Genomic DNA, 104,870 nt, shown 5'->3' with positions numbered 1-104,870 from the left:
GCGGCATCGGCGCAGCCGCACTCTGCGGCGGCGGCGGACAAGGCGACGCACTCATCGTCCGCGTCCCCAAGGCCTGAGTGTCTAAATACACCTGAACGAGCGCTCTCGCTCTGCGACGCCCCGTGGTTTTGCTCACACAACTACGGGGCGTCGTAGTTGTTCGGGCACAATGGCCTCATGGCGAACATCTTTGACGTATCCACTCCCGCGAAACGCTTCCGTCTGGTGGCGTGGTGGGAAGCTGTGACCTGGGCGGCCTTGCTGGTTGCCATGTTCTTCAAGTGGGTCCTCGGACACGAAGAAGCGATTCGCATCCCCGGAATGGTCCACGGAACCGCCGGCTTCCTGGTGTTCATCGTTGTTGCACTCCTGACCGCGTGGTCGCTCAAGTGGGACGTCAAGACCACGATCCTTGCGCTGATCTCGAGCGTTCCGCCCTTCGGCACCGTCATCTTCGAACGCTGGGCAGTGCGAAACGGCAAGCTCGGTGAGCTGTCCACGGAGTTCGATGCGTCCAAGGGCAACGCGGCGCTCGTCTGACTGCTGCATCCCTCTACGTAGCTTCTCGCAACTCGTGACAAACTGGGAGCCGTGACTCGACCAGGTTCCAGGCCCCCCGCGCGTTCGTCCGCAGTTGCTGCCGCCATGAGCGGCGCAGTCGACTTGTCCGCCTTCAAAGAGCGGGCCACGGCCCCACCACCGCCGCGTAACACCAGCGGCGACGGGGCCGTTTCTGCTGTCTCCGGGGCAGTGATCGAGGTGACCGAGGAGAACTTCGAAAGCGAAGTCCTGCTGAAGTCGAGCCAGGTGCCGGTGATCGTCAACATCGGTGGCCGCGCATACGAGCCCTCGGTCGTGTTCACCGAAGTTCTCGAATCATTTGCAGCGCGAGCCGGTGGCAAGTGGATTCTTGCCAACGTCGACGTCGACGTGAGCCCTCGTATCGCGCAGGCATTCGGCGTCCAGTCGGTGCCGACGGTTGTTGCTGTCGCGGCTGGTCAGCCGTTGGCCGATTTTCAGGGCGCTCAGCCAGAGGCGCAGCTCAGCCAGTGGTTCGACGCAGTCCTCCAAGCTGTCGAGGGCAAGTTGAGTGGGCCGGTCTCCGACGCGGACGAACCGGTGGAGGAGGTCGAGGATCCTCGCTTCGTGGCCGCTGAAACCGCGCTGGACGAGGGCGATCTCGACGCCGCCATCGCTGCGTACCAGGAAATTCTCGACGCCGAACCCAACAATGCGGAGGCCAAGAGCGCTGTCCGCCAGGTGAAGTTCATGGCTCGGGTTCAGGGTGTCGATCCCGAGTCGATTGCGGCCGCGGATGCTGATCCGTCCGATCTCGAACTGCAGTTCGCTGCGGCCGACCTGGAAATGTTCGCCCAGCAACCCGAGGCGTCGTTCGCCCGCTTGATCTCGGTGGTCTCGCGAACTGCCGGCGACGACAAGGCTGCCGCTCGGACGCGCCTGCTCGAACTGTTCGAACTGTTCGACCCGGCAGAACCGATCGTCATCGCGGCCCGTCGTAAGTTGGCTTCCGCTCTCTACTGACGTATGGACCGGCAGTCGCTACTCCGTGTAGCGGCTGTCGCACACTTCCCGGCCACCGAGAACGCCGGTCCGGAACGCGTCGACACGTGCGAACCCGCTCGGGACCGTCTCACCGTTGACGTCACTGGCAGCCAGGCCGTCGGTCAGCAGCCCCGATACGGCTTCGTCGAGGTCGCCGGGGGAGAGCGTGACCTGTGCTCCGGACGCCGCGGCGTTGGTGGGACTGAGTGCTGCGGTGATGACGCCGGACAGGCAGGCGGCGCGCAGGGCAGTCTGCGGAGTGTCGAGCGATTGGCCGTTCTCCTTCTGCATCGCGAGGGTGTACCGCGACGCGAGCAGGACATAGGCATTGTAGTCACCGGTGATGTTGGTCTGGATCAACTCGCGTCGCCCGACGCGACCCGGCGTGCCGCGCTCGGCAAGGTCGTCGACGCTGATTCCGATGGTGTTCGTCGACGGGCAGTACGAGACGGGTTCGGTCGCAACGGCATCGCTGCACCCGGTGTCTGCGCCGGTGAACACGACCTTCGGTGGCTGAGGTAGATCGAAGATCGCTTGGAAGGTCTTCACGAACTCGTCGAGAGTTGCCTCGGTGACGGGCAGTTCTCCGGAATCGTTGCCCTCGGCGAACTGCTGCGGGAGGTCTGCACGTCGTGACTCGATTTCGTCGGCGTCCATCTTCGCGCACGCACCGGCGCCGTCGGTGAAGCCGATCTGAGTGGCGGTGACGCGCTCGAACGCCGAACCATGGTGGCTCTCAGGATCATTAGGGTCTTCGTCGCGGATGGCGACCGCCGACGCCAACACCTTGTTGAGTCCGTCGGAGGTGTTCATCGTGAAGTGCGCGGCCTTGTCCTCGGCGACGTGCCGCAAGAAGGCGCCACCGAAACAGTCGGCTTGCTGTTCGCGCACCAGGGCTGCGTCTCGTTTACCGCCGACGATCCCGGCCTTGCGTTGAACGGCATGGCCGTACTCGTGCGCAAAGATGAACGCGACGGCCACGTCACCGAACTTCTCCCGCACCTCGGGCAGCAGCAATTCACGATCCCAACCGATGGTGTGATCGATGCTGCAGTACCCGGCGTTGATGAGTTCTTCGGTGGTCTCCTCACAGAAGTCCGGGCCGTTCGATTCGGTGGGGTCCCACGAGATCAGCTCGTCGACCGGTTCGAAGGGCTTGTCGAACAGAGCCGGGTACTCGGCGGCCCAGTAGGTTTCGATGTCTGTGATGGCGTTGGCTGCCAGCGCGTCGATGTCCCCGCCGTCGGTGCCGGTGATTGCTCGGTCGGCGTTGGGGGCTCCCGGACGCAACCCACTTGGTCCTGCCGTTGCGTCGAGTCCGGCGACGCGGAAGGGATCGTGATAAATCGAGACGGCGTGGCCACTCGTTCCCTGGGCACAACCGGCGAGCAGTGCTGCCACTGCCAACAGTGACGACGTGACAATGACTACTCGCCGGCCGACCATCAACGCTCCAGACTTATCCAAATCGCTCCAGCAGCTGGCAGCGCCACCTGTGCGGAGGCTGGCCGACCGTGCCACGAATGCGACGTTGCTGTGACCGCTCCGAGGTTCCCGACTCCGGAGCCGCCGTACACCTCGGCATCGGTGTTGAGAATTTCCACCCATCGGCCGGGCTCTGGTAGCCCGACGCGGTAGCTCGAGTGCTCACTGCCCGAGAAGTTGAACAGGCAGGCGACAATCGAACCGTCAGTACCGTAACGCAGAAAACTGAGGACGTTGTTCTCGGTGTCGTTGGCGTCGATCCAGGAGTATCCACCGGGCGAGGTGTCGAGGGTCCACATGGCCGGATGACGTCGGTACGCGGAGTTGAGATCGCCGACCAGTCGCTGGACGCCGCGATGGAGAGTGCCGGTGTACTGATCGTCGAGTTGCCACCAGTCGAGGCCGCGTTCTTCCGACCATTCCGCACTCTGACCGAATTCCTGTCCCATGAACAGCAGTTGCTTGCCTGGATGCGCCCACATGTATGCAAGCAGTGAGCGCAGGCCGGACGCCTTGGCGAAGTCGTTCCCGGGCATCCGGGTCCACAGAGTTCCTTTGCCGTGCACCACTTCGTCATGGCTGATCGGTAGCAGGTAGTTCTCACTCCACGCGTACATCAGTGAGAACGTGATCTCGTGATGGTGGTAGGTCCGGTGTACCGGGTCGTGACCGAGGAACCCGAGGGTGTCGTGCATCCACCCCATGTTCCACTTCATGTTGAATCCGAGGCCGCCGACATTGGTCGCCCGAGTGACTCCGGGCCACGCCGTCGACTCCTCGGCGACGGTGACGACTCCTCGATGGTTCTTGTGGACGGTGGCGTTCATCTCCTGCAGGAACGCAACGGCTTCGAGATTCTCGCGGCCGCCGTGAATGTTGGGAGTCCATCCACCTTCCGGGCGTGAGTAATCCAGGTACAGCATCGATGCGACAGCGTCGACGCGAAGTCCGTCGATGTGGAACTCCTCGAGCCAGAAGAGTGCATTGGCGACGAGGAAGTTCCGCACCTCGCGGCGACCGAAGTCGAATACGTATGTGCCCCAGTCCAACTGCTCGCCGCGACGCGGATCGGCGTGCTCGTACAGGGGAGTTCCGTCGAAACGAGCCAGGGCCCACTCGTCTTTGGGGAAGTGTGCAGGCACCCAATCGACGATGACACCTATCCCTGCGGCGTGCAGGTGGTCGACGAACCAGCGGAAGTCGTCCGGGGTGCCGAAGCGGGAGGTCGGTGCGTAGTACGAGGTGACCTGGTATCCCCACGATCCACCGAACGGATGCTCGGAGACGGGCAGCAGTTCGACGTGGGTGAATCCGGTTTCGGTGACGTAGACGGCGAGTTGCTCGGCCATCTGGCGGTAGTCGAGTCCCGGACGCCACGATCCGAGGTGCACCTCGTACACGCTCATCGGGGACTGCGAAGGATCGACACTGGCGCGGGTTTCGAGCCAGGCCGCGTCGTTCCACTCATGCGAACTGGTGGTCACTCGCGATGCAGTCGCCGGCGGGACCTCGGTACCGAATGCCATGGGATCGGCCTTGTCGCGAACGGAGCCGTCGTGGCCGTGGACCCGGAACTTGTACAGCGAACCGACTGCGATGTCGGGCAGGAAGAGTTCCCAGACCCCAGTGGATCCGAGGACTCGCATGGGGGCGAATTGCCCACTCCACCCGTCGAAGTCGCCGACGACGGTCACGCCGCGGGCGGCCGGAGCCCAGACGGCGAACGAGGTGCCGTCGACGGGTCCGTCCGGTGTCTCGTAAGAACGCGGATGTGCGCCGAGGATGTCCCACAGTCGTTCGTGCCGACCTTCGCCGAACAGGTGAAGGTCGAGTTCACCGAGAGTCGGCAGGAATCGGTAAGGGTCGGCTGCGAGAACCGTGTGTCCACCCGGGTACGTCACGGAATAGCGATAGTCGATCAGGTCGGGGTAGGGGACCAGAGCCACGAAGATTCCGTTCGAAACATGTTCGAGAGGAAAGTCTTTGCCGCCGATGACGGCGCTGACGGACTCGGCGTTGGGACGCAACGCTCGCAGAACGGTGCCGTCGGCGTGGGGATGGGCGCCGAGGACACTGTGCGGATCGTGATGTTCACCGCGCGCCAACAGCTCCAGATCGTGATTGTCCGGTGCGATACCCGAAGGGAACTTCTCGGTTGACATCACTTGCCTCCACCTGCGCGGTGCGCATTGCGTGCTTGGTAGGCCAGAGAGATCCGGGCCGGATACGGAACCGGTGGGAGCGCGAGGATGTGCGCCACCGAACGCCAGGGCTCGAGGCGGACGAAATTGGCTTGGCCCCAATTGAACTGCTCACCGGTTACCTCGTCGAGCACGGTCATGTGGTCGTGCCATTCGCGTCCGAGCGCCGGCATGTCCAACCAGACGGTGCCCTCTTCTGCAGCGAACGGGTTGAGGTTGATCACCGTCAGGACGGCGTCACCGGTCGAGGCGTCGAACTTCGAGTAGGCGATCAACGCGTCGTTGTCGATGTGGTGAAAGTGCAGGTTCCGCAACTGTTGCAGGGCCGGATGTGCACGCCGGATGCGGTTGAGCGCGGTGATCCACGGCTCGAGAGACTCGCCTCGCGCTGCTGCTTCGGCGAAATGGCGCGGCCGAAGTTGGTATTTCTCGGAGTCGAGGTATTCCTCGCTGCCGGGGCGAACGGCTTGGTGTTCGTAGAGTTCGTAACCGGAGTAGACGCCCCACGTCGGCGCCAGGGTGGCGGCGAGAGCTGCTCGCAGTGCAAACATTCCGGGCCCACCGTGCTGGAGGGACTCGTGCAGGATGTCCGGCGTGTTCACGAAGAGGTTCGGTCGGGCTTCGTCGGCCTTCGCCGCCAGCTCGTTACCGAATTCGGTGAGCTCCCACTTCGCAACTCGCCAGGTGAAGTACGTGTACGACTGCGTGAACCCGCGCCGGGCAAGGCCGTACATGCGCGCCGGACGAGTGAAAGCCTCGGCGAGGAACAAGACGTCGGGGTCGGTTTTCTTGACCTCCGAGATGAGTGTCTCCCAGAAGTTGGGCGGCTTGGTGTGCGGGTTGTCGACACGAAAGATCTTGACTCCGGCGTTGATCCAGTGGCGGACCACGCGCAGGATTTCCTTGTCCAGACCGTGAGGATCGGTGTCGAAGTTGATCGGGTAGATGTCCTGATACTTCTTGGGCGGGTTCTCGGCGTAGGCGATGGTGCCGTCGGGAAGGACGTTGAACCACTCCGGATGCATCTTGGCCCATGGATGATCCGGGGCGCACTGCAGCGCGAGATCCAATGCCACTTCGAGATCGAGCTTGCGGGCCGCAGCGACGAAGGCCTTGAAGTCCTTGAGCGTGCCGAGTTGCGGGTGAACCGCGTCGTGCCCGCCGTCGACCGAGCCGATGGCCCACGGCGAGCCGACGTCACCGGGTTCGGGAGTGAGAGTGTTGTTGCGTCCCTTGCGGTTGATCTCGCCGATGGGATGGATCGGCGGAAGGTAGACGACGTCGAAACCCATTGCGGCGATGCGGGGTAGGTCTTCGGCCGAGGTTCGGAAAGTACCGTGTTGCGGCACCCCGTTCTCGTCCCAACCGCCCGTCGAGCGGGGGAAGAACTCGTACCACGATCCGAACAGTGCACGGTTGCGATCGACGACGACGGGGTGGGACTCGCCCTTGGTGACCAGTTCACGGAGCGGAGTGGCGCGGAGCAGTTCGGCGACGTCGGAGGCGAAGGCCGGCGCGACGCGAGCAGTCAGCGCCTGATCGCTGCGCAGCGACGCCGTGACGGCCTCGAGCCTGGACCTGTTGCCCCGCGGTACCTCGTGCGCGGCCTGTTCGAACAGGCGCGCACCGATTTCCAGGTCGTTGGCCAACTCGGCCGCCCCTTGCCCGACGGCGAGTTTCGCTTCCACGGCGTGCTTCCAGGTGGCGATGGGATCGCTCCACGCCTCGATCCGGAACGACCACATACCTTCGGCGGACGGTGTGAACACCGCGTCGACGGTGTCCGGTTCGGTGCCGGGGTCCATCGGAATGCGCAGCGGCTTGGTACCGCGCGGACCACGCACGACCAAAGTGGCGGAAATGGCGTCGTGGCCTTCTCGCCACACGGTTGCGTGCACTGGGAAGACTTCACCGACCACGGCCTTTGCCGGATAGTTACCCGAGATCTCGGGTACCACGTCGTCGATACCGAGGCGTCCTGACACGGGAAGCTCCATTTCTGGTGATGGATCGCGGTAAAACTTTCTTTCGCCGGGTTCAACCGTAGTGGGTGCGGCGCTGGAGTGCTGATAACGACGAATGCGGGTCTGTCGGTGGTCAGGTCGGCTCGGGCGTTCGGTTCCACCGGACAGAGTGCAAGGAACTCGACTAGGGTTCGCGGGGTGAAAGCCTTGCGTCGGTTCACTGTCCGAGCCCACCTTCCGGAGCGCCTCGCCGCGCTCGGCCCCCTGTCCACCAACCTTCGGTGGTCGTGGCATCCCGAGACACAGGATCTGTTCTCGCGACTCGACCCCGAACTCTGGCAAGCAGTCCAGTTCGATCCGGTCCGCATGCTCGGGGAAGTCGACCCCACCCGTCTCGACGAACTCAGCAGTGACGAGGCATTTCTCGGTGACCTCGACACTGCAGCAGCCGATCTCGATGCTTATCTGAGCACCCCGCGTTGGTATCAGTCCCAGCAGGCCAAGGGCACATCGTTAGCCGGCGGAATTGCGTACTTCTCCATGGAGTTCGGAGTCAGCGAAGTTCTGCCCAACTACTCCGGTGGATTGGGCATCCTGGCGGGCGATCACCTCAAGGCCGCGTCCGACCTCGGGCTGCCGCTCATCGGCGTCGGACTGCTCTACCGATCCGGCTACTTCCGCCAGTCGCTGACCGCCGACGGTTGGCAGGCCGAGCACTACCCGCCGCACGACCCTCAAGGGTTGCCTCTTCGTTTGCTGACGGACGCAGGCCCGGCTTCCGAAGACGGATCGCCGGTCGTCATTCACGTCGCCATGCCCGGTGGCCGGGTGCTGCGTGCGCGAGTGTGGATCGCTCAGGTCGGACGAGTGCCGTTGCTGCTGCTCGATTCCGACATCGCCGAGAACGACGCGGATCTGCGCGGCGTCACGGACCGTCTCTACGGCGGGGACCAGGATCACCGCATCAAGCAGGAGATCCTCGCGGGTATCGGCGGCGTCCGCGCGGTGCGCGCCTACACCGCGGCGTACGGATTGCCCGATCCCGAGGTGTTCCACATGAACGAGGGGCATGCCGGATTCCTCGGCATCGAACGGATTCGGGAACTTGTCACCACCAGCGGTCTGGACTTCGATTCGGCTCTGGCCGCGGTCCGTGCCGGAACGGTCTTCACGACGCACACTCCGGTTCCCGCCGGAATCGACCGCTTCCCGGCGGATCTGGTCCGTCACTACTTCGGCGGAGCGAACGGCGAGAACGAATCGAGTTTGCTTCCCGGCCTGACCGTCGACCGCATCGTCGGGATGGGGCGTGAAGCCGATCCTTCGATCTTCAACATGGCGCACATGGGTCTTCGCCTGGGCCAGCGAGCCAACGGCGTCTCGAAGTTGCACGGCATCGTCAGCCGCGACATGTTCAACGGTCTCTGGCCGGGCTTCGACGCCGACGAGGTGCCGATCGGTTCGGTCACCAACGGTGTTCACGCGCCGACGTGGGCGGCGCCGGAGTGGATGGACGTGGCCAGGCGGATCGTCGGTCAGGAGCAACTCGAAGAAGCACGCGGGTGGGAGCGCCTGCACGAGTTGTCGGCAACCGAACTGTGGGAAACACGTAATGCGTTGCGCGGCAAGTTGGTCGACGAAGTTCGTCGTCGCGTCCGAGCGTCCTGGCTCGAACGCGGCGCGACCGAGGCCGAACTCGGCTGGACCACTGGAGTATTCGATCCCAACGTCTTGACAGTCGGATTCGCCAGGCGCGTTCCGACGTACAAGCGGTTGACGCTGATGCTGCGTGATCCCGAGCGTCTGCGTGCGATGTTGCTCGACGAGAAACGTCCGGTGCAGTTGGTGGTGGCCGGCAAGTCGCACCCCGCCGACGACGGCGGTAAGGCACTCATCCAGCAGGTCGTGCGGTTCGCCGACGAAGCGGATGTGCGTCACCGCATCGTCTTCCTGCCTGATTACGACATGTCGATGGCCCGCTACTTGTACTGGGGCTGCGACGTGTGGCTCAACAACCCGCTTCGCCCCCTCGAGGCGTGCGGTACTTCCGGCATGAAATCCGCGCTCAACGGCGGCCTCAACCTCTCCATTCGCGACGGATGGTGGGACGAGATGTACGACGGCGAGAACGGGTGGGCCATTCCGACGGCCGACGGTGTTCTCGACGACGTGCGGCGTGACGATCTGGAAGCCAGCGCCCTCTACGAACTTCTCGAGCACGCGGTACTGCCGACGTTCTACGACCGTGATGCAGCCGATCTGCCGACGCGCTGGGTCGAGAGGGTTCGCCACACCCTCGAGAATCTGGGCCCGAAGGTGTTGGCATCACGCATGGTTCGTGACTACGCCGTCGACTACTACGCCCCTTCGGCGGAATCAGCTCGAGCGGTAGTGGCGGATGATTTTGCCGGCGCGCGTGAGGTGGCCGAGTTCCGTCGTCGCATCGAATCGCAGTGGCCGTCGGTCGTCGTCGAGCAGGTGGACGGTTCCGGCTTGCCGGACACTCCGGAGATCGGTGCGACCATCTCTTTGAAGGCCAAGGTCCGCCTCGGCGGCTTGTCGGTCTCGGATGTGGAGGTTCAGGCAGTCCTGGGACGCGTCAGCCCAGGCGAGGAACTCACCGACGTGGTGACGTTCCCGATGACGCACTTCGGCGCCGAGGACGGAACCGAGATCTTCGAAGCCGAGGTTGCGCTTCCGGTCTCCGGCTCCGTGGGATACACCGTGCGGGTGCTGCCGCATCACCGGTTGTTGGTCGATGCGTCCGAACTCGGGTTGGTGACCACTCCGAGCGTCTGACGTATTGCATTCTGCCCCGGTCCGTTCGGTCGGTACCGGGGCAGAATTGTGCCCGCGTGAGAACCGGCTCAGGGACGTGAGTCGCGGATGCGGGTGAGCGCCTTGCGGACGACTTCGGGGTTGGTCGTCTCCCAGAACGGCGGCAGCGATGCGCGAAGGTAACCCGCGTATCTCGCCGTGGCCAGACGCGGATCGAGCACGGCCACCACGCCCTTGTCGTCGGTGCTACGAAGCAGACGGCCGACGCCCTGTGCCAGGAGCAGCGCCGCGTGATTGGCCGAGACGCTGAGAAAGCCGTTACCGCCATGGGATTCGATAGCCTGCTGGCGAGCCATCAACAGTGGGTCGTCCGGGCGCGGGAACGGAATCCGGTCCAAGATGACGAGGCTCAGTGACGGACCCGGAACATCGACGCCTTGCCACAGGGACAACGTGCCGAACAGTGACGTGGGTTCGTCCTTGGCGAAGGCCTTGACGAGGGTGCCGGTGGCGTCGTCGCCCTGGCACAGGATGGGGGTGTCGAGGCGTTCACGCATCGCCTCCGAGGCGGCTTTGGCGGCGCGCATCGAAGAGAACAGGCCGAGGGCGCGTCCGCCCGCAGCCTCGACGAGTTCGGCGATCTCGTCGAGATAGACCGGGGAGAGGCCGTCGCGGCCGGGCGTAGGGAGGTGGCGGGCAATGTAGATGATGCCGGCCTTTGCATGGTCGAAGGGCGACCCGACGTCGAGTGAGTTCCAGCGGAAAGCCGAAGCGTCAGAAGGTGCTTCGGTGCCGATGGCGGTACCCGAGTCGGGGCGCGCGGACGATTCCGCAGGAAGACCCCAGTTGACGGCGAGACCGTCGAACGATCCGCCGACGGTCAGTGTCGCGGAAGTGAGAACGACGGTGGATTCGGCGAACAGTCGCGAGCGCAGCAATCCGCCGACCGAGAGCGGAGCCATCCGGACGGAGCGCCGCACCGATCCGCGGAACTCGTCCGAGGACAGCCAGACGACGTCCTTGCGCTTGGCCGGGTCGGGTTCGTCGAAAGCGGTGAGAATACGCACTGCACTGTCGTGGACGTCGTCGACGGACGAGAGTGCGGCGTTGCGGGCCGCAGCGGCTTCGGGATCTGCAGCAGCCATACCCGGTTTGGCCGGACCGATAGCGGTGCGCAGCGACCAGGCCGCGTCGCGTATCGCAGCCAGTGCGGGCGCCGCCCCGTCCGGGAGGCCTTCCCAGCGACCTGGCCGCAATTCCTCGAGGAGCCCTGCCCACCCCTCGCCGGCAGCTTCGAGTCGGTCGGCATCCTGTTCTTCGGCGATCTTGCCGCAACGCCGGGCCGCGGCACTGATCGAGGCGGCAGTGAGATCGGCCGTGGCGACGCCGGTGACGCGGTCGACCAACTCGTGGGCCTCGTCGATCACCACGACGTCGTGGTCAGGCAGGATCTGGATGCCGGTGATGGCGTCGATCGCGAGCAGTGCGTGGTTGGTGACCACTACGTCGGCCTTCGACGCCTCGACTCGGGCGCGCTCGGCGAAGCAGTCCTCACCGACCGGGCACTGGTTCTTACCGATGCATTCGCGGGAGGTGACACTGACCTGCCGCCACGCCTGATCGGATACGCCCGGCACCAATTCGTCCCGATCACCGGTTTCGGTGTCGGAGGACCATTCGGTGAGGCGGACGACCTCCCGGCCGAGACGCGAGACCGTGAACGGATCGAACAACTCGTCCTCGGGTGGCTGCTCGGACGCGCCGGTATGGATCTTGTTCATGCACAGATAGTTGTTGCGGCCCTTGAGGATTGCGAACTCTGCGCGTCGGCCGAGTGGCTTCTTCAGGGCATCGGCGAGTCGAGGCAGATCTCGGTCGACGAGCTGACGCTGCAGCGCGATGGTGGCGGTGGACACGACCACGGTGCGTCCCGATTCGACCGCGTGGCGCAGGCTCGGAACGAGGTAGGCGAGCGACTTACCGGTACCGGTGCCGGCCTGGACGGCCAGATGCTCGCCGGTATCGATCGAGTGCGCCACTGCGGACGCCATCGTCAGCTGACTGGTTCGTTCGGCACCGCCGAGCGACCGCACCGCTGTCTGGAGCAGTTCGGGAACGTTCGGGAGTTGATCGGCCACCCACGAAGGTTAATGGATCCCTACGTCAGAAACGTCCACGGATGATTCCCGGGGTGGTTCCCCGGCATTCGAGTCTTCTTGCGACGAGGCCTCGTCTCGCCCGATCAGCTGCACTCCCGCCTCCCGCATCTGCACCAATGCCGACTCGATCGTGGCGGTCGACACACCAGCGGTGAAGGGGAGAAGGACAGTCGTGGCGAACCCCGCGCGCGCGGCATCGACGGCCGTGGCCTTGACACAGTGATCCGTGGCAATTCCGATCACGTCGACGTCGGTGATCTCGTGGGCGCGGAGCCAGTCCTCGAGCGTCGTGCCGTCCTCGGCTGCTCCTTCGAAACCGGAGTAGGCCGCGCTGTAGGCGCCCTTGGAGAAGATCGCCGACCCGGCGACGGAAGCGTCGAACGCCGGATGGAACTCGGCGCCGGCTGTCCCGACGACGCAGTGAACCGGCCAGCTGTCGATGAAGTCGGGATTCTCGGAGAAGTGCGCCCCAGGGTCGATGTGGAAATCGCGAGTCGCGACTACGGCGTCGTACTCGTGGGAGTTGACGAAATCGTTGACGGCTCCCGCAACCGCAGCACCGCCGTCGACTGCAAGAGCTCCACCTTCACAGAAATCGTTCTGAACGTCGACAATTATCAGTGCTTTTGCACTCACTGGTGCTCACCTCCGGTGAATCGAACGGGCACAGCCGAGTCTCCGCGCGAGAGCTTGAGGCCTTCCCACGGCAGGCTCACGAGCCCTGCCTTCAGAACTGCTCTGCTCTCTTCGAGCGTCGGCGCGCTGTCGACGACCTTGCCTTCGCGAACCAGCGGGATCAGCAGTTCGGTCGCGCCGTCCGCATCGGAGACAGGTGACGGTGATCCGGCGGGGTAGATGACTTCTTCGACGATCGTTCCGGTCGGACGCACTACGCGCAGTGCCTTCTTTGCGCCGCCGCGAGATGCCTTGTTGGTGCTTCTCTTCTCGACCGCGATTCCGTCGACCTCGACAAGTTTGTAGACCATGCCGGCGGTGGGGGCGCCTGATCCGGTGACCAGGGAAGTGCCGACGCCGTACGAGTCGACGGGTTCGGCGCGCAGAGCCGCGATCGCGTACTCGTCCAGGTCGCCGGAGACGACGATGCGTGTTTTGGTAGCACCGAGATCGTCGAGTTGTTGGCGTACCTGACGAGCAAGAACGCCGAGATCGCCGGAGTCGATGCGAACCCCGCCCAGCTCGGGACCGGCAACGGCGACAGCCGTTTTCACACCCTCGGTGATGTCGTAGGTATCGACGAGCAACGTGGTGGATACGCCGAGTGCCGCGACCTGACCGCGGAATGCCGCTGCCTCGTCCGGACCGTCTTCGGTGGTGTGCAGGAGAGTGAAGGCGTGCGCGCTGGTACCTGCACTGGGTACGTCGTGACGCCGCGCGGCTTCGAGGTTGGAGGTGGCGTCGAAGCCGGCGAGATACGCGGCACGTGAAGCGGCGACGGCGGCCTGTTCGTGTGTACGACGCGAGCCCATCTCGATCATCCGTCGACCGCCCGCTGCGCTCACCATGCGGGCTGCGGCCGAAGCGATCGCGCTGTCGTGGTTGAGGATCGAGAGAATCAAGGTTTCGAGGATGACGCACTCGGCGAACGTTCCGCGGACCGAGAGGATCGGTGATCCGGGGAAGTAGAAATCTCCCTCGCGGTAGCCGTCGATGTCACCGGAGAATCGATAGTTGCGCAGCCACTCGACGGTCGTGTCGTCGAGAAATTTTGCAACGATCGCCAGTTCAGGTTCACCGAACCGGAACTGCTCGAGTGCGTCGAGAAGGCGCTCGGTACCGGCGACGACGCCGTAGCGACGGCCGTCTGGCAGCCGCCGTGCAAATACCTCGAAACTGCAGTTGCGGAAGGCAGATCCGTCGGCGAGAGCCGCCGAGAGCATGGTCAGTTCGTACTGATCGGTGAGCAGTGCGGTGCTGGCACCGGCGTCGCGGATGTTGGAAATTTGCGTAGGCACGCACACAACTCTATGCGCGAGACGACGTGGGTGGGTGTTGTCGCCTCTCGTCGCGCCGTACCCTGGATACATGGTTTTCGGCGGCGCGACCGTGTCCGGCACTTACTCGGCGAACGTAACGATGAGAGGCGCTACGGCTTCCTCTCCTCAAGCCACGCCCGAGCAGTCGGAGGCTGTTTCGACCATCGAAGCCGCAGATCGGCCCTGGGTGACCATCGTCTGGGACGACCCGGTCAATCTCATGCATTACGTGACTTACGTGTTCCAGAAGTTGTTCGGCTACAGCAAAGCCAAGGCCACCGACCTGATGATGCAGGTCCATTCGGAGGGCAAGGCCGTGGTCTCGAGCGGTTCGCGCGACAAGATGGAGGCCGATGTTCGTCGCCTCCACGCTGCCGGTCTCTGGGCCACGATGCAACGCGACGACACATGAGAAAAGCACTTTTTCGACCGATTTGTTCGCCCAACTCGTAGACGGGAGTCCGACGCGTGCGGACGTGGAGTAGGAAGAGTTCACTCGGCGGAGTGAAGTTCAAGTCCGAGATGGACGGCCACGAGGCGGCGGTTCTGCGCTCGCTCGTGGAGTCGGTGACCGGGCTTCTCGACGAGCGCGCGTCTTCGGCGCCGCAAGACGAGCTCGCCGCGCTGACGGGTCTTCGTACCGGAAATTCGGAGACACCCGACAATCCGGTGTTGGCGCGTTTGCTTCCCGACTTCCAGCGCACCGATCCGGACAAAGTCGCTCCGGACAGTGACGATCTCGACGACGCCGGCGCCAATGTCAACGGCGCGCTGCGCAGTTTGCACGAACCCGAGATCATCGACGCCAAGCGTGAGTCCGCTCGCATGTTGTTGGCTTCGCTTCCGGAGGCCGGCGGCAAGGTCGTTCTCACGCAGGAACAGGCCGACGCCTGGCTGTCCTCGCTCAACGACGTCCGTCTCGCGCTCGGAACCAATCTCGGCATCGACGCCGACACACCGGAGAGCCTCGAACCCGACGACCCGCGAGCCCCGCATCTCGACGTCTATCACTGGTTGACGTGGATGCAGGACTCCCTCGTCCAGGCGCTCATGCCATGACCACAACGCGGACCGGGCCCACCGATTCACTGACAGATGTCGCCGGCCTCGCCGTCGGTCATCACCACAAGCTCGACGAGGGAGCCACTCTCGGAAGCGGCGCAGCCACCGGCTGCACGGTCGTGCTCGCGTCGGCCGGTGTGGTCGCCGGAGTCGACGTCCGGGGCGGCGGTCCGGGTACCCGCGAGACCGATCTGCTCGATCCGAGCCATTCGGTCCAGCAGGTCAATGCCGTGCTGTTGACCGGCGGTAGTGCCTACGGACTTGCCGCGGCCGACGGAGTGATGCGCTGGCTCGAGGAACACGATCACGGGATCGCGATGGGCGCTCCCGGCCAGGTGGTACCGATCGTGCCCGGCGCCGTGATCTTCGATCTGCCGGTGGGGGACTGGACCGTTCGTCCGACCGGCGATTTCGGATTCCTCGCTGCCGACACTGCTTCGCGCGAATTCGCCACGGGCACGGTCGGCGCGGGGGTAGGTGCCAGAGCCGGAGCGCTCAAGGGTGGGGTGGGAACGGCCAGCGTCGTGATCGCCGACGGCCCCGCCGAGGGGACGACGGTCTCCGCCTTGATCGTGGCGAATCCGGTGGGTTCGGTCTTCGACCCCAGAACAGGCCTGCCGTGGGGCGTCGGCTCGGACGGCGCGGAGTCGTTCGGCCTCAGGCTCCCCGACGCGTCCGAACTCGCGTCGGCCAACGCCGTTGCAGCCAAGGGAACCGTCCTCAACACCACGATCGGTGTGGTCGCCACTGACGCCGCCTTGACGAAAGCCGGGTGCCGACGCGTCGCCGTCGCAGGTCATGACGGCCTGGCCCGAGCAATTCGGCCCGCACATTCGCCGCTCGACGGCGACACGATCTTTGCGCTCGCCACCGGTGATCACACTCCGAATTCGGAGATCACGGTTCCGGACGCTTTCCCGAACGATCTGCCGATACTCGACGCGGTGTGCGCGGCTTCGGCCCAGGTGGTCGAACGTGCGATCGTCACAGCGATTCTCGACGCCACGTCGGTAGCCGGAATCCCGAGTTACCGCGAACTCTTCCCGTCCGCATTTCTCTAGGCAGCACTCCTGGAATCGGCGGTAATCTCGAATTGAGCCTGGTCGCGAGTGACCGGATCAGAAAACCGGATCGACGGTGGAGGACGCACACGATGACGATGGATTTCAACAGTCCGGACTTCGGCACCCGGACGCCGGCACCGAAATCCGGTCCGCCCTCGGTGTGGAAGCAGTCGGCCGTGTTGGTGGGCGGCTTCGCGATCCTGCTCTACGTGATCGAGATCGTGGATGTCATCTCCGGTCAGAACGTCCAGAACGCCGGCGTCACCCCGCGCACGCTCGACGGCCTGTGGGGAATCCTGTTCGCCCCGGTGCTGCACGACGACTGGGGTCATCTGATCGCCAACACCATTCCGGTGCTGATCCTCGGATACCTCGTGCTGGTGTCGGGAATTGCGCGGGGACTCGCGGCGACCGGCATCATCTGGGTGATCGGCGGCGTCGGGACCTGGTTGTTCGCCGGCTCGAACTCGAATCACGTCGGTGCGTCCGTGCTGATCTTCGGTTGGGTCACCTACCTGCTGGTGCGCGGGTTCTTCACGCGGAGCTTCACACAGATCGTGATCGGCGTTGCCGTCTTCGTCGTGTACGGCGGAGTGCTGTGGGGCGTTCTGCCGAGCGATCCACGGGTTTCCTGGCAAGGGCATCTGTTCGGAGCGATCGGCGGCGTGGTTGCCGCCTGGGCGTTGACGTCGGGGGAGAGGGCCAAGCGCGCCGGGTCGGCGCCGGCCGTTCGACCACCGAGTTTCTGAACGGACGTGGGTCACACCCTCACTGCGGTGTGACTTCGACGCGCCAAAACCACCAAGAGCTTTTTCCCAGACGGGTAGACGTGGCAGCATGACCGGTATGCGCATGACCGTCCTGGGGTGTTCCGGCAGCGTCACGGGTCCGGATTCACCGGCTTCGGGATACCTGCTCACGGCACCGGGAACTCCGCCGCTCGTGATCGACTTCGGCCCGGGAGTTCTTGGGGCGTTGCAGCGATACGCCGATCCGGGCGAGGTGACGATCCTGCTTTCGCACCTTCATGCGGACCACTGTCTCGACATGCCCGGCCTGCTCGTCTGGCGTCGCTATCACCCCAACCCGCCGGTCGGTAGGGCTCTGGTTTACGGCCCCACCGACACCGCGTGCCGCATCGGAGTGTCCTCCGCCGAGTGCGCCGGCGAGATGGACGACATCTCCGACACCATCGACGTCCGGCTCTGGGCCGAGAACGAGCCGGTGACGTTCGGTGAACTGAGCGTCGTCGCCCGCCGTATGAATCATCCACCCGAGGCTTACGGTTTCCGGATCACCGGCGCCGACGGCCGCGTCCTCGTCTATACAGGCGACACCGGAATGTGCGACAACGTCGTCGAACTCGCGCGTGGTGCAGACGTGTTGCTCTCCGAAGCGTCGTGGACCGACAGCCCCGATCGACCTGAGGGAGTCCATCTCTCCGGCAAGGAAGCCGGCCGTGTGGCTGCGCTCGCCGGCGTCAAGGAACTTCTCCTCACCCACATTCCGCCGTGGACATCGCGTGAAGACGTGATCGCCGAAGCGAAATCCGAATTCTCCGGACCGGTCCATGCCGTCTCCGCCGGAAGTGTCTACGACATCTGATTCCCCTCACATTCGGTGCAGCGCTCACCGGGCGACCGCTAGGCTCACGAAGGTGACTACACGAGAAGACGGTAGGGCGGACGACGAGCTCCGCACGGTCAAGATCACCCGCGGGTTCACCAGTCACCCGGCCGGATCCGTTCTGGTCGAGTTCGGGAACACTCGCGTCATGTGCACGGCCAGCGTCGAAGAGGGTGTACCCCGCTGGCGCAGGGGCTCCGGCTTGGGTTGGCTGACAGCCGAATACGCGATGCTTCCCGCCGCCACGCACACACGCAGTGGCCGCGAATCGGTCAAGGGCAAGGTCGGCGGCCGCACGCAGGAGATCAGTCGACTCATCGGCCGATCACTTCGAGCGTGCATCGATCTCGCGGCAATCGGTGAGAACACCATCGCCCTCGACTGTGATGTCCTCCAGGCCGACGGCGGTACCCGCACCGCGGCAGTGACGGGGGCATACGTGGCCCTGGTCGACGCCGTGACGTACCTGCGCGCAGCCGACCTGCTCTCCGACCCACAGCCCATCTCGTGTGGCATAGCGGCCGTCAGCGTCGGCGTCGTGGACGGACGAGTGCGTCTCGACCTTCCGTACGAAGAGGATTCGCGTGCTGAGGTCGACATGAATGTCGTGGCCACCGATACCGGCACGCTGGTGGAAATTCAGGGAACCGGTGAGGGCGCCACCTTCCCACGCTCGACGCTGGACAAGCTGCTCGACTCCGCTCTGGCTGGTTGTGAGCAACTTTTCGAGATCCAGCGTCAAGCGTTGGCCGAGCCGTATCCCGGGGTGCTACCCGAACCGAAGAATCCGGAACCCAAGAAGAAGTTCGGTGCCTGAGCTGTGAGCGTACGAGTACTGGTTGCCAGCCGAAATGCCAAGAAACTGAAGGAACTTCACCGGGTGCTCGACGCCGCTGGAGTGAACGGAATCGAACTGGTCGGGCTCGACGAGGTCCCGCCGTTCCCCGAAGCCCCCGAGACCGGAGCGACGTTCGAGGACAATGCGCTCGCCAAAGCGCGTGACGGAGCAGCTGCAACCGGAATGCCCTGCATCGCAGACGATTCCGGTGTCGAGATCGACGCACTCAACGGTATGCCGGGTGTGCTGTCCGCGCGGTGGTCGGGTACTCACGGAAACGACGGCGCCAACACGGCTCTGGTCCTGGCTCAGCTGGGAGACGTGCCGGACGAGCGTCGAGGCGCGGCATTCGTCTCCGCCTGTGCACTGGTGATCCCCGGCGGCGACGAGACCGTCGTGCGCGGCGAATGGCGCGGGGTGATCGGCCGAGAACCAGCCGGCGACGGGGGCTTCGGATACGACCCCATCTTCCGTCCGGACGGCGACACCCGCTCTGCCGCAGAACTCACCCCGGCCGAGAAGGATGCGGCGTCACATCGAGGGCGCGCGCTCGTGCAGCTCGTTCCGGCTCTGGCGGCGCTGGCCGGCTGAACCGAATCCGAAAAGTAGAGCCCTGAACGCGTCTGCGTTCAGGGCTCTACTTTTCGGAACTCTCAGAGCTGATAAGCCTGCTTCACCTGGGCAGTCCGCTTGTGCTCGAACACGAACGACAGGAACGGGATCGTGCCGGCAAGCGCGGTGGCAACCGTCGTACCGGGCTTCCACCGGGCCTTGATCGCCAAGTCGATCGTGAACACGAGGTAGAGCATGTAGAACAGGCCGTGGATCTGGCCGATGTAGAACAACCACGAGGGTGCGTCCGCCGAATTGTCGAGAATCAAGTACTTGTAGACCATCTCACCGGTCAGGAACAGCAGCCAGAGGCCGGTGATCCAGGCGAGAACGCGGTATCGGACCAGCGCCGACGCAACCTTCTTCTGCTTTTCTGCGTTGACCGCGGGGGTAGCGATGCTCGCTTCCGAACCGGTACTCACGTCGTGCTCCTATCGGACTCGCGAGCGGCGAGCTGCGCAAGGTAGTCGTTGTATTCCAGCATTTGGCGGGCTTCAGGGTCGTCGACGTCGAGGTTCACATCGTCGAACTCGGCCCGGGGGCGTTGCGGCAAGAGGTCGGCGGGGATCTCACGCGGCTCCGCGGCGGCTTCCTCGGCTTCGGCCTCTTCGGGGTCCACGTCTTCGAGCTGAACGAACTTGCGATACGCGTACACGACAAACGCCGCGAACAGCGGCCACTGGAACGCGTACCCGAGATTCTGTCCCGAGCCTCCGACGGCTTCGAAGCGCTCCCACTGCCACCAGCCGAGCGCTAGGCAGCCGGCAGCTGACACGATGACCAGCAGAATCAGCGCAGGTCGGCGTTTAGTAGCGTTCTTGGACACACTAAGACGGTACCTGAGAGCTATAGTGCCTCGCCCTGCGATCTCCGACACGGTGTCGTAGAAGCCGTGCCACGGCGTGCCGTAGAGGCCGTGCCACGGCGTGTCGTAGAAGCCGTCCCGCAGCACCTGTGCGCTATGCCCATCCTCACCCGCAACGCCAGGGCACTGAACACATTCTCCCGGCTGAGCTGCATCGATAACCTCGGCGCGTATCCGAAAGCAGGGGAGTGTTTCATGCACATCAGAGTGATTCGCCCGGTCATCGACACCACACTGACTCCGGCGGTGACAGACGAGGTGGAGCACTGGGCGGCGCCCGGCACGACGGTCGACGTCGTGTCACTGCTCTCTGGCACGGCGAGCATCGAGTCCGAGTACGACGAGGCACTTGCCGGCCCCGGGATCGTGCAGAGGGTCGAAGAGGCGGCAGCCGACGGCGTCGACGGTGTGTTCATCACGTGTTTCGCCGATCCCGGAGTGCATGCCGCCCGAGAGGTCATCGACGCTCCGGTGGTCGGCGGCTTCGAGCCGTCATTTCTGACAGCGATGAGTCTGGGCGATCGCGTCGGTGTCGTGACCATCCTGCCGAATGTCGTGCCGATGCTCCGATCGCTCACTCGGCGGTATGGACTCGATAGTCGGCTGGGCAGTATTCGAGTCGTGGACATGCCGGTGCTGGGCCTCACCGATCGGGAGGAACTGATCGATCGACTGGCCGCACAGGCGTCTACGGCAGTGGAGAACGGTGACGCCGACTCCGTCGTTCTCGGTTGCACCGGCATGCTCGGTGTGACCGCCGCAGTCCGAGACAGGCTGCATGGCAAAGGGATTCATGTTCCGGTTGTGGACCCGACGGCAGCGGCGATCACATGGTTGGAGAGCTCGGTCCGTCTGGGGCTGACACCGAGTCGGACGACGTACATGACTCCACCGGTCAAGGATCGAAAGCGCTGACCTTGCTCACGAGAACCGAAAAAGCCCCGCCGGATCAGATCCGGCGGGGCTCTTCGTTGTGCGCGAGGGGGGACTTGAACCCCCACGTCCTGAGACACTGGAACCTAAATCCAGCGCGTCTGCCAATTCCGCCACTCGCGCGCGGAATTCAAAGGATACGCGAGTGGAATCGCTCGCGGGCACACCACCCTGGTCGGGATGCGCCCGCCCGCTCTCAGGCCGTTTCGGCGAGTGGATCCGCTGCGGGCGGCATGGTGGATTTCTTCGATCGGCGAGGTTGCTCGGCCGTGCGTTGATGCCGCCACGCAGCGTGGGTGAGTGTCCGAACATCGACATCGAGATGTTCGGCAACCGCAACGAGCAACTCGGCTGCGTCGGTGCTCGACAACAATTTCTCGCTACTGCTTGCTTCGGTGGCGAACCGTGCAAGCAGGTCGATCGAAGTTACCGTCAACCTCCCGGACAGGAACATCAGTGTCTCGAAGGTCCTGGGGCCGAGGCCTGGAACGGAGACGACTGCCGAACGGAGGCCTTCGGTGTCCTCGACGTCGGCACCGCTCCGGCAACCGGCGTCGGCGAGCGCTTTGGCCGCACGAGCCGCGCCTTCGGCTTTGGTGAAGTAGTTGCCCGGCACGCGCTGGCGATTGCCGAGAATTGTTGCGAGCTCGTCGCCACGGTCGGTGAAGGCGGCGAGAGCGGGCAAGCTGTCGAGGCGATCGTCGGCGGCTACCGAGCGGTGTGTGCGCCAACGGTCGACGACGGCGCGGACTCCGGTCTTCGGTGTTCCATAGGCGGCGCGCGACGAGAAGATCGCATCGAGAAGGGCGGCTTCGGACTCGCGCGGCCATCCCTGATTCCAATGCGGCCACGCCTCGCGCGGAAGCTCGGCGCCGATGAATTCGGCCGCTCTGACTACGTCTGTGTCTTTCATGATTTCTCCCCCCGAGAAGTTGTCCGGTGTGGACGCGCTGAACGTAGCGAGGGGGTCCGACAGATTGTGGCCCGGAACGCACGGGATCGACCGTCCGTCAAGGAGGTCACGAATTGGTAACAATAAATATGAGGGGTTCCTCAGGTTTCTGAAAATCCCGGTAACAGTCCCAGGCAGGGCGTTCGCGACCTACTCGCGAGTCACTTTCTCGAAGTCTCGTGAGGAAGATCACGGCCCCGAAAGTCCAGATTTCCAGGGTGCCGACAAACGTGAGGAAATCCTCATGATTCTGTGTAAACCTTGTCTTGCACGAACGCCCTGACTCCGTCGATTCTCTCGACGAATTCGCGAGCACTTCAGCCGGGCAGCACACCGCAAATCCCACCTCGCCGCAGAGGTGACCAGGAGAGGACGTACGCGTGACGATCGATGACACGACACCTACAGGAAACGGACGCGACTCGAAGGGTGGACGCCGTTTCGGCGTCGATGGGGGACAGTCCCGCACGACCAGCAAAGGTGCCCTCGTCGATTCGCTGAACAACGGCGTTTCCTACGCAATCGCTTTCGGTGGACAGGGCGCTCCCTGGCTCACCTCGCTCGAGGAGCTCAGCCGTGACAACGGCCTGGAGCCCGTTCTGACCGATCTGGTCAACGACGCAGCAGCACGCCTCGTGCCCGTCGCGCAGGATCTCCTCGTGGTTCGCCCGGTCGGATTCGATCCGATCGCGTGGATGCTCGAAGCCGAGATCGTCGACGAAGAAGAAGGTGAGAAGTCGGCCGGGCCTTCCGCTGCCGCGCTCACCGCAGCTCCGGTGTCACTCCCCGGCGTCTTCCTCACGCAGCTTGCGGCGTTGCGTGCACTCTCCGCTCAGGGTCTGGATGTAGCCGGTAACCCGCCGGCTGCCGTCATCGGCCACTCGCAGGGCCTTCTGGCCACGGCTGCCGTAGCCGCGCAGGGCAACGACGACGGTGAACTCCTCGCCGTCGCACAGCTCGTCGGTGCTGCTGCCAGCTTGGTCGGCCGTCGCCGCGGCGTCATCGCCGGCGCCTCCGCGAAGCCGATGGTTGCGGTCTCGGGCGTCGATCCCGAGCGTCTCGCCGCCGTCGTCGCCGAGCTTGCCGAGGGTGTGGCGCCTGAGCGCGCGGCTGTCCTCGCCATCCGCAACGGCCGTCGCCGCGTCGTTCTCGCCGGGCCGCCCGCTCAGCTGGCACGCGTGCAAGAGCGTTGTGAACAGATCGAAGCCGAGGAAGCCCGCGAGCGTGAGGGTAAGAAGCGTGGCGGTTCCGTCTTCGCGCCGTCCTTCGATCCGCTCGACACCGAAATCGGCTTCCATCACCCCGCATTGACCGAGGCCGTCGAACTCGTCGGCAGCTGGGCGACCCGTTGCGGTCTCGACGCGGACCGTGCGCGCGAACTTGCGCAGGGTGTCCTCGTCGATCCGGTCGACTGGGTCGAGGCTGTCGACGGCGCAATCTCCGCCGGCGCCAAGTGGATTCTCGATCTCGGACCCAGCGATCAGCTGACCCGTATGACGTCCTCTTCGCTGCGTGGACAGGGCATCGGCATCATTGCCGCAGCCACCCGCGGCGGACACCGCAATCTGCTCACACCCGGTGCAGCACCTGAGGTCTCACGTTCGTGGTCCGAGTTCGCGCCGAAGCCCGTTGCGCTTCCCGGCGGCCGTATCGGCGTCGAGACCGCGTTCACGAAGCTGACCGGTCGTTCACCCATCCTGCTCGCAGGTATGACGCCGACGACGGTCGACGCCAAGATCGTTGCCGCGGCAGCCAATGCCGGTCACTGGGCCGAGCTTGCCGGTGGCGGGCAGGTCACCGAAGAAATCTTCGAAGACCGTGTCGCAGAGCTGAAGATGCTGCTCGAGCCGGGCCGCGCGGTCCAGTTCAACTCCCTGTTCCTCGACCCGTACCTGTGGAAGCTGCAACTCGGTGGCAAGCGCCTCGTCCAGCGTGCCCGTACCGCCGGTGCTCCCATCGACGGCGTCATCGTCACCGCCGGTATCCCGGAACTCGAAGAGGCTGTTGCTCTCATCGACGAGTTGTCCGAGATCGGCATCACCAACATTGCATTCAAGCCCGGCACCGTGGCGCAGATCCGCTCCGTGATCCGCATCGCCAACGAGGTTCCGAACTTCCCGGTCATCGTCCACATCGAAGGCGGCCGCGCCGGCGGACACCACTCGTGGGAAGACCTCGACGACCTGCTCCTCGACACGTACGCCGAGCTGCGTACACGCCCGAACCTGGTCATCTGCGTCGGTGGCGGCATCGGAACACCCGAGCGCGCAGCCGATTACCTGACCGGTCGCTGGTCTGCCGCAGCCGGTTTCCCGGCCATGCCCGTCGACGGCATCCTGGTCGGCACCGCAGCCATGGCGACTCTCGAGGCCACCACCTCTCCCGAGGTCAAGCAGCTCCTCGTCGACACACCCGGTACGCCGGACTGGGTCGGTGCAGGTACCGCTGAAGGCGGAATGGCCTCCGGCCGTAGCCAGCTCGGTGCCGACATCCACGAGATCGACAACGCGGCTTCGCGTACCGGGCGCCTCCTCGACGAGGTTGCCGGCGATTCCGAGGCAGTGGCCGAGCGCCGCGACGAGATCATCGCCGCCCTCGACGTCACCGCCAAGCCGTACTTCGGCGACGTCGAGACCATGACGTACGCACAGTGGCTGCGCCGCTACCTCGAGCTGACCGTCGGCATCGACGCGGCGAAGGAATTCGACTGCGGCGCCGATCTTCAGGACGCCATCGTCGAGGCGACGTCGAGCCCGTGGCTCGACATCACCTGGCGTGCTCGCTTCGGCGAGATGCTCCAGCGCACCGAGGCGCGTCTGCACCCGGTCGACCGCGGCCCGATCCCCACGCTGTTCGCTGACGCCGAGACCCTCGAGCGCCCCGAGGCTGCGATCTGCGCACTGCAGGCGTCGTACCCGGACTACTCGACCACCGTTCTGCATCCCGCAGACGTCTCGTTCTTCATCTCGTTGTGCAAGACGCCGGGCAAGCCGGTCAACTTCGTTCCCGTCGTCGACGGTGACGTGCGTCGTTGGTGGCGCAGCGACTCCCTGTGGCAGGCACACGACCCCCGCTACACCGCCGATCAGGTTTGCGTCATCCCCGGCACCGTTGCCGTCGCCGGCATCACCCGTGTCGACGAGCCGGTCGGTGACCTGCTCGATCGCTTCGAGAAGGCGACCTACGACGAATTGGTTGCTGCCGGAACCACTCCGGTTGCACTCGCGAGCCGTCGCCACCAGGATTCCGCACCCGGACTTCTCGACGCCGTTCTCTCGGCTCCTGACCTCCAGTGGGCCGGCCGCCTGACCCAGAACCCCGTCCGTCGTCTCGGCGACCTCGACGAGTGGAGTGCAGAGTCTGCCGACAAGGCAGTTCACGGCACCACCGGTTCCAGTCTGACCGTCGTCGATTCCTCGCACGTGCTGCTTTCGGTTCCGTTGGTGGCAGGCAAGTCCGTCGACATCACGATCACGATCCCCGAGTCCGTCGTCGACGGCGGCGCTCCGGTTGTCACCGAAGCCGATGCCGAAGGTGCGATGTCCGCGCTCCTGGCAGTTGCTGCCGGACAGGAACTTCCGACAGTCAAGAACGGCAAGGCTCGCCTCAACGTCGCGTGGGTTCCCGATCGCATCGCCGATCACGCCGGTGTCACCGGTTCGGGTCTGCCCACCACGCTCAGTGTCAGCGGCAAGGCTGTTCCGGACGTCGTCGTCGGAGCATGCTGGCCTGCAGTGTTCGCAGTCCTCGGCGCAGCCAAGCTCGACAGTCTTTCCGTTATCGAAGGCATGCTCGACCTGGTCCACCTCGACCACACCGTCGACTTCGTCGGTGAACTTCCCTCCGAGACAAGCATTCTCGTGGTCAATGCCGAGGTCGCCTCGGTTCTCGACACCGACCTCGGTCGTGTCGTCGAGGTCAAGGTCGAGGTCGGTGCCATGCTCGGCGAGGGCCTCGACGCCCCCGCAGTCGTCACCATGACCGAGCGTTTCGCGATCCGCGGACGCACCGGTGCAGGCGAACTCGCCGACCCGGCTCGCGCCGGTGGATCGATCAGCGATGCGGCTGTCGACACCTCGCGTCGTCGTCGCCGTGACGCGAAGATCCTCGCTCCGGTCAGCATGGGCGCGTTCGCTCAGGTTTCCGGTGACCACAACCCGATTCACACCTCCGACAACGCCGCTCTGCTGGCCGGCCTCGGAACCCCGATCGTGCACGGCATGTGGCTCTCCGCCGCAGCGCAGCAGGTAGTCACCGCAGTCGACCCGGCCGAGACCCGCGTCCCGCCGCGCCGCCTGACCGCCTGGACCGCCCGCTTCCTCGGGATGGTTCGCCCCGGCGCCGAGATCGACGTCCGCGTCGACCGTGTCGGCATCGACCAGGGCGCAGAAATCGTCGAGGTCGGCTGCCGCATCGACGGCGAACTGGTCATGGTCGCCACCGGCCGCACTGCCGCAGCGAAGACCGTCTACGCCTTCCCCGGCCAGGGCATTCAGCGCCCGGGCATGGGCCTCGACGCTCGCGCACGCTCCAAGGCCGCCCGCGACGTCTGGGAGCGCGCGGACAAGCACACTCGTAAGGCACTCGGATTCTCGATTCTCGCTGTCGTGCGCGACAACCCGGTGACCGTCAAGGCCCGTGGTGTCGAGCACAGGCATCCCGACGGCGTCCTGCACCTGACTCAGTTCACCCAGGTGGCCATGGCCGTTCTCGGTGTTGCCCAGGTTGCCGAGCTGCGCGAATCCGGAACCTTCATCGAGGATTCCCTTCTGGCCGGTCACTCGGTCGGTGAGTACAACGCACTCGCTGCTGTCGCCGAGGTTTTCCCGCTCGAAGCACTTCTCGAGGTCGTCTTCCAGCGTGGCTCCGCCATGCACCAGCTCGTTCCCCGTGACGAAGCCGGACGCTCCGACTACCGCATGGCCGCTATTCGCCCGTCGCAGATCGGTGTTTCCGACGACGACGTGCAGGGCTTCGTCGCCGGTGTCGCCGAGACCTCCGGTGAGTTCCTCGAAATCGTCAACCTGAACCTGCGCGGCAGCCAGTACGCCATTGCCGGTTCGGTAGCCGGTCTCGACGCACTCGAGGTCGAAATCGATCGTCGCCGAGCAGAATTCGGTGGCAAGCGGGCATACATCCAGGTTCCCGGCATCGACGTGCCGTTCCACTCCACCGTCCTTCGCGGTGGCGTGGCGGACTTCCGCGTGTGCCTGCAGGACTTGCTCCCGCACGACATCGATCCGGACATCCTGATCGGCCGCTACATCCCGAACCTGGTTCCGAAGCCGTTCTCGCTGCGTCGTGACTTCGTTCAGGAAATCGCCGACCTGGTGCCGTCCGAGCCGCTGCAGGAAGTCCTCGCAGACTTCGACAGCTACGCAACGCGCACTCACGAGTTGTCCCGCATCATCCTGATCGAGCTGCTGGCTTGGCAGTTCGCCAGCCCGGTCCGTTGGATCGAGACGCAGGACCTGCTCTTCGGTGACGAGTCCGAAGGTGGACTCGGGGTCGAACGCTTCGTCGAGATCGGTCTCGGCGCTGCCCCGACCGTTGCAAACCTCGCGTCGCAGACCCTCAAGCTGCCGGGCCGCTTCGGCTACCCGGTCGAGGTTCTCAACGTCGAGCGCGAAGCCGCGATCGTCTACGGCACCGACGTCGACCCCGCTGTCGATGACGACGACGAGATCGAAGCGCCTGCCGCGCAGGCTGCTCCGGCCGCCGCGGCCGCTGCTCCGGTTGCCGCTGCCGCGCCGGCTGCACCTTCGGGTGGACCGCGTCCGGACGACCTCACCTTCAAGGCGCCCGACGCCACGAAGGTCCTGATCAGCCTGTGGACCAAGCTCCGTCCCGATCAGGTCGGCCCCGCGGACACGATCGAGGCACTGTGCGACGGCGTTTCCTCGCGTCGCAACCAGCTTCTGGTCGACCTCGGCTCCGAGCTCTCCCTCGGTGCCATCGACGGGGCCGCAGACGCCGACATGGGCTCCCTGGGGGCAACCGTCGACAAGCTCGCCCGTACGTACAAGCCGTTCGGACCGGTGCTCTCCGATTCGATCAACGATCACCTGCGTAAGGTCTTCGGCCCCTCGGGCAAGCGTCCCGGCTACATCGCCGACCGCGTCAAGAAGGTCTGGGAACTGGGCGACGGCTGGGCACACCACGTCACCGCAGCAGTGGCTCTCGGTACCCGTGACGGCGCCAGCATCCGCGGCGGCGACCTCGGTGGCCTGAGCTCCGGCGCACTGGCCGACGCGGCAGCAGTGGACGCAGTCATCGACAGCGCAGTTGCCTCGGTCGGGTCTGCTCGTGGAGTCAGTGTCTCGTTGCCCGCTACCGGCGGCGGAAGCGGCGGAACTGTCGACGCAGCTGCTCTGGGTGAGTTCACCGAGAACATCACCGGTCGCAACGGCGTTCTGGCCTCGGCCGCACGCCTGGTACTCGAGCAGCTCGGACTGAACGAAGAAACGGCAGTCGCGACGGTCGAGGACACCGAACTGGTCGACCTGGTCTCGGCTGAACTCGGCTCCGACTGGCCGCGTCTGGTTGCTCCGGCATTCGACGCGCAGAAGGCCGTGCTGCTCGACGACCGCTGGGCAAGTGCGCGTGAGGATCTCGCTCGCATTTGGCTCGGTGACACCGCGTTGTCGGTCGAGAACTTCATCGGTGCCGGCTCCACCGTCGCCGCACAGGCGAAGTGGTGGGCCACCCGTGCAACCGACGAAGGCCGCACCCCACTCGCCGAGGTCTACACCCGCATCGCTGATGCGGCTGCTGCGGCAGAATCCGACGCACCCGAGTGGGCAGGCGAGGTCGCAGTAGTGACGGGCGCCAGCAAGGGTTCCATCGCGGCAGCGGTCACGGGCAAGCTCCTTGCCGGTGGCGCAACGGTATTCGTGACCACCTCGCGACTCGACGGTCAGCGTCTCGGCTTCTACCGCGACCTGTACCGCGAGAATGCTCGCGCCGGTGCAGCCCTCTGGGTGGTTCCCGCGAACATGGCGTCGTACACCGACGTCGACGCACTGATCGACTGGATCGGCAACGAGGCCACCGAGAACGCAGGCGGCGCAAAGAAGCTCATCAAGCCGGCCATGACGCCGACGATGCTCTTCCCGTTCGCAGCTCCCCGTGTCGGCGGCGAACTCTCCGACGCCGGCGCTCGCGCCGAAATGGAAATGCGCGTGCTGCTCTGGTCGGTGGAGCGCCTCATCGGCGGTCTGTCGAAGATCGGTTACGACAGCGATGTCGACACGCACCTGCACGTAGTGCTGCCCGGTTCGCCGAACCGCGGAACGTTCGGCGGCGACGGTGCATACGGTGAGGCCAAGGCTTCGCTGATCGCCGTGGTCAACCGCTGGAAGGCCGAGCGCAACTGGGCCGAGCGGGTCACGTTGGCACATGCGGTCATCGGTTGGGTTCGCGGAACCGGACTCATGGGTCACAACGATCCGATCGTCGACGCAGTCGAAGCTGCGGGCGTCCGCACCTGGTCCACCCAGGAGATGGCGACCCAACTGCTGAAGACGGCAACCCGCGAGTCGCGGCGCGCTGCTGCCGAGGCCCCGCTCGAGGTCGACCTGACCGGCGGACTGTCCGAGGCCAACCTGGATCTGGGTGCTTTGGCCAAGGAAGCTGCCGAGGTTGCCGAGATCGCCGAAGCTGTCGACGAAGCAGTGGACGAGTCCAGCATCCTGGCGCTGCCCGCGCCGGCTCGCATCGACGACTCGGTCAAGGCTCCGAGCTGGCCCGAACTGGACGTCACCCCCGCGGACCTCGTGGTCATCGTGGGTGCCGGAGAGCTCGGACCCTACGGTTCCTCGCGTACCCGCTTCGAGATGGAGGTCGACGAGCAGCTCTCTGCCGCAGGCGTTCTCGAATTGGCGTGGAACACCGGACTCATCGTCTGGGAGAACGACCCCAAGCCGGGCTGGTACGACGTCGAATCCGGTGACCTGGTACCCGAGGCGGAAATCGCCGACAAGTACCACGACGCAGTCGTCGAGCGTTGCGGCATCCGTCGCTACGTCGACGAGGGCGCGATGATCGACAACACCGCTCCGCTGCTCACCTCCGTGTTCCTGGACAAGGATCTGAGCTTCGTGGTCGGCAGTGAGGCAGAGGCTCAGGCCTTCGTCGAATCCGATCCGGAGAACACGACGGCGACGGTTTCCGCCGAGTCCGGAGACTGGACGGTCACCCGCCGCGCAGGCACCGAGATCCGCGTCCCGCGCAAGATGAAGCTGACTCGCAGTGTCGGCGGCCAGATTCCGACCAACTTCGACGTCACCAAGTGGGGCATCCCCGCCGACATGGCAGATTCGGTCGACCGCGTCGGCCTCTGGAACATCGTCGCAACGGTGGACGCCTTCCTCACCGGCGGCTTCACTCCGAGCGAACTGCTCCGCTGGGTACACCCGAGCCTGGTCGCCAACACGCAGGGCACCGGCATGGGCGGCATGACCTCCATGAGGAGCCTGTACATCGACACGCTGCTCGGCGAGAACCGTCCGAACGACATCCTGCAGGAAGCGCTGCCGAACGTCATTGCAGCGCACGTCGTTCAGTCGTACGTCGGCGGTTACGGTGCGATGGTTCACCCCGTCGCCGCCTGCGCCACGGCAGCGGTATCCGTCGAAGAAGGCGTCGACAAGATCCGACTCGGCAAGGCGCAGTTGGTTGTTGCCGGCGGGTTCGACGATCTGAGCACGGAAGGCATCATCGGCTTCGGCGACATGTCGGCCACTGCCAAGACCGAGGACATGCATGCCAAGGGCATCGAGGATCGCCGCTTCTCGCGGGCCAACGATCGTCGCCGCGGCGGATTCGTCGAGTCGGCCGGTGGCGGAACGATTCTCCTCGCTCGCGGTGACCTGGCACTCGAGATGGGTCTTCCCGTCCTCGGTGTGGTCGCCTGGGCCGGATCGTTCGCCGACGGTGTCCACACCTCGATCCCGGCACCGGGACTCGGAGCACTGGGCGCCGGACGTGGGGGAGCGGATTCGCAGCTCGCACTCTCGCTCAACGCACTCGGCGTGAGCGCCGACGACATCGCCGTGATCTCCAAGCACGACACCTCCACTGCCGCCAACGATCCCAACGAGGCAGAGCTGCACGAGCGCCTCGCCGGGGCATTGGGACGCAGTGAAGGCGCGCCGATGTTCGTGGTCTCGCAGAAGAGCCTGACCGGTCACGCCAAGGGTGGTGCCGCAGCCTTCCAGCTGATCGGGCTCTGCCAGGTACTGAGCCAGGGCATCGTCCCGCCGAACCGCAGTCTCGACTGCGTCGACGACAAGATGGCCGAGTTCGAGCACCTCGTGTGGGCACGTCAGCCGCTCAAGTTCGGTGATCAGCTTCCGCTGCGTGCCGGCCTGCTGACCAGCCTCGGCTTCGGTCACGTCTCCGGCCTGATCGCAGTCGTGCACCCGCAGGCATTCGTCGAGTCGGTTCCGGCCGACAAGCGTGACGCCTATGTTGCTGCGGCCCAGCAGCGGACGATCGACGGTCAGCGTCGCCTCGCGAAGGCGATGTGCGGTGGCGACAGCCTCTACGAGCGCCCGGCGGATCGTCGCCTCGGTGCCGACGGAACGCCGGCCAAGGCGTCGCGTCAGCTCGAAGCGGACATGCTGCTGAGCGAGGACGCACGACTCGGCGCAGACCAGGTGTACCGCTCGAATCTGCCCGGCTGCAAGTAGTAGTCACGGTATGGGAGTTCTGGGTATCGGTTTCGACCTCGTGACGGTGTCGGAGTTCGCCGAGCAATTGAACAGGCCGGGAACGGCAATGCTCGACAACTTCACACCGGGCGAGCGTCGAGACGCCGCTACCCGGAGCTCCGAACCGGCACGACATTTCGCCGCCCGGTGGGCTGCGAAGGAAGCAGTGATCAAGGCATGGTCCACTGCTCTCTTCGCCGGCCCACCGGTGCTGGGGGAAATGATCCACAATCAGATCGAGGTCGTCTCGGACGCCTGGGGGCGCCCCGGCATCCGGCTTCGCGGTGACGTGGCCAAACACCTGACCGGAGTGAAGATTCATATTTCGCTCACGCACGACGGGGACATGGCGGGCGCTTTCGCGGTCATCGAATCCGACCCGGAGTAGCACTGCCGGACACGAAAGAGCCGGTCTCCCAAGGGGAGACCGGCTCTTTGTCGTCCGACTAGTCCTTCGTGCGGGATTCCTTCTCGGCGACGAGGAGATACGCGATCATCAACCTTTTCAGTTCGGCGACGGCGTCGGCATGCGACTGACCGTCCTGAACCGAGAAATTGAGCATCGAATACACCACGTGGACAAGAACTTCCGCCATCATCAGGCGACGATCTCGCCGCGTACGAGGCGTCAACGGGCCGAGCATTTTCGCTACGGTCTCGGCGAACTGCTTTTCGTGAATGACTCCGGTTGCCCGCGTGGACGGCGTTGACTGCATCGCCAGCCAGACCTCGCGGCGCGACGGATCAGACGTCCACAGCCCGGCCATGTGATCGACGAAACTGTTCAGGAACCGCAACCAGTCGAGCGAGGGTACTTCGCCGCCGAACTGAGCAAGCTCGTGCTGGACCCCGACGAGGTCCTGGCGGTTCAATTCGCACACGATGACGTACTTGTTCGCGAAGAACTGGTAAAGCGTCCCAATCGGGACGTCAGCACGTGCCGCGACTTCTTCACAGGTGAACGATTCGAAACCGACATCGGTGAGGAGTTCCCGTGACGCAGCCAGGAGTGCGTCGAATTTACGCTGGCTGCGCTCTTGCGTCGGACGCTTGCGCGGCAGCAGTTCCTGCGGTTCTTCGAGGCTCTGGGGATTCTCCAGTGCTGGGTCGACTCGTCGCCGCGCGCGGTGACGAGTCGTGGGCTGCACGTCTTCCAGGCTATCGGTGTTTTCTGTCGAATTTGGGACTTGTGCATTATCCGGTGTCATCGGCCACCTACTTCGGCGGTCGTGATCGGTCGAAACGCACCGCGCAGGTGCGCGCACACGAGTCCCGATGCTGTTGCCACACCTCGATACTAGGTGACCAACTGTCCAGTAGCCGAAGAGGTTGCTGCGCGGTGTGGCGCAACGGCGATCCTGGCGCCTGCCTACGTCCGATTCGGGCAGACTGAGATTCTTCGGGCACACCGAGATTCGATGCCGAGGAGAGGGAGACGATGACGGAAGAACTGCGAACCGCGGTAGGTGAACTCATGCCGCGTGCCCGTGAGGATCTGAGTGCACTTGTGGCGATGAAGTCCGTCGCCGATGCACGGCAGTACCCGCCGGAAGAATGCGCGGCCGCTGCGCATTGGGTCCTGGAGGCATTCCGGGCTCAGGGTTTCGCCGATATCGAGGCGATCGAGACCTCCGACGGTTCGGCCGCGGTTGTCGGGCGTCGACCAGGCCCGGGCGGTGCTCCGACCGTTCTGCTGTACTGCCACTACGACGTTCAGCCGCCCGGAAGCGAAGAGCTCTGGGGCTCCCCGCCTTTCACGCTCACCGAGCGCGACGGACGGTGGTACGGACGGGGCGCTTCCGACTGCAAGGGCAACGTCGTCATGCATCTGACAGCTCTGCGAGCGCTCGCCGCAGCCGGTGTGGATCCGAGCGTCCACCTGACGCTCGTCGCCGAAGGATCCGAGGAGATGGGCACTGGCGGTCTCGAGGATCTGGTGCGAGAGCGGCCCGAACTTTTTGCAGCCGACATGATCCTGATCGCCGATACCGGCAACACCGAAGTCGGGGAGCCGACGATCACGACGTCATTGCGCGGGATCGCGAACGTTGTGGTCCACGTGTCGACGCTCGAGGGTGAGATTCACTCCGGTGTCTTCGGTGGACCGGCGCCCGATGCGATCACCGCGCTGGTGCACATACTCTCGACGCTGCACGACAGCGCCGGAAACACCACTGTCGAAGGCTTGACCAACGACCAGGAATGGGCGGGTGTCAGTTATGACGGCGATCAGTTCCGCTCCGACGCCGGGGTGCTCGAAGGGGTGCAGCTGACTGGTTCCGGTTCGGTCGCCGAGCAGGTGTGGGCTCGTCCGGCGCTGACCATCCTGGGTATCGACTGCCCGCCGGTCGTGGGTTCGGCGGCGGCGATCACGCCCCGCGCGTCGGCGCGCCTGAATCTTCGTGTCCCGCCTGGCACGGATCCGGCGCAGGCACAGAAGTTGTTGACGGACCACCTCCGCGCGGCGGCGCCGTGGGGCGTCCACATCGAGGTCGTTCCGGAATCGACGGGATCGCCGTTCTCGTCCTCGACGGAGGGTGCAGGTTTCGCGCAGCTGAAGTCCGCGCTCACCGATGCCTACGGCCGCGAAGTCGGATTTGCCGGCCAAGGGGGATCGATACCGCTGTGCAGTGCACTGGCCGAGCAGTTCCCCGACGCGGAGATCGCGTTGATCGGCGTCGAGGAACCGCAATGCCGCATTCATGCGCCCGACGAAAGCGTCGACCCGTCGGAGATCGAGAATCTCGCTTTCGCGGAGGCTCTGTTCTTGAGCCGGTACGGGAGTTAGACCGACAGATCGCGTCGTAGCTTGGCGACGTGGCCGGTGGCCCGGACGTTGTACTGGGCCACCTCGATCTTGCCTTCCTCGTCGACGAGGAACGTCGAGCGGATGACGCCCTGGACGGTCTTGCCGTACATCTTCTTCTCACCGAACGCGCCCCAGGCTTCGAGCGTCGCCTTCTCGGGATCGGAGAGCAGCGGGAAGGTCAACTCTTCGGTATCGCGGAACTTCGCGAGTTTTGCGGGCTTGTCCGGCGAGATTCCGATGACTTCGAGGCCGGCGCCGTTCAGCTCGGCGAGGCTGTCACGGAAGTCGCAGGCCTGCTTGGTGCACCCCGGGGTGCTGGCCGCCGGGTAGAAGTACACGATGACCTTGCGGCCGCGGTAATCGTGAAGGGAAACCTCGTTGCCATCGGCGTCTGGGAGCGTGAAATCCGGCGCGACGTCGCCGGCGGACAATCTACTGTTCTCGGTCACGGGAATCGAGGTTAGTCGAGAAATTGCGCGGCAGGTGGGCGCGAGGGCATTCTGCTCCTCTACGGTAGAGCGAAGTGTCGGCGCGCTGCGTCCGCACAGCAGACCCGCACACAGAGCAGCAGAACACAGACAAGTTGGAGGACACGTGCCCAGGGACACCGAGAGCATCGAACGCGAGATCGAGAAGGCGCGTAACCAGCTCGCGAGCACACTCGACGAACTGACGGTCCGCACCACCCCGAAGCGGCTGGTCGAGAACACCAAGAAGACGGTGCTCGCCAAGCTCAACGAGCCGGCAGTGAAGTACGCGCTGATCGCAGTCGGTTCAGTGGTGGGACTACTCGTGGTCCGGAAGATCATTCGCTGACCCGAGTTGTCGAAGACAGAACATGAAGAAGGCCCCCACCTGGTGAGGTGGGGGCCTTCTTGCAAGTGCGCCCACAGGGACTCGAACCCCGGACCCAGTGATTAAGAGTCACTTGCTCTACCAACTGAGCTATAGGCGCTCGCTCTTGCGAGACAGAACATTAGCCGACAGGCTCAGGAGTTTGCAAAACGCGTGTTCATCGTGGTGACGATGGTTACATCGCTTCCGGAAGTCACGAGTGTGGAGGGTGCGAATCCGGCCAGCGGACGGTGCTTTCCAACTGCTGTGCGACGGCGAGAATGGTCGGTTCACCACCGCTGCGCCCGACCAGTTGGACGCTCAGGGGGAGTCCGCGTTCGGAGAACCCGGCGGGCACAGCGGCCGCCGGGTTGCCGCAGACATTCCAGATCGAACAGTAGGCGGCGATCGGCAACGCCTTGCGGACTGCTGACAGAAGGCCGGTTCCTTCGAGTTGTCCGATCGGGCGTGGCAGCGCGGGCGTGGTCGGCATCAGGACCAGGTCGAAGGTGTCGAAGACCTGGTTGACCGTCGCTGCGATTCGCTCACCTTTGCGGTAAGCGAATTTCCCGACGCGCGCGGGAGCGGCTATCCGGCCGATCGACGCGAGTGCTCGTGTGCGCTTCTCGAGTAACGCTGGATGATCGACGCGCAGTGCTTCGTCGCGGACGCCGCCGAGTACCTGCGGGAGAAATGCTGCAGTTGCGTCCGGGTACTCGGGATCGTGTTCTTCGACGTGATGTCCCAACGCGCTCAACATCTCTGCGATCGAATGCACCGCGGCAACGACCTCCGGGGACGGGCGGACGCCCCGGACCGGACTCCGGGTGGACACTGCAATGCGAAGTGGCGCGGGCGCCGACGCGGCTGACTCGGCAAAGCTGGTGCGGAGCGTTTCGGCTGTGTAGTCGTCGGTCCCGGTGGTACCGGTGATCACGTCGTACACGAGCGCGCTGTCCTCGACGGAACGAGTGAGAGGCCCTAGTGTGCCGAGTCCGCGCCAGAGGTTTCGGTTCGGCGCGGTGCTCACCCGACCGCGCTGCGGTTTGAGTCCGAACAACCCGCAGAACGCCGAAGGCAGTCGGATGGAACCGCCGCCGTCGCCGCCGATTGCCGCTGCGACCATGCCCGAAGCGACGGCCGACGCAGATCCTCCGCTCGATCCGCCGGTGGATATGCCAGTGTCCCAAGGGTTTCTGGTGTAGCCGTTTGCGGCGGTCTCGGTGAAGGGCCAGATGCCGAACTCGGGCATCGTCGTCTTGCCGACAATCACTGCGCCGGCCTCGCGCAAACGGCGAACGACCTCCGAGTCAGCGGAGGCGATGCGAGTTGCTGCCGCACCGCCGTACGTCGTGGGCGTTCCGGCGACGTCGTTCTCGTCCTTGATCGCGATCGGGACTCCGTGCAGTGGGCCCAGGCTGTGGCCGTCGGCCTGGCGCTGATCGAGACGTGTCGCTTCGTCGAGCGCTTCGTCTGCGAGAACTCGCACAAAAGCATTGAGCGTCGAATCGAGGCGTTCGATACGGCGAAGTGTGTTCTCGGTGAGCTCGCGGGCCGATATTTCTCCGGACCGGATCAGAGCGGCCTGACCCGCAACCCCGGCAAATGCCAGCTCGCTGCCCGGTGTGGTTTCGCGCTCGGTCATCAATCCTCCAGGCCGTGGTTCCGATAACTGTGAAGTCTATTCACCACAACCTGTTCACCACGACACAAAGAAAAATCCCCACCTTCCGAAGAAGGTGGGGACCTTTGCAAGTGCGCCCACAGGGACTCGAACCCCGGACCCAGTGATTAAGAGTCACTTGCTCTACCAACTGAGCTATAGGCGCTCGCTCTTGCGAGACAGAACATTAGCCGAATCGCCGGTTCGGGAGCAAATCGCCAGGTGGAGGCGTCACCGCTGTAGTCCGATCGGAGGAAATCCGCTGAAAGCGGTAACAAAACGGACGGTTCGGAGCGATTGATACTTGAACGTTACTGACGGCGTGGCCTTTCATGACCGTTGGTAACGAGCGCGCCTGGCATCATTGGTGCAGCGCAGTCATACCGCAAGTCCCACTTGCCTTCCGGTAAGTGGGATTCGCATGTGACGCGGAAGTTAGTCGGAGAAATTGTGAAGCGGAGTCGAACGATGAGTCGTCAAAGGTGGGGTCTGTCCGTGCGCGGGGGGAACGGTCGAGCGTCGAAGGGCGCGGCGATGATCGCGGCGTCTCTCGGTGCTCTCGTTCTGATGACCGCGTGCACGTCGGGCGGCAAGGACGTCAGTACCGAAGGGTCGGCGCCGATCGATTCCAATCCGCTCACCGAACTCATCAAGCCGAAGCTCACCTCGACCGCTGCCGACGGTGCTGTCGGCTTCTCGCCGGGCGACCCGGTCAAGATCAACGTCGCTGACGGCGCTCTGTCCGACGTGACGATGGTCAATCAGGACGGCAAGGCAGTTGCCGGCGCGATTGCTGCCGACGGTGCGTCGTGGACCACCACCGAGCCACTCGGCTACAACCGCAAGTACAAAATCGAGGCCCGCGCATTCGGATTGGGTGGCGCAAGTACGACGGTCACGTCCTTCACCACCAGCGCACCCGGCAACGTCACCAAGCCGTACGTCTTGCCCAACGAGGGTGACGTGGTCGGCATCGGTCAGCCCATCGCGGTGCAGTTCGACGAGAACATCCCCGATCGCAAGGCTGCCGAAGCCGCGATCACCGTCACCACGACTCCGGCCGTCGAAGGTGCGTTCTACTGGGTCAACAATCGTGAGGTCCGTTGGCGTCCGGAGAACTACTGGGCACCGGGCACCAAGGTCGACGTGAGCGTCGACGTGTACGGGCGCAATCTCGGCAAGGGAGTCTTCGGGCAGGAAGACGCCAAGAGTTCCTTCACCATCGGTGATGCCGTCATCGCCACGGCGGACGACAACACCAAGCAGGTCACTTTCCAGGTCAACGGTGAGACCGTCATGACCATGCCCACCTCCATGGGCAAGGACAGCACTCCCACCGACAACGGCGTCTACATCATCGGTGACCGCTTCGCGAACATGATCATGGACTCGTCCACGTACGGCGTCCCGGTCACCTCGGCGCAGGGTTACAAGACCCCCGTCGACTGGGCGACCCGAATGTCCTACAGCGGCATCTTCTTCCACTCGGCGCCGTGGTCGGTCGGGCAGCAGGGCTACTCCAACACCAGTCACGGCTGCCTCAACCTGAGCCCGTCCAACGCCAAGTGGGTCTACGACAACACCAAGCGTGGGGACATCGTCGTCGTCAAGAACACCGTCGGCGGCACTCTCTCCGGCACCGACGGCCTCGGTGACTGGAACATCCCCTGGAGCGTCTGGAAGACCGGCAACGCGGACGTCTGAGTGCGTCCCTGAAGCCTTGAACGGCAGAATGCCCCCGACCGTCCGGTTGGGGGCATTCTGCATCTGTACACCTTTTGTGAGCGAAAGTGCCTCTCGGTCTGTCTGAGGCGACGGGAGGTACGTTCGCTCGGTGTCAGCGTCGACCGAACGCGTCCACTCCGGTCATCTCAGCGGACAGTGCCCACAATCTGCGTGCGTCGGCGGGATCGGTAGCCCAAGGCTTCACGCCGCCGACGCTCATGTCATCAGTCTGCGCGACGTCCGCGATGTTGCAGTCCTGGAGATACGCGCCGGAGTGATCGGCGAGTATCGGTGCCGTCGCTGCCCACACCGTTGTAGCGGCGCCCTGGGAGGGAGTCTTGAACCCCGGCACGGCGTCGCCATTCGACGTCGTCCATCCGAGATCGTGTTTCTCCGATGCCGAGAAGTGACGTTGAAGGGGAGTGAGGATGCTCCCGGGATGGACGGAGAACGCACTGATACCGCGTGAAGCACCGGAGTTCGCCAGCTGTACAGCGAATAGAGCATTTGCAGTCTTGGCTTGACCGTACGCAAGCCAGCGGTCGTAACCGTTGCGGAAATGTATGTCATTCCAACGCACTCCCGACAGAAAATGTCCCGCCGACGAGACAGCGACGACGCGAGAGCCGTTTGCGGGCATGGCTGGCACAAGCAGGTTCACCAGTACAAAGTGCCCGAGGTGATTGATCGCGAATTGTGATTCCCATCCGGAGCCGACACGGCGTTCCGGGCAGGCCATGACCCCCGCATTGCAGATGATGATGTCCGGAGTGATCCGGGATTCGAGAATTTCTCGCGCACACGATCTGACACTGCTCGGGTCCGACAGGTCGCACGCTCGCACTTCGATACCCGGAAGGTCGGCCACCGCCCTCCGTGCCTGTTCTGGTCGGCGGGCAAGAACTACAACTCGCGCGCCGACCGAAGAAAGTGACTGCGAAATCTCATATCCGAGTCCGGAGTACCCGCCGGTGACCAAAGCCGTAGTGCCTGTTAAATCTTGTCCGGCAAGTACGTCGTCGGCAGTGGAGACTCGGGAGTATCCGGTGCTGATTTTGCGCTGGATGGAATTCATGACTGCGACCGTAAAATCTGGAGTGCACTCCAGGTCAAGGAAAGGTCGCCAGGTAATGCGCGAACTGTCAATCGGTGACGTCGCTGTCCAGACCGGAATCAGTATCGATTCCCTTCGATACTTCGAACGTGAGGAATTGCTCGTTCACGAGGTGGCGCGCTCGGCAGGTGGGCGTCGGGTGTACTCCGAAAGCGATGTCTCTTGGTTGAAGCTGTGCAATCGATTCCGAGACTCGGGTATGCCGATCGCAACGATCCGCGAATTCGCCGCACTCGTCAGGTCAGGGCCGGGAAACGAGAAGGAACGGCTTTCACTTTTACAGTCGCATGAGGAGTTGATTCGATCCAGGATCGCTGCGATGCAGGAAAACCTGAACGTCATCCACGACAAGGTTTCGGCGTACGAGCGACATGTTCGCGAGGGGACCGTCGTAGGTGTCTGGGAGCCGCAACCGTCGCCCGAGTGATCGACGGCTGGGCCATTTGCGGCGAATTCCAGCTACCCCGATGCGAGCGAAAGTGGCTTTCGGTCTTTCTGAGGCGACCAGAGGTACGTTCGCTCGGCTCGGGCACGGGTTGCTCGGGAGCGCGCGATTTGTCGCGGTCGCCACCCCACCCACTTCGGGTGAACGTATCGCTGCCCCCGCCAGAGAAGGGGAGCGATACGTTCACCCGGCTGTGGAAGGGGAGATTGCGGCTGGCGCACAAACCAAAAGAACCCCCGAAAATGTCTTTCGACATCTTCGGGGGTTCCGCTTGGGTGAGCGACGGGACTCGAACCCGCGACAGCCAGGATCACAACCTGGTGCTCTACCAACTGAACTACGCCCACCATTGCCTCGGCCACCGGTTTGACCCGGCTGCTTTGACGAAAGAGATACTAGCGCGAAAGTCGGTCAGGAAGCCAATCGGCAGGTCAGGCGGGACCCAAGCCCTCTACGACGGCTGCAATCTCCGCGCTCGACGGTCCGGGCGCCGCGACGAATGCAGTGCCGCGGTAGTACTTGAGTTCGCGGATGGATTCCTTGATGTCGGCGAGTGCCCGGTGGGCGAGACCTTTTTCGGGCTGGCCGAAGTAGATTCGCGGGTACCAGCGGCGGGAGAGTTCTTTGATGGAGCTGACGTCGATCATCCGGTAGTGCAGGTATGTGTCCAGCGCCGTCATGTCCCGTGAGATGAATCCGCGGTCGGTGGCGATTGAATTGCCTGCCAGGGGAGCCGTACCGGCGACGGGAACGTGCTTGCGGATGTACGCGAGCACCTCTTTCTCCGCCTCGGCGAGGGTGACCGTCGACTTACGAACCTCTTCGGTCAGTCCCGACTTTGCGTGCATCTTCTTCACGACGTCGGGCATTGCAGCCAACGCGTCGTCGTCGGCGTGGATGACGATGTCCACACCTTCGCCCAAGATGTTCAAGTCGCTGTCGGTCACCAGAGCCGCAATCTCGATGAGTTTGTCCGACTCGAGTCGCAGCCCGGTCATTTCGCAATCGATCCATACCAATTTGTCCTGCACCAGGAACACAGTAGTGCGCGCGGGCGCGGGATAAGGTCTGCGGTGGAAACTCGACGTGTGTGAGACGGCGTTCGGGTGATGACAAGAACTTCGCCGCATTGCAACGAGGAGGGCTTTTCGATGACCGTGGATCCGAAGGACGGAGCAGCGCCGCCGACGCCGGCGGAGAAGGCGAAAGCGGCCAAGGCTGCCGCTGCCGAAGCCGCTCGGATTGCAGCTGAAGCCGCTGCAGCAGCTGAGGAAGCAGAGAAGGAAGCGGCTGCCGCCGAGGCCGAAGCATCGGCCGGAGCCACCCCCGCTGCTCAGGCGCCCTCGGGTGCTGCCGCTGAAATCGCGGCGGGCTATTCATCCGAGGGGCGGGCACTCGAGCTCGGCTCGGTGGTGATCGACGGTGTGGCAGATCCCACCGCACGGGTGCGGATTCCGTTGGCGACGATCAACCGTCACGGTCTGATCGCCGGTGCGACGGGTACCGGCAAGACCAAGACGTTGCAGGGCATCGCCGAGCAGCTGTCCGCCGCGGGTGTGCCGGTTGTGATGGCCGACGTCAAGGGCGATCTCTCGGGTCTGTCGAAGGCGGGGGATCCGAGCGAGAAGATGAAGTCTCGCGCAGTCGAGACGGGCGACGATTCGTGGACTCCCGCTGGGATGCCAGTCGAGTTCTTGTCGTTGGGAACGGACGGAATCGGTATCCCGGTGCGCGCGACCATCACCAGTTTCGGGCCGATCCTGCTCAGTAAAGTGTTGGGCCTCAACGAGACCCAGGAATCGACACTCGGGCTGATCTTCCACTGGGCCGACACTCAGGGCCTCGCCCTGCTGGACCTCAAGGATCTGCGTTCGGTCATCGCGCACCTGACGAGCGCTGAGGGCAAGGCCGATCTGAAGGGTATCGGCGGAGTTTCCTCGGCGACGGCGGGAGTGATTCTGCGCGCGTTGGTCAACCTCGAAGCAGATGGTGGTGACACCTTCTTCGGTGAACCGGAACTCGAAACCGAGGATCTGCTGCGTGTCGTCGGCGGTGCCGGTGTGATCACGCTGTTCGAACTCGGTGCCCAGGCGGCGCGCCCGGCAATGTTCTCCACCTTCCTGATGTGGGTGCTCGCGGACCTGTTCCAGACGCTGCCCGAAGAGGGAGATCTGGACAAGCCGAAGCTCGTGTTCATCTTCGACGAGGCGCACCTTCTGTTCGCGGACGCGTCGAAGGCCTTCCTTCAGCAGGTGGAACAGACGGTCAAGCTCATTCGTTCCAAGGGCGTCGGTGTGTTCTTCTGCACGCAACTTCCGACCGACATTCCGAATTCGGTGCTGTCACAGTTGGGTGCGCGGGTTCAGCACGCCCTGCGTGCCTTCACGCCCGACGATCAGAAAGCCCTCAACAAGACCGTCCGCACGTACCCGAAGACCGAGCACTACGACCTGGAAAAGGCACTGACTTCACTCGGCATCGGTGAAGCCATCGTGACCGTACTCTCGGAAAAGGGTGCGCCGACGCCGGTGGCCTGGACCAAGATTCGTCCTCCGAGGTCGCTGATGGACACCATCGGCAACGACGCGATCAAGGCGGCCGCGTCGTCGAGTCCCCTGAATCAGAAGTACGGCCAGACCATCGACCGCGAGTCGGCGTACGAGAAGCTGACGGCCAAGGTGGCCGGTGCTCCGACAGCGGATCAGTCCCTGGATCTTCCGTCGCTGCCCGATCTGCCGCCACCGCCGCCGGCCGAGCCGGAGGGCCCCAACATCGCCGAGCAGATCTTGGGCAACTCGGCTGTCAAGAGTTTCCTGCGCTCGGCGGCTTCGGCTGCGGGACGCGAGATTTCGCGAAACATCTTCGGCACCGGTAGTCGCCGCAGGCGCTGAGGCTCAGGCGCCCGCGAGGTCAGATGCCGACCTCGCGGGCCAGCAGGTCGTTGATCGATTCGCGCCTGATCAACGGCCGCGCAATCCCGCCCAGCACGGCGACGACCGGCGGCCGGCCGACGCTGTTGTAGGTGGAGGCCATGCTGTGGTGGTATGCGCCCGTACACGGCACTGCCAACAGGTCACCTTCATGTAGGTCGGCGGGAAGCCTTGCTCCGACGGCAATTTCGTCGCCCGATTCGCAGTGTCGCCCGGCGACGGTGACTTCCTGGAGCGGTGCGCGCGAATGTCGGTTCACCAGTTCGACGTCGTAGTGGCTGTCGTACAACGACACCCGAGGGTTGTCGCTCATCCCGCCGTCGACGGAGACGAAGGTTCGTCCCCCGCTGATCGTCTTGATGTTCTGTACGCGATAGAGCGTGACTCCGGCCCGCGCGGCGATCGCTCGGCCAGGCTCGAGCACGATTTCGGGGCGAGGGAAGCGGTTTCGGGTGCACGCGTCGTCGAGAGTTTCGTCGATGACGTGAGCGAGGCGGGTCAGATCCAATTGGGCGTCTCCCGGCATGTATGCGATCCCATGGCCACCGCCGAGATCGAGTTCGGTGAGGATGATTCGATGCGTGCGTCGTATGTCGTCCATCTGTGCGATCATCGTCTCGATCGCGGGGCGGAAGAGTTCGGGATCGGTGATCTGGGAGCCGAGATGGCAATGCAGGCCGATGAGTTGCAGGTGCGTCGCGTTGGCGACGACGGATACCGTATGTTCCAGTTCTTCGGAAAACGCTGGTAGGCCGAACTTTTGGTCCACGATGCCCGTGGACACTGCCTTGTGTCCGTGTATGTCGATGCCGGGTGTGACTCTGACCAACACCTTCTGTCGGTGGGTGCACACCGACGCGAGCCGTACCGCTTCGCTGGGGGAGTCGAGGACGATCCGGCCGACACCCGCGTTGACCGCCGCCCTCAGTTCGGAAACCGATTTGGCATTGCCGTGCAGGATGATTCGGTGGGGGTCCACGCCCGCGGCAAGCGCGACGGCGAGTTCACCGGCGGAACAGACATCCACCCCGAGTCCCTCGTCGGAGACCCAGGTAGCCATCGCTCGAATCATCAGTGCCTTGCCGGCGTACACGATCTCCGAGTCGGGGAAGATCTCTCGATACGTGCGGCAGCGGTGCCGCACGTCCGCCTCGTCGACGACGTACGTCGGTGTGCCGTACTGGTCCGCGATCTCTTCGAGGGAGACGTCGCCGATGCAGACACGCCCGCTGTGGTCGTGGCGAGTACTGATGGGCCACAACGCAGGATCCATACGCGGTGTCATTGCGCCGCGTAGGGAGGGGAAGATTTCGAGTAGCGTCACGTCGATCTCCTGAAGGTGACCCGCCGTGTTGCGGGCTACTTTCAGATCTACTCCCGAAGATCACCGGTGGGGCGGATCTTGACGCTTACTTGACGCGCCGCCGAACGAGGTTGACGCGGCTCTGACGGCCTCGGCACTGTGCCCGTGGACTCACTGTGCCCGTCGCCGCCTCCATCCGAACCAACCGAGCACCGCGAGCAATGCCACCGCGGCGCCTCCGCCGATGATCGTCGATCGGTCGGCGGACACACCAACGGACGGAGTTCCGCCGGGGCTCGGGGCGTAACCGGCGCCGTACACGGACTCGACCGCCGCTTGGATGTCGAACCCGGTTTCGGTAGCCGGCCCGCAGCTGTGCCCCTCGTGCTCGGCGTCGACGTCGTACGGCGCAGAAACGAACATCAGCTGCTCGGTGCCGAGCACGTAGCTTGTGCCACAACCGTTCCCGTTCGCGAGTGTCCCCACCGACGTCACCGATGCCAGATCGCCTTTGTAGACCCGGCTGACGTCGAACAGGTAGGTGTCCTCGAATCCGTCCGAAGTTTTCTCCGTCGGAGTCCCGAGGAAAACGGTGCTGGAGACGCTCACGGCTTCTTCCGGGGTAGCCGATGATGCGCACGAACATGCATTCGCTGCCGTGGGCAGCAGTAAGGGCAACCCTCCGGTCAAAAGAAGGATTGCCCCGACTGCCAGTGTTCTTCGCATCGCCATTAACCGACTATATGGTCTGCTATGGCCTGCTCTGAGAAGTTTGAGTGAATCAGCCGCCGAGCTTCTTGTAGAACGTGCCCACGATGGGCGCAACGACGGCACGCGGGCTGTAACCGCCCGCGACGGACATCGCCTTGCTCAAGATGCCCGGTACGACGCGCATCTTGTTCTCGGCCAGGCCGTCGAGCGAGACCTTGGCGGTGTACTCGCTCGAGATCCAGAAGAAGTCCGGGACGAGCTTGTCGACGATCGATGCTTCGGCCGGGTCCGGGGTTTCGGTGCGAACGGGGCCTGGCGCGAGCAGGGTGACGTTCACTCCGGTGCCCTTGAGTTCACCTCGCAACGATTCCGCGAAGGTGTTCACGAACGCCTTGGTGGCTGCGTACGTCGCGTTGTTGGGGATCGGCATGTTGCCGGCCGCGGACCCGACCATCAGGATGGCTCCGGACTTGCGCGCGAGCATGCCGGGCAGCACGGCCAGCGTGAGATCGTGCACTGCAACGGCGTTGAGCTCGACCTGGTCGCGCTCGTAGGCCGGGTCCAGCTCGGCGATCGGCCCGAAGGTGGCGATACCGGCGTTGTTGCACAGGATGCTGATGTCGCGGCCACCGAGTTCCTCGACCAGAACGGCACGCGCCGCGCTGTCGGAGAGGTCCGATGCACGGACCTCCACCTCGACGCCGTGCGCGGCGCGAAGCTTCTCGGCGAGGGCCTCCATGACCTCGCCACGACGGGCAACGAGGATCAGGGAGTGTCCGCGTGATGCCAGATCAGCGGCCAGTGCCTCTCCGATGCCGGAGGAGGCGCCGGTCACTACGGCGCGGGCTGTGGTTGTGGGTGTCGGCAGGCTCACGATCAGTCAGCGTAGCCGGTCAGATCTTCGCGGCCAGTCGTGTGCCCTGTTCGATGGCACGCTTGGCGTCGAGTTCGCCAGCGACATCCGCGCCGCCGATGATGTGGGTCACCACACCCGCGACGGTCAGTTCGTCCACGAGATCGCGAACCGACTCCTGCCCGGCGCAGATGACGATGGTGTCGACCTCGAGAAGTCGGGGCTTCTCGTGCTTCTCACCGAAGGTGATATGCAGGCCGGCGTCGTCGATGCGCTCGTAGTTGACGCCCGAGAGCTCGTGGACGCCCTTGTTCTTGAGGGCCGCCCGGTGGACCCAGCCGGTGGTCTTCGCGAGGCCGGCGCCGATGCGTCCTGGCTTGCGTTGGAGGAGATAGACCTCCCGCTCGGAGAGCCCTGGTACCGGAGTGGTGAGAGCGCCCGGGGCCATTTCGGGCTCGGTGACGCCCCATTCCTGCTTCCACTCCTTGAGATGAAGAGTGGGGGAAGTGGGGTGCGTGAGGAATTCGCTCACGTCGACGCCGATGCCGCCGGCACCGATGACGGCGACGGACTTGCCGACGGGCTTGCCCTCTCGGACGACCTCGGCGTAGGTCAGCACCTTCGGGTTCTCGATGCCGGGGATCTTGGGAACCCGCGGCGTCACGCCGGTGGCAACCACGACTTCGTCGAAGGAGCCGATGAGATCTGCCGGTGCGACGCGGGTTTCGAGCTTGACCGTCACTCCGGCCACGTCCAGCATGCGGGTGTAGTAGCGAATGGTCTCGGCGAACTCTTCCTTACCCGGAATGAGCTGTGCGATCCCGAATTGCCCGCCGATCTTGTCCGAGGCCTCGAACAACGTGACCGAATGACCACGCTGAGCAAGATTGAGTGCTGCGGAAAGTCCGGCAGGACCGGCGCCGACGACGGCGAGATTCTTGGTCCGCCGAGTGGGGGAGAGGATCAGCGTGGTCTCACGGCCCGCGCGCGGATTGAGCAGGCAGGAGACCTGCTTGTGAACGAAGGCGTGGTCGAGGCAGGCTTGGTTGCAGGCAATGCACGTGTTGATCTCGTCGGACGCTCCGCGTTCTGCCTTGTTCACCCAGTCGGGATCGGCGAGCATCGGCCTGGCCATCGAAATCAACTGCGCGTCACCGCGGTTGAGGATCTCTTCGGCAGTCTCGGGCATGTTGATCCGATTCGAGGCGGCTACCGGAATGCCGACGTGCTTCTCGAGCTTGCTCGTGATGTCCACGAAGGCTGCTCGGGGAACCGAGGTGACGATGGTGGGCACCCGTGACTCGTGCCATCCGATGTCGGTGTTGATGATCGTGGCGCCGGCAGCTTCGACTTCCTTTGCCAATGAGACGATTTCATCCCAGGTCTGACCGCCCTCGACCAGGTCTGCCATCGACAACCGGAACACGATGATGAAGTTCGGGCCGACGGCCTTGCGTGTGCGTCGCACGATTTCGACTGCCATGCGTCGACGGTTCTCGGAACTGCCGCCCCACTGGTCGGTGCGCTTGTTCGTGCGCTCGCAGAGGAACTGGTTGATGAAGTAGCCCTCACCGCCCATGATTTCGACGCCGTCGTAACCCGCGGACTTGGCCAGACGCGCGCAGCGAACGTAGTTCCGGATCTGCCAACGCACCCCACGGCCGGTCAGCTTGCGCGGACGGAACGGATTGATGGGCGCCTTGATCGACGACGCGGAGACACTGAACGGCTGGTAGCTGTAGCGGCCGGCGTGCAGGATCTGCATGGCGATCTTTCCACCCGCGTCGTGAACCGCCTTGGTGATCCGGCGGTGACGGCGCGCTTCGATGCGGTTGGTCAGCTTGGCGCCGAAGGGCAAGAGCCAACCGGTGCGGTTGGGCGCGTAGCCGCCGGTGATGATCAAGCCGACTCCGCCACGGGCACGTTCGGCGAAGTACTCGGCCAAGCGGTCGGTGTCCTTCGCGCGATCTTCGAGGCCGGTGTGGATCGATCCCATGACGACGCGGTTCTTCAGCGTCGTGAATCCGAGGTCGAGCGGTTCGAGCAGGCGGGGGAACTGTGTATCCGTCATGACTGAAGATGTCCTTCCGTGGCGTACTCGCCAGTGTCTTCGGTGGCGGGCTCGCCAGTGTCTTCGGTGGCGTACTCGCCGGTGTCTTCGATGGCGTACTCGCCAGTGGGCAATGCGTCCAGAACTTCCTGGCACCAGTCGGTGAATCCTTCCTCGACGCGGATGCCGCCGCGAAGTACGAGGTACTGGTGCAGTGAAGAGCCGGAAAGCGCCGCTGGATTGGGGAAGTCACGCTTTTCGATGAGTCGGTAGACGTCGAGGCGGGCGGCGTGGCCGTCGCGGTGGCGAGCGACTTCGCGTCGTAGAGCGGGGAGATCGGCGTGCGCAGCGGCCCTGATCTTGATGGCCAACTCGTTGCGCAGGTGGTTCGGTTCGGACGGCTCTGCGATCCATCGGGTCAGTTCGGCGCGGCCGGCATCGCTGACGCGGTACATCTTCTTGTCCGGTCGGCCGTCCTGCGCGATGGCCTCCACCTCCACCCAGCCTGCCTCGTCCATTCGCTTGAGGACTCGGTAGATCTGCTGGTGCGTCGCGCTGTGGAAGAAGCCGATCGACTTGTCGAACCGGCGTGTGAGGTCGTATCCCGACGCATCCTGTTCGGAAAGGGAGACGAGCAACGCATGTTCGAGTGCCATGGAAAAAGTATCTATGCACTCAGGTGCGTATGCAACTAAGTGCGTACTAACTCGGGTGCATAGAGCGTCTTGTATGTCGACTTCGGAGAGAGGCGCCGAGTCGCCCGCGCGCAGTTAGGCTTCGCCGTATGAGCGCCGAGTCCACGAGCACGCAGGCAGAGCCACCCGCAGGCATCGGCGGTGCGGCCACGAAGAGTCAAGTGTTCGCATGGGGGCTGTGGGATTGGGGATCGGCCGCATTCAACGCAGTGATCCTCACGTTCGTCTTCTCGGTATATCTCACCGACGCGGTCGGTGACGACCTTCCCGGCACGATTTCGGCAACTACGTGGCTCAGCTGGGCACTCGGAATCGCCGGCTTCTTCATCGCGATTCTCGCTCCGATCACCGGACAACGTTTCGATGCGTCGGGTAAACGTAAACTCTCGCTCGCGATACTGACCGGCATCACCGTGCTCTCGATGGCGGGCCTCTACTTCGTCGAAGACAACTACCGCTATCTGTGGCTCGGATTGGTTCTGCTCGCAATCGGTTCGGTGATCTTCGAACTGGCCGGCGTTCCCTACAACGCCATGATGCGGCAGGTGTCGACACCGGAGAATCTGGGTAGAGTCTCCGGCTTCGGCTGGGCCATGGGATATTTCGGCGGAATCGTGCTGCTGTTGCTGTGCTACTTCGGGTTCATCGTCGGCGACGGTGACACTCGGGGATTCCTGGGATTGACCACCGACGGCGGCATGAACATCCGGATGGTGGCACTGCTGGCTGCAGTGTGGTTCGCGGTCTTCGCGATTCCGGTGTTCTTCAAGGTTCCCGAGTTGCCCAGCCCCGCGGTCGATCCGGGAGCGTCCAAGGCCGGGTTCCTCGACTCCTATCGGGTGTTGTGGCGCGATCTGCGCGAACTCTGGAACGTCGACAGGCGCACGATCTGGTACCTGATCGCGAGCGCGCTCTTTCGTGACGGTCTCGCGGGCGTGTTCACCTTCGGAGCCGTGCTGGCTGTCAACGTCTACGGGATCAGTGCGGCCGACGTGCTGTTGTTCGGTGTTGCGGCCAACGTGATTTCCGCAATCGGTGCATTGGTGGCCGGACGTTTCGACGATCGGATCGGACCGAAACAGGTCATCACCGTCTCGCTGGCGTCGATGATCGTGGTCGGCGCAATATTGATCGCGGTGTCAGGGCCGGTGATGTTCTGGATCTTCGGTCTCGCGCTCTGCCTCTTCGTCGGGCCCGCTCAGTCTTCGGCACGAACCTTCTTGGCGCGCATCACCCCGCCTGGGCGTGAAGGTCAGATGTTCGGCCTGTATGCGACCACAGGCCGAGCAGTGTCGTTTTTGGCGCCGACACTGTTCGGCCTGTTTGCTTGGCTCTTCGGTGCAGACCGTGCCGGCATCATCGGACTGCTGGTGGTTCTCGGCGTCGGTCTTGCCGCATTGTCGATGGTGAAAGCGCCGGAAGGGGACAGTGCGCTTCCCGTCAATCCTTGAAGTAGACCAACTGGTGTGTCGTAGCGAGCAATGCGCCGTCACTGCCCCAAATTTCGGCCGACTGATCGAAGTATCCGTTTCCGAACCGTTGGGTCCGCGCCGTTCCCAGGACGGAATTGTCTGCCTGTTCGGTCAGCGTCTGAGCGTCGGCGTGGAAGTAGATGGTCATCGAGACCGTTCCAGCCGGAGCCATCTTGCCTCGGCGCAAGAAGACTCGTGGGAAGAAGACATCGCACAGTGCGGTCAGCGACGTGAAGTCGAGAGCGCGTGCCGGTTGATCGCGCACCCAGAGTGTCGTGGTCGAGTCGGGATGCTCGCCCGACTCCAGGTCGGGGATCGCACCCTCGACAAAGCGCATCTCGTAGTTCTGTGCCCAGGCGATGAACTCGGGGAACGGCAGCAGCGTAACGTCTTCGGCCGACGGAACTTCCGGCATCGTGATCTCGGTAGACGACCAGGTTTCACGCCTGGTACCGAACACTGCCGTCGCGGTAGTGGCGACGGTTCCGTCTTGAGACAGTTCGATGGACCAGTGCTGCGTCGAGCGGTTGGTGCGCACCGGCCGGGCGGAGATCTCGAAGGCGCCCTCGGTGATCGGACCGGCAAAGTTGACGGTCAACGACAGCGGATCGCCGAGGCGTTCGGGGTGCTTCAGTACGGATTCGAGCAACGTGGCAGCGGTGACGCCGCCGAATGGCCCGACCATGTTGTTGTACGCCGGATTGGTCTCGCCGGTCGACAAGCCGGCGGTGAGTGGCGTCAATCCGACAGCAGCGTCGAAAGGATGGGGTGGTGCAACGGTCTCGGTCATCGCAGAACTCCTGGTGATGGAATCAATTCGGCTCTATGTATGACAACATACATAGAGCCGAATTCGTCGCGGCGATCAGGATCCTGCACGTGCGAGGATCGCCTCGGCCAACTCTTCGGCTCGCTCTTCCGGAATCCAGTGACTTCCGCCGTCGAGCACGACGAACTCGTAGGGGGCGTCCACGAATTCACCACAGCGTTCTGCGCCTGCGCGGCCGAGCGCTGTGTCGCCGGTGCTCCAGACATACGTGGTCGGCACGGTGGTGCGATCGATGTCGCCGAAGTCGCGGGTCATCGCGCGGTACCAGTTCAAGGCGCCGGTCAGCGCGCCCTCCCCGCTCAGGACACGAATGTGCTCGTCGGCGAATTCAGGATCGATCTGGCCGTCGAACATGGCGCGCAGCCGGCGAAAGTTGTCCTCCGACAACACTTCCTCGGCTTTGCCCTCCTGTCGGAGAAGTCCGATGTACGACGAGCGTTGTTTTTGGTCCTCGTCCTCGCGGAGTGCCCAGCCGAAGGCGGTGGGGTGGGGGACCGAGATCGCGGTCAGACTGCGGATCCGGTTCGGATGGCGACCGGCGACCTGCCAGGCGACCGCCGAACCCCAGTCGTGGCCGACCAGATGCGCGTCGGACAGGCCGAGTGCGTCGAGCAATCCGACGACGTCGGCTACCAGGTGCTCGATCTTGTAGGCATCCACCCCTTCGGGGCGTGCGCCGGCGGAGTAACCGCGCTGATTCGGTGCGATCACGCGGTAGCCCGCTGCGGTGAGCAGTGGTGTGACCTTGCCCCAGGATGCGGCGCTCTCCGGGAAGCCGTGCAGCGCTACCAGCGGAATGCCGTCGTCCGGGCCCGAGATCAGTACGTCGAAGGTGAGGTCGCCAACGGGGATTTCGTATGTACTCGTGGAAGACATGACTCTCACCGTACGTCGAAAAGGTGAACCCGAGGTCAGTTTCGAGGTGGATTCCAGGTGGCCATTCCGAGCATGATGACTCGCAGTTGCTTCTCGGCTCGTGTGATGACGGCGGCTTCGTCGCGATACCCGGCCGTCCCGGCGTCCAGCAGTTCGACGACAGCGCTGAACATCGTCGAGACGATCAGGTCGGCAGCCATTTCCAGATCGTCCGACGACCAGCTTTCCAGTCCGGCAATTCTGGAGAGGTCGATGGTCAGTTCGCTGACGAACAACCGCATTTCAGTGGCTATCGCACGTCGTACCTCACTGACGCCGCTGTAGCGTTCGCGGCAGAGGAACCGAAACTGTCGCTCGTGTGTATGCACTTGTCGCACAAGGATGCCCAGTGACGTAGCGGCGTCCTTGGTGCTGGGATTACGCCTTGCGTCGCGCAGCATCTGGCGCAACATGCGCATGCTCTCTTCGACGAGGACGACACCGACGTCCTCCAGTGAAGCGAAGTGGCGGTAGAACGCCGTCGGAACGATCCCGGCTTCCCTGGCTACCTCTCGCAAGCTGATTCCGGCGAAGCCGCGATCGGCCGAGAGGTCCATGGCAGTGTCCAGGAGTGCTTGGCGTGTGCGTTCCTTCTTTGCGGCACGACTTTCCGGCTCCCTGTTGTCGGGTTCCCTGCGCTCTGGGTTCACCGGTCCGGCCTTCGTCACGACGTCGAGTGTAGGTACAGGCATTCCGGCTCCTTTCGGCAACTCGTGTAACTCGGATCACATTCTTGTTGACATGTACTTGTGTGCACCTGTCACACTATCTTCGGTGAACATTTGTACACTGAATTCACGCAGTCGGGGGAAGCTAGCCCAGCAATCGAGATACCCGGCAATCGAAGTACGAGGAGGGTCATGACAATCGCATCTGCTCCTGAGAACACGACACCGAAGTCCACACCTCGGCGCGGACTGTCCTTTGTGGGACTGATCGAAGCCATGGCTGCTCCACATCAGATCGACCGATACCTCGAGTTGGTCAACCCGATGGCGACCGTTCGTGACATTCGCGCGCAGGTTGTCGCTGTCGACCATCCGACGGCTGACTCCGTCACTCTCACGCTGCGCCCGACGCGCCAGTGGCGCGGTTTTCAGGCGGGCCAGTTCGTGCAGTTGGGCGTGGTGATCGACGGTGTTCGTCACACTCGCTGCTACTCGCCGGCCGGGGGCGCGTCTACGCGCAGCGGGCTGATCGAGCTCACCGTCAAAGCGCATCCGGGTGGCTTGGTGTCGCAGTATCTGTACGCCAACGCAGCGCCCGGGCTCGTTGTCAGCCTCTCGCAGGCAGACGGGGTGTTCTCCCTTCCCGTCGACCGCCCGCGTCGGGTGTTGTTGATCAGTGGCGGCAGTGGAATCACCCCGGTCATGTCGATGCTTCGGACGCTGGTGGAGGAGCAGCACTCGGGCGAGATCGTGTTCGTGCATTACGCGAACACCGATGCCGACGTGGCGTACACGCGCGCGCTGAAGACCATCGCCGAGCAGAACCCGAACGTGAAACTGGTACTCGTGTACACCGAAAGCGGTGGAGGTGACCTCGAAGGTTTCTTCGATCGCGGGCACCTCGACGCGGTGGCTCCTTGGATCGCCGATCCGGACACGATCGACGCTCAGGCTTATCTCTGCGGACCTCCCGGACTGATGCGGGGAGTGCGTGAGGTGTTCCGTGAGGTCGACGTCGAGCACTTGCTCAACACCGAGGAGTTCGCGCCGGCGGTGGCCGAGCCGGGGGAGGCCGGCGGCGAGGTGTCATTCACCAAAAGTGGGGTGGCGGCCGAGAACTCCGGCGAAACACTTCTCGAACAAGCAGAAGCTGCGGGCCTCAATCCCGAGTACGGATGCCGGATGGGAATCTGCTTCTCCTGCACCTCCGTCAAGAAGGCGGGCCGTACCCGAAACGTGCGCACCGGTGAGACAGACGACGAGCCGGACAAGAAGATCCAGCTGTGCGTCAGTGCTCCCGTCGGCGACGTCACCGTCGACATCTGAAGTCCCATTTTCCACACGACTGTCTGGAGACCGACATGTTTGGACTTTCACTTCCCACCCTCCCGTTCCTCGGCAACGGTTCCGATGCGAAGGACGACGCTCCCGTCGTCCTGACGTACGAGCAGGTCGAGGAGATCGGCCGCGAGTTGGACGCATTGCGCGATCGCACCGTCGCCTCGCTCGGGGCGGAGGATCGGGAGTACATCTACAAGATCATCAAGGCTCAGCGCGGGTTCGAGGTCGCAGGTCGCGGCTTGATGTATCTCGGCTTCCTGCCTCCGGTGTGGCTCGCGGCAGTCGGTGCATTGAGCGTGTCCAAGATCCTCGACAACATGGAGATCGGCCACAACGTCATGCACGGTCAGTACGACTGGATGCGTGAACCAGGGCTCAATTCCGAAGTCTTCGAATGGGATACGGTGTGCCCGGCCGACCAGTGGCGTCACTCGCACAACTACATGCATCACACGTACACCAATATTCTCGGCAAAGACCGTGACATCGGATACGGCATCCTGCGTATCGACGACGCGCAGAAGTGGAACCCCTATTACCTCGGTAATCCGGTCTGGGCCTTCGCCTTGATGGTGCTCTTCGAGTGGGGCGTGATGATGCACGATCTCGAGATCGAGAACGTCATCCAGGGCAAACGCAAGTGGCACGACGTCAAGCCGCTCCTGAAGGGCTGGTGGAACAAGGCGGGCAAGCAGGTCCTCAAGGACTACGTCATCTTCCCGGTTCTCACGGGGCCGCTGTTCGTGACCACTCTCGCGGGGAATGTCACCGCCAACCTGGTCCGGAACGTGTGGACGTACTCGATCATCTTCTGTGGCCATTTCCCCACCGGTGTCCAGAGTTTCACCGAGGACGAGACGGCCGACGAGACTCGCGGGCAGTGGTACGTGCGTCAGATGCTCGGCAGCGCCAACATCGAGGGAAGCCCGCTCTTCCACATCATGTCCGGCAACCTCTCGCACCAGATCGAGCACCACCTGTTCCCGGACCTGCCTGCGCATCGTTATCCGGAACTCGCTCCCCAGGTGAAAGAATTGTGTGGGAAGTACGGTTTGCCGTACAACACTGGTGGGTTCTTCAAGCAGATCGGTTCGGTATGGGGCAAGATCTTCAAGCTCGCTCTTCCGCCCGGTTTGGTCAAGTCGACGACCCCTCCCGGTGTTATCGTCGAGCGCCAGCGAACTGCAGCCTGAGAGGCACACACTGATGGTCGGGAAATTCGAACGCCGCAAGGACACGGTCCAGGAACTGACCGAAAGTGCAGCCAACCACGTGGGCTCGATCGCGATGATCATCGCCGGGGCCGTTCGAGACGTGACGCGCGAGATCGGCGACTGGGTGTCCGACGGAATCGAGATGCGTGAAGCAGCGAAAAATGCTGCAGCTGACGATCGTTCGGAGTCCGTGACCATCGAGCACGACGACAGCGATCCACCTGAAGACTGGCGTTGATTCACCGCGGCGGACGGCCTGATCGCGCAACCGCGAGCCGTCTCGCCTGAACGACCACGTTGCCCTCCGTCACAGATGACGGAGGGCAACGCGGGTTTCGTGGACTGCCTCGGCGGCCGAAGACGCGGATCGAACGCCGATCACAAGTGAGGTCCTAAGCAGCGCTGCCGAGGCTCGCCGAGTCGAAGCTGCCGAGCCCGGTGCTACCGAGACCGCTGCTACCGACTCCGCCCAGTGCGAGTGCATTGCTGCTGCCCGCGCTCAGTAGCTGGACGATGATGTTGATGACGATGGGGTCGCCGGTGAGCGGAATTGTAGGCACAGGGGGACCTGCTTTCTGTTTCGAGATGTGGTGAGAAGGTGAGCGGCGACGGGATCGTCGACGTGGTCAGGCGGGCTGTTTCAGCCACTTCCGGTGCTGCCGAGCGACACGATGGAGCCGTTGCCGAAGCCGAGTGCTCGGGAGAGTGAGCCGAAGTCGATGACCAGGCTGCCCAGGGTGTGCTGGTTTATCACGGTGGTTCCTGTCTGTGCCGCGACTGTGTGATGCGAGCGGGTAAGTCGATCAGGGAGCAGGCGTCGTGGGAGTTTCGCCGCCGCCGCCAATCGGAGAGTTGTCGGTGTAGAGGAAACTGCTGCCGGCGTTGAACATCTGTAGGACGGTGTTCAAAACGACGGCCAAAGCGCCTGTGGTTGGTGCGGCGATCATGTGCTTGCTCCTGGTTTCAGCGGTGGCGACGTGGTGGTCACCGTGGTCACCGCCATCACAGTGTCAGGCGGCTTGGAGCGGGCCCTGTGCGAGAGATTCTCTCGCACAGGGCCCGAGATTCGTCCTAGGAGACGCCGCCGCCATCCGTCGAGCCCGTGCCGGTGCTGCCCGCGTTGAAGAGCTGCAGGATGGTGTCGAAGAAGGCACCGAGGAGAGCGTTATCCTGGCCGTTGATCATGTGTTTCCCCTTAATTGTTACTGGTTTGCGCGGTGATTCGCACCACACTTTTATAGCCCGGTTCGGAGCGGAAAAGTGGGGTCCAGGCGCCACACGTGGACAGCTAATAGCGAGGATGTGAGTGTTCACATTTTCGCTGGACGATTGTCCACATCAGTGCTTGCGAAGGTCAGCGAGATCATGGCAGCGCGCAGTTTGAGCAGTTCAGAGGGCAGGGCCGGATCCAATCCGGTCAGGGTTGCGATGCGCTTGATTCGATTGTCGACGGTGTTGGTGTGCAGGCCGAGCGCCGACGCGGTGCGCTGACGATGCTGGCCGTTGGCGAGATGTATGGACAATGTCTGCAGCAGTTCCGGATTGCCGTCGAGTGGCTTGAGAAGATTGATCAAGCTGTCGCGGCCTGCGCCACCCCGAGTGAGTTGATACTCGAGCGCGAGGTCTTCCATTCGGTAGGACCGCGCCGGCAGTCTCAGGCGCCGCACGAGTTGCGCCAATTCGTGAGTGGTTGCTTGGGCGGCGGCGATATCTCGTACCGCGGCGTTCTCGGCGATTGCTGTGATCTCCACCCCGACCGTCGCGCGTGCGCGTTGGATGACCTCGCACACTGTTCCCCAGTCGGGTGTGCCCTCGATCAGGACCAGACCACGTTGCGGTGCAGGAGCTTCGAGCAGCGCCGACCCGAAGTGGGCCGCGATTTTCGATTGAGCGACGGAGAGGTCACGGTAGGCCTGTATGCGCTGGTGGTTGCCGTTGCGTGCTCCCGGGCGGATGGGCGGCAGGTTCACCAGGAGCCGCAGGACGAGATAGCGGGGTGCGAGTTCAACGCCCATCTGCAACGCAAGCTGGGTGGGATCGTCGCCGTCCAGCATGGCTTTCACGAGAGCGCCGGCGGAGTATTCCCCGAGTTGGGAACCGGCAGGAAGAGCCGAAAGATAGCTGATCGAGATGAACGAGTGAAGCCGCTGCGCAAGTGCGAACAAGAACTCGTTGAGATCCCCGAGATTGGCGGAGTCCTCGGCGTCGGCCCGGCTGAGGATGAGGGTGCGAAAAGTGCTGATGCCCTCGTTGGTCAAGTTGAGGATCGCGCTGAGTGGCACGCCTTTCAATGCTTGTTGGACGGTCATCGTGTGAATGCCGTCCAACTCTTGGTCGGTGGGAAGTTTGCGGTGATCCAATAGCTGGATCCCCACTTGGAGCCCCTGCACGATCACCGCAATCAGTTCCCGACGTACTGCCTCCGTTTGGAGGGAAGTCAACGTCGGGTTGGCACGGGACAGGTGATCTACGAGATCGCTTGCCAGTGGGATGACGTCGTTGACCGCTGTGGAGGCGGGCTTGCCTCCCAACATGAGCGGTCCCGGGTTGTTCAGCAGCGCTGGGGACATGGGTGGCCTCCTCTAGACAGGTGCGTCGCCTGGCACAGGCACCCGGAGGCTCGGCGCGTTACGAAGCGGGGTACACGCTGAGGCCTTGTTCGGGGGCATACTCGCCGCTGAAATTTGCGGATCGAATTGCGCCAGGCGTTGTGATTTCTACCACATGAACGATCGTCCAACTGTGAAATGGACAAATGTGAAGATAAGTCCATATGCCCCACGCGCTGCGGACCTAAACAATCGTCCACTTACGGTGTTTTTCGACGTCAGAGCGGAAAACGGTTTCGGAGGACACCACGAGTTCGGTCTGGGATCATTGCCGCGCCTACGGTGCTCGTCGCGGGCGATTTGCTCGGAGCAAGCTCGAGGGCCCTGGGTCCTCGCGGACCCAGGGCCCTCGAGGCCTAGGTATTGATTCGACCAGTCCGATGTACGGGAACCGGTTCAGGATGAAATCACCCTTTTTGTACTGCTGTCTGTGGTGCGGAAATCTCTAGATGACGCCCAGTGAAATCATGGCGTCGGCCACCTTCACGAAGCCGGCAATGTTCGCGCCGTGCACGTAGTCGCCGGGCTTTCCGTACTCGGCAGCGGTGTTGATGGTGCGCTTGTGGATGCCGCGCATGATTCCGGCGAGACGCTCGTCGGTGTACTCGAAGCTCCAGGAATCACGCGAAGCATTCTGCTGCATTTCGAGAGCGGAGGTTGCAACGCCACCGGCGTTGGCCGCCTTGCCGGGTGCGAAGGCTACGTTCGCGTCACGGAAGAGCTGGATGCCACCGGGGGTGGTGGGCATGTTCGCGCCTTCGGCAACGGCCTGAACGCCGTTGGCGATCAAGGTCTTTGCGGCATCTTCGTCGAGCTCGTTCTGAGTCGCGCAGGGGAGTGCGACGTCGCACGGCACGTCCCAGATGGAACCGTCGGCGATGAACTCGGCATGCGGAACTGCGTCGGCGTACTCGCTGATGCGGCCGCGGCGAACTTCCTTGATCTCCTTGAGGAGGTCGAGATCGATGCCCTTCTTGTCCACGATGTATCCCGAGGAATCCGAGCAGGCGATCGCGACGCCGCCGAGCTGGTGGATCTTCTGGATTGCGTAGATGGCGACATTGCCGGATCCGGAGATCACGACGTTCTTGCCTTCGAGGCCTTCACCCTTCGCCTTGAGCATTTCGGCGACGAAGTACGCGACGCCGTAGCCGGTGGCCTCGGTGCGAACCTGCGATCCGCCCCAGGTGATGCCCTTGCCGGTGAGGACGCCCGACTCGTACGTGTTGGTCAGCCGCTTGTACTGACCGAACAGGTAGCCGATCTCGCGACCGCCGACGCCGATGTCGCCGGCCGGAACGTCGGTGTATTCACCGATGTGACGCTGCAGTTCGGTCATGAAGGACTGACAGAAGCGCATGACCTCTGCGTCGGAGCGGCCCTTGGGATCGAAGTCCGAGCCACCCTTGCCGCCGCCGATGGGCAGGCCGGTGAGTGAGTTCTTGAAGATCTGCTCGAAGCCGAGGAACTTCACGATGCCCAGGTTGACGCTGGGGTGGAAGCGCAGGCCGCCCTTGTAGGGGCCGAGTGCACTGTTGTACTGCACGCGGAAGCCACGGTTGACGTGAACGTTGCCCTGGTCGTCGGTCCACGGCACGCGGAAGATGATCTGGCGTTCCGGCTCGCAGAGCCGCTCGATGAGTCCGGCGTCGGCGTAGCGGGGGTGGCGTTCGAGCACTACGTGAAGAGACTCGAAGACCTCTGCGGCGGCCTGATGGAACTCGGGCTCTCCTGCATTGCGAACCAAAACCTGATCGTAAATCTGCGCTACGCGGTCACGTACGGACACCGCTCACCTACCTCGTTGTGAGAACTCTTTTACATTTCCGTTACATACTAGGCGCCTTTATTGCTGTATCGGACAACTGTCCTGTGAAGGTGAAATCGGACACAGCTGTCACTTGTGTCAGTTGAACGGGCGATTTATAACAATTTGCTCAGCTTTCACTCTCTTAACACATTCCAAATGGTTTGCTTCTGCGGTCGGGGATCACTGTGCCTGTGGTCCGAACGAGTCGAAATGATCAGAGGGGCTGCACGTGCGTAATAAACACTCCATGTCGGCGATGTTGTCGATAGGCGTCGTCACGATTGCCGCGACGATTGCCGCAGCACCGTCTGCGTCGGCGATCGGTGGACCGTGCGGTTCGGGAGGAAGTGGTTCCGCCGGATCGATGACGGGTTCGCTCGGCTCGCTGACCGGATCGCTCGGCAGTGGATCCGCCGGTACCGGCTCCCTCGCCAACGCGCTGCCTTGGATCACCGGCGCCCCCAACGGTGCTCTGCCGGTGCTGACCGGCCGGACCAAGGCGATCGAAATGGTCACTGGCCCAGGCAGTCCCAACAACACCATCGAGCGGTTCAACGTGTCGGGTACCGACCTCGGAATCATGTGGGACAACGGTCTTTCGGGGCCGGATCACGACGTGCTGATGGCATTCGGCGACACGGTGGGCGACTGCGACACCCCGGGTGACGACTGGCGCAGCAACGTATTGTTCCGCAGCAACGACACCGCCATTGCCGACGGGATGAAGATCGACAGTTCTCCTTTGGACGGCCCCAATCATTCCAAGGAGATCATTCCGGGATTCGGCATTCCGGGTGAGTTCACCACCATCCCGACCGCTGGAATCTCTTACGGTGGTGTGCAGTACATCAGATTCATGTCCGTTCGGTCGTGGGACGAACCTGGAGCCTGGACCACCAACTACTCGGCTCTGGCCTTCTCCACGGACAACGGTGAGAACTGGGAACTCGATCCGGCGACAGTTCGCGCCAATACCGAAGGACTTGGCATTCCGGGGATTCCGGCAGTATCGCCGATCAATTCCAACTTCCAGCAGAGCGCCTTCCTCGACGGTCGGGACGGCTACATTTACGAATACGGAACTCCCTCAGGTCGTTTCGGTAAGGCGATCCTGGCGCGAGTGGCCGGCGCCGACATCAGAAATCTCGGCGCCTACGAATACTGGGACGGCTCCGGTTGGAGTCCGCGAGATACCGATGCCGTTCAGGTCATCAAGGCACCGGTCAGTGAACTCGCAGTGCAGTGGAACGACTACCTGAACAAGTACGTTGCCATGTACACCAGTGCCGAGGGCAACCTGGTGATCCGTCAGGCCGACCAACCGCAAGGCCCGTGGAGTGGTACGCAGACCCTGTTGAGTGGAATCACGTTGCCCGCGTTGTACGGCGGATTCATGCACCCGTGGGCGAGCGGACAGTTCCTCGAATTCGTCGCCACCACGTGGGACCGTTACAACGTCATCTACATGCGGACCGATTTGAACGGACTCCAGATGGCGTCGTCGGATTCGCGCGATCGTCCTGACCCCGCGACCACCGGTGAGGCTCGCGTACTCGAAGTCACGATGCCGGAAGACCGCTAGCCGAGCAAGATTCGACAACTATGGCCTGCAACTCGATCGAGTTGCAGGCCATAGTTCTGTGGGTAGTGATATTCGGGTGATGCTCAGAGAATGAAGAGCATTTCCTGATACGTCGGGAGTGGCCAGTGATCGTCGGCGACGATGGTTTCGAGGAAGTCGGCCGCTGCACGTACCTCTGCCATGGCGGGCAGGAGTGCGTCCTGTGCGTGCTTGGCCTGATCGAATGGCGACTCGCCGGCATTGGTGTCGATCGCTGCGCGCAGGGACGCGAGCGCTGTGCGCAGAACCGCAACGGGCGCCGACACTTCTTCGAGCGGAGCAGAATCCGGTTCGAGGCCGGCGGACTTCAGCGCGACGAAGTTTTGCGCGACTTCCGTCTGGTGGCGCACTGCGGCCGGAAGGATAAGTGTCGTACCGATTTCAGCGGCCAGGCGTGCCTCGACGCCGATGCTCAGTGCGTACTGTTCGAGGCCGACCTCGTAGCGACTGTGCATCTCTCGGTGGTTGAAGACCTTGTACTTCTCGAAGAGTTCCATCGAGGACTCGGTGATCAGTTCAGGAAGGGCGTCCAGCGTCGTGCGAAGGTTCGGCAGACCGCGAGACTCGGCCTCGATCTGCCAGTTCTCCGAGTAACCGTCGCCGTTGAAGACAACCGCACCGTGGTTGGTGATGATCTCGGTGAGCAGATTCTGGACGGCGGTGTCGAAATCCGCGCCGTCGGCGACCGCGGCCTCCAGTTCGGTGGCCATGTAGTCCAAGGCCTCGGCCATGATCGTGTTGATGGTGACCATCGGGCCGTTGACTGTTTGCAGCGATCCTGGCGCGCGGAACTCGAAACGGTTGCCGGTGAAGGCAAATGGGCTCGTGCGGTTGCGGTCGCCCGGATCGGTCGGCAGGACGGGAAGGGTGTCGGCTCCGATCATCATGGTGCCCTTGTCCTTCGACGATGTCGCCGCGCCCTTGGCGATCTGCTCGAAGACGTCGGCCAGTTGATCGCCGAGGAAGATCGAAATGATGGCCGGGGGAGCCTCGTTGGCGCCGAGGCGGTGATCGTTGGTTGCCGATGCGACCGACGCGCGCAGGAGGCCGGCGTATTTGTGGACGGCCCGGATGACGGCGGCGCAGAATACGAGGAACTGGGCGTTGTCATGCGGATTGTCGCCGGGGACAAGCAAACTGCCGAGTTCGGAGTTGCCCAGCGAGAAGTTGACGTGCTTGCCGGAGCCGTTGACACCGTCGAACGGCTTCTCGTGGAACAGACATTCCATGCCGTGCTTCTTGGCGATGGTTTTGAAGGTGGTCATCAGCAACTGCTGGTGGTCGGCGGCGATGTTGCCTCGCTCGAACATCGGGGCGATTTCGAACTGGCCGGGCGCAACCTCGTTGTGCCGTGTCTTGGCGGGGATACCGAGTTTGAACAGTTCCCGCTCGGTGTCCATCATGAATCCGAGCACACGTTCCGGGATCGCCCCGAAGTAGTGGTCGTCGAACTCCTGGCCCTTGGGCGGCTTTGCGCCGAAGAGTGTTCGGCCGGCGTTGAGGAGGTCGGGGCGGGCGAGGAAGAAGTGTCGATCGATCAGGAAGTACTCCTGCTCGGGACCGCAGAACGATACGATGTGCTCGGGGTCGTCGTGGCCGAACAACTTCAGGATTCTTTCGGCGTGGAAACCCATTGCCTGTTGTGAACGCAGCAGGGGAGTCTTGTGGTCGAGCGCTTCGCCGGTCATCGAAACGAACACGGTCGGGATACACAGTGTGTTGCCGTTGGGGTTTTCGAGAACGTAGGCCGGGCTCGTGACATCCCAGCCGGTGTATCCGCGAGCCTCGAATGTGTTGCGCAGCCCGCCGTTCGGGAAACTCGAAGCGTCGGGTTCACCTTGGATCAAGGTCTTGCCGGCGAACTCCGCCAGTGCACTGCCGTCGCCGACCGGCTCGAGGAAGCTGTCGTGCTTCTCGGCCGTCAACCCGGTCAGTGGATAGAAGACGTGGGCGTAGTGGGTTGCGCCTTTCTCCAACGCCCAGTCCTTCATCGCGGATGCGACCGCGTCGGCGACCATGGGATCGAGCGGTTTGCCTTGCTCGATCGTCGCCATCACCGATTTGTAGACAAGCTTGGGCAGTCGCTTCTGCATGACCACCTTGTTGAAGACGTTGGCTCCGAACACCTCTCCGGGTGTCTCGTCGGTCGTGAAACTGACCACCGGAGGTGTGTAGGCCTCGACGTCCTTGATCGCTTGCAAGCGAACTGCATTTCCACTCATGTGCTTACCCCTCGCCCGGGCCCAGGGCTGCGCTGCTGATTGCGAGCCCGACTTCGGCAAACCCTACGAACCTCCGGTATCGGGGGTGTTTCGTAGATATTGCGCCTGTCCGCAAACTTCGAGTCACAACGGAAATGTCGATCTGTCGGAGGTCTACGGCAGACTTCGAGCCGACGGGCTATTGCAGGACAGTCGAATCGGAGAGTCTTTGTGATCAGGGTGTTGGTGCCAACAACGGTGGAGCAGGGCGATCTCGCGGAAGTGCTTCGGTTGTACGACGAACTTGTCACCGAGACCCGAAAAGAGGTCGGCTGCATCAATTACGAGTTACTGCAGCGCACCGACAATCCCTGCGAGCTCGTGTTGGCGGAGGAATGGGAATCGCAGGAGCACCTCGACGCCCACACTCATACCGAGCACTTCGTCAGGTTGGTTGAGGCGCTGGACAAGCTCGAGACGGCAGCGCCGGCGCAGATCTTCACGAAGGTTCTGTAGCGGCGGAGTCAGGTCTCAGTGCTCGCTCAGGCGTCGAACGAACATTCCGGAGAGCCTCGAGTGTCAACTAGGCGACCCGTTCCGACACACGCGGAAACTGGTTTGCATCGACACGCCAGAATCATCGTAGGTCCGTCGAGTCCGCTGTAGGACAGCGCCTTCGGGCGCCAGCCGGGCCTCGTGCCGGTGTCGGCCGACCTGCGCGGGCGCTCTATACGGTGACGTCGGAGTAGGGCATATGCTCTGACACCCAAGGAAATACGAATTCCATGAGTAGCAGCACCACCGCGACCACGAGAACGATCGCCAGCAGGGCCTTCACTGGTCGGGGGCCGGGGAGCGCTCCCCAGAGGTATCCGTACATTCATTGCTCCTGGAATGCCGCGGGAATGGTGCCCGAAGTCTTCGAGATTGTTTCGACGAGAACCGCGTGGACGATCAAGCGTTCGCTGTTCGAGTAGAGCGGATGGCACGTGGTCAGTGTCAACATACTTTCCAGCGTGGCGTCGGGCTCGGCCCAAGGGTTTCCGGGCAGCGGGTTGACGACCGCAACATCCCCGGGCACGGTGATGTGCCGCCCGAGGAGATGGACGTAGTCGCCTTCGGAAACACGATCGGCTTGCTCGGGATTCAAGCAGGCTTTCGCCGCAGCGCGACGTTCGGGCGAGGCCTGGTCGAGTGGGAGCAACCGGTACGTCATCCATTGGAACTCGGTCTCCACGACGACGGCATCGCATGCATCGAGTCGATCCAGGTGTTGGAAGACTGCGCCGGAACCATTGCGGTGCCCGGCGAGCGCGAAGTTTCCGGCTTCGCCGGGCATCTGCGAGTCCGGGTAGTGGCCGGGGCCGGCCCGCAGGTCCTCGTTGCGTGTGCCCTCGACGATTGCGTACGCGGCGCCGAGTGTGGGGAAATGCACGCGCGCGAATCCCTCGCCGAGCACAGGGATCAGCGGGGACACCGGCTGACCATCGATCGCTCCTGAGGCTTCGGGGACTTCGGCCCAGGATTCCTCCAGACTGTTGTTGAGCTCGTCCTGCAGCCGCCCTGAGACGATATTGGTCCAGAACGCCTCATAGATGACGAACAGCAGGATGACGACCCCGGCCGTGAGGAGCAGTTCGCCGATTACCTGGCCTGCGCCCGGCCGACGACGCCCTGGAACTTCGGTATCGCTCACGGACCGGGGTCTCCTCTTCACAGATCTACCGAGCTAGCTGATGGGTCGAATTGGTGCCGTATCGAACTAGCTGCCCGCGTTGATCGTGGCGCTTCCGGTACCGCCGAGGAGATCGTAAAGGAGTACGGACAGGCGACCGAGGCCGTCGATCGCGGCAGAACCAGTGGTCTCGATGCCTTCGATGACGATCGGGAACGGGAGGAATGACATGGTGTTTCTCCTTCGAGGGGTGGGCCGCGGCGGCGGCCGCGAGATAGATACGTCGTCACGGTGAAACAGGGCGGGTGCGACCAGGTGTATGTCGCACCCGCCCTGTTTCGGTATTTCTGGTTGGGAGTTACTCCTGGCCGGGTGCACGCTTGCGGTTACGCAGGGTGAGCCATGCGCCACCGCCGATCAGTGCCAGCGCTAGACCGGCGAGCCAGATGACGTTCGCGCCGGTTACCGGCAGGGACGATGACTGGTCCGGTTTGGCCTGAGCAGGATTTCCCGGAGCAGGTGTGCCCGGAGCACCGTTGTGTCCACCACCGTTATTGCCGGGAGCGTTGTTGCCGGGAGTCGACACGTCAGTGCCTGATCCTCCGGGTACTTCAGAGCCCGGCCATGTCGGGATTTCCCACGGCGGCAGCGGGATCGGGATCGGGATGATGATCAGCCCATTGCTGCTGGTTTTGTTCTCGAGTCCCAGGACCACCGACTTGTTTGCTTCGCCGGTGAGCTTGACGGAAGTTGCGGTCGGTTCGCCGTCGATCTTCGAGACATCCGCCTTGCCTTCCTTGACGCCCCAGATCACTTCACCCCACTTGACGTTGGTGACGTCGGTGTGAGCACCGGTTTCTGTGAAAGTGATGTCGGTGTTCAGCGGGAACTGGACCCGGCCGTCGATGACGGCTGCGTCGCACTGGGCGGTCGGAGTGACCGAAGCGCCCGGCTTGACATCGAGAACACAAGACCGCGCCTCATTGTCGATGTCCGTCCACGTAGCCGTGACCTGGAAGATCGTGGATCCGTCTTTGGCTACCTGGCTGCCCTTGGGGCCGGTCACGATCTTGTCGATATCCACCTCGGTGGTCGGGATCGGGCGGTTGTGGATCTCCACCACAGCCTTCTCACCCGCCACCGCCTTGACGGTGTCGCGGTAATCGGCGTCACCGGCATCCGCGGAGACGTAGTAGTACGGCCGCGCCCAGTCGATACCGGCCAGTGGCTTGGGGTCGACCTCGGAGAAGGTGATCACGGTGTTCCGCGGCACAACCTCGTCGGACGTCCAGCTCCAGTCGTTTGCGGCATCGAGGGTGATGGTCTGGCCCACTGCCGGGAAATCAGTTCCAGCGGGGAGTGCCGGATCGATCCCGTCGATACGGACCTCGAACGTCGCGCTGTCAGGCAGGTCGGCCTCGGGTGCGCGGACGGGGTTGCCGTCAGCGTCGAGGATGAACTTCGTGAATTCGACCGATCCGAATTTCCACAGCGCCTCGTTCGACAGCGTGATCAGTCGACCGTCGGTCGGGTCGTCGGAGACTATGCCCGTCGCGGTGCCGTCGAGGTTCGAATGCAGCCACGATTCGCCTTCCGGGCTGGTGCCCCAGGAGATCGTGCCCCACTCGACTCCGTCGACATCGGGACGGCCGGTCTCAGTGAAGGTCACCTCGGTGCCGACAGGGAAGTCGACGCCGAGCGGTGTGGTCTGTCCCTGCTTGACGCTCAGCACCTGGGTGCGGTACTCCACACCGTCGCGCCAACGCGCCTCGACCGTGAACTCCACGTCGTCGCCGACGGCCTCGGCGGCCTCACCGCCGACCTGCTTTGCGATGCGCAGAGTGCCGTCGTTGACGTCGACGAAGTTCGACACCTCGATCTTGCGCAGATCCTTGCCGATGGTCACCACGGCTGCGTTGTCCGGACTGATCCTGACATTCCCGGAGTATGCGGGCACGCCATAGGCGAGACCGTCACCGTTTGCCGGAACCAGCTCTGTCAGTGTGACTTCGGTGCCGCCCGGCAGGTTCTCGCCGAACGGAACCGGGGTGCCGTCGGACGGAAGAGACAGCGTCTTGCTCTGCGGGTTGTCGTCCGTATCGAGCCAGGTGGCAATCACGTCGAAGCTCGCCGGTACGGCCTTGTCGGACGCCTTCGGGCCCGTGAGCTTTTTGCTCACTTCGAAGGTGCCTTGCGTGATCGTGGCCTCGTTGGTGACGGAGACCGTGTTCGCCGACGCGTCGGTGCCGATGGTGAGCGTCTTCGGGCTGATCACCGGCAGCGACCACGTCACGAGGTCGGTGTTCGTCGGTTGGACCTCGGTGAAGGTGACTTTCGCTCCGATGGGCAATTTGCCCAGGTCGTAGTGCTGACCGTCCTTCAGGGTGAATTGACGCAGCTCGTTGCCGGCGGCGTCGTCACCGAAGGCGATCTCTGCGTTGACGACGAAAGCCTCGAGCCCCGTGCGCGCTCCGTCACCGATGACGGATTTGGTGATCCTCGCCGATCCCAGGCTCGCTTTGTTGAGCAGTGTGACACCGACATTGCTCTTCGGCGTGATGGTCACCAGCGCCTCGGTGCGGTCCCCGTTGAGCGTCACACCCTCCGACGGGCGGAACGTCCCTCTCTCGAAGTACACACCGTCAACGGTCGGGAGGTTGATCTCGGACAGGCGGATCTGCCAGCCGGTTCCGCGGGGGTTGATCCCACTGACGGGTGTCCCGTCAGCCTTTACCTTGATCTCGTAGGAGCTCACCGGGGCGTCGGTCGCTGGATCTTGCCCGGGGGCGAACTCCTCGACTTTCACAGTGAACTCGGTGTCTTCCGGGAATTTCTCGGAGAAGGGAGCGATCTCCTTCAGAAGCGAGAACGAGCCCCGCGACACACCTTGGCCGGTGCCGCCGCCGCCCCATTCCTGCTTGACGCTCTTCGACAGCGTCTGCTCGCCGGCATAGGTGAGGGTGTTGGAGTATTCCGTGTCGCGCTGGTCCAGTCCGCCGCTGCCGGTGCACAGGGTGTAGCTGACGAGGTACTTCGTCTGACGGCTGTAACCGTCCGCGTCCCGAGGGAGGGTGAGATCGAAACCGCCGTCGGCGCGCGCCACCGAGGTGGCGTCGGTTATATCGCGTTTCTTGTTGCCGTCGAAGAAGTCTTGCGCGGCGACCTTGAGATTGAGGTTGCTCTTGAGATCGCCGCCGATTTCACACACCGTCATGTTCGGTGAGAACCTGTCGTTGATGACCGCCGGTTCCGTAAGGCCCTCGAGATCGTGTCCGGAGATTTCCACGGTCCAATTGAGGGTGGTGCCTGCCGGCTGCTCCACACCGCCGATCGTCTGCGACGTGGTGTTGATCGCGCCGTTCTTGCCGCTCGTGAACCCAGGTCCCTCAGTCTTTCCCGTGATCGACGTCTTGTTGACGACCGCCGAGTTGGTGAGATGGTCCTCGGAGTCCGGCACCTCGGTGGTGGTCAGGCAGGTCCGGTACGTGAAGTAGTAATACTGTTCTTCGTTGAATGTGTCCGGGTTATCCACAGTGATCGCCGCGGTGAAGGTACTCGCGCCGGCTACTGCGCCGATGGGAGCAATGGTGAATCCTGCGGCAGGAGTGCGGTAGTTGGGTTCGTTCTCCCGCCCTGGGAGGTAGTCAGACTTCTCGATGACTACCTGCACGCCCGAGGCACAGACCGCATGGGGGCCGCCAAAGGTGTCGGTGATGTCGATCTTGTGGTTGTTGGCGGCAATGTCGGTGCCCGGAACCACAATCGTCCAGACGGCTTCCATATTGCGCTTACCGCCGTCGAGGTAGCCGCCCTTCCAGGGCTCGGTCTGCGGCGCGTAGTCCTGTCCCACGCCATCCGAAGCCACCGTGTTGTCACCGATCGTCACGGAGTTGGTGTACTGAGTCCCCTTGAGATCCACAACGCCGCTGGTCGTGCATGAGGTGTACTCGATGCGGTAGAGCTTGCTGCCCTCGAAGGGCCCGCCGTTGTTGATGTTGATCGTGACCTGATCACCCGCGTCGGGTTGGGTGACGGTGACGCCGCCAGGGGTCTCTTTGAGATCGCCCGGGCGACCGGACCACAGCTTCGCGTTGAGCAGGCTGCCCGCACACACCTTCATGTTGTCGGAGAGCTCGTCGCTCAGGGTCACCGAACCGGTGTTGCCTGTGTCCAACTTGGCCAGATCTGCGCCGGGGATGTCGATGGTCCACCGCACTGACTGCTTGTTGTCCTGGAGTTTGCCGGACTTCGTCGACTCGCCGATTACGCGGCCGTCGGTGATGCCGCCCGTGCCGGGCAGGTCGACCTGCGTGACCTTGTTGTTGATCGTGAAATCCACAGTCTCTGACGTGGTGTACTCGACTGCCTTCGTGTAGACGAAGAAATCGCCCTTCACCTCGTCCGGCCGATCCGCCACAGCGTCGGAGAGCACGCAGGTCATGAGATTGGTGGAAGCAGCCAGATCGCATGTGCCCCAAACCGTCCCATCGTCGCCCTCCAGCGCGATCGTCGGGTTGGACTGAAGCTTCAGCTCGCCAGGGAATTCAATGGTGAACTGGTCGCCCGGCTGCGGACTCGCGCTTGACGCGTCCCAAATGCCCTTCACCGTGACGGAGTCCCCGACCGTGATCTGCTGGTCGTTCTTTCCTTCGACCTGGACGTCGGTGATTTTCACATCGATGCCGGGATTGACTCCGCGTGCGGCCAGTCGCTGCGCCGCCACAGGAGTCGTCGACGAGGACGCCGTCGTGATCGGCGGTTTCGCAGAAGTGGGTGACTCCGACGTGGAAGTAGGCGGTGCCGTCGTCTTCAGTGGCGCCTCCGTCGTAGTCGCGGGCGGCTTCGGTGTGGTCGGAACTATTGTGGTCGGAACTATGGTGGTCGAGGTCCCGACGTCATCGGCCGAGGCAACCTGGACGAAAGAGAACGACGATACGACCAGCGCCAGGACCGCAACGATCATCCCCAAAGCTGCCCACCGAGACACCACCCCCTCCCCGGCACGGCGTGGGAAGACACGGTTACGCATGACGAACACCTTTCGTTCAGAACACATGATTTAGGCCCCGTTTCCGGGGCCGTCGAATAGGGAAACGGGACCTTTGAGCCGCTCTGGAGCCTGGTTGCGAGCGTTGGTGATTCTCAGGCGACCTATTGCGGAGCCGAACAGTTGGTAGTCGGACCTGGTTGGCGCCAGCGCAGACCGACGGCCGGCTCTGGGTAGGCCAGGAAATTCCAAGAAAAATCGACCGCCGGTATTACCTAACGCGACGACCTACGAGGTACTAAAGGCTGCGGCCGAGGATCTTTCCTGCGCGATTCATTGCAGTTCGAGCATGAGCACCATCCCGGATAGCAAAAGCAACAGTGCGATGACTCCGAGGGGGAGTCTTCGTGCTACGTGCTTCGCTGCCGTGACGGTTTTCATGAAATTCCTTTCTCTGGCACAACGTAAAGAAATGTGCGCGGGGCCGTTCGCGAGAAGATGCAAATTCCGCGCAAACAACGCAGAAGGCGCAAACCGGGCGATGCGCAATCAGGAATCTAACACGAGCAAATCGCATAGCTGGAAACACCATGGACGTGCGTCCATGCAAGAAAAACTGCGCTTACCTGGGTATATCTATCTTCCGTTGATTTCTTTCAAGTTAACTGGCTGGTTCATCACAATTCGATCTCGACCATCGTTTGCATGCCTGCCTTTGCCCTTGTCGACAATCGGTGAGCGGCCGAGCCGAGTCGGCGCTGCTGTACCGAATGAGCCTTTATGCAGTTCACTGCCCCTTATTTGCTGTCGGAACGACAAGGTGTGGAGCGAATTATCTGTGCGCACCCGCTCGACATAAATGCAAATCATTTTTCTGTGTATAGGAGGAGGGTGAATTAGGGGGTGAATTCAGTCGCGGGTCATCGAAACCCCTGTTCTGAAATGATCCAGAGATAGGGGTCACATTAGATTCGTTTTTCTTAGCAGATTGAATTCCGGCCTGAGTTAACTGTCGATAATGCTTCGGGGGCCGACATGGCATTTCGAGACAAAGAATCGCCCAGCTTTTCGTAGAAAGCCTTCGGTACGGTTACGTCAGTCCAGCTGATCGCGCGCCGCAGCGACTTTTGGCGACGCTCTTGTGCGCACGGATGAGGCACTGCCTGGGATGTGTGTGGATCTCGGAAAATGCCACGTCGGAGGCTTCTTCGAAGATCGCGAGACCCCACAGGTTCACGTCGTCCTCGCGCGCCTCGGCACGATGAACTGGCTTACTTTTCAAGCGCTTTCGATGCCCGGAGTCAAATGGTGACGGTCGTTGCGTAGTTGCTGACGGTGGATGCGACCGGTTCGATCGGCGTGCAGTCGCCACATCCGAGCAACCGCACCGAGTGGCCGCGAGGTCCCTCAGCCGGTACTTTTCGCAGCTCTCTGGACACTTCGCGAAATCGGACCTTCGAATCGAGTTCTCGCGCAACCATTCTGACGCAGCTTGTGTCAATGGCGCTACACCCGCGGCTGCCCGCAAGGTTTGACTGCCCCGGCCGCTGTGACGCCTTGGGATCCGGAGCGCAGAGATTCTGTGACAGTCGCGGCCGCTCCGCGCAGCGTGTTGCATGCGACTCAGCCGCCATTGGTGGACTCTTGCCTACCGACTCGTCGTCGTAGAACTTCGTGAGACGACCTTGTCGCAGGGAAGGGCTACAACGATTGGTCGGGCCCGGTCAACGAGGCGGGACCGGTAGTCGGTTGGTGTGCGCCGGTGAACCGCTCGACGACGGATACAACGACGATCGCGAGTGCCAGGATTCCAACGGTCCGGGCGAGTGACTTCAGTGTCTTCGGAAGTGCCTTCTTCATGCGAGGCAGATTACTGCGGACGGCACGCAATTTGTGGGCTAGGTTTCGATCCGAATCGGACTGTTCTGCCCAGTGGCCGCTCGTCCACGCAGTGTGACTATCCGTGAATCAAATCTTGTGGTGCCCCCGGCAGGATTCGAACCTGCGACCAAGAGATTAGAAGGCTCTTGCTCTATCCCCTGAGCTACGGAGGCGCGTGGAACATCATACTCGAGGGTTCGGGATGTGACGCGCGCCGCCCAACTCCGACGCGTTGTCGTAGTCGGTTCGCGAAGGTCCTACCCTTGAGGTATGGCTACACCCGACCTCGCGCCGACAGATTCCCCACCGGAGTCCACACAGCACAGCGGTGCACCCGCTTCTTCGACCGCGATATTCGTGGTCAGTGGACTCATCGCAGGGCTCACCGCAGCCATCGTGGTGGGATTCTCCGCGTCGCAGGCACTGACTCTTCTGGGCATCCCGGATCCAGGTCCGATCACCACATACGGCCTCCCCGCGATGCGTGCACTGGGGGAGATCGCCGCGGTCATCGCGATCGGGTCACTGCTGCTGGCCGCGTTCTTCGTGCCGCCGCAGAAGTCGGGCGTCCTCGACGTCGACGGCTATCGGGCAGTCCGAACTGCATCGCACGCCGCGATTGTGTGGGCGATCTGTTCGTTCACGATGGTGCCTCTGACGCTCTCCGACACGTCGGGTCAGCCGTTTGCCGAAGCGATCAAACCGGCGAACCTGTGGTCGGGACTCGATCAGGTCGAGATCGCCGGCGCTTGGCGTTGGACGGCGATCATCGCGGTTGTTCTGGCGATCCTGGCCCGACTGACACTGCGCTGGTGGTGGACTCCGCTCCTGCTGCTGATCGGTCTCCTCGGACTGATGCCGCTCGCTCTCACCGGTCACTCGTCTTCCGGCGGGTCGCATGACATCGCCACCAACAGCCTGATCCTGCACCTCGTGGCTGCTTCGCTCTGGGCCGGCGGGTTGTTCGCGCTACTGGCACACGCGCGCCGTGGCGGCGATTACACCGACGTAGCAGCCCGACGCTTTTCGACGGTCGCATCCATCTGCTTCGTCGTCATGGGATTCAGCGGCGTCATCAACGCGATTGTCCGTCTGCCACTCGACGACGTATTCACCACGACGTATGGACGATTGATCGTCGCGAAAACAGTTGCACTGATCATCCTCGGGTTCTTCGGTTGGGCTCAGCGGAGTCGGGCGCTACCGGCGCTGGCGGAGAATCCGAAGAGTCGCTCTGCCCTGATTCGATTTGCCGGCGCTGAAGGCATCGTGATGGCGGCAACCATCGGTCTCGCGATCGGCCTCGGTCGTACCCCGCCGCCCCCGCCGCTGTCGATTCCCTCGATCCCCGAGGTCGAACTCGGTTACAACCTTCCGGACCCGCCGTCGTTCATGGCCTTCGTGACGGACTGGCGATTCGACCTCATGTTCGGCACCGCCGCGATCGCCGCGGCGATTCTGTACGGAATCGGTCTGCGCAAGCTGGCCAAGCGTGGGGATTCCTGGCCTGTCGGCCGAACCATCGCCTGGATGAGCGGTTGTGCGGTGCTCCTGATCGCCACGTCTTCGGGCGTCGGCAAGTACGCGCCGGCAGTATTCAGCGTTCACATGGGTGCGCACATGGCGCTGTCGATGTTGGGCCCAGTCCTGCTGGTTCTGGGTGCGCCGATCACTTTGGCTCTGCGGGCCCTGGATCCGGCAGGCAAGGACGGCGTGCCCGGCATTCGCGAGTGGATTCTGACCGCTCTGCACAGCCCGTTCTCGCGATTCATCACCCACCCGATCGTGGCGGCAGTTCTCTTCGTCGGCGGTTTCTACGCGCTGTATCTCGGCGGAATCTACGGTGCGACGGTCGACTCGCACAGTGCTCACCTGCTGATGAATCTGCACTTCATCCTCAGTGGCTATCTCTTCTATTGGGTGGCGATCGGAATCGACCCGTCACCGCGCCAATTGCAGCCGGTGACCAAGCTGGCAATGGTCTTCGGCTCACTTCCGTTCCACGCCTTCTTCGGCGTGGCGTTGATGAGCACTACCGCCGTCATGGGCGGCGCGTACTTCCGTTCGCTCGGCCTCGGCTGGAACAACGATCTGATCGGCGATCAGCAGCTGGGCGGCAGCATCGCGTGGGCGACCGGCGAGATCCCACTCATGGTGGTCATGCTCGCGCTGCTGGTTCAGTGGTCGCGCAGTGACGGAAGGACCGCGCGCCGAACGGACCGTGCGGCCGAGCGTGACCACGACGCCGACCTCGCTGCTCACAACGCCATGTTCGCCGAATTGGCCAGGCGGGACCGCGAGGGGTGGAAACCGCGTGAGGCTGCTGACGCGGAGACTGCAAGCGAGGACTCTGCGGACGAGACACCCAGCGAGAAGAAATCCGACGAATCCTCCACTAGCACTTAGCTCCGACACTGCCCGGGCCGTTTGGCTCGGGCAGTGTTGTTTCTCCACAGCTGTCCCGCCGATGCACAGGTGGAAATCGAAATCCCGAGCCAGGCGTTTGCCGTTCCACAATCGAAACTGCCGACGCAGTGATCGGCCCCGCGGCAGTTGGCGGGTTCTGGAGTTCGAAGGGGGATCGGACATGTACGAAACGCATGCAACGGTTGTCGGAACCGTCATCACCAATCCGGTGAAGCGGCAGACCACCAATGGCGAAGAGGTGCTGAGCTTTCGGATGGCGAGCAACACGCGTCGCAAAGACGCGGTGACCGGAGAGTGGACGGACGGAGCGACCCTCTATCTCACGGTGAGTTGCTGGCGGCGGTTGGTCACCGGCGTCGGCGCATCCATCATGAAGGGTGATCCGGTCATGGTGGCGGGGGAGTTGCGCACCAACGAGTACACGACCAAAGAGGGTGTGCCTCGTTCCGATCTCGAGCTACGGGCGACTGCGGTAGGCGCGGACCTTGCTCGTTGCATCTCGAAGATCGAGCGTCAGAGTAAGCCGACGTCGGCGGAGAATGTCGAGGACGCAGTCGACACCGTCGCTGCGTGAGGACTCAGACCGAAGGTTTCGGGCAGTCGCGGGGCCGCGAGTCGTGCCCCGCGTCCACTCGCTCGAGAAGTTCGGTGAGAGTTGCTCGCTCCGATTCGTCGAGGTCGTCGAACACATCCGAAGATTCGCGTCGTTGAGCTTTTGCGACGTCGGCAGCGAGGGTAGCGCCGGCGTCGGTGAGCTCGAGTAACACGGCTCGCCGATCGTTCGGATCGGGAGTGCGGCGCACCCATCCGGCCTCTTCGAGGGAATCCACGACGTCGGTCGCCGACCGCGGAACGATGCGCAATCGCTCGGCAAGAAACCCGAGTCGAACCGGCTCGCCCACTCGGGTCAGTACTCGCAGCGCTCGGCTTTGCGACGGCGAGAGACCGAATGGTTCCAGCGCTGCCACCTGACGTCGGCGGATGAGCCGTGCCACGGACATCACGACGTCGGTGAGTTCGCGCTCTCGGGAATGCATGGCGTCAGTCTAGCGTTGTTGGTGTCAGCCTCATAGTGAGGTAACCTCATCAATATGAAACTAGGGTGAGAAAGCCTCCAGGAGGTAGAACGTGAAACCAGATCACATGCGAAACATCGAACGATCCGCTGTCGAGATCACTCCGGCGGAATCCGTACCGGCAAAACGCGTACTCGGACTGTTCGCGCCGTATCGAACTCAGATCGCCATCGTCACCGCGGTCATCACACTCAGCGCGATCGTGGCGCTGGGCAGCCCGCTGCTCCTACGCGAAATGCTCGACAAGGCGATCCCGGACAAGAACCTCGGACTCGTGAGCGTTCTGGCCATCGGCATGATCGCCATTGCCGTGATCACGAGCTGTCTCGGCGTGGCACAGACCTGGATGTCCAACAGCATCGGCCAGAAACTGATGCACCAACTGCGCGTGCGGGTCTACTCGCATCTGCAGAATCAGTCGCTCGGATTCTTCGCTCGAACCCGAACCGGAGAAGTTCAGTCGCGTATTGCCAACGACATCGGCGGTATGCAGTCGGTGGTCACCAACACGGCAACATCCATCGCGCAGAATGCAACGACCGTGGCAGCCACCATTGTTGCTCTGTTCCTTCTGGATTGGCGGCTTGCCATCTTCTCGCTGGCGATCTTGCCGGTGTTCATCCGTATCGCACGCAAGATCGGTGACGAGCGCCGCAAGATCTCTGGTAAGCGGCAGAAGCTACTCAGTGATCTGTCGGTCCAGGTGGAGGAATCTCTCTCCGTCAGTGGCATTCTCCTCGGCAAGACGACCGGCGCGAAGTCGGCTCTGACGGATCGATTCACCGAGCGTTCAGCGGAAGTCGCAGACGTCGAACTCCGAGCCATGATGGCCGGCAAGTGGCGCATGGCGACCATGTCGATCACCTTCGCAGCCATGCCTGCACTGGTCTACTGGTTTGCCGGTTTCACTCTCGATCACGGCAACACCATCACCGTCGGCACCCTCGTCGCATTCACCACGCTGCAAACACAATTGTTCCGCCCCACCATGATGCTGCTCAACACGGGCGTCGAGGTGCAGAGCTCGATGGCACTGTTCAGTCGCGTGTTCGAGTACCTGGATCTGCCGATCGACATCGCGGATCCGGAAGAGTCGAAGAGCTTCGACCGCACCAAGATGTCCGGCGAACTTCGGTTCGACCACGTCGACTTCTCGTATCCAGGAACCGACAGCAAGACCCTCGACAACATCGACCTCACGGTCCCGGCCGGCGGAACCTTGGCGCTTGTCGGCTCCACGGGTTCGGGCAAGACCACTCTCGGATACTTGGCCGCACGTCTGTACGACCCGACTGCGGGATCGGTGAGAATCGACGACGTCGATCTGCGGGACCTCGATCTGGCGACGGTCTCCGACCTGGTAGGTGTGGTGTCGCAGGAGACGTATCTCTTCCACACGACGATTCGTGAGAACCTTCGGTTCGCGAAACCCGACGCCACGGACGCCGAGATCGAGCAGGCAGCGCGCATCGCGCAGATCCACGAGTTCATTTCCGGTCTCGACGACGGGTACGACACCATGGTCGGCGAGCGCGGCTACCGATTCTCCGGCGGTGAGAAACAGCGCATAGCGATCGCGCGCACAGTCCTGCGGAATCCGCCGATCCTCGTCCTCGACGAGGCGACGAGCGCCTTGGACAATCGCACTGAACGTGCGTTGCAGGACGCGCTCGACGAGCTGATGGTCGGACGCACCACTCTTGTTGTGGCGCACCGACTCTCCACGGTTCGAGATGCGGATCTCATCGCGGTCCTCGACCAGGGCGTGGTTGTGGAAAAGGGCACCCACGACGAACTGGTGAAGCAAGGCGGGCGGTACGCGCAGCTGCTTGCGGCTTCGGGTAGCGACGCGGTCGAACTGCCTGCGGAATTGCAGACTGTGTGACAGTGCATCCATCGCGTTGGCGAGTCACCGAGCACCGACCAGAGGTGGCATGGATGTTCGTCCAGGCCACCTCCGCGTGGTTGTACGTCGTGCCGACGGGAACGGGAACGACTCCGATCTATCGCGGGTCCTGTCGGCGGTCAGCTGCGTGGCGCGCCGCGATGTATCCGAAAACCATCGCCGGCCCGATGGTCGCGCCTGCCCCGGCGTAGTCGTTGCCCATGACCGCGGACGAGGTGTTGCCCGTCGCGTAGAGACCTGCAATCGGTTCACCGGAACTGTGCATGACCTGTGCATGTTTGTTGTAGACGAGCCCGCCTTTCGTTCCCAGATCGCCGGTTCGTAGTCGAATCGCGTAGTACGGACCTTCGTCGATCATGTCCATCGAGGGGACTGGCAATGTCGGGTCCCCGTAGTAGTTGTCGTACGCACTCTTTCCACGCTCGAAGTCTTCGTCTACACCGTTGTGCGCAAACCTGTTGTATCGATGCACAGTGAGAGCTAATTGTTTCTTCGGAAGTCCGAGGCGGCCGGCCAACTCGTCGAGCGTGTCGCCGGTGTAGAGGAGTTCGTTGTCGAACCAGGATTTCGGGAACTTCTGCCCCGGCATGATCGCTCCGATCTGATAGCGACTTTTGGCCTTCGCGTCGAAGATGAACCACGCTGGGTCGTGACCCCCGGCAATCTGGTTGTGGACGAATGTCACGTAGGGAGCGGATTCATTGGTGAACCGAACTCCGTTCTGGTTCACGATGATCGATCGGGGAACCGACCGTTCGGAGACCAATCCGTGCATGATCCCGTCAGGTCTCTTGAACGAGGGCATCCACCACGCGTCATCCATCAGGTCAACTGCGGCACCGATTTGTTGTCCCGCGCGGATGCCGTCTCCAGTGTTGTCGACCGAACCGAGGCTGTAGTTGGCGCTGGCGTTTTCCGGGAGATACTGCCGACGCATCTCGTCGCTCTGTTCGAAACCGCCGCAGGCGAGCAGTACGCCTTTGGAAGCTCGGATTCTGACAGTGCGGCCGTTGCGCTCGGCCACCACACCCACCACGCAATCATCGTCGTCGGTGATCAGCGATTCCATCGCAGTGTTCAGCCAAAGCGGAACGCCGGCTTGTTTGATCGCCAGGCGCAGACGGCCGACCAGGGCCTGCCCGAGTGTCTCCATGTGCCTTCTGGTCAGAACACTCTTCGCTGCACGCCACCCGGTTGCCAGCGCGGCACGTCGCCCTGCCCAGGTACGCATGACCATGTTCAGTTTCACGAACTCTTTGGATGTGATGTACAGACCGGCGGGAGTCGGAAGTGCGCCGGGGCGCAGACCGGACTCGTCGGTGCCGAGCATTTTCAGGTCGAAAGGAAGCGGTTCGATGGTACGTCCACGTGGGCGACCGCCCGGCTTCTCCGGGTGATAGTCCGAATAGCCCGTACACCATTGGAATCGCATGAGCGGGCTGGTCTTCTCGAGGAACTCGAACACGCGTGGACCTTCGTCGACGAACGCGTCGATGTTGTCCTCGGGAACTCCATCACCAACGACAGCTCGCATGTACGCCCGGACGTCGTCACGGCTGTCCGAGAGCCCTTCACGGATGAGAGTTGGATTGTTGGGCACCCAGATGTTGCCGCCCGACAGCGCGGTGGTGCCGCCATAAACGTCTGCTTTTTCGATGACGAGGGTGTTCAGACCATTGGCGGCGGCTGCCAACGCCGCGGTCAACCCACCGGCACCGCTGCCGACAACGAGGAAGTCCACTTCGTGATCGAAGGACACTTCCCTTGATTTTGACGCGCGAGGCATTTGCCTCTCCTATTCAATTGGTTGAGGTTTTCTCTTCACGGGCCGCAGCCCGAAGGGGTTGACCGAGGTCAACCATGCGCTCGAGTGGACGAAGGCTGATGATTCAGCAATACAACGGCTTTCGCGGGCCTCGAACACCGATCGCCGTCAGCGGTGCTTGCGCAACTCGTGGCGTGCGACGCTCCTGATATGCACTTCGTCTGGTCCGTCGGCGATACCGAGGATCCGGGCACTCGCCCACATTCTCGCGATCGGGAAGTCGTCGGTGACACCGCCACCCCCGTGGCACTGGATCGATCGATTCAGGACGTTGCGCGCCACACGAGGACCGATGACTTTGACTGCCGCGATCTCGATCTGAGCGCCCTTGGCTCCGACCTGGTCGATGAGCCATGCTGTCTTCAGCACCAGAAGGCGGGCCTGCTCGATTTCCATTCGCGATTCGGCGATCCAGGTCCGGACAACTCCCTGATCCGAGATCGGCCCGCCAAAAGCGTTACGAGACTGGGCACGTCGAACCATCAAGTCCAATCCGCGCTCCGCCATGCCGATACAGCGCATGGCGTGGTGAATTCTGCCCGGACCCAGGCGCGCCTGTGCGATGGCGAACCCGTCTCCTTCGGACGCAAGCATATTTGTTGCCGGTACTCGAACGTTATCGAACCGAATTTCACAGTGGCCGTGTTGGTCGTGGTATCCGAATATCGGTAAACTGCGTACGATTTCGACTCCAGCGGTGGCGACGGGCACCAAGATCATCGATTGCTGCTTGTGGGGCTCTGCCTCGGCATTCGTCTTCCCCATGACTACCAGAATTTCGCACCGTGGGTCTGCTGCACCGGTCGTCCACCATTTTCGACCGTTCACGATGTATTCGTCGCCGTCCCGAACAATCGACGTCATGATGTTTCGGGCATCGGAGGACGCAACATCGGGTTCAGTCATGGAGAAGCCCGAACGCATTGTGCCGTCGAGCAGTGGTTGAAGCCATCGCTCCTTCTGCTCGCGGGTTCCCACCAGGTGCAGGATCTCCATGTTTCCGGTATCGGGCGCCGCGCAGTTGAGGGCTTCGGGGGCAATGTAGGGCGAGCGTCCCGTCACCTCGGCGATGTGGGCGTAGTCGAGGTGAGACAGTCCTGAGAGCGCCGGCATGAACAGATTCCACATGCCCTGGCGTCTCGCTTCCAACTTCAGCGACTCGACTACGGGTGGCAAGACGTGACTGCGAGGTCCTGCGGCCTCGAGTTGTTCGGAGTAAACCGACTCAGCTGGGTAGACGTGTTCGTCCATGAATGCTTCTAGACGCGCGATGATTTCGCGCGCAGCGGGGCTCGGAGCTAAGTCCATTGACGGCACCTTTTGTCGTGAATTGTCATTCGGGGTTGGTTGAGAGGATGACTTTGCCCAGCGCTCGTCGACTCATGACTTCCTCGAGTGCGGTAGGAGCATTGATCAGCTGGTGGATGCTGTTCACATGAGGAGACAGAGCGCCACCGTCGTACATGTCGAAGAGCGCTCGCATGTTGTCCGCGTTGCACTCCGGATTACGCTTCGCCCATGCGCCCCAGAGAACTCCATGTAGCGCCCCGCCAACGACGAGGAGGCGATTCATGCCGATCTTCGGAATCTGCCCCGAAGCGTAGCCAACCGTCAAATATCTTCCTGCGGTGGATAATGCGCGCACCGCTGTAGCGGCGTGATCTCCACCGACCGGGTCGTACACAACGTCTACACCGGACGGTGCGACCTGTGCGACTCGTTCGCGAAGGTTGCCCGTTGTGTAGTTGATCAACTCGTCTGCTCCATGTTGCTTACAGACCTCGAGTTTCGCTTCGGAGGACGCCGCCGCCACCACGCGTGCACCCAATGCTTTGCCGATCTCGATTGCGGTGAGCCCGACGCCCCCGGAGGCACCCAGGACGAGCAATGTCTCTCCTGGTTGGATCGCAGCTCGGTCGACGAGTGCGTGGTACGACGTTCCGTAGGTAACCACGAATCCGGCAGCGTCGGAGAAACTCATGGAATCAGGGATGACAAAGACCTTGTCACTGGTGACCGCCACGAGCTCCGCGTATCCGCCCATGCCGCAGAAGGCCATGACTCGCATCCCCGGGGTGACCCCTTGGACGTCCGAGCCGACACTGTGCACTACACCCGCGACTTCCGACCCGGGAATGAAGGGGAGTGGGGGTTTAGTTTGATACGTTCCGGCGACGATCAACCCGTCGGGAAAATTGACACCCGCCGCCTTGACCGAGACGAGAACTTGGTTCGGTGTCGGCGTGGGATCGTCAATTTCTGTGAACTGCAGTTGATTCGGCAACCCCAGCTGGGTACATACGTGCGCCTTCACGGCCGCTCCGAAGGTACTAGGGGCGTCCGCACGAAGGTTGCCCACGCCTTGACCGCCAATCCGCCGGTCTGCCGCGTGCAGGCGAGTTCGACGTCGATCTTGTCACCTTCGTCGTCCGCATAGGTTCGTTCGACAAGCGCTGAGCATGTCAGAGTGTCTTCGGGCCAAACCTGTTCGAGGAACCGAACTCGTATCGCTCGGATGTTCTCTGCACCCAGCCAATCGGTGGCGAAGGTGGCCAGGAGCCCAGCTTGGAACATCCCGACCGAAAACGGACTCGGGTACCCCGCCGCCTCGGCGAAAACCTGGTCGTGATGAATCGGATTCATGTCTCCCGACGCACCTTGGTACCTGACGAAATCGGTGCGGGATACCGGACCGACAACCCACGGGGTCGGGACTGACACTGTGTTGATCAAGATTCCTCCACAGTCGGTCGAGCAGTTTCCACTCCGGTCATAGTTGCCCGAGCAATGAGATTTCCCTGTTCGTCTTCGAAATCCGTTGTCATCACGGCAAAAGTCATCTCGCCGCCCTTCCGTCCCTGCTTCGTGTAGATGTCGACGATCCGCGAAGTGCAGTTCAGACGAGTACCTGCGCGGGGAGGTGGACCGAAGAACTCGTACTTCTGTTCGGCATGGAGTCCGCGTTTGCCGTCGAGTTCTACCTTCCGCCACGGATCCGAGCCCTCTGTCTGCCAGAGGAGGGTCGTGGTGAGAAACGTCGGGGGCACTACCGGGAACTCGTCTTCGACATAGTTCCGATTGCTCGAATACGTGGCAACGGCGAACTCACGAATCTTGCCGCGCTCGATGTCCATACGGAACGGGGTGCCCGTGATACCTAGTGACTCTTTGTCGACCACAGCTTCTCCTTCAGACCCCATGGGTGGCTATGCATGTTGGCTACTTACCGAAACGACTTCGCCCGTCATGTACGACGAGTAGTCGCTTGCAAGAAAGACCATGACGTTGGCGACCTCCCACGGCTGTGCCGCACGACCGAAAGCCTCACTCTTGCTGAGCTGTTCGAGCAGTTCGTCGCTGGTCACCTTGGCAAGGTGAGGATGCATCGCGATGCTCGGTGCAACCGCGTTGACCCGGATTCCGTGCGGTGCCACGTCGAGTGCAGAGCATCGTGTGAGCGCCATGACGCCGGCTTTCGCTGCGGCGTAGTGCGACTGCCCTTCCTGCGCACGCCAGCCGATGACCGACGCGTTGTTGACGATCACCCCCGACCCTCGTGGAATCATGACTCTCAACACTGATCGTGTGGTGCGGAAAGTGCTCGTCAGGGTCACATCGAGTACCGAACACCACTGCTCGTCGGTCATACTTTGAATGCTCGCCGTCCCGCCGAGGCCTGCGTTGTTGATGAGGACGTCGATGGATCCATACTCGGCAACCACCCGATCGACCATTGCGTCGATCTGCTGATTGTCCGTGACATCGCAAGGAACAGTGAGTGGGCGGGTGCCGAACTCGGACTCGATGCGGTCGGCGGCCGCGATCAATCTGCGCTCATGCCGGTCACTGATCGCCAGTCGGGCACCTTCGGCAGCAAAGCGTTGTGCCGCTGCGAATCCGATTCCAGTTCCCGCTGCTGCTGTCACCAGAACGGATTTGCCTTCAGCAAGGCCGTGTCCCGGACCAGGGATCGGCGCAGTCGTCTCAGACAATTTCACTCATCGCCTCTGTCAACTGTTCCACCGTCCATCGCGAGTCTCTGGCGATGGTCTTTCCGTACTGCCACCCGAGAAACTGGCGGACTTCGCCGCCTTTGGCGTAAAACACCTGACCAGTGGCGGGGCACTTCTCGGTGAGCAGATAGGCCACAACTGGCGAGACGTTGCCTGGATGATAGGTGTCGAATGCACTCGGATCGTCAGGTGCTGCAACAAGTTCCTTGATACCGGGAACGTTCTCGGTCATCCGTGTCCTGGCCACAGGCGTAATTGCGTTGACTCGCACACCGTATCGGGCGACCTCCTGTGCGAGGATCGTTGTCAACGCTGCGATCCCGGCCTTCGCGGCGCCGTAGTTGCTCTGACCGACGGCACCGAGCAGCCCGGAGGTGCTCGATACGTTCACGATCGACGCCGCGACGGTTTCGCCCGACTTCGAACGCTCGCGCCAGTAGTTGCCGAATACAGTGCAGGGCGCGAATGTAGCGCGTAGTTGTCCCGAGATCACGTCGTCCCAATCGGCCTCGGGCATGTTCAGAAACATTCGATCACGCAGGATGCCGGCATTGTTGACCAGGCCGTCGACCGAGCCGAATGCCTCGAGGGCCAGGTCCAGGAGTTCGCTCGCGCCGTCGATCGTCGTGACGTCCGCGACACTGGCAACTGCGATTCCTCCGGCCGCGACGATTTCGTCGACGACCGATGCCGCAATACTGATGTCGTTTCCGTGCCCGTCCGGTCCGGCGCCGGTGTCGTCGACAACCACTTTTGCGCCTTCGGCCGCAAGTAGCAGGGCGTGCTCCCGGCCCAAACCACGACCGGCGCCGGTTACTATGATTACTCGATCTTTCAGCTGATTCATTTCAGTTCGTTGTTCCTTTCACGTTTTCAGTTGACAAGACTCGACTGTCCAATTCGGGTGCGGGTGTGAGTCGAGCAAGGACGGCCTCCGCGTCCTGCATGATGCGTTCGACGAGTTCTGCGCTACTGGGGATGTCGTCGATCAGTCCGACGACCTGCCCGGTCGCCATGACTCCGATATCCGTGCGGCCGTCGAGGAGTGCGGATCGGTACAGCATCGGTGCGTTGGCGGCCATCACAACTTGCCGCCAGCCGAGTTCGTGGCTCTTCCGCATTTCCAGGCCTTCACGTATCAACTTCGACCAGGGTGTTCCCGAGAGACGTTGGAAAGCAACAGCATTGCGGGCAGCACGTAACATGCGCGTCGGTCCGTGGCTTGATTCGAGTTGATCGATCGTTCCTGCGCGCAGCACACGCTGAGGAACCCCGTCGATCTCGAGTGTGACCACGGTGTCGTTGACCGACTTCGAGAGATAGACATCTTTGACTGCCTGAGACACCGGTGAATCGCTGGTGAGCATGAAGCGAGTCCCCATCGCGATTCCGTCTGCACCGTAGGCGAGTGCTGAGACGAGACCTCGGCCGTCGAAATATCCGCCTGCCGCGATAACGGGGATGTCGACGGCGTCGACTACCTGTGGCAGAAGCAAACTCGTGGGGACTGCGCCTGTGTGTCCGCCGCCCTCGCCGCCTTGAACGACAACTGCGTCAACTCCCCACGCTGCAACTTTCTCGGCATGTCTGCGAGCTCCGATCGACGGCACGACAACAAGGCCTGCATCTTTGAGTCGGCCGATCAGCGCCTGGTTCGGTGCGAGCGCAAAGGAGGCGATCTTGACCCCCGATCGAATGAGAAGTTTGATTCTGCGATCGATGTCGTCCTGGTTGGCTCGCAAGTTCACGCCGAATGGTTGGTCGGTGCGGTCTTTGACGTAATCGATGGCGCTGACGAGTTCGTCGTAGGTCAGCATCGCCCCGGCGATGATTCCCAAACCGCCGGCTTTGGTTGTGGCCGCCGTAAGTCGGGCGTCCGAGACGTACCCCATGCCGGTCTGCACAATCGGATACTTCACACCGAAGAGTTCGCAGATACGGGTGTGCAGTGGCCCGGTACCTGAGTTCAGCACGGTCATGCCGGTACTTCCTTGTCACGTAGGTTCCGTGGATCGATGACGTTGCGAATCAGGTCGAGTTCCTCGCTTGTGGGGGTTCGAGTAGTGGGTACGGCTTTGGGCAGGTGGAGTTCGAACCCGGTTGCGGCTACTACTTCGTCGACGGTTACGCCGGGGTGAGTCGACACCAGACGCAACTGTCCGCTATCCGGCTCGAAGTCCAGAACTGCGAGATTTGTGACAACTCGTCGTAACTCGTGGTATCGGCTGGCCGACGGTCCGGCCTTGCGTGCATTGTCGTTTCCGACACCGGAAACCATGTCGACCTGTGAAGTGAGAACGCGTGCACTGTGTTTCGGCACCCAGTAACTTGTCGGGTGATGCACGGTATTGCTCGGCGCTCCGCGGACTCCCAAGAGTTGCACTGTCGGCCGCGAATGATCACCTATCGCGGAGATGTTGCAGTTCCCATAGGAATCGAGCTGCGTGGGAATCATCATGATGTGCCGTTTGCCATTCCAGACGAGATTGAAGATCTGGTTGAAGGGCAACCACGATTCGACCTCGCCTGCCGGAGTTCGGTCGACGGCCCACGTGCCGCGCACGGCTGACGCTTCTCCGTCGGACAACACGAGATCGGGTTCGAAAGTGTGACGCGCCAATCGCACACCGATTGCAGGTATCACGCCGAATGCGCTCGCGATCACTTCACCGTTGCCTCGGTACGCCTCGGCGCACGCGATCGCGCAGACCTCTGCCCGAGTGGCGTCACTCATGCCGGCACTCCTTCGAATTCCGCAGCGACGAGTCTCTGGTAGTCGGCCTCGGAGCCGGACAGATATCGGTCGACGAAGCGTTGCCAAGCTTCTGGATCTTTTGCTGCAGTGGCATATTCGAGTTGGAAAGCCTCGTCACGATCGTAGTCGGGTACGCAGGATGTGAAATGCGCACCACCTGGAGCGTGAACGACTCCCGATACAAGCAACCGGGGAATTCGAATCGTCGACGGATGTGCATCCGCGGTCAACTCCGCAGTGGGAACCACTTGTTCGCAAGAGACATAGACCGATTCGGCAGCTAGGCAGAACAGGTCGTCGAAGTACAGGTCCGGCCCGAGGTATTGGGCGTTGCCATGCATGTCCGCGCGGTTCATATGTACCAGCGCGGCATCGAGGGGGAGCGCCGGCATCGCAACCAATGATTCGCCCGCATAAGGATCGACGATCGTCTGCAGTTCCGGATTCACCCGGAGGACGTCGGAACCGAGTCCCGCGCGAGTCGGCAGGTAGGGCATACGGATCCCGGCCGCGTACAGGCCCCATTGGAGCATGCCCTCGTCGTATTCGCTGACCTCGATACGACCAGCCTGTCGGGCTGCTCTGAAGTGAGGGTCCAGGGGTATCGAGTCCAGCGAGACGAAACCGAACACAACCTTTCGAACCTTTTCGGCTGCGCACAACAACCCCACATCAGCTCCGCCGTACGACACAACGGTCAGATCGGTCAGTTCTGACTTGAGGATCTCTCGGATGAGTGACATCGGCTTCCGGCGCGAACCCCACCCGCCGATTCCGATTGTCATTCCCGATCTCAGTCGACTTACGACATCTGCTTCCGACATTGTCTTGTCCGACACGCGTCCGTCCTCTCCTGGTATTTCACGAGCGCTCAAAGTCTCGTATCAAACGTTTGCTACGCGGTACGGAGCGACTGTAGCAAACGTTTGATTCGCGGTATAGAGTCAAAATTGCAACCTCGTCAGAGGTGACACGTGAAGACTCGTCAGGAGGACTTGAATGGAATGGTCGGATCGTCACGACTTGATACTCGAACAGGCTGCAGAACTGTTCGCCACCAAGGGGATCGCGGGCACCAAAGTTCGCGATATCGCTGATGCGGTGGGAATTCTGTCCGGAAGCCTTTATCACTACTTCCCGTCGAAGGATGCAATCGCGAATACGATTGTCACACAATATCTTCAGGCGCTCACGAGCGCATACGGGTCGATCCTGGAATCTGCCGGTGACCCACGTACTCGCCTCGGTTCGCTGGTTCGAGCTTCGTTTCAGGTCAGTCAGGCGCACCCACACGCCTCCGAGATCTATCAGAACAACAGCACCTATCTCCGGAAACTTGACTCCTATCACGACATCCGTGAGGCCGCCCGTAGCACCAAGGACGCCTGGATCGCTGTTATCGAATCCGGAATGAGCGCAGGCGAGTTTCGATCGGACCTGCCGGCGGAGATTCTCTACGGACTGATTCGCGACGCTGTGTGGTTGTCGCTCCGATGGTTCAGCCCCACAGAGGAGTTCGGTCTTTCAGAGCTCGCCGATGCCGTCGTTTCGGTGTTTCTCGACGGCATCGATGCGCCGCTGAAATCAGCATCTGTCGGAAGTGGTCCCGCGCGTGAGGGTGTGAGGTCGTGAACCTGGCACCGCAGGGCGACAACGGTTTGTGTGAGCCCCTGGTGGCGGCGTGGTTCCGTGAGTATCTGCCCGATGCCACGCAAGGATTGCTCGAATTCGAACGGATCGCCGGTGGACGCTCGAACCTGACTTACTCGGTGAGCGACGAGGCAGGTTCTCGATGGGTGCTACGTCGACCCCCGCTCGGAATCAGGCATGCATCCGCCCATGATGTAATTCGCGAAGCTGACATTCTCGAGCGACTGCAGAACGTGCCGGTTCCGTCACCGATCGTTGTAGGCAAGTGCATTGACGAATCTGTGACTGGTGCTCCGTTCTTTGTCATGGACTTCATCGACGGCGCAGTCCTGCGTGATCCGGAGGTAGTACGCGCGAAAATCCCGTACGAAACGCGAGCCGGATTGGCCGCGGAACTGGTTCGCAATCTTGCCGCCCTGCACTCGGTCGACCCTCGTGAGATCGGATGGAATGCTCTGGCCGATCGGACGGACTACATCGATCGTCAGTTGAATCGGTGGTTGCGGAACTGGAAGGGTGATCGTGTGCGAGATAGCCTCGACCTCGAACGCACACATGCCAAGTTGTCTCGAAATATTCCCCCTCAGTGCAGTAGCAGCGTCGTGCACGGTGACTTTCGCCTTGACAACTGCATTGTCGGCGCCGACGGCGTGATCGCCGGAATACTGGATTGGGAACTGGCCACGGTGGGTGACCCCTTGGCAGACCTGGGTCAACTGTTGGTCTATTGGGCCGAACCCGATGACGATGTTTGCGCATTGGAGAATGCTCCGACTCGAATCGAAGGGTTCCCGTCGCGCGATGAGCTGTTGGACGTCTATATCTCTGCGGCCCAACAAGATGCGGACTTCAATATCGACTTCTACATTGCGTTCAACTGGTGGAAGATCGCATGCATTGTCGAGGGTGTGTACAGCCGCACGCTACGTGGCGCGATGGGCGAAATCGAGCGGTCGGCGGAATCGTTCGGCGCCCAGGCGGACAGGCTTGCGGCACAAGCGTGGCGAATGGCCCAACGGATTTGACGGAAATCTTCCGTGCGACTTTCTGGTCTAGTGGAATATGCCTCCGGGGCAACGTATTTCGCCCTTCTCTGTTCATGTTGCGGCGTTAACGTCCACCGTGATCCTTCTGTGAATGCTCCTGAGGTTTTTCTCTTCACACCCGATGTCAACATGGCACAATTTGTCACACTGAGATCGTTCGAACATCCGACGGTGACGGACGGCCTGGTGTCGCGGTGCTGTTGCAGCGGGCCGTAACCAGTAAGCCCGGTAGCGCTTTTCGGCTCCACGTGCCCCACATGCACCATAAATTGTGGGAATGACTTCAAGGAATTCGCATGCAAGCTTCCGCTCGTGCAGACGCTACGACCCCGGCGGGGTTCCTGGATCGACTGGCGTCGGTCATGGATGCTTTCGAAGTGTCCGGACAGCTCACTCTCAGTCAAGTTTCGCGAATTACCGGCTTGCCTCGTTCGTCGGTGCATCGCATGCTCGAGCAGCTCGTCGCCAAGAAGTGGCTCCGGCGGGATGGCACTGATTACTGCCTTGGAATCAGATTGATGGAGCTGGGAAGCCTTGCAATACAACAGGATCGATTGTATTCGGTCGCTTTGCCCTTCCTCCGCGAGTTGCATCGAGTGACCGGACTGGTAGTGCAGTTCGGAGTGCTGGACGCGCCGGATGTCGTTTACCTCGACAAGATCGGCGGAATGCTGTCCGGTGTAGTTCCTACTCGTGTCGGCGAACGTTCTTCGGCCGACAGGTCGGCTCTTGGACGTGCGCTCCTTGCGTTCGGAGGCTCCCCTGTGGGCGCTGAAGCGCCGATGACTCTAAGGCAGGAACTCAGTCGAATACGTGATACCGGCGTAGCGTACGGCGCGGGGCTGTTGAGTCCCGGCCTCAATTGCGTTGCTGCACCGGTTGGGCCGCAAGGAAACGCGATTGCTGCCGTTGCTGTTTCCGGTCCGTCCGCGATGCTCAAACTCGACTACCGAAGTGCGGTACCTGTCCGCCTTGTAGCGTCATCGATTTGGGGGGCGGTTGGCCAAACTGCGACACATTTCGATGTTCAACGCACCATGCGTGAACTGCGAGCGTTGCCGTCGGCGGGGCCCAGGCGTATGCGTTCGTGAACGTCGATGATCCGTAGACTTGGTCCTGCGCTGCCGCCTCGAATCGCGGCAAATGGCGATGGGGGTGAGACGAGGCTGGCCTGGCGTCTCGATGTCCAGTCGGTGGCGGAACTGATCGAAGGCGAAGTGGACGGTTCATGGCTTCCGCAGCCGATGCCAGGGTTCTTCCTGTTCGACTCCGAAGCACGGTGGCGCACCGTGCGATACTGGCATGAGCATGGTTCAGTGTCTAACTCCCCGTCGCTCACCCAACGGCGGAAGGAGCAGGCAAAGTTGGAGATATCACGTTGTGCTGCAGAGCTTTTTGTCCTTCGCGGCGAGAATCCGGTGACTGCCGAGGGCATTGCACGCGCAGCTGGAATCGGACTTCGCACGTTCTATCGATACTTCGGACGAAGGAAGATGCGGTGAGGCCGATACTCGCCGACGGGATCGACGAATGGCTCGGGTATATCGCGTCCAGTTCGCCGGGTACGCCTGTTGTTCAGGTGCTGGCATCCGCCGCCCGCGTCGCACTGAATTCACCTGCTGCAACACCCGATGCGATTGCGTTGATTCGCCGACTTGAAAGGATTGTTCCTGGCGATCCGGCGATCCGGCGCTTCGGAACGCGTGGTGAGCTTGGTCAACGACACCGAGACTGCATTGGTGCTCGTACTGCGTGATTTGATGGGACCCGGCGCAGACCCACTGGAAGTGCGTTTGCTTGCAATTGCAGCGAACACGGCCCAGCGGATGGCCGTTGTCGCGTGGGTTGACGGGGACTCCCCGGCGTATGGCGACGGCTCGCCTGCGGAAGTTGCGATGAGGTGTATTCGCATTCTGACCGCGGGACTGGGGCACGTGTCGACCTGAACGCCACTGGCCTTGTCGCATTCGTATTGATCGGCGCTGAACGAACTGGCCGTTCTACTTCCGCATTTTTCTAGAACGTGTTCTACTTTATTGAAGGTTGGCGGGCTATCAATGGAGGCGGAAGATCATGGGTCAGGTTCTGGACAACATCTCACAGTTCGCCGACGAGATCCGCGCCGACGGGGTCGAGGGCGACAAGCTGATGCGCTTGACGGACGGCAGCGCGAAGCGTTTGCGCGACGCCGGCGTCATCCGGATGTTGCAGCCGAAGGAGTTCGGAGGCCTCGAGGCGCATCCGCGTGAATTCGCCGAGACGGCAATGGCTATCGGCGCGATGGACGGTGCCACGGGCTGGGTCAGCGGCATCGTCGGTGTGCATCCGTGGGAGCTTGCGTTCTTCGACCGCAAGGCTCAGGAAGAGGTGTGGGGAACCGATCCTGATACGTGGATGGCGTCGCCGTATGCGCCGATGGGTGTGGCGAGGCCGGTCGAGGGTGGGTACATCCTCAACGGTCGTTGGTCGTTCTCGTCCGGTACCGATCATTGTGACTGGATCATGATCGGTGCGATGGTCGGTGACGAGTCCGGTAAGCCGTTGATGCCGCCGAAGATTCTGCACGTGTTGTTGCCGCGTTCGGATTACGACATCGACCAGGACAGCTGGAATGTCGTGGGTCTGCGCGGTACGGGGTCGAAGGATCTGATCGTCAAGGATGCGTTCCTGCCCACCTACCGCACGATCGACGCCGGAAAGGTTTTCGACGGGACGGCGTGGAAGGAAGCGGGTCGTACGGAGACGTTGTACAAGTTCCCGTTCTCGTGCATTTTCCCGTTGGGGATCACTTCGTCGTTGATCGGTATCGCCGAGGGTGCGTTGGCGTGCAACATGGCGGCGCAGCGTGAGCGTGTGACGGTCAGTGGTGTTCCGATCAAGGAAGATCCGTACGTGCTGTTCGCGATCGGTGAGGCTGCGGCCGAGATCGCTGCTTCTCGGGCTGCGATCTTGGAGACGGTGGATCGTTTCTGGGACATGACGGAGAAGGGGCAGGAAGTTTCGTTCGAGCTTCGTGCGATCGGTCGCCGTACGCAGACTGCTGCTGCGTGGCGGGCGGTGCGTGCGGTGGACGAGATCTTTGCTCGTTCCGGTGGTGGGGCTTTGCAGTTGAACACGCCGATGCAGCGGTTCTGGCGTGATGCTCATGCCGGTTTGGCACATGCGATCCACGTACCTGGCTCCATTTTCCATGCGTCGACGCTCTCGCAGCTCGGCGGCGAACCGCAGGGCATCCACAGGGCAATGATCTGAGCCGTCCTGGGGACACCCGGAGGTGTCCCCATCGCGGTTTTCGTGGGGGTCGATGAGCATGTCGGTGAATCTGGTCGATGACCTCGGACTGTCCGCAGAACCCGCATCGGAGTGACGGCCAACGCGCAATGTGGGTTATAGGGCAAACACCGATAGGCTGGCGGTCATGGCTGAGTTCATTTACACGATGAAGAAGGTGCGCAAGGCGCACGGTGACAAGGTCATCCTCGATGACGTCACGATGAGCTTTTACCCCGGCGCGAAGATCGGTGTCGTCGGACCGAACGGCGCTGGTAAATCCAGCATCCTCAAGATCATGGCCGGACTGGACCAGCCGGGCAACGGCGAGGCATTCCTGGCTCCGGGCGCGACCGTCGGCATCCTCATGCAGGAGCCGGAGCTCGACGAGACCAAGACTGTTCGCGAGAACGTCGAGGACGGTCTCGGAGAGACGATGGTCCAGCTCAAGCGGTACAACGAGATCGCCGAGCTGATGGCTACGGATTACTCCGACGAGCTCATGGAAGAGATGGGCGAGCTGCAGGAGAAGCTCGATCACGCAGATGCGTGGGAGATCGACTCGCAGCTCGAGCAGGCTATGGACGCCCTGCGCTGCCCCCCGCCGGAAGAGATGGTCACTCACCTCTCCGGTGGTGAGAAGCGACGCGTTGCGCTCTGCAAGCTGCTGCTGAGCAAGCCCGACCTCCTGCTCCTCGATGAGCCCACCAACCACCTCGACGCCGAATCTGTCCTGTGGCTCGAGCAGCACCTCGCTGCTTACCCCGGCGCAATCCTCGCCGTGACTCACGATCGTTACTTCCTCGATCACGTCGCGCAGTGGATCTGTGAAGTAGACCGCGGACGCCTGTACCCGTACGAGGGCAACTACTCCACCTACCTGGAGCAGAAGGCTGCACGCCTCGAAGTTGCCGGCAAGAAGGATCAGAAGCTGCAGAAGCGCCTCAAGGACGAGCTCGCATGGGTTCGTTCCGGCGCCAAGGCCCGCCAGGCCAAGAACAAGGCTCGTCTCGATCGCTACGAGGAAATGGCGAACGAAGCAGAGAAGACGCGCAAGCTCGACTTCGACGAGATCCAGATCCCGGCACCGCCGCGCCTGGGTGACGTGGTCGTGGAGGTCTCGAACCTCGACAAGGGCTTCGACGGTCGCGTTCTGATCAAGGATCTCTCGTTCACGTTGCCGCGCAACGGAATTGTCGGCGTCATCGGCCCCAACGGCGTCGGTAAGACGACGCTGTTCAAGACCATCGTCGGTCTCGAGGAGCCTGACGCCGGTGAGGTCAAGATCGGTCAGACGGTCAAGCTGAGCTACGTCGACCAGAACCGTTCCGGAATCGACCCCAAGAAGACGGTCTGGGAGACCGTGTCGGACGGGCTCGATTTCATCGTCGTCGGCCAGACCGAGTTTCCCTCGCGTGCGTACATCAGCTCGTTCGGTTTCAAGGGTCACGATCAGCAGAAGCCGGCCGGCGTCCTCTCCGGTGGTGAGCGCAACCGCCTGAACCTGGCGATGACGCTCAAGCAGGGCGGCAACCTGATCCTGCTCGATGAGCCCACCAACGACCTCGACGTCGAAACCCTCGGCTCGCTGGAGAACGCTCTCGAAGAGTTCCCCGGCTGCGCCGTCGTGATCTCGCACGATCGCTGGTTCCTGGACCGGACCTGTACCCACATCCTTGCGTGGGAAGGTGGCTTCGGCGACAACGAGGCAGCCTGGTACTGGTACGAGGGCAACTTCGAGGGCTACGAGGCGAACAAGGTCGAGCGACTCGGCCCCGACGCCGCACGCCCGCACCGCGTGACTCACCGCAAGCTCACCAGGGACTGATCCGGTGTCCGACGTATACACGGCGCAGATCCAGGTCCGGTGGGGCGATTCCGACCGGTTGGGTCACGTCAACAACACGCGTTACGTCGAGTACATGCAGGAAGCGCGCATCCAGTTCCTGGAAGCGAAACTGGCGCCGCTCGGCGGCCGGCCGGGATACCTCGTGGTTCGAAAGATGACCGTCGAGTTCCTCAAGCCGGTCACCGATCGGTCCGGTCCCTTGAATGTGGAGATCTTCACGACTCACGTCGGGACTTCCTCGTTCACGGTTCGGCACGTCATCCGTGACAACGCGGGTGTCGAATGCGCTTTCGGCGACGCGTTGATGGTCGGATTCGACACGGTGTCCGAAAAGTCCAGACCGCTGGCGGACAGCGAACGCGCGGTGCTCGAAGCATCGCTTGTTCAGATGACGACATCGTAGATTTCGTTTCTCAGTTCACCCTGGGTACTGGTTGCCGCGGCTAGTCTCGAGTCAGAGATTGGTCGCGGCGATCAGAACCCACAAGGATGTGAGCCAGGAATGACAGACCGTGTACGGCAGCAGGGCACAGGCCTCGACGAAGCGACGTTGTTGACGCGTCTTCGCGAGGCCTTTTTCACGCATATCGACGAGGGTGACAGCGACGACGTCATCAACGGTCGATCGGATCGAGTCCTGCTCGCGCATCTTGCGCTCGGGAGGCAGCGGACCCCGGGCACGGCCGTATGGCGTGTGTACCGCCCGTCAGGATCCGAGGGTCTCGGCGCTGCCGTCCAGATCGTCACCGACGACATGTCGTTGCTCGTCGAGTCCGTTACCGCGATGCTCAACCGACAAGGTGTGGGAATCAGTCAATTCGCCCATCCGATCCTGACGGTTGAACGCGATGACTCGGGCAATCTGATGTCCTTGGGCGACAGCGGTATCCAAGAATCCTGGATGCACGTCCAGTTGGACTCCGAAGTCGAGGATTCCGCTCTCGACGCGATCGAAGCACACCTCGGCAAGGTGCTCGCGGACGTCCGCCAGGTGGTTGGTGACACCCCGGACATGAAGGCATTGCAACTGCGCGTTGCTGACGAGTTGGAGAGTGCTGCAGAAACTGCCTCCGGGAGGATCACCCCCGAAGAATTCTCCGATACCGCTCGGCTGCTGCGGTGGATGGCGGACGGAAACTATGCCGTGCTCGGATACCGGCGATTCGAGGGTACGAAGGACGGTTCACGCACGGTCGCCGGCAGCGGGCTCGGCGTGCTGCGCTCCGACGCGGTCACCGAAGGCCCGATGAGTTTGCCTCCCGTCGCAGATCTCCCGGATCGACCGCTTCTGGTCCTGACGCAGGGATCGTTTCCCGCCACGGTGCACCGCGCTGTCTACCCGTACTTCGTGGGTGTCTCGATCCTCGACGACGAGGGAAACATCGTGGGGGAGCACAGATTCCTGGGTGTGTTCACCGTGGTCGCACTCCACGAGAACGTCCTCGCGATTCCTCTGATCGAGCGCCGCGTTCGCGAAGTCATCGCGCGTGCCGGTGTCGACCTGCATTCGTACTCCGGTCAGGCGATGCTCGAGGTCATCCAGTCGTTCCCACGCACCGAGTTGTTCTCGAGCGACGCCGAGACCTTGTTCGAGACCGTCCACGCCGTGCACAGCATCGGGCTGCGTCGACAGGTGCGACTCTTTGTCCGCGAGGACACGTTCGGACGCTTCGTGTCCTGCTTGGTGTACCTACCCCGCGACCGGTACACGACGCGGGTGCGACTGGCGATGCAAAACCTGCTGTGGCGCGAATTCGGACCAGGCACAGTCGATTACACCGCCCGGGTTACCGAGAACGATCTTGCGCTGTTGCACGTGACGATCCGGCGCGATCCGGACAGTGAGCCGGTTCATCTGGATGTCTCCGAGGCCAACCGCGAGCGAGTTCAGGCTCTGTTGACCGAAGTCAGTCGTAGCTGGGACGACCGCATCAACGACCTTGTTCGTGAAAGTCCGGGTGTGGATCCGGAACTGGTGCAGCGGTATTCGCGGGTGCTTCCCGATGGATACAAGGAGGACTTCGAACCGTCACGCGCGTTGGCCGACATCGCCCGACTCGAGGCGTTGGCGCCAGGCGCGATCGACGTACTGCTCTATCGTGCTGTGGACTCCGCGCCCGGTGCCTGGCGCTTCACGCTCTTCGTCGGCGGCGACGGTATCTCGTTGAGCCAGGTGCTACCGGTGCTGCAGTCACTCGGCGTCGAAGTTCTCGACGAGCGGCCGCACGTCGTGCAGCGACTCGACGGCGTTCAGTGCTGGATCTACGATTTCGGATTGTCGGTACCGGCGGATCTTCGGGCGTCGGTCGAGATCGACCTCGATGCGCAGGTGCCGCTCGAGACCAGTACCGCCCCGCTGACCGAGGTCCAGAAGCGATTCACGGCTGCATTCGGTGCAGTCTGGTTCGGCCGGGCCGAAGCTGACCGATTCAACGAGTTGGTGCTGCGGGCCGGAATGTCCTGGCGGCAAGCCGTGGTGCTGCGTGCTTACGCAAAGTATCTGCGCCAGGCCACATTTCCATACAGTCAGTTCCACATCGAAGGAATCGCGCTTACACACCCGCAGACCGCGTTTGCATTGGTGCAGTTGTTCGAGGCGATGTTCGACCCCGAGAAGCAGGACGACATTCGCGTCGCCGAATTGGACGAGCAGTTGCGTGCGTCCATCGACGAGGTACTCAGCTTGGATGCCGATCGCATTCTGCGTGGAATGTTCTCCTTGGTGAAGGCGACCTTGCGTACCAATTTCTACGTCGTCGACGCCGATGGCCGCTCTCGCGACTACCTGTCGGTCAAGCTCGATCCCTCACGGATCAGCGAGTTGCCCAAGCCGCGGCCGGCTTTCGAGATCTACGTGTACTCACCCGAGGTCGAAGGCGTCCACCTGCGATTCGGCGCAGTCGCGCGCGGCGGGCTCCGCTGGTCCGACCGGCGCGAGGATTTCCGCACCGAGGTGCTCGGCTTGGTGAAGGCTCAGGCCGTCAAGAACGCGGTGATCGTGCCGGTCGGCGCCAAGGGCGGCTTCGTCGTGAAGAATCCGCCTCTGCCGACGGGTGATCCGGCCGTTGATCGAATGGCGACGCTGGAAACCGGCAAGGCCTGCTACACCACGTTCATCTCCGGATTGCTCGACATCACCGACAACGTGCACGCGGCTACCGGCGAAGTTGTGACGCCGGATCGAGTGGTGCGCAAGGACGATCAGGATCGCTACCTGGTGGTCGCCGCGGACAAGGGCACGGCGACGTTCTCGGATCTCGCCAATTCGGTTGCCGCCAAGTACGACTTCTGGCTCGGCGACGCGTTTGCCTCCGGTGGCTCCGTGGGATACGACCACAAGGGCATGGGTATCACCGCTCGCGGCGCCTGGGAAAGCGTCAAGCGGCACTTCCGCGAACTCGGGGTCGACACGCAGACGCAGGATTTCACGACGGTAGGCGTCGGCGACATGAGCGGAGACGTGTTCGGCAACGGAATGCTCCTCAGTCGGCACATCCGTCTGGTGGGCGCGTTCGACCATCGACACATCTTCCTCGATCCGAACCCGGATGCAGCGAGCTCGTTCGTCGAACGTCAACGACTGTTCGAGTTGCCACGGTCGTCATGGGCCGACTACGACAAGAGCCTGATCAGTGAAGGTGGCGGCGTCTGGGACCGCACGGTCAAGTCGGTTCCGATCGCCGAAAGCGTCCGGATCGCACTGGGTCTGGCCGAGGGGGTCACGAAGCTCTCGCCGCCGGAATTGATGCAGGCGATTCTGTCGGCACCGGTGGATCTGCTGTGGAACGGCGGAATCGGTACATACGTCAAAGCGTCGACCGAGACCAATGCGCAGGTCGGCGACAAGAGCAACGACGCCGTGCGTGTCGACGGTCAAGATCTGCGGGTCAAGGTGATCGGGGAGGGCGGCAACCTCGGCGTCACTGCTCTGGGAAGAATCGAGTTCAGCGCCAGCGGCGGTCACATCAACACCGACGCCATCGACAACTCGGCCGGCGTCGACTGCTCCGATCACGAAGTGAACATCAAGATTCTTCTCGATTCGCTCGTGCGTTCGCAGTTACTGCCCACGCAGGAACGGAATCCGTTGCTGGCGTCGATGACCGACGACGTGGCGGCGCTGGTGTTGGCGGACAACATTGCTCAGAACGCGCTGCTCGGAATCTCCCGCGTGACCGCTTCTCAGATGCTCGGTGTTCACCGCCGTCAGTTGACGGATCTGACCAAGGCACGTGGCCTTGACCGCAAGCTCGAGGCGTTGCCGACCGACAAGGAGATCGAGCGTCGACTCGAGGCCGGAGTGGGTCTGACGTCGCCGGAATTGGCGACGCTGACGGCGCACGTCAAGCTTTCACTCAAGGACGATCTGCTCGCAACCGAGTTGCCGGACAACGATTTCTTCGCCCAGCAGATCCCGCAGTACTTCCCGACCGCTGTTCGCGATCGGTTCGAAACGGAGATCAAGGCACACCCGTTGCGGCGGCAGATCGTCGCGACGATGCTCGTGAACGAAGTGATCGACAACGGCGGAATCACGTACGCCTACCGCTTGGCCGAGGAGACCGGAGCGAGCAGTACGGACTCGATCCGTGCCTACGCCGCTGTGCGAGAGGTGTTTGCGCTCGACGAGGTGTGGTCGCGAATCCGCTCGGCGGGCGTCAGTGCAGAGATCGAAAACGAGTTGATCGTTGAGTCGTGCCGCTTGCTCGACCGCGCGTCGCGGTGGTTCCTGGCCAATCGGCCCCAGCCGATCGCCGTCGGCGCCGAGGTTGCGCGTTACTCGGCGGCGTATCGGGCTACGGCACCTCTGGTCCCGGGGCTGCTTGCGGGCCATCAACTCGACGATCTGCTGGTGCGGGCTCAATCGGTGATCGATCGCGGGGCTCCGGAAGCGTTGGCGCTGGACGTGTTCCGACTGCTGGATGTCTACTGCCTGCTCGACATCGCGGATATCGCCGACATCGCAGATCACGACATCGCCGAAGTTGCGGAGCTGTACTACGCCTTGGACGCGCATCTGGGAATCGACTGGTTGCTGAGCGCGGTCTCGGGACTCGAGCGCGGCGATCGATGGCACTCGCTCGCGAGGCTCGCGTTGCGAGACGACCTCTACAGTTCGCTTCGGCAGCTGACGATGGAGGTTCTGGCCGGCGGCGAGCCGGGGGAGTCGCCGCAGGAGAAGATCGACGAATGGGAGTCGACCAACGCCTCGCGTCTGAGCCGGGCGAGGGCAGCTCTCGTCGAGATCTTCGAGTCTGGGACGCTTGACCTCGCGACGCTCTCGGTGGCGGCGCGTCAGGTTCGTAGCATGGTGCGCAGCATGGGCACCCGATCGGAGGTAGGACGTTGAGCGAAGGATTCCACGCCGAAGTTGTGGTTCGGTGGTCCGACATGGATGCCTTCCAGCACATCAACCACGCACGGATGGTGACGTTGCTCGAAGAGGCGCGGATTCCTTGGTTGTTCGAAGACTCGCGCCCGACGGTCACCCTGCGTGACGGGGCCGTGATTGCCGATCTCCACGTGCGTTATCGCGGTCAACTGCGGCACGACGATTCGCCGCTCGACGTCTTCATGTGGGTGGAAAAGGTGCGCGCGGTGGACTTCACCATCGCGTACGAGGTTCGCCCCCGCGGTGCGGATCTCAGTGTCCCGCCGTCCATCGTGGCGTCGACTCAGATCGCGGCCTTCGATATCGACACTCAACGTTTGCGTCGCCTCAGCGGGCCCGAGCGCGAGTACTTGGAGAGCTGGCAACGTGCATGAACGTGTACTGACCGTGCCCGAGGAGGCCGAGCGAAAGAACTTGGCCGGCTTCATCGGTCATGCCTTGCGTTTGGACGAGTCCACGGTCATCCGGATGCGTCGACGCGGAGATGCTCACCTGAGCGTCTGGGCGTCAACGGGTTTCGACGCTCTCGCTACGCGAACCGTGGCGGGCACCATCAACCCTGACGACACCTCGGCTGCCGGCGATCAGTTGCTCTCGGCGGTGGAGCAGGCGACAAGTGAGCTGATCGATCCGGGGTTCGCCATGGATTCGGCGTGGCGTGGGGCGTTGCCGCCGATGGACGGCTTCGAGCACCTGGACGACGTACCCGCCCGGGTGCTGATCGAACTGGCGCAGCGGGGCAACGCCTTGGCACTGGAGCATGGAAGTAGTCACGGTCCGCCGGCGTCGTTGCTCGATCAGGACGTGCTCGAGGTCAGTGGTCCGTCCGGCACGGTCGGGATCTCGATGCGGGTTGTTTTTGCCTTGACCGCAATGGGATTCGTTCCGCACGCCGGGTCCGAGGCGATGACCGCCGACATCGACCTCGAGCAGATCGACGCCTCGGAACTGGTTCGGGTGCGGGCGAGCAAATCCTGGGTGCGGCTCGATGCACGGTTCGGTTCGATCTACCGTCACCGCGGTGGTTCGATACCGCTGATGGTCGCACGATAGGAGTTCAGGTGGCGGGTGCGGTGTTCTCTCAGATCAGCCACGCCGCAGCGTTGACGGGTAGTTGACCGTCGACGAGTGGCGCGCTGCTCAACAGCAGCTGCCCGTTCGGCAGTGCGATCGGCACCTCCGTGGTGTTGAGAGCACAGATCAGACCACCGCGTCGACGGAAAGCGAGGCAGCCGGGGGGACTGCCGTACCAATCGATGTCGGCGCCGGAGAACTCCGGCCTGGCGCTACGGAGTTCGAGGGCGGCGCGATAAAGCGAGAGCATCGAGTCGACGTCCTCGATCTGCGCCTCCACCGTGAGTGTCGACCACTCGCGTGGCATCGGCAACCAGGTGCTCGCACCGGTGGTGAATCCGAACGGGGGTTCGCTTCCTTCCCACGGAAGGGGCACTCGGCAGCCGTCGCGTCCTCGCTCGGCATGTCCGGATCGTTCCCAGACCGGGTCCTGTAGTGCCTCGTCGGGCAGGTCGACGTTCGGCAGGCCGAGTTCGGCTCCGTTGTAGATGAAGCTCGCGCCCGGAAGCGCCAGTTCGACGAGGATCATCGCCCGTGCGCGTTGGGTTCCGATCTCACCCCCGCCGTAGCGCGTGACTTCACGTTCGACGTCGTGATTCGACAGCGTCCACGTGGGCACACCCCCGACCTCGGCGACGGCCGCAAGAGAGTTCTCCACGGCCTCCCGGACGGACTCGGCGGAGAATTCGGTTTCTGCAAGTCGGAAGTTGAATCCGAGATGCAGTTCGTCTGGCCGGATGTATTCGCCGAACTTCTGGTTGTCCTTCACCCAGATCTCGCCGACGGTCATCGCCTCCGGGAACTCGTCCATGACCTTGCGGATGCCGCGGTGGATTTCGTGAACTGCCGGGTTGTTGAACCGCGGGTCGTCGTCGGAATTGCGCATGAGCTCGTTGAGCTCCCAGTCGTGGTCCGGCAAACCGTCGGGCTTGGCCATTCCGTGGGCCACGTCGATGCGGAATCCGTCGATTCCGCGCTCGAGCCAGAACCGCAGAGTCTTGGCGAGGTCGTCGAAGACCTCGGGGTTGTCCCAGTTCAGGTCGGGCTGTTCCTTGGCGAAGATGTGCAGGTACCACTGGCCGGGTGTTCCGTCGGCTTCGGTGACGCGGGTCCACGCCGGGCCGCCGAAGATGCTCGGCCAGTTGTTCGGCGGTTCGTTGCCGTTCTCACCTTTGCCGTCTCGGAAGATGTAACGGGATCGCTCCGCAGAACCGGGCGCCGACGCCAGGGCTGCCTTGAACCACTCGTGCTGATCACTCGTGTGGTTCGGGACCAGGTCCATCGTGACCTTGATTCCGCGTTCGTGGGCTGACGTGATCAGCGAATCCATCGTCGCCAGATCGCCGAACAAGGGATCGATGTCGCGAGGATCCGAGACGTCGTAGCCGTGGTCTGCCATCGGTGACTTCATCACCGGGCTCAACCAGATTGCATCGATGCCGAGCAGTTCGAGGTAGCCGAGTTTCTCCTCGACTCCGCCGAGGTCGCCGATACCGTCGCTGCCCGAATCGGCAAAAGAACGCGGATAGATCTGATAGAAGACCGCCTCGTTCCACCACGGGGCTTCGGGCCGGCTTACAGAGGACGAATCCGCGGGGGTGCTCACAGCAGTTCATAGTGCCAAACGTCTGGCACTCTCACGACTTGGACACGGCAAAAGCGTGACTCTTTACCTAGCCTTGGTGTACTTTGCATTCACGCGGTGACACCATGTGGCAACTTTGGTGTTACTGCCGGGGGAGAAGTATTCGGGAATTCAACCAAGGGGGCTTGGCCTTGACTTTGTCGGCAATCGAAGCGGTCAGTTTGGATCATGTACTGCTCGAAGATGATCCCATCAACCGCGACTGGATAATCTTCGGCACACCGGTTGCACGGTCGGCGCAATGGTCGGCGAGTAAAGACGGGACCACGACTACACACGTCTGGGATTGCACGAAGGGGCGCTTCCGCTGGTACTTCCACGCGGACGAAATCGTGCACATCATCGAAGGGTCGGTCACCGTTCAGGCCGACGGAATCGCCGAGCGAACCCTGAGTGTCGGCGATGCCGCACTCTTCCGTGCGGGCAGTTGGTCGGAGTGGGAGGTCGAAGAGTACGTGCGCAAGCATGCAATCTTGAGTTCGCCCCTGCATCCCACGGTGTCGTTCGGGGTACGAGCAGTCCGCCGGGTCGCGCGCGTGTTCAGGCCGAAGGCTAGGTAGACGGTCAGATAGCGGAGTTCACCATGGACGCGGCAGCCATCTCCATGTAGTCGATCAACTGCTTGCGGTGCACCGGGCTCAGAGTCTTCTCGTCGATGGACGCGATGGCGACGTGCATGCACCGCAGCCACGCATCACGCTCGATCGGGCCGATCACGAATGGATTGTGGCGCATCCGCAGACGCGGGTGTCCACGTTCCTCCGAGTACGTGTGCGGTCCGCCCCAGTACTGCTCGAGGAACATCCGCATCCGCCGCTCGGCCGGGCCGAGATCGGCCTCGGGGTAGAGCGGGCGCACAACCTCGTCCTTCGCGACCTCTTCGTAAAATCGCGCGGTGAGCTTGTGAAACGTCTCGGCTCCGCCGACGGCGTCGTAGAAGGTCTGCTGCACGTCGTGCTGTACGTCATTCATGGCAAGTTCCATTGTGCCTGACGGCCGTAGTGGTCGGTTTCCGGGTCGACGACGGTTGTATCGAGTCGGAGTGCGTACCCATTCACCGGAAATTCACCGGCCGTCCTGGCAATTTTGTTCGAAATGGGAGTGCGTAACGCGATCATCCGTGGTCAACTTGGGGGCAGTCTCCCGGAGGTCGTATGAAGAACCGACATGCTGCACGCAATCACCGACAACTCCAGCCCACTAGCGCGCGGAACGACCACGCGTTAGGGGCTGTTCTGGAAGTTGTTCCTGACGGGTTCGCGCACACTACCGACCCACTCTTTTCCGACGAGCATTCTCACCTCGAGATGTTCCCTCCCGATCGCGTCGTCCCCGAGTGGGTGAAACGTCGGGTGCTACTGCTCAACGTCACGTACGAACCGCTGACCGCCCTTCCTGCCAGGCGCGCGGTCGTACTGATGGCCTGCGGCAAGGCCGATACCGTCCACGAGGACGAACAGGGCCCGGTAGTCCATTCCGCGGACTGGTCGGTGCAGGTTCCCTCGGTCATTCGATTGCGCACCTACGTGCGCGTTCCATATCGCGCCCGCATCCCCATGACTCGTGCCGCGCTGATGCATCGTGACCACTTCCGATGTGCGTACTGCGGAGCCAAAGCCGAAACCATCGACCACGTCGTTCCTCGCAGCAGAGGTGGCGGGCATTCGTGGGAGAACTGCGTCGCGTGCTGTGCCCCCTGCAATCACCGCAAGGCCGACAAGATGCTCAGCGAACTCGGATGGACCCTCCGTGCGGAATTGGTCCCGCCGTCCGGACCTCACTGGCGTCTGCTCGCGGCGACCAAGGAATTGCATCCGGCGTGGATGCCTTATCTCGGCGTGGGCGCAGCCTGAGCTATGTGTCGGCGTGGGCGCAGCCTGAGCAATGTGTCGGCGTGGGCGCAGCCTGAATTGAGTTCTAGCGTCACCGAAACGAAATTGCCCGAGAATTTGTGGCCCTGACGCTTTCCTTCCTGGCGTTCTGGGCTACGTTATCTGGTGTGAGCATTCTCGAGGTAGTACTGATATACGTTGGGATTCCGGCCTTGATCACCGCGTTCTTCGCGGCTGCGTCCTTCCTCGGGAAGAAGACGCCGGGACCGGTTCCGCCGGCGTTCCATCTGGGTGAGTCGTGGGATCACGCTCCCGTGCTGTGGAGTGCTGTCGACGAGGTCACCGTTCGCGGTGGCCATCACGGCAGTGCACACGCAATCGAAGCCGGTTCGGCTGATCTGATCGGAGGGTCCGCAAGTGGCAAGTGGTGATCATTCGACCGCGCTCGCAGTAGCGCCCGAGGACCTGCCCGTCGGCAGCGTCGTCACGTCCAGTGGACGCGTATCCGGTGTGCATCGCATCGGCGAGCCGTTCACCGACGATCTTCCGTTCGAGACCATGGATCTGGTCGCGCTCGACGTCGCGATGACCGAAGCGACGCGGGCCACCAAGGTGCGGTTCAACGCGTACGTCGGTGATCTCGGTTCTGATCCGGCAGCGGGTGCCGACGCATTGTTCCCGACCACGCCCGAAGTCGAGCGTTCCGTCCTGATCGCCGTTTCGCCCAACCAGCGCACCGTCGAGGTTCGCAGCGGTCGGGCAATCGCCGATCGGGTCACCGATCGTGTTACCCAGCTCGGAGCAACGGCAGCTGTTGCATCCTTCAGTGAAGGCAACCTGATCGACGGACTGATCAGTGCCATCCGCGTTATGGCAGCCGCAATTTCAGCGCCGTAACTGTTTGTCAGACACAGGCCGGGGGGGGGGAGGGGGGGGGGGGGGGGGG

The 104,870-nt window shown here is 62.7% G+C and carries 86 protein-coding genes, 5 tRNA genes and 1 pseudogene; 42 read left to right on the top strand and 50 right to left on the bottom strand.

Annotated elements, in window-relative coordinates:
- Positions 1 to 177: 177 nt before the first annotated feature.
- Together AC1Q6C_RS26080 and AC1Q6C_RS26075 are read left to right on the top strand one after the other, a co-directional pair.
- Positions 178 to 540: a DUF3817 domain-containing protein gene (locus AC1Q6C_RS26080; RefSeq protein ID WP_007733255.1), complete on the top strand. Its 363-nt coding sequence runs from the start codon at positions 178 to 180 to the stop codon at positions 538 to 540.
- A 105-nt stretch (positions 541 to 645) separates the two neighbouring features.
- Entirely contained in the window at positions 646 to 1,542 is an 897-nt protein-coding gene (locus tag AC1Q6C_RS26075; protein ID WP_030537899.1) for a tetratricopeptide repeat protein, read from the top strand.
- A gap of 18 nt (positions 1,543 to 1,560) precedes the next feature.
- Here AC1Q6C_RS26075 and AC1Q6C_RS26070 read toward each other — a convergent pair whose 3' ends face one another.
- Genes AC1Q6C_RS26070 through AC1Q6C_RS26060 form a run of 3 tightly spaced genes read right to left on the bottom strand, consistent with a single transcriptional unit; the run spans position 1,561 to position 7,234 of the window.
- Positions 1,561 to 3,009, bottom strand: a complete 1,449-nt coding sequence (locus tag AC1Q6C_RS26070; protein ID WP_042446171.1) for a neutral zinc metallopeptidase — start codon at positions 3,007 to 3,009, stop codon at positions 1,561 to 1,563.
- Complete coding sequence (glgB, locus tag AC1Q6C_RS26065) at positions 3,009 to 5,210, bottom strand: 1,4-alpha-glucan branching protein GlgB (protein WP_492666896.1); 2,202 nt, start codon at positions 5,208 to 5,210, stop codon at positions 3,009 to 3,011. The genes AC1Q6C_RS26070 and glgB overlap by 1 nt, the downstream gene beginning before the upstream one ends.
- Positions 5,210 to 7,234: a maltotransferase domain-containing protein gene (locus AC1Q6C_RS26060; protein ID WP_492666895.1), complete on the bottom strand. Its 2,025-nt coding sequence runs from the start codon at positions 7,232 to 7,234 to the stop codon at positions 5,210 to 5,212. Before AC1Q6C_RS26060 ends, glgB begins: the two co-directional genes overlap by 1 nt.
- A gap of 177 nt (positions 7,235 to 7,411) precedes the next feature.
- On the opposite strand from AC1Q6C_RS26060, the gene glgP reads away from it, so the two are divergent.
- Positions 7,412 to 10,012 (top strand): alpha-glucan family phosphorylase, encoded by a 2,601-nt coding sequence (glgP, locus tag AC1Q6C_RS26055; RefSeq protein ID WP_007733263.1) that lies wholly within the window; start codon positions 7,412 to 7,414, stop codon positions 10,010 to 10,012.
- A 68-nt stretch (positions 10,013 to 10,080) separates the two neighbouring features.
- Here the strand turns inward: glgP and AC1Q6C_RS26050 are convergent, their stop codons facing one another.
- The 3 genes from AC1Q6C_RS26050 to AC1Q6C_RS26040 are packed head-to-tail and all read right to left on the bottom strand — an operon-like array spanning position 10,081 to position 14,123.
- Entirely contained in the window at positions 10,081 to 12,129 is a 2,049-nt protein-coding gene (locus AC1Q6C_RS26050) for an ATP-dependent DNA helicase (RefSeq protein WP_050656794.1), read from the bottom strand.
- Positions 12,130 to 12,138: 9 nt separating this feature from the next.
- A complete protein-coding gene (locus tag AC1Q6C_RS26045; protein ID WP_042446164.1) occupies positions 12,139 to 12,786 on the bottom strand; it encodes a nicotinamidase in 648 nt (215 codons plus the stop codon).
- Positions 12,783 to 14,123 (bottom strand): nicotinate phosphoribosyltransferase, encoded by a 1,341-nt coding sequence (locus AC1Q6C_RS26040; RefSeq protein WP_054187174.1) that lies wholly within the window; start codon positions 14,121 to 14,123, stop codon positions 12,783 to 12,785. The genes AC1Q6C_RS26045 and AC1Q6C_RS26040 overlap by 4 nt, the downstream gene beginning before the upstream one ends.
- 121 nt (positions 14,124 to 14,244) lie before the next feature.
- On the opposite strand from AC1Q6C_RS26040, the gene clpS reads away from it, so the two are divergent.
- From clpS to rdgB, 7 genes are all read left to right on the top strand, one after another.
- Positions 14,245 to 14,556 (top strand): ATP-dependent Clp protease adapter ClpS, encoded by a 312-nt coding sequence (gene clpS / locus AC1Q6C_RS26035; protein ID WP_037132099.1) that lies wholly within the window; start codon positions 14,245 to 14,247, stop codon positions 14,554 to 14,556.
- Between the two features lie 56 nt (positions 14,557 to 14,612).
- Positions 14,613 to 15,203, top strand: coding sequence for an oxidative stress transcriptional regulator AosR (aosR, locus tag AC1Q6C_RS26030; protein WP_003945318.1), 591 nt, complete (start codon positions 14,613 to 14,615; stop codon positions 15,201 to 15,203).
- On the top strand, positions 15,200 to 16,267 hold the full coding sequence (locus AC1Q6C_RS26025; protein WP_007733272.1) for a P1 family peptidase: 1,068 nt from the start codon (positions 15,200 to 15,202) through the stop codon (positions 16,265 to 16,267). The genes aosR and AC1Q6C_RS26025 overlap by 4 nt, the downstream gene beginning before the upstream one ends.
- A 92-nt stretch (positions 16,268 to 16,359) precedes the next feature.
- The gene (locus AC1Q6C_RS26020; protein WP_492666894.1) at positions 16,360 to 17,019 is read left to right on the top strand and encodes a rhomboid family intramembrane serine protease; all 660 of its coding nucleotides are present in this window, start codon (positions 16,360 to 16,362) and stop codon (positions 17,017 to 17,019) included.
- A gap of 97 nt (positions 17,020 to 17,116) precedes the next feature.
- Positions 17,117 to 17,875 carry a cyclic nucleotide-degrading phosphodiesterase gene (locus AC1Q6C_RS26015; RefSeq protein ID WP_007733274.1) on the top strand — a complete coding sequence of 253 codons (759 nt, stop codon included), beginning with the start codon at positions 17,117 to 17,119 and terminating at the stop codon, positions 17,873 to 17,875.
- Positions 17,876 to 17,927: 52 nt separating this feature from the next.
- Positions 17,928 to 18,713 carry a ribonuclease PH gene (rph, locus tag AC1Q6C_RS26010; RefSeq protein ID WP_492666893.1) on the top strand — a complete coding sequence of 262 codons (786 nt, stop codon included), beginning with the start codon at positions 17,928 to 17,930 and terminating at the stop codon, positions 18,711 to 18,713.
- Positions 18,714 to 18,716: 3 nt separating this feature from the next.
- A complete protein-coding gene (gene rdgB / locus AC1Q6C_RS26005) occupies positions 18,717 to 19,325 on the top strand; it encodes an RdgB/HAM1 family non-canonical purine NTP pyrophosphatase (protein WP_492666892.1) in 609 nt (202 codons plus the stop codon).
- A gap of 62 nt (positions 19,326 to 19,387) precedes the next feature.
- Here the strand turns inward: rdgB and AC1Q6C_RS26000 are convergent, their stop codons facing one another.
- Entirely contained in the window at positions 19,388 to 19,768 is a 381-nt protein-coding gene (locus AC1Q6C_RS26000) for a DUF3817 domain-containing protein (protein WP_003945334.1), read from the bottom strand.
- Positions 19,765 to 20,172 carry a hypothetical protein gene (locus tag AC1Q6C_RS25995; RefSeq protein WP_020970031.1) on the bottom strand — a complete coding sequence of 136 codons (408 nt, stop codon included), beginning with the start codon at positions 20,170 to 20,172 and terminating at the stop codon, positions 19,765 to 19,767. Before AC1Q6C_RS25995 ends, AC1Q6C_RS26000 begins: the two co-directional genes overlap by 4 nt.
- 234 nt (positions 20,173 to 20,406) lie before the next feature.
- Between AC1Q6C_RS25995 and AC1Q6C_RS25990 the strand changes: the two genes are divergently transcribed.
- The gene (locus AC1Q6C_RS25990) at positions 20,407 to 21,126 is read left to right on the top strand and encodes an aspartate/glutamate racemase family protein (protein WP_492666891.1); all 720 of its coding nucleotides are present in this window, start codon (positions 20,407 to 20,409) and stop codon (positions 21,124 to 21,126) included.
- Positions 21,127 to 21,185: 59 nt separating this feature from the next.
- Here the strand turns inward: AC1Q6C_RS25990 and AC1Q6C_RS25985 are convergent.
- Together AC1Q6C_RS25985 and AC1Q6C_RS25980 are read right to left on the bottom strand one after the other, a co-directional pair.
- A tRNA-Leu gene (locus tag AC1Q6C_RS25985) sits at positions 21,186 to 21,267 on the bottom strand.
- A 73-nt stretch (positions 21,268 to 21,340) separates the two neighbouring features.
- Positions 21,341 to 22,057, bottom strand: a complete 717-nt coding sequence (locus AC1Q6C_RS25980; protein WP_492666890.1) for a DUF8548 family protein — start codon at positions 22,055 to 22,057, stop codon at positions 21,341 to 21,343.
- Between the two features lie 419 nt (positions 22,058 to 22,476).
- Here AC1Q6C_RS25980 and AC1Q6C_RS25975 point away from each other — a divergent pair, with 419 nt between their 5' ends.
- Entirely contained in the window at positions 22,477 to 31,788 is a 9,312-nt protein-coding gene (locus AC1Q6C_RS25975) for a fatty acid synthase subunit beta domain-containing protein (protein WP_492666889.1), read from the top strand.
- Positions 31,789 to 31,798: 10 nt separating this feature from the next.
- Positions 31,799 to 32,197: a holo-ACP synthase AcpS gene (gene acpS / locus AC1Q6C_RS25970; RefSeq protein WP_003945362.1), complete on the top strand. Its 399-nt coding sequence runs from the start codon at positions 31,799 to 31,801 to the stop codon at positions 32,195 to 32,197.
- Positions 32,198 to 32,255: 58 nt separating this feature from the next.
- Here acpS and AC1Q6C_RS25965 read toward each other — a convergent pair whose 3' ends face one another.
- On the bottom strand, positions 32,256 to 32,957 hold the full coding sequence (locus tag AC1Q6C_RS25965) for a TetR family transcriptional regulator (protein ID WP_003945379.1): 702 nt from the start codon (positions 32,955 to 32,957) through the stop codon (positions 32,256 to 32,258).
- A 290-nt stretch (positions 32,958 to 33,247) separates the two neighbouring features.
- Between AC1Q6C_RS25965 and AC1Q6C_RS25960 the strand changes: the two genes are divergently transcribed.
- Complete coding sequence (locus tag AC1Q6C_RS25960) at positions 33,248 to 34,597, top strand: dipeptidase (RefSeq protein WP_050656801.1); 1,350 nt, start codon at positions 33,248 to 33,250, stop codon at positions 34,595 to 34,597.
- On the opposite strand, the gene bcp is transcribed toward AC1Q6C_RS25960, so the two are convergent.
- Entirely contained in the window at positions 34,594 to 35,067 is a 474-nt protein-coding gene (gene bcp / locus AC1Q6C_RS25955; RefSeq protein ID WP_007733290.1) for a thioredoxin-dependent thiol peroxidase, read from the bottom strand. The genes AC1Q6C_RS25960 and bcp overlap by 4 nt on opposite strands.
- A 145-nt stretch (positions 35,068 to 35,212) precedes the next feature.
- On the opposite strand from bcp, the gene AC1Q6C_RS25950 reads away from it, so the two are divergent.
- A complete protein-coding gene (locus AC1Q6C_RS25950; protein ID WP_492666888.1) occupies positions 35,213 to 35,434 on the top strand; it encodes a DUF3618 domain-containing protein in 222 nt (73 codons plus the stop codon).
- A 66-nt stretch (positions 35,435 to 35,500) separates the two neighbouring features.
- On the opposite strand, the gene AC1Q6C_RS25945 is transcribed toward AC1Q6C_RS25950, so the two are convergent.
- The 3 genes from AC1Q6C_RS25945 to AC1Q6C_RS25935 all read right to left on the bottom strand — a co-directional run bounded on the left by AC1Q6C_RS25945 (position 35,501) and on the right by AC1Q6C_RS25935 (position 37,281).
- Positions 35,501 to 35,573 (bottom strand) — tRNA-Lys (locus AC1Q6C_RS25945).
- A 93-nt stretch (positions 35,574 to 35,666) separates the two neighbouring features.
- Positions 35,667 to 37,097, bottom strand: coding sequence for an amidase (locus AC1Q6C_RS25940; RefSeq protein ID WP_047270270.1), 1,431 nt, complete (start codon positions 37,095 to 37,097; stop codon positions 35,667 to 35,669).
- A gap of 111 nt (positions 37,098 to 37,208) precedes the next feature.
- Positions 37,209 to 37,281, bottom strand: a tRNA-Lys gene (locus AC1Q6C_RS25935).
- Positions 37,282 to 37,649: 368 nt separating this feature from the next.
- Between AC1Q6C_RS25935 and AC1Q6C_RS25930 the strand changes: the two genes are divergently transcribed.
- Positions 37,650 to 38,819, top strand: a complete 1,170-nt coding sequence (locus tag AC1Q6C_RS25930; protein WP_374229205.1) for a L,D-transpeptidase — start codon at positions 37,650 to 37,652, stop codon at positions 38,817 to 38,819.
- A 133-nt stretch (positions 38,820 to 38,952) separates the two neighbouring features.
- On the opposite strand, the gene AC1Q6C_RS25925 is transcribed toward AC1Q6C_RS25930, so the two are convergent.
- Positions 38,953 to 39,915, bottom strand: a complete 963-nt coding sequence (locus tag AC1Q6C_RS25925) for an oxidoreductase (RefSeq protein WP_492666887.1) — start codon at positions 39,913 to 39,915, stop codon at positions 38,953 to 38,955.
- Between the two features lie 55 nt (positions 39,916 to 39,970).
- Between AC1Q6C_RS25925 and AC1Q6C_RS25920 the strand changes: the two genes are divergently transcribed.
- Entirely contained in the window at positions 39,971 to 40,381 is a 411-nt protein-coding gene (locus AC1Q6C_RS25920; RefSeq protein WP_099698696.1) for a MerR family transcriptional regulator, read from the top strand.
- A gap of 292 nt (positions 40,382 to 40,673) precedes the next feature.
- On the opposite strand, the gene AC1Q6C_RS25915 is transcribed toward AC1Q6C_RS25920, so the two are convergent.
- Positions 40,674 to 40,746 (bottom strand) — tRNA-His (locus AC1Q6C_RS25915).
- A gap of 84 nt (positions 40,747 to 40,830) precedes the next feature.
- Positions 40,831 to 41,430, bottom strand: coding sequence for an oligoribonuclease (gene orn / locus AC1Q6C_RS25910; RefSeq protein WP_024487359.1), 600 nt, complete (start codon positions 41,428 to 41,430; stop codon positions 40,831 to 40,833).
- 120 nt (positions 41,431 to 41,550) lie between these two features.
- Here orn and AC1Q6C_RS25905 point away from each other — a divergent pair, with 120 nt between their 5' ends.
- Positions 41,551 to 43,290, top strand: coding sequence for a helicase HerA-like domain-containing protein (locus tag AC1Q6C_RS25905; protein WP_269613693.1), 1,740 nt, complete (start codon positions 41,551 to 41,553; stop codon positions 43,288 to 43,290).
- 19 nt (positions 43,291 to 43,309) lie between these two features.
- On the opposite strand, the gene lysA is transcribed toward AC1Q6C_RS25905, so the two are convergent.
- From lysA to AC1Q6C_RS25880, 5 genes and pseudogenes are all read right to left on the bottom strand, one after another.
- The gene (gene lysA / locus AC1Q6C_RS25900) at positions 43,310 to 44,653 is read right to left on the bottom strand and encodes a diaminopimelate decarboxylase (protein ID WP_492666886.1); all 1,344 of its coding nucleotides are present in this window, start codon (positions 44,651 to 44,653) and stop codon (positions 43,310 to 43,312) included.
- 150 nt (positions 44,654 to 44,803) lie between these two features.
- Positions 44,804 to 45,241, bottom strand: a complete 438-nt coding sequence (locus AC1Q6C_RS25895) for a hypothetical protein (protein WP_492666885.1) — start codon at positions 45,239 to 45,241, stop codon at positions 44,804 to 44,806.
- Positions 45,242 to 45,413: 172 nt separating this feature from the next.
- Positions 45,414 to 46,217, bottom strand: a complete 804-nt coding sequence (gene cmrA, locus AC1Q6C_RS25890; protein ID WP_007733327.1) for a mycolate reductase — start codon at positions 46,215 to 46,217, stop codon at positions 45,414 to 45,416.
- A gap of 19 nt (positions 46,218 to 46,236) precedes the next feature.
- The gene (locus tag AC1Q6C_RS25885; RefSeq protein WP_492666884.1) at positions 46,237 to 48,267 is read right to left on the bottom strand and encodes an FAD-dependent oxidoreductase; all 2,031 of its coding nucleotides are present in this window, start codon (positions 48,265 to 48,267) and stop codon (positions 46,237 to 46,239) included.
- A 110-nt stretch (positions 48,268 to 48,377) separates the two neighbouring features.
- Positions 48,378 to 48,902, bottom strand: a pseudogene (locus AC1Q6C_RS25880) (PadR family transcriptional regulator); the annotation flags it as partial.
- A gap of 128 nt (positions 48,903 to 49,030) precedes the next feature.
- Between AC1Q6C_RS25880 and AC1Q6C_RS25875 the strand changes: the two are divergent.
- On the top strand, positions 49,031 to 50,392 hold the full coding sequence (locus tag AC1Q6C_RS25875) for an MFS transporter (protein ID WP_007733331.1): 1,362 nt from the start codon (positions 49,031 to 49,033) through the stop codon (positions 50,390 to 50,392).
- On the opposite strand, the gene AC1Q6C_RS25870 is transcribed toward AC1Q6C_RS25875, so the two are convergent.
- The 3 genes from AC1Q6C_RS25870 to AC1Q6C_RS25860 all read right to left on the bottom strand — a co-directional run bounded on the left by AC1Q6C_RS25870 (position 50,382) and on the right by AC1Q6C_RS25860 (position 52,849).
- Positions 50,382 to 51,203 carry an acyl-CoA thioesterase gene (locus AC1Q6C_RS25870; protein WP_007733332.1) on the bottom strand — a complete coding sequence of 274 codons (822 nt, stop codon included), beginning with the start codon at positions 51,201 to 51,203 and terminating at the stop codon, positions 50,382 to 50,384. The two genes, AC1Q6C_RS25875 and AC1Q6C_RS25870, sit on opposite strands and share 11 nt — an antisense overlap.
- A 75-nt stretch (positions 51,204 to 51,278) precedes the next feature.
- Positions 51,279 to 52,118, bottom strand: coding sequence for an alpha/beta fold hydrolase (locus AC1Q6C_RS25865; RefSeq protein ID WP_003945355.1), 840 nt, complete (start codon positions 52,116 to 52,118; stop codon positions 51,279 to 51,281).
- A 35-nt stretch (positions 52,119 to 52,153) separates the two neighbouring features.
- A complete protein-coding gene (locus AC1Q6C_RS25860; protein ID WP_003945327.1) occupies positions 52,154 to 52,849 on the bottom strand; it encodes a TetR family transcriptional regulator in 696 nt (231 codons plus the stop codon).
- Positions 52,850 to 53,101: 252 nt separating this feature from the next.
- On the opposite strand from AC1Q6C_RS25860, the gene AC1Q6C_RS25855 reads away from it, so the two are divergent.
- Genes AC1Q6C_RS25855 through AC1Q6C_RS25845 form a run of 3 tightly spaced genes read left to right on the top strand, consistent with a single transcriptional unit; the run spans position 53,102 to position 55,618 of the window.
- On the top strand, positions 53,102 to 54,151 hold the full coding sequence (locus AC1Q6C_RS25855; RefSeq protein WP_054831608.1) for an FAD-binding oxidoreductase: 1,050 nt from the start codon (positions 53,102 to 53,104) through the stop codon (positions 54,149 to 54,151).
- A 35-nt stretch (positions 54,152 to 54,186) separates the two neighbouring features.
- Positions 54,187 to 55,359, top strand: coding sequence for a fatty acid desaturase family protein (locus AC1Q6C_RS25850; protein WP_003945297.1), 1,173 nt, complete (start codon positions 54,187 to 54,189; stop codon positions 55,357 to 55,359).
- Between the two features lie 13 nt (positions 55,360 to 55,372).
- Positions 55,373 to 55,618 carry a hypothetical protein gene (locus tag AC1Q6C_RS25845; RefSeq protein ID WP_492666883.1) on the top strand — a complete coding sequence of 82 codons (246 nt, stop codon included), beginning with the start codon at positions 55,373 to 55,375 and terminating at the stop codon, positions 55,616 to 55,618.
- Between the two features lie 154 nt (positions 55,619 to 55,772).
- Here the strand turns inward: AC1Q6C_RS25845 and AC1Q6C_RS25840 are convergent, their stop codons facing one another.
- The 4 genes from AC1Q6C_RS25840 to gdhA all read right to left on the bottom strand — a co-directional run bounded on the left by AC1Q6C_RS25840 (position 55,773) and on the right by gdhA (position 59,778).
- The gene (locus tag AC1Q6C_RS25840) at positions 55,773 to 55,940 is read right to left on the bottom strand and encodes a hypothetical protein (protein WP_003945367.1); all 168 of its coding nucleotides are present in this window, start codon (positions 55,938 to 55,940) and stop codon (positions 55,773 to 55,775) included.
- Positions 55,941 to 56,183: 243 nt separating this feature from the next.
- Complete coding sequence (locus tag AC1Q6C_RS25835; RefSeq protein ID WP_003945326.1) at positions 56,184 to 56,327, bottom strand: hypothetical protein; 144 nt, start codon at positions 56,325 to 56,327, stop codon at positions 56,184 to 56,186.
- 363 nt (positions 56,328 to 56,690) lie between these two features.
- On the bottom strand, positions 56,691 to 57,950 hold the full coding sequence (locus AC1Q6C_RS25830) for a PucR family transcriptional regulator (RefSeq protein ID WP_003945374.1): 1,260 nt from the start codon (positions 57,948 to 57,950) through the stop codon (positions 56,691 to 56,693).
- Between the two features lie 484 nt (positions 57,951 to 58,434).
- Entirely contained in the window at positions 58,435 to 59,778 is a 1,344-nt protein-coding gene (gene gdhA / locus AC1Q6C_RS25825) for an NADP-specific glutamate dehydrogenase (RefSeq protein WP_003945368.1), read from the bottom strand.
- A 268-nt stretch (positions 59,779 to 60,046) separates the two neighbouring features.
- Between gdhA and AC1Q6C_RS25820 the strand changes: the two genes are divergently transcribed.
- Entirely contained in the window at positions 60,047 to 61,381 is a 1,335-nt protein-coding gene (locus AC1Q6C_RS25820) for a glycoside hydrolase family 183 protein (protein WP_007733338.1), read from the top strand.
- Between the two features lie 83 nt (positions 61,382 to 61,464).
- Here the strand turns inward: AC1Q6C_RS25820 and AC1Q6C_RS25815 are convergent, their stop codons facing one another.
- Positions 61,465 to 63,642, bottom strand: coding sequence for a glutamine synthetase III family protein (locus AC1Q6C_RS25815; protein ID WP_081558058.1), 2,178 nt, complete (start codon positions 63,640 to 63,642; stop codon positions 61,465 to 61,467).
- A gap of 225 nt (positions 63,643 to 63,867) precedes the next feature.
- Here AC1Q6C_RS25815 and AC1Q6C_RS25810 point away from each other — a divergent pair, with 225 nt between their 5' ends.
- Positions 63,868 to 64,137, top strand: coding sequence for a putative quinol monooxygenase (locus AC1Q6C_RS25810; RefSeq protein WP_223257903.1), 270 nt, complete (start codon positions 63,868 to 63,870; stop codon positions 64,135 to 64,137).
- A gap of 211 nt (positions 64,138 to 64,348) precedes the next feature.
- On the opposite strand, the gene AC1Q6C_RS25805 is transcribed toward AC1Q6C_RS25810, so the two are convergent.
- The 6 genes from AC1Q6C_RS25805 to AC1Q6C_RS25780 form a co-directional block, all read right to left on the bottom strand.
- Positions 64,349 to 64,501, bottom strand: coding sequence for a hypothetical protein (locus AC1Q6C_RS25805; protein ID WP_003945315.1), 153 nt, complete (start codon positions 64,499 to 64,501; stop codon positions 64,349 to 64,351).
- Entirely contained in the window at positions 64,502 to 65,317 is an 816-nt protein-coding gene (locus AC1Q6C_RS25800) for a class E sortase (RefSeq protein ID WP_058038880.1), read from the bottom strand.
- Positions 65,318 to 65,383: 66 nt separating this feature from the next.
- Positions 65,384 to 65,527 carry a hypothetical protein gene (locus AC1Q6C_RS25795; RefSeq protein WP_003945342.1) on the bottom strand — a complete coding sequence of 48 codons (144 nt, stop codon included), beginning with the start codon at positions 65,525 to 65,527 and terminating at the stop codon, positions 65,384 to 65,386.
- Between the two features lie 127 nt (positions 65,528 to 65,654).
- Positions 65,655 to 70,259: a DUF5979 domain-containing protein gene (locus AC1Q6C_RS25790; protein ID WP_492666897.1), complete on the bottom strand. Its 4,605-nt coding sequence runs from the start codon at positions 70,257 to 70,259 to the stop codon at positions 65,655 to 65,657.
- 1,725 nt (positions 70,260 to 71,984) lie between these two features.
- Positions 71,985 to 72,143, bottom strand: coding sequence for a hypothetical protein (locus AC1Q6C_RS25785; RefSeq protein ID WP_003945304.1), 159 nt, complete (start codon positions 72,141 to 72,143; stop codon positions 71,985 to 71,987).
- Positions 72,144 to 72,261: 118 nt separating this feature from the next.
- Positions 72,262 to 72,337 (bottom strand) — tRNA-Arg (locus AC1Q6C_RS25780).
- Between the two features lie 97 nt (positions 72,338 to 72,434).
- Here AC1Q6C_RS25780 and AC1Q6C_RS25775 point away from each other — a divergent pair.
- Both AC1Q6C_RS25775 and ssb read left to right on the top strand, forming a co-directional pair.
- Positions 72,435 to 74,570: a bifunctional copper resistance protein CopD/cytochrome c oxidase assembly protein gene (locus AC1Q6C_RS25775; protein WP_492666882.1), complete on the top strand. Its 2,136-nt coding sequence runs from the start codon at positions 72,435 to 72,437 to the stop codon at positions 74,568 to 74,570.
- A gap of 181 nt (positions 74,571 to 74,751) precedes the next feature.
- On the top strand, positions 74,752 to 75,165 hold the full coding sequence (gene ssb / locus AC1Q6C_RS25770; protein WP_007733347.1) for a single-stranded DNA-binding protein: 414 nt from the start codon (positions 74,752 to 74,754) through the stop codon (positions 75,163 to 75,165).
- Positions 75,166 to 75,169: 4 nt separating this feature from the next.
- Here ssb and AC1Q6C_RS25765 read toward each other — a convergent pair whose 3' ends face one another.
- Entirely contained in the window at positions 75,170 to 75,628 is a 459-nt protein-coding gene (locus AC1Q6C_RS25765; protein WP_003945320.1) for a MarR family winged helix-turn-helix transcriptional regulator, read from the bottom strand.
- Between the two features lie 106 nt (positions 75,629 to 75,734).
- Here AC1Q6C_RS25765 and AC1Q6C_RS25760 point away from each other — a divergent pair, with 106 nt between their 5' ends.
- Positions 75,735 to 77,552 (top strand): ABC transporter ATP-binding protein, encoded by a 1,818-nt coding sequence (locus AC1Q6C_RS25760; RefSeq protein WP_007733348.1) that lies wholly within the window; start codon positions 75,735 to 75,737, stop codon positions 77,550 to 77,552.
- A 118-nt stretch (positions 77,553 to 77,670) separates the two neighbouring features.
- Here AC1Q6C_RS25760 and AC1Q6C_RS25755 read toward each other — a convergent pair whose 3' ends face one another.
- The 10 genes from AC1Q6C_RS25755 to AC1Q6C_RS25710 form a co-directional block, all read right to left on the bottom strand.
- The gene (locus tag AC1Q6C_RS25755) at positions 77,671 to 79,359 is read right to left on the bottom strand and encodes an FAD-dependent oxidoreductase (RefSeq protein ID WP_042446106.1); all 1,689 of its coding nucleotides are present in this window, start codon (positions 79,357 to 79,359) and stop codon (positions 77,671 to 77,673) included.
- A gap of 147 nt (positions 79,360 to 79,506) precedes the next feature.
- Positions 79,507 to 80,706, bottom strand: coding sequence for an acyl-CoA dehydrogenase family protein (locus AC1Q6C_RS25750; protein ID WP_030537580.1), 1,200 nt, complete (start codon positions 80,704 to 80,706; stop codon positions 79,507 to 79,509).
- Between the two features lie 25 nt (positions 80,707 to 80,731).
- Positions 80,732 to 81,712 carry an NADPH:quinone oxidoreductase family protein gene (locus AC1Q6C_RS25745; RefSeq protein ID WP_042446103.1) on the bottom strand — a complete coding sequence of 327 codons (981 nt, stop codon included), beginning with the start codon at positions 81,710 to 81,712 and terminating at the stop codon, positions 80,732 to 80,734.
- Positions 81,709 to 82,131, bottom strand: coding sequence for a MaoC/PaaZ C-terminal domain-containing protein (locus tag AC1Q6C_RS25740; RefSeq protein ID WP_030537578.1), 423 nt, complete (start codon positions 82,129 to 82,131; stop codon positions 81,709 to 81,711). Before AC1Q6C_RS25740 ends, AC1Q6C_RS25745 begins: the two co-directional genes overlap by 4 nt.
- Positions 82,128 to 82,577 (bottom strand): FAS1-like dehydratase domain-containing protein, encoded by a 450-nt coding sequence (locus AC1Q6C_RS25735; protein WP_003945322.1) that lies wholly within the window; start codon positions 82,575 to 82,577, stop codon positions 82,128 to 82,130. The genes AC1Q6C_RS25740 and AC1Q6C_RS25735 overlap by 4 nt, the downstream gene beginning before the upstream one ends.
- A gap of 27 nt (positions 82,578 to 82,604) precedes the next feature.
- Positions 82,605 to 83,390, bottom strand: coding sequence for an SDR family oxidoreductase (locus AC1Q6C_RS25730; protein WP_202426741.1), 786 nt, complete (start codon positions 83,388 to 83,390; stop codon positions 82,605 to 82,607).
- The gene (locus tag AC1Q6C_RS25725; RefSeq protein WP_042446097.1) at positions 83,383 to 84,258 is read right to left on the bottom strand and encodes an SDR family NAD(P)-dependent oxidoreductase; all 876 of its coding nucleotides are present in this window, start codon (positions 84,256 to 84,258) and stop codon (positions 83,383 to 83,385) included. The genes AC1Q6C_RS25730 and AC1Q6C_RS25725 overlap by 8 nt, the downstream gene beginning before the upstream one ends.
- 1 nt (position 84,259) lies before the next feature.
- Positions 84,260 to 85,390, bottom strand: a complete 1,131-nt coding sequence (locus tag AC1Q6C_RS25720; protein WP_042446094.1) for an NAD(P)H-dependent flavin oxidoreductase — start codon at positions 85,388 to 85,390, stop codon at positions 84,260 to 84,262.
- Positions 85,387 to 86,145: a CoA-transferase subunit beta gene (locus AC1Q6C_RS25715; RefSeq protein ID WP_042446091.1), complete on the bottom strand. Its 759-nt coding sequence runs from the start codon at positions 86,143 to 86,145 to the stop codon at positions 85,387 to 85,389. The genes AC1Q6C_RS25720 and AC1Q6C_RS25715 overlap by 4 nt, the downstream gene beginning before the upstream one ends.
- Positions 86,142 to 87,005, bottom strand: coding sequence for a CoA transferase subunit A (locus tag AC1Q6C_RS25710; protein ID WP_007733364.1), 864 nt, complete (start codon positions 87,003 to 87,005; stop codon positions 86,142 to 86,144). Before AC1Q6C_RS25710 ends, AC1Q6C_RS25715 begins: the two co-directional genes overlap by 4 nt.
- Positions 87,006 to 87,165: 160 nt before the next feature.
- On the opposite strand from AC1Q6C_RS25710, the gene AC1Q6C_RS25705 reads away from it, so the two are divergent.
- The 11 genes from AC1Q6C_RS25705 to AC1Q6C_RS25655 all read left to right on the top strand — a co-directional run bounded on the left by AC1Q6C_RS25705 (position 87,166) and on the right by AC1Q6C_RS25655 (position 100,426).
- Complete coding sequence (locus tag AC1Q6C_RS25705) at positions 87,166 to 87,798, top strand: TetR/AcrR family transcriptional regulator (RefSeq protein WP_007733365.1); 633 nt, start codon at positions 87,166 to 87,168, stop codon at positions 87,796 to 87,798.
- Positions 87,795 to 88,841, top strand: a complete 1,047-nt coding sequence (locus tag AC1Q6C_RS25700) for a phosphotransferase family protein (protein WP_042446088.1) — start codon at positions 87,795 to 87,797, stop codon at positions 88,839 to 88,841. The genes AC1Q6C_RS25705 and AC1Q6C_RS25700 overlap by 4 nt, the downstream gene beginning before the upstream one ends.
- Positions 88,842 to 89,158: 317 nt before the next feature.
- The gene (locus tag AC1Q6C_RS25695) at positions 89,159 to 89,953 is read left to right on the top strand and encodes an IclR family transcriptional regulator (RefSeq protein ID WP_007733367.1); all 795 of its coding nucleotides are present in this window, start codon (positions 89,159 to 89,161) and stop codon (positions 89,951 to 89,953) included.
- Between the two features lie 6 nt (positions 89,954 to 89,959).
- On the top strand, positions 89,960 to 90,364 hold the full coding sequence (locus AC1Q6C_RS25690) for a TetR family transcriptional regulator (protein WP_230691720.1): 405 nt from the start codon (positions 89,960 to 89,962) through the stop codon (positions 90,362 to 90,364).
- Positions 90,365 to 90,517: 153 nt separating this feature from the next.
- Positions 90,518 to 90,808 (top strand): hypothetical protein, encoded by a 291-nt coding sequence (locus AC1Q6C_RS25685; protein WP_492666881.1) that lies wholly within the window; start codon positions 90,518 to 90,520, stop codon positions 90,806 to 90,808.
- 127 nt (positions 90,809 to 90,935) lie between these two features.
- Entirely contained in the window at positions 90,936 to 92,114 is a 1,179-nt protein-coding gene (locus AC1Q6C_RS25680; protein WP_230793130.1) for an acyl-CoA dehydrogenase family protein, read from the top strand.
- A 166-nt stretch (positions 92,115 to 92,280) separates the two neighbouring features.
- Positions 92,281 to 93,960 carry an energy-dependent translational throttle protein EttA gene (gene ettA, locus AC1Q6C_RS25675; RefSeq protein WP_007730925.1) on the top strand — a complete coding sequence of 560 codons (1,680 nt, stop codon included), beginning with the start codon at positions 92,281 to 92,283 and terminating at the stop codon, positions 93,958 to 93,960.
- Between the two features lie 4 nt (positions 93,961 to 93,964).
- A complete protein-coding gene (locus AC1Q6C_RS25670; RefSeq protein ID WP_003944475.1) occupies positions 93,965 to 94,384 on the top strand; it encodes an acyl-CoA thioesterase in 420 nt (139 codons plus the stop codon).
- A gap of 99 nt (positions 94,385 to 94,483) precedes the next feature.
- Entirely contained in the window at positions 94,484 to 99,331 is a 4,848-nt protein-coding gene (locus tag AC1Q6C_RS25665) for an NAD-glutamate dehydrogenase (protein ID WP_042450238.1), read from the top strand.
- Positions 99,328 to 99,747, top strand: coding sequence for an acyl-CoA thioesterase (locus AC1Q6C_RS25660; protein ID WP_003944573.1), 420 nt, complete (start codon positions 99,328 to 99,330; stop codon positions 99,745 to 99,747). Before AC1Q6C_RS25665 ends, AC1Q6C_RS25660 begins: the two co-directional genes overlap by 4 nt.
- On the top strand, positions 99,740 to 100,426 hold the full coding sequence (locus AC1Q6C_RS25655) for a DUF8010 domain-containing protein (RefSeq protein WP_030536651.1): 687 nt from the start codon (positions 99,740 to 99,742) through the stop codon (positions 100,424 to 100,426). The genes AC1Q6C_RS25660 and AC1Q6C_RS25655 overlap by 8 nt, the downstream gene beginning before the upstream one ends.
- A gap of 28 nt (positions 100,427 to 100,454) precedes the next feature.
- On the opposite strand, the gene AC1Q6C_RS25650 is transcribed toward AC1Q6C_RS25655, so the two are convergent.
- The gene (locus AC1Q6C_RS25650; RefSeq protein ID WP_007730939.1) at positions 100,455 to 102,053 is read right to left on the bottom strand and encodes a glycoside hydrolase family 13 protein; all 1,599 of its coding nucleotides are present in this window, start codon (positions 102,051 to 102,053) and stop codon (positions 100,455 to 100,457) included.
- A gap of 170 nt (positions 102,054 to 102,223) precedes the next feature.
- Between AC1Q6C_RS25650 and AC1Q6C_RS25645 the strand changes: the two genes are divergently transcribed.
- The gene (locus tag AC1Q6C_RS25645) at positions 102,224 to 102,652 is read left to right on the top strand and encodes a cupin domain-containing protein (protein ID WP_228401110.1); all 429 of its coding nucleotides are present in this window, start codon (positions 102,224 to 102,226) and stop codon (positions 102,650 to 102,652) included.
- A gap of 4 nt (positions 102,653 to 102,656) precedes the next feature.
- On the opposite strand, the gene AC1Q6C_RS25640 is transcribed toward AC1Q6C_RS25645, so the two are convergent.
- The gene (locus tag AC1Q6C_RS25640) at positions 102,657 to 103,064 is read right to left on the bottom strand and encodes a globin (RefSeq protein ID WP_003944464.1); all 408 of its coding nucleotides are present in this window, start codon (positions 103,062 to 103,064) and stop codon (positions 102,657 to 102,659) included.
- A gap of 182 nt (positions 103,065 to 103,246) precedes the next feature.
- On the opposite strand from AC1Q6C_RS25640, the gene AC1Q6C_RS25635 reads away from it, so the two are divergent.
- The 3 genes from AC1Q6C_RS25635 (at position 103,247) to AC1Q6C_RS25625 (ending at position 104,821) form a co-directional block, all read left to right on the top strand.
- Positions 103,247 to 103,945, top strand: a complete 699-nt coding sequence (locus tag AC1Q6C_RS25635) for an HNH endonuclease (protein ID WP_172403517.1) — start codon at positions 103,247 to 103,249, stop codon at positions 103,943 to 103,945.
- Positions 103,946 to 104,091: 146 nt separating this feature from the next.
- Positions 104,092 to 104,355: an aa3-type cytochrome oxidase subunit CtaJ gene (gene ctaJ, locus AC1Q6C_RS25630; RefSeq protein ID WP_007730943.1), complete on the top strand. Its 264-nt coding sequence runs from the start codon at positions 104,092 to 104,094 to the stop codon at positions 104,353 to 104,355.
- Positions 104,342 to 104,821, top strand: a complete 480-nt coding sequence (locus AC1Q6C_RS25625; RefSeq protein ID WP_492666880.1) for a DUF5130 domain-containing protein — start codon at positions 104,342 to 104,344, stop codon at positions 104,819 to 104,821. Before ctaJ ends, AC1Q6C_RS25625 begins: the two co-directional genes overlap by 14 nt.
- Positions 104,822 to 104,870: the final 49 nt, after the last annotated feature.

It is taken from the genome of Rhodococcus sp. MT28 (genome assembly GCF_058792695.1).
Note: the sequence above shows the minus strand (reverse complement) of the source record. Positions and strands in the feature narration are given on the sequence as shown.

What these genes read in the sequence shown, in the direction of transcription:
- AC1Q6C_RS26080 (WP_007733255.1), top strand. Translation starts at nt 178, where the DNA reads ATGGCGAACATCTTTGACGTATCCACTCCCGCGAAACGCTTCCGTCTG.
- AC1Q6C_RS26075 (WP_030537899.1), top strand. Translation starts at nt 646, where the DNA reads ATGAGCGGCGCAGTCGACTTGTCCGCCTTCAAAGAGCGGGCCACGGCC.
- AC1Q6C_RS26070 (WP_042446171.1), bottom strand. Translation starts at nt 3,009, where the DNA reads ATGGTCGGCCGGCGAGTAGTCATTGTCACGTCGTCACTGTTGGCAGTG.
- glgB (WP_492666896.1), bottom strand. Translation starts at nt 5,210, where the DNA reads ATGTCAACCGAGAAGTTCCCTTCGGGTATCGCACCGGACAATCACGAT.
- clpS (WP_037132099.1), top strand. Translation starts at nt 14,245, where the DNA reads ATGAGAGGCGCTACGGCTTCCTCTCCTCAAGCCACGCCCGAGCAGTCG.
- AC1Q6C_RS26025 (WP_007733272.1), top strand. Translation starts at nt 15,200, where the DNA reads ATGACCACAACGCGGACCGGGCCCACCGATTCACTGACAGATGTCGCC.
- AC1Q6C_RS26020 (WP_492666894.1), top strand. Translation starts at nt 16,360, where the DNA reads ATGACGATGGATTTCAACAGTCCGGACTTCGGCACCCGGACGCCGGCA.
- AC1Q6C_RS26015 (WP_007733274.1), top strand. Translation starts at nt 17,117, where the DNA reads ATGCGCATGACCGTCCTGGGGTGTTCCGGCAGCGTCACGGGTCCGGAT.
- AC1Q6C_RS25990 (WP_492666891.1), top strand. Translation starts at nt 20,407, where the DNA reads ATGCACATCAGAGTGATTCGCCCGGTCATCGACACCACACTGACTCCG.
- AC1Q6C_RS25980 (WP_492666890.1), bottom strand. Translation starts at nt 22,057, where the DNA reads ATGAAAGACACAGACGTAGTCAGAGCGGCCGAATTCATCGGCGCCGAG.
- acpS (WP_003945362.1), top strand. Translation starts at nt 31,799, where the DNA reads ATGGGAGTTCTGGGTATCGGTTTCGACCTCGTGACGGTGTCGGAGTTC.
- AC1Q6C_RS25960 (WP_050656801.1), top strand. Translation starts at nt 33,248, where the DNA reads ATGACGGAAGAACTGCGAACCGCGGTAGGTGAACTCATGCCGCGTGCC.
- AC1Q6C_RS25940 (WP_047270270.1), bottom strand. Translation starts at nt 37,097, where the DNA reads ATGACCGAGCGCGAAACCACACCGGGCAGCGAGCTGGCATTTGCCGGG.
- AC1Q6C_RS25930 (WP_374229205.1), top strand. Translation starts at nt 37,650, where the DNA reads ATGATCGCGGCGTCTCTCGGTGCTCTCGTTCTGATGACCGCGTGCACG.
- AC1Q6C_RS25925 (WP_492666887.1), bottom strand. Translation starts at nt 39,915, where the DNA reads ATGAATTCCATCCAGCGCAAAATCAGCACCGGATACTCCCGAGTCTCC.
- AC1Q6C_RS25920 (WP_099698696.1), top strand. Translation starts at nt 39,971, where the DNA reads ATGCGCGAACTGTCAATCGGTGACGTCGCTGTCCAGACCGGAATCAGT.
- AC1Q6C_RS25905 (WP_269613693.1), top strand. Translation starts at nt 41,551, where the DNA reads ATGACCGTGGATCCGAAGGACGGAGCAGCGCCGCCGACGCCGGCGGAG.
- AC1Q6C_RS25885 (WP_492666884.1), bottom strand. Translation starts at nt 48,267, where the DNA reads ATGACGGATACACAGTTCCCCCGCCTGCTCGAACCGCTCGACCTCGGA.
- AC1Q6C_RS25875 (WP_007733331.1), top strand. Translation starts at nt 49,031, where the DNA reads ATGAGCGCCGAGTCCACGAGCACGCAGGCAGAGCCACCCGCAGGCATC.
- AC1Q6C_RS25870 (WP_007733332.1), bottom strand. Translation starts at nt 51,203, where the DNA reads ATGACCGAGACCGTTGCACCACCCCATCCTTTCGACGCTGCTGTCGGA.
- AC1Q6C_RS25865 (WP_003945355.1), bottom strand. Translation starts at nt 52,118, where the DNA reads ATGTCTTCCACGAGTACATACGAAATCCCCGTTGGCGACCTCACCTTC.
- AC1Q6C_RS25860 (WP_003945327.1), bottom strand. Translation starts at nt 52,849, where the DNA reads ATGCCTGTACCTACACTCGACGTCGTGACGAAGGCCGGACCGGTGAAC.
- AC1Q6C_RS25855 (WP_054831608.1), top strand. Translation starts at nt 53,102, where the DNA reads ATGGCTGCTCCACATCAGATCGACCGATACCTCGAGTTGGTCAACCCG.
- AC1Q6C_RS25850 (WP_003945297.1), top strand. Translation starts at nt 54,187, where the DNA reads ATGTTTGGACTTTCACTTCCCACCCTCCCGTTCCTCGGCAACGGTTCC.
- AC1Q6C_RS25845 (WP_492666883.1), top strand. Translation starts at nt 55,373, where the DNA reads ATGGTCGGGAAATTCGAACGCCGCAAGGACACGGTCCAGGAACTGACC.
- AC1Q6C_RS25835 (WP_003945326.1), bottom strand. Translation starts at nt 56,327, where the DNA reads ATGATCGCCGCACCAACCACAGGCGCTTTGGCCGTCGTTTTGAACACC.
- AC1Q6C_RS25830 (WP_003945374.1), bottom strand. Translation starts at nt 57,950, where the DNA reads ATGTCCCCAGCGCTGCTGAACAACCCGGGACCGCTCATGTTGGGAGGC.
- AC1Q6C_RS25820 (WP_007733338.1), top strand. Translation starts at nt 60,047, where the DNA reads ATGTCGGCGATGTTGTCGATAGGCGTCGTCACGATTGCCGCGACGATT.
- AC1Q6C_RS25815 (WP_081558058.1), bottom strand. Translation starts at nt 63,642, where the DNA reads ATGAGTGGAAATGCAGTTCGCTTGCAAGCGATCAAGGACGTCGAGGCC.
- AC1Q6C_RS25805 (WP_003945315.1), bottom strand. Translation starts at nt 64,501, where the DNA reads ATGTACGGATACCTCTGGGGAGCGCTCCCCGGCCCCCGACCAGTGAAG.
- AC1Q6C_RS25795 (WP_003945342.1), bottom strand. Translation starts at nt 65,527, where the DNA reads ATGTCATTCCTCCCGTTCCCGATCGTCATCGAAGGCATCGAGACCACT.
- AC1Q6C_RS25790 (WP_492666897.1), bottom strand. Translation starts at nt 70,259, where the DNA reads ATGATCGTTGCGGTCCTGGCGCTGGTCGTATCGTCGTTCTCTTTCGTC.
- AC1Q6C_RS25785 (WP_003945304.1), bottom strand. Translation starts at nt 72,143, where the DNA reads ATGAAGAAGGCACTTCCGAAGACACTGAAGTCACTCGCCCGGACCGTT.
- AC1Q6C_RS25775 (WP_492666882.1), top strand. Translation starts at nt 72,435, where the DNA reads ATGGCTACACCCGACCTCGCGCCGACAGATTCCCCACCGGAGTCCACA.
- ssb (WP_007733347.1), top strand. Translation starts at nt 74,752, where the DNA reads ATGTACGAAACGCATGCAACGGTTGTCGGAACCGTCATCACCAATCCG.
- AC1Q6C_RS25765 (WP_003945320.1), bottom strand. Translation starts at nt 75,628, where the DNA reads ATGCATTCCCGAGAGCGCGAACTCACCGACGTCGTGATGTCCGTGGCA.
- AC1Q6C_RS25760 (WP_007733348.1), top strand. Translation starts at nt 75,735, where the DNA reads ATGCGAAACATCGAACGATCCGCTGTCGAGATCACTCCGGCGGAATCC.
- AC1Q6C_RS25755 (WP_042446106.1), bottom strand. Translation starts at nt 79,359, where the DNA reads ATGCCTCGCGCGTCAAAATCAAGGGAAGTGTCCTTCGATCACGAAGTG.
- AC1Q6C_RS25750 (WP_030537580.1), bottom strand. Translation starts at nt 80,706, where the DNA reads ATGGACTTAGCTCCGAGCCCCGCTGCGCGCGAAATCATCGCGCGTCTA.
- AC1Q6C_RS25725 (WP_042446097.1), bottom strand. Translation starts at nt 84,258, where the DNA reads ATGAATCAGCTGAAAGATCGAGTAATCATAGTAACCGGCGCCGGTCGT.
- AC1Q6C_RS25720 (WP_042446094.1), bottom strand. Translation starts at nt 85,390, where the DNA reads ATGACCGTGCTGAACTCAGGTACCGGGCCACTGCACACCCGTATCTGC.
- AC1Q6C_RS25715 (WP_042446091.1), bottom strand. Translation starts at nt 86,145, where the DNA reads ATGAGTGACGCCACTCGGGCAGAGGTCTGCGCGATCGCGTGCGCCGAG.
- AC1Q6C_RS25705 (WP_007733365.1), top strand. Translation starts at nt 87,166, where the DNA reads ATGGAATGGTCGGATCGTCACGACTTGATACTCGAACAGGCTGCAGAA.
- AC1Q6C_RS25695 (WP_007733367.1), top strand. Translation starts at nt 89,159, where the DNA reads ATGCAAGCTTCCGCTCGTGCAGACGCTACGACCCCGGCGGGGTTCCTG.
- AC1Q6C_RS25690 (WP_230691720.1), top strand. Translation starts at nt 89,960, where the DNA reads ATGATCCGTAGACTTGGTCCTGCGCTGCCGCCTCGAATCGCGGCAAAT.
- AC1Q6C_RS25680 (WP_230793130.1), top strand. Translation starts at nt 90,936, where the DNA reads ATGGGTCAGGTTCTGGACAACATCTCACAGTTCGCCGACGAGATCCGC.
- ettA (WP_007730925.1), top strand. Translation starts at nt 92,281, where the DNA reads ATGGCTGAGTTCATTTACACGATGAAGAAGGTGCGCAAGGCGCACGGT.
- AC1Q6C_RS25665 (WP_042450238.1), top strand. Translation starts at nt 94,484, where the DNA reads ATGACAGACCGTGTACGGCAGCAGGGCACAGGCCTCGACGAAGCGACG.
- AC1Q6C_RS25640 (WP_003944464.1), bottom strand. Translation starts at nt 103,064, where the DNA reads ATGAATGACGTACAGCACGACGTGCAGCAGACCTTCTACGACGCCGTC.
- AC1Q6C_RS25635 (WP_172403517.1), top strand. Translation starts at nt 103,247, where the DNA reads ATGAAGAACCGACATGCTGCACGCAATCACCGACAACTCCAGCCCACT.